Annotated in this window: 102 protein-coding genes, 6 tRNA genes, 3 rRNA genes, 5 pseudogenes and 1 riboswitch (2 of these 117 running past the window's edge); of the genes and pseudogenes, 72 read left to right on the top strand and 44 right to left on the bottom strand. The window is 49.4% G+C overall.

The window, feature by feature from the left end; all coding sequences use genetic code 11:
• Positions 1–1,487, bottom strand: partial view of an NADP-dependent isocitrate dehydrogenase gene (locus BEN74_RS13670; RefSeq protein WP_068909318.1) — the 5' portion only. It extends 745 nt beyond the left edge of the window; only the first 1,487 of its 2,232 coding nucleotides appear in the window; it begins with the start codon at positions 1,485–1,487; the stop codon falls past the left edge of the window.
• Positions 1,488–2,199: 712 nt separating this feature from the next.
• Here BEN74_RS13670 and BEN74_RS19495 point away from each other — a divergent pair.
• From BEN74_RS19495 to BEN74_RS13710, 9 genes are all read left to right on the top strand, one after another.
• Entirely contained in the window at positions 2,200–2,424 is a 225-nt protein-coding gene (locus BEN74_RS19495; RefSeq protein ID WP_162898194.1) for a hypothetical protein, read from the top strand.
• Between the two features lie 76 nt (positions 2,425–2,500).
• Positions 2,501–3,778, top strand: a complete 1,278-nt coding sequence (locus BEN74_RS13675; protein WP_068909316.1) for a sensor histidine kinase — start codon at positions 2,501–2,503, stop codon at positions 3,776–3,778.
• 84 nt (positions 3,779–3,862) lie between these two features.
• On the top strand, positions 3,863–6,622 hold the full coding sequence (gene glnE / locus BEN74_RS13680) for a bifunctional [glutamate--ammonia ligase]-adenylyl-L-tyrosine phosphorylase/[glutamate--ammonia-ligase] adenylyltransferase (protein WP_068909900.1): 2,760 nt from the start codon (positions 3,863–3,865) through the stop codon (positions 6,620–6,622).
• Between the two features lie 18 nt (positions 6,623–6,640).
• Positions 6,641–7,567: a branched-chain amino acid transaminase gene (locus BEN74_RS13685; RefSeq protein WP_068909314.1), complete on the top strand. Its 927-nt coding sequence runs from the start codon at positions 6,641–6,643 to the stop codon at positions 7,565–7,567.
• A 75-nt stretch (positions 7,568–7,642) separates the two neighbouring features.
• A complete protein-coding gene (locus BEN74_RS13690; RefSeq protein WP_068909312.1) occupies positions 7,643–8,536 on the top strand; it encodes an ELM1/GtrOC1 family putative glycosyltransferase in 894 nt (297 codons plus the stop codon).
• Between the two features lie 321 nt (positions 8,537–8,857).
• Positions 8,858–9,886, top strand: coding sequence for a glycosyltransferase (locus tag BEN74_RS13695; protein WP_068909309.1), 1,029 nt, complete (start codon positions 8,858–8,860; stop codon positions 9,884–9,886).
• Positions 9,886–10,638: a polysaccharide deacetylase family protein gene (locus tag BEN74_RS13700; protein WP_068909307.1), complete on the top strand. Its 753-nt coding sequence runs from the start codon at positions 9,886–9,888 to the stop codon at positions 10,636–10,638. Before BEN74_RS13695 ends, BEN74_RS13700 begins: the two co-directional genes overlap by 1 nt.
• Entirely contained in the window at positions 10,635–11,408 is a 774-nt protein-coding gene (locus BEN74_RS13705; RefSeq protein ID WP_068909305.1) for a glycosyltransferase family 2 protein, read from the top strand. Before BEN74_RS13700 ends, BEN74_RS13705 begins: the two co-directional genes overlap by 4 nt.
• Entirely contained in the window at positions 11,405–12,433 is a 1,029-nt protein-coding gene (locus BEN74_RS13710) for a glycosyltransferase (RefSeq protein WP_068909304.1), read from the top strand. Before BEN74_RS13705 ends, BEN74_RS13710 begins: the two co-directional genes overlap by 4 nt.
• 14 nt (positions 12,434–12,447) lie before the next feature.
• Here the strand turns inward: BEN74_RS13710 and BEN74_RS13715 are convergent, their stop codons facing one another.
• Complete coding sequence (locus tag BEN74_RS13715) at positions 12,448–13,332, bottom strand: hypothetical protein (protein ID WP_068909302.1); 885 nt, start codon at positions 13,330–13,332, stop codon at positions 12,448–12,450.
• Positions 13,333–13,413: 81 nt separating this feature from the next.
• Here BEN74_RS13715 and BEN74_RS13720 point away from each other — a divergent pair, with 81 nt between their 5' ends.
• Genes BEN74_RS13720 through BEN74_RS13750 form a run of 7 tightly spaced genes read left to right on the top strand, consistent with a single transcriptional unit; the run spans position 13,414 to position 19,529 of the window.
• A complete protein-coding gene (locus BEN74_RS13720; RefSeq protein ID WP_068909299.1) occupies positions 13,414–14,178 on the top strand; it encodes a glycosyltransferase family 25 protein in 765 nt (254 codons plus the stop codon).
• Positions 14,179–14,232: 54 nt separating this feature from the next.
• A complete protein-coding gene (locus BEN74_RS13725; RefSeq protein ID WP_068909897.1) occupies positions 14,233–14,997 on the top strand; it encodes a glycosyltransferase family 25 protein in 765 nt (254 codons plus the stop codon).
• A 16-nt stretch (positions 14,998–15,013) separates the two neighbouring features.
• Positions 15,014–16,075 carry a dTDP-glucose 4,6-dehydratase gene (rfbB, locus tag BEN74_RS13730; RefSeq protein WP_068909895.1) on the top strand — a complete coding sequence of 354 codons (1,062 nt, stop codon included), beginning with the start codon at positions 15,014–15,016 and terminating at the stop codon, positions 16,073–16,075.
• The gene (gene rfbA / locus BEN74_RS13735; RefSeq protein WP_068909297.1) at positions 16,072–16,950 is read left to right on the top strand and encodes a glucose-1-phosphate thymidylyltransferase RfbA; all 879 of its coding nucleotides are present in this window, start codon (positions 16,072–16,074) and stop codon (positions 16,948–16,950) included. Before rfbB ends, rfbA begins: the two co-directional genes overlap by 4 nt.
• Complete coding sequence (locus tag BEN74_RS13740) at positions 16,947–18,044, top strand: DegT/DnrJ/EryC1/StrS family aminotransferase (RefSeq protein WP_068909295.1); 1,098 nt, start codon at positions 16,947–16,949, stop codon at positions 18,042–18,044. Before rfbA ends, BEN74_RS13740 begins: the two co-directional genes overlap by 4 nt.
• Positions 18,044–18,613, top strand: a complete 570-nt coding sequence (locus BEN74_RS13745) for an acyltransferase (protein ID WP_068909293.1) — start codon at positions 18,044–18,046, stop codon at positions 18,611–18,613. Before BEN74_RS13740 ends, BEN74_RS13745 begins: the two co-directional genes overlap by 1 nt.
• Position 18,614: 1 nt before the next feature.
• Positions 18,615–19,529, top strand: a complete 915-nt coding sequence (locus BEN74_RS13750) for a glycosyltransferase family 2 protein (protein WP_086374254.1) — start codon at positions 18,615–18,617, stop codon at positions 19,527–19,529.
• Positions 19,530–19,895: 366 nt separating this feature from the next.
• On the opposite strand, the gene BEN74_RS13755 is transcribed toward BEN74_RS13750, so the two are convergent.
• From BEN74_RS13755 to BEN74_RS13775, 5 genes and pseudogenes are all read right to left on the bottom strand, one after another.
• Positions 19,896–21,257 (bottom strand): glycosyltransferase, encoded by a 1,362-nt coding sequence (locus BEN74_RS13755; RefSeq protein ID WP_068909289.1) that lies wholly within the window; start codon positions 21,255–21,257, stop codon positions 19,896–19,898.
• Positions 21,258–21,595: 338 nt separating this feature from the next.
• Positions 21,596–22,005: pseudogene (locus BEN74_RS19710) on the bottom strand (lysophospholipid acyltransferase family protein); the annotation flags it as partial.
• 36 nt (positions 22,006–22,041) lie between these two features.
• Complete coding sequence (locus tag BEN74_RS13765; protein WP_068909286.1) at positions 22,042–22,263, bottom strand: hypothetical protein; 222 nt, start codon at positions 22,261–22,263, stop codon at positions 22,042–22,044.
• Positions 22,264–22,379: 116 nt separating this feature from the next.
• Entirely contained in the window at positions 22,380–24,167 is a 1,788-nt protein-coding gene (gene aspS, locus BEN74_RS13770) for an aspartate--tRNA ligase (RefSeq protein ID WP_068909284.1), read from the bottom strand.
• 167 nt (positions 24,168–24,334) lie between these two features.
• Positions 24,335–25,099, bottom strand: a complete 765-nt coding sequence (locus BEN74_RS13775) for a DUF4184 family protein (protein WP_068909282.1) — start codon at positions 25,097–25,099, stop codon at positions 24,335–24,337.
• A 147-nt stretch (positions 25,100–25,246) separates the two neighbouring features.
• Between BEN74_RS13775 and znuD the strand changes: the two genes are divergently transcribed.
• Positions 25,247–27,310: a zinc piracy TonB-dependent receptor ZnuD gene (znuD, locus tag BEN74_RS13780; protein ID WP_068909280.1), complete on the top strand. Its 2,064-nt coding sequence runs from the start codon at positions 25,247–25,249 to the stop codon at positions 27,308–27,310.
• Between the two features lie 106 nt (positions 27,311–27,416).
• Positions 27,417–28,880 (top strand): phospholipase D family protein, encoded by a 1,464-nt coding sequence (locus BEN74_RS13785; RefSeq protein ID WP_068909277.1) that lies wholly within the window; start codon positions 27,417–27,419, stop codon positions 28,878–28,880.
• 184 nt (positions 28,881–29,064) lie between these two features.
• Here the strand turns inward: BEN74_RS13785 and BEN74_RS13790 are convergent, their stop codons facing one another.
• The 3 genes from BEN74_RS13790 to BEN74_RS13800 form a co-directional block, all read right to left on the bottom strand.
• Positions 29,065–30,510 carry a protein adenylyltransferase SelO gene (locus BEN74_RS13790; RefSeq protein ID WP_068909275.1) on the bottom strand — a complete coding sequence of 482 codons (1,446 nt, stop codon included), beginning with the start codon at positions 30,508–30,510 and terminating at the stop codon, positions 29,065–29,067.
• Positions 30,511–30,592: 82 nt separating this feature from the next.
• A complete protein-coding gene (locus tag BEN74_RS13795) occupies positions 30,593–30,922 on the bottom strand; it encodes a DHCW motif cupin fold protein (RefSeq protein WP_068909272.1) in 330 nt (109 codons plus the stop codon).
• Positions 30,923–31,028: 106 nt separating this feature from the next.
• Positions 31,029–32,195, bottom strand: coding sequence for an acyl-CoA desaturase (locus tag BEN74_RS13800; RefSeq protein WP_068909270.1), 1,167 nt, complete (start codon positions 32,193–32,195; stop codon positions 31,029–31,031).
• 195 nt (positions 32,196–32,390) lie between these two features.
• Here BEN74_RS13800 and BEN74_RS13805 point away from each other — a divergent pair, with 195 nt between their 5' ends.
• Positions 32,391–32,912: an META domain-containing protein gene (locus tag BEN74_RS13805; RefSeq protein WP_086374253.1), complete on the top strand. Its 522-nt coding sequence runs from the start codon at positions 32,391–32,393 to the stop codon at positions 32,910–32,912.
• 483 nt (positions 32,913–33,395) lie between these two features.
• Positions 33,396–34,147 (top strand): IS5 family transposase gene (locus tag BEN74_RS13810; protein WP_416240761.1). Its coding sequence is split into 2 segments (ribosomal slippage): positions 33,396–33,630 and positions 33,630–34,147, totalling 753 coding nucleotides; the frame shifts between segments, so codons are not numbered across the junction.
• Positions 34,148–34,251: 104 nt separating this feature from the next.
• On the opposite strand, the gene BEN74_RS13815 is transcribed toward BEN74_RS13810, so the two are convergent.
• Together BEN74_RS13815 and BEN74_RS13820 are read right to left on the bottom strand one after the other, a co-directional pair.
• Positions 34,252–34,962, bottom strand: coding sequence for a glycerophosphodiester phosphodiesterase (locus BEN74_RS13815; RefSeq protein WP_068911073.1), 711 nt, complete (start codon positions 34,960–34,962; stop codon positions 34,252–34,254).
• A 117-nt stretch (positions 34,963–35,079) separates the two neighbouring features.
• Positions 35,080–35,658, bottom strand: a complete 579-nt coding sequence (locus tag BEN74_RS13820; protein WP_068911074.1) for a cob(I)yrinic acid a,c-diamide adenosyltransferase — start codon at positions 35,656–35,658, stop codon at positions 35,080–35,082.
• A gap of 142 nt (positions 35,659–35,800) precedes the next feature.
• A riboswitch (cobalamin riboswitch) is annotated at positions 35,801–35,935 on the top strand.
• 113 nt (positions 35,936–36,048) lie between these two features.
• Between BEN74_RS13820 and BEN74_RS13825 the strand changes: the two genes are divergently transcribed.
• The 5 genes from BEN74_RS13825 to BEN74_RS13845 all read left to right on the top strand — a co-directional run bounded on the left by BEN74_RS13825 (position 36,049) and on the right by BEN74_RS13845 (position 41,907).
• On the top strand, positions 36,049–37,917 hold the full coding sequence (locus tag BEN74_RS13825) for a TonB-dependent receptor domain-containing protein (RefSeq protein WP_068911075.1): 1,869 nt from the start codon (positions 36,049–36,051) through the stop codon (positions 37,915–37,917).
• A gap of 168 nt (positions 37,918–38,085) precedes the next feature.
• A complete protein-coding gene (locus BEN74_RS13830) occupies positions 38,086–38,751 on the top strand; it encodes a phosphoribosylanthranilate isomerase (protein ID WP_068911094.1) in 666 nt (221 codons plus the stop codon).
• Positions 38,711–39,955: a tryptophan synthase subunit beta gene (gene trpB / locus BEN74_RS13835; protein ID WP_068911076.1), complete on the top strand. Its 1,245-nt coding sequence runs from the start codon at positions 38,711–38,713 to the stop codon at positions 39,953–39,955. Before BEN74_RS13830 ends, trpB begins: the two co-directional genes overlap by 41 nt.
• A 259-nt stretch (positions 39,956–40,214) precedes the next feature.
• Positions 40,215–40,730 carry a DUF1543 domain-containing protein gene (locus BEN74_RS13840; RefSeq protein ID WP_068911095.1) on the top strand — a complete coding sequence of 172 codons (516 nt, stop codon included), beginning with the start codon at positions 40,215–40,217 and terminating at the stop codon, positions 40,728–40,730.
• A gap of 184 nt (positions 40,731–40,914) precedes the next feature.
• Positions 40,915–41,907 (top strand): DUF2804 domain-containing protein, encoded by a 993-nt coding sequence (locus BEN74_RS13845; protein ID WP_068911077.1) that lies wholly within the window; start codon positions 40,915–40,917, stop codon positions 41,905–41,907.
• A gap of 79 nt (positions 41,908–41,986) precedes the next feature.
• On the opposite strand, the gene BEN74_RS13850 is transcribed toward BEN74_RS13845, so the two are convergent.
• Positions 41,987–42,865, bottom strand: coding sequence for a metal-dependent hydrolase (locus BEN74_RS13850; RefSeq protein ID WP_068911078.1), 879 nt, complete (start codon positions 42,863–42,865; stop codon positions 41,987–41,989).
• Positions 42,866–43,010: 145 nt separating this feature from the next.
• On the opposite strand from BEN74_RS13850, the pseudogene BEN74_RS13855 reads away from it, so the two are divergent.
• Positions 43,011–44,034, top strand: a pseudogene (locus tag BEN74_RS13855) (AraC family transcriptional regulator ligand-binding domain-containing protein).
• 77 nt (positions 44,035–44,111) lie between these two features.
• On the opposite strand, the gene BEN74_RS13860 reads toward BEN74_RS13855, so the two are convergent.
• On the bottom strand, positions 44,112–45,449 hold the full coding sequence (locus BEN74_RS13860) for a Na+/H+ antiporter NhaC family protein (RefSeq protein ID WP_068911079.1): 1,338 nt from the start codon (positions 45,447–45,449) through the stop codon (positions 44,112–44,114).
• Here BEN74_RS13860 and BEN74_RS13865 point away from each other — a divergent pair.
• From BEN74_RS13865 to BEN74_RS13885, 5 genes are all read left to right on the top strand, one after another.
• On the top strand, positions 45,358–45,624 hold the full coding sequence (locus BEN74_RS13865; RefSeq protein WP_162898111.1) for a hypothetical protein: 267 nt from the start codon (positions 45,358–45,360) through the stop codon (positions 45,622–45,624). The genes BEN74_RS13860 and BEN74_RS13865 overlap by 92 nt on opposite strands.
• A gap of 182 nt (positions 45,625–45,806) precedes the next feature.
• Positions 45,807–46,610, top strand: coding sequence for a tryptophan synthase subunit alpha (gene trpA, locus BEN74_RS13870; protein ID WP_068911081.1), 804 nt, complete (start codon positions 45,807–45,809; stop codon positions 46,608–46,610).
• The gene (gene accD, locus BEN74_RS13875; protein WP_068911082.1) at positions 46,607–47,503 is read left to right on the top strand and encodes an acetyl-CoA carboxylase, carboxyltransferase subunit beta; all 897 of its coding nucleotides are present in this window, start codon (positions 46,607–46,609) and stop codon (positions 47,501–47,503) included. Before trpA ends, accD begins: the two co-directional genes overlap by 4 nt.
• Positions 47,500–48,783, top strand: a complete 1,284-nt coding sequence (folC, locus tag BEN74_RS13880) for a bifunctional tetrahydrofolate synthase/dihydrofolate synthase (RefSeq protein WP_068911083.1) — start codon at positions 47,500–47,502, stop codon at positions 48,781–48,783. The genes accD and folC overlap by 4 nt, the downstream gene beginning before the upstream one ends.
• Positions 48,774–49,787 carry an SPOR domain-containing protein gene (locus BEN74_RS13885; protein WP_416240762.1) on the top strand — a complete coding sequence of 338 codons (1,014 nt, stop codon included), beginning with the start codon at positions 48,774–48,776 and terminating at the stop codon, positions 49,785–49,787. The genes folC and BEN74_RS13885 overlap by 10 nt, the downstream gene beginning before the upstream one ends.
• 18 nt (positions 49,788–49,805) lie before the next feature.
• Here BEN74_RS13885 and BEN74_RS13890 read toward each other — a convergent pair whose 3' ends face one another.
• The 3 genes from BEN74_RS13890 to BEN74_RS13900 all read right to left on the bottom strand — a co-directional run bounded on the left by BEN74_RS13890 (position 49,806) and on the right by BEN74_RS13900 (position 52,019).
• Positions 49,806–50,381, bottom strand: coding sequence for a dual specificity protein phosphatase family protein (locus BEN74_RS13890; RefSeq protein WP_068911085.1), 576 nt, complete (start codon positions 50,379–50,381; stop codon positions 49,806–49,808).
• On the bottom strand, positions 50,378–51,196 hold the full coding sequence (locus BEN74_RS13895) for an MBL fold metallo-hydrolase (protein WP_068911097.1): 819 nt from the start codon (positions 51,194–51,196) through the stop codon (positions 50,378–50,380). The genes BEN74_RS13890 and BEN74_RS13895 overlap by 4 nt, the downstream gene beginning before the upstream one ends.
• A gap of 187 nt (positions 51,197–51,383) precedes the next feature.
• Positions 51,384–52,019: a peroxiredoxin gene (locus tag BEN74_RS13900; RefSeq protein WP_068911086.1), complete on the bottom strand. Its 636-nt coding sequence runs from the start codon at positions 52,017–52,019 to the stop codon at positions 51,384–51,386.
• Positions 52,020–52,358: 339 nt separating this feature from the next.
• Between BEN74_RS13900 and secA the strand changes: the two genes are divergently transcribed.
• The 8 genes from secA to BEN74_RS13940 all read left to right on the top strand — a co-directional run bounded on the left by secA (position 52,359) and on the right by BEN74_RS13940 (position 58,753).
• Positions 52,359–55,088: a preprotein translocase subunit SecA gene (gene secA / locus BEN74_RS13905; protein ID WP_068911087.1), complete on the top strand. Its 2,730-nt coding sequence runs from the start codon at positions 52,359–52,361 to the stop codon at positions 55,086–55,088.
• A gap of 137 nt (positions 55,089–55,225) precedes the next feature.
• Entirely contained in the window at positions 55,226–55,582 is a 357-nt protein-coding gene (locus BEN74_RS13910) for a hypothetical protein (RefSeq protein WP_068911088.1), read from the top strand.
• Between the two features lie 166 nt (positions 55,583–55,748).
• A complete protein-coding gene (gene argJ / locus BEN74_RS13915; RefSeq protein WP_068911089.1) occupies positions 55,749–56,969 on the top strand; it encodes a bifunctional glutamate N-acetyltransferase/amino-acid acetyltransferase ArgJ in 1,221 nt (406 codons plus the stop codon).
• Positions 56,970–57,126: 157 nt separating this feature from the next.
• A complete protein-coding gene (gene nadA, locus BEN74_RS13920; RefSeq protein ID WP_068911090.1) occupies positions 57,127–58,194 on the top strand; it encodes a quinolinate synthase NadA in 1,068 nt (355 codons plus the stop codon).
• Positions 58,195–58,347: 153 nt separating this feature from the next.
• Positions 58,348–58,424, top strand: a tRNA-Pro gene (locus BEN74_RS13925).
• Between the two features lie 44 nt (positions 58,425–58,468).
• Positions 58,469–58,545 (top strand) — tRNA-Arg (locus BEN74_RS13930).
• A gap of 36 nt (positions 58,546–58,581) precedes the next feature.
• Positions 58,582–58,657 (top strand) — tRNA-His (locus BEN74_RS13935).
• Positions 58,658–58,676: 19 nt separating this feature from the next.
• A tRNA-Pro gene (locus BEN74_RS13940) sits at positions 58,677–58,753 on the top strand.
• Between the two features lie 128 nt (positions 58,754–58,881).
• Here the strand turns inward: BEN74_RS13940 and BEN74_RS13945 are convergent.
• The 3 genes from BEN74_RS13945 to BEN74_RS13955 are packed head-to-tail and all read right to left on the bottom strand — an operon-like array spanning position 58,882 to position 61,065.
• Positions 58,882–59,361 carry an OmpA family protein gene (locus BEN74_RS13945; RefSeq protein ID WP_068911091.1) on the bottom strand — a complete coding sequence of 160 codons (480 nt, stop codon included), beginning with the start codon at positions 59,359–59,361 and terminating at the stop codon, positions 58,882–58,884.
• Positions 59,362–59,368: 7 nt separating this feature from the next.
• The gene (locus tag BEN74_RS13950) at positions 59,369–60,592 is read right to left on the bottom strand and encodes a sensor domain-containing diguanylate cyclase (protein WP_068911092.1); all 1,224 of its coding nucleotides are present in this window, start codon (positions 60,590–60,592) and stop codon (positions 59,369–59,371) included.
• Positions 60,589–61,065: a YfiR family protein gene (locus BEN74_RS13955; protein ID WP_213072362.1), complete on the bottom strand. Its 477-nt coding sequence runs from the start codon at positions 61,063–61,065 to the stop codon at positions 60,589–60,591. Before BEN74_RS13955 ends, BEN74_RS13950 begins: the two co-directional genes overlap by 4 nt.
• Before the next feature lie 550 nt (positions 61,066–61,615).
• Between BEN74_RS13955 and BEN74_RS13960 the strand changes: the two genes are divergently transcribed.
• The 5 genes from BEN74_RS13960 (at position 61,616) to rrf (ending at position 67,046) form a co-directional block, all read left to right on the top strand.
• Positions 61,616–63,153 (top strand): 16S ribosomal RNA (locus tag BEN74_RS13960).
• 61 nt (positions 63,154–63,214) lie between these two features.
• Positions 63,215–63,291, top strand: a tRNA-Ile gene (locus BEN74_RS13965).
• A 50-nt stretch (positions 63,292–63,341) separates the two neighbouring features.
• Positions 63,342–63,417 (top strand) — tRNA-Ala (locus BEN74_RS13970).
• A gap of 423 nt (positions 63,418–63,840) precedes the next feature.
• A 23S ribosomal RNA gene (locus BEN74_RS13975) occupies positions 63,841–66,734 on the top strand.
• A gap of 197 nt (positions 66,735–66,931) precedes the next feature.
• Positions 66,932–67,046 (top strand): 5S ribosomal RNA (gene rrf / locus BEN74_RS13980).
• The 16S, 23S and 5S rRNA genes sit together here with 2 tRNA genes alongside, the layout of an rRNA operon.
• A gap of 87 nt (positions 67,047–67,133) precedes the next feature.
• Here the strand turns inward: rrf and BEN74_RS13985 are convergent.
• The 10 genes from BEN74_RS13985 to BEN74_RS14035 form a co-directional block, all read right to left on the bottom strand.
• Positions 67,134–67,547 (bottom strand): roadblock/LC7 domain-containing protein, encoded by a 414-nt coding sequence (locus tag BEN74_RS13985; RefSeq protein ID WP_068911617.1) that lies wholly within the window; start codon positions 67,545–67,547, stop codon positions 67,134–67,136.
• 10 nt (positions 67,548–67,557) lie between these two features.
• Entirely contained in the window at positions 67,558–68,097 is a 540-nt protein-coding gene (locus tag BEN74_RS13990) for a GTP-binding protein (protein WP_068911615.1), read from the bottom strand.
• Positions 68,098–68,111: 14 nt separating this feature from the next.
• Positions 68,112–69,104 carry a hypothetical protein gene (locus BEN74_RS13995; protein ID WP_068911613.1) on the bottom strand — a complete coding sequence of 331 codons (993 nt, stop codon included), beginning with the start codon at positions 69,102–69,104 and terminating at the stop codon, positions 68,112–68,114.
• Positions 69,105–69,191: 87 nt separating this feature from the next.
• Positions 69,192–69,551, bottom strand: a complete 360-nt coding sequence (locus BEN74_RS14000; RefSeq protein ID WP_068911611.1) for a hypothetical protein — start codon at positions 69,549–69,551, stop codon at positions 69,192–69,194.
• A 421-nt stretch (positions 69,552–69,972) separates the two neighbouring features.
• Entirely contained in the window at positions 69,973–70,614 is a 642-nt protein-coding gene (locus BEN74_RS14010; protein WP_068911606.1) for a hypothetical protein, read from the bottom strand.
• 18 nt (positions 70,615–70,632) lie between these two features.
• Entirely contained in the window at positions 70,633–71,061 is a 429-nt protein-coding gene (locus BEN74_RS14015) for a ClpXP protease specificity-enhancing factor (RefSeq protein WP_068911604.1), read from the bottom strand.
• A gap of 8 nt (positions 71,062–71,069) precedes the next feature.
• Positions 71,070–71,723 (bottom strand): glutathione S-transferase N-terminal domain-containing protein, encoded by a 654-nt coding sequence (locus BEN74_RS14020; RefSeq protein WP_068911601.1) that lies wholly within the window; start codon positions 71,721–71,723, stop codon positions 71,070–71,072.
• Positions 71,724–71,950: 227 nt separating this feature from the next.
• A complete protein-coding gene (gene rpsI / locus BEN74_RS14025) occupies positions 71,951–72,337 on the bottom strand; it encodes a 30S ribosomal protein S9 (protein WP_068911599.1) in 387 nt (128 codons plus the stop codon).
• A 12-nt stretch (positions 72,338–72,349) separates the two neighbouring features.
• Positions 72,350–72,778, bottom strand: coding sequence for a 50S ribosomal protein L13 (gene rplM / locus BEN74_RS14030; RefSeq protein WP_068911597.1), 429 nt, complete (start codon positions 72,776–72,778; stop codon positions 72,350–72,352).
• 419 nt (positions 72,779–73,197) lie between these two features.
• On the bottom strand, positions 73,198–74,208 hold the full coding sequence (locus tag BEN74_RS14035) for an AraC family transcriptional regulator (RefSeq protein WP_068911594.1): 1,011 nt from the start codon (positions 74,206–74,208) through the stop codon (positions 73,198–73,200).
• Positions 74,209–74,419: 211 nt separating this feature from the next.
• On the opposite strand from BEN74_RS14035, the gene BEN74_RS14040 reads away from it, so the two are divergent.
• From BEN74_RS14040 to BEN74_RS14065, 6 genes are all read left to right on the top strand, one after another.
• Entirely contained in the window at positions 74,420–75,538 is a 1,119-nt protein-coding gene (locus BEN74_RS14040) for a CaiB/BaiF CoA transferase family protein (RefSeq protein WP_068911586.1), read from the top strand.
• Between the two features lie 122 nt (positions 75,539–75,660).
• Entirely contained in the window at positions 75,661–76,902 is a 1,242-nt protein-coding gene (locus tag BEN74_RS14045) for a carbohydrate porin (RefSeq protein WP_068911584.1), read from the top strand.
• Positions 76,903–77,103: 201 nt separating this feature from the next.
• Positions 77,104–79,506: a glucose/quinate/shikimate family membrane-bound PQQ-dependent dehydrogenase gene (locus BEN74_RS14050; RefSeq protein WP_068911582.1), complete on the top strand. Its 2,403-nt coding sequence runs from the start codon at positions 77,104–77,106 to the stop codon at positions 79,504–79,506.
• Positions 79,507–79,759: 253 nt separating this feature from the next.
• Positions 79,760–81,403, top strand: coding sequence for a nitrite/sulfite reductase (locus tag BEN74_RS14055; protein ID WP_068911581.1), 1,644 nt, complete (start codon positions 79,760–79,762; stop codon positions 81,401–81,403).
• A complete protein-coding gene (locus tag BEN74_RS14060) occupies positions 81,396–81,881 on the top strand; it encodes a DUF934 domain-containing protein (RefSeq protein ID WP_068911578.1) in 486 nt (161 codons plus the stop codon). The genes BEN74_RS14055 and BEN74_RS14060 overlap by 8 nt, the downstream gene beginning before the upstream one ends.
• 107 nt (positions 81,882–81,988) lie before the next feature.
• The gene (locus tag BEN74_RS14065; RefSeq protein WP_086374402.1) at positions 81,989–83,437 is read left to right on the top strand and encodes a hypothetical protein; all 1,449 of its coding nucleotides are present in this window, start codon (positions 81,989–81,991) and stop codon (positions 83,435–83,437) included.
• A gap of 51 nt (positions 83,438–83,488) precedes the next feature.
• Here BEN74_RS14065 and BEN74_RS14070 read toward each other — a convergent pair.
• From BEN74_RS14070 to BEN74_RS14090, 5 genes and pseudogenes are all read right to left on the bottom strand, one after another.
• Positions 83,489–83,677, bottom strand: a pseudogene (locus BEN74_RS14070) (VOC family protein); the annotation flags it as partial.
• Positions 83,678–83,724: 47 nt separating this feature from the next.
• A protein-coding gene (locus BEN74_RS14075; RefSeq protein WP_119285041.1) for an IS3 family transposase occupies positions 83,725–84,890 on the bottom strand; the annotation gives its coding sequence in 2 pieces (ribosomal slippage) (positions 83,725–84,632 and positions 84,632–84,890; 1,167 coding nt in all).
• A gap of 62 nt (positions 84,891–84,952) precedes the next feature.
• A pseudogene (locus BEN74_RS14080) lies at positions 84,953–85,213 on the bottom strand (VOC family protein); the annotation flags it as partial.
• A gap of 188 nt (positions 85,214–85,401) precedes the next feature.
• Positions 85,402–86,577: a thiolase family protein gene (locus tag BEN74_RS14085; RefSeq protein WP_068908551.1), complete on the bottom strand. Its 1,176-nt coding sequence runs from the start codon at positions 86,575–86,577 to the stop codon at positions 85,402–85,404.
• A 109-nt stretch (positions 86,578–86,686) separates the two neighbouring features.
• Entirely contained in the window at positions 86,687–87,208 is a 522-nt protein-coding gene (locus BEN74_RS14090) for a pilus assembly FimT family protein (RefSeq protein WP_068908549.1), read from the bottom strand.
• Between the two features lie 382 nt (positions 87,209–87,590).
• On the opposite strand from BEN74_RS14090, the gene omp38 reads away from it, so the two are divergent.
• Positions 87,591–88,658, top strand: coding sequence for an outer membrane protein Omp38 (omp38, locus tag BEN74_RS14095; RefSeq protein ID WP_068908547.1), 1,068 nt, complete (start codon positions 87,591–87,593; stop codon positions 88,656–88,658).
• Positions 88,659–88,762: 104 nt separating this feature from the next.
• Positions 88,763–89,293, top strand: coding sequence for a cysteine peptidase family C39 domain-containing protein (locus BEN74_RS14100; RefSeq protein WP_068908545.1), 531 nt, complete (start codon positions 88,763–88,765; stop codon positions 89,291–89,293).
• A gap of 94 nt (positions 89,294–89,387) precedes the next feature.
• Here BEN74_RS14100 and BEN74_RS14105 read toward each other — a convergent pair whose 3' ends face one another.
• The 3 genes from BEN74_RS14105 to BEN74_RS14115 all read right to left on the bottom strand — a co-directional run bounded on the left by BEN74_RS14105 (position 89,388) and on the right by BEN74_RS14115 (position 93,331).
• The gene (locus tag BEN74_RS14105; protein WP_068908543.1) at positions 89,388–90,860 is read right to left on the bottom strand and encodes an amino acid permease; all 1,473 of its coding nucleotides are present in this window, start codon (positions 90,858–90,860) and stop codon (positions 89,388–89,390) included.
• Complete coding sequence (locus tag BEN74_RS14110; protein ID WP_068908541.1) at positions 90,857–91,894, bottom strand: class I SAM-dependent methyltransferase; 1,038 nt, start codon at positions 91,892–91,894, stop codon at positions 90,857–90,859. Before BEN74_RS14110 ends, BEN74_RS14105 begins: the two co-directional genes overlap by 4 nt.
• Before the next feature lie 66 nt (positions 91,895–91,960).
• Positions 91,961–93,331, bottom strand: coding sequence for a uracil-xanthine permease family protein (locus tag BEN74_RS14115; RefSeq protein WP_068908538.1), 1,371 nt, complete (start codon positions 93,329–93,331; stop codon positions 91,961–91,963).
• Between the two features lie 174 nt (positions 93,332–93,505).
• Between BEN74_RS14115 and typA the strand changes: the two genes are divergently transcribed.
• Both typA and mscL read left to right on the top strand, forming a co-directional pair.
• Complete coding sequence (gene typA, locus BEN74_RS14120; RefSeq protein WP_068908535.1) at positions 93,506–95,344, top strand: translational GTPase TypA; 1,839 nt, start codon at positions 93,506–93,508, stop codon at positions 95,342–95,344.
• Positions 95,345–95,567: 223 nt separating this feature from the next.
• Positions 95,568–96,008 carry a large conductance mechanosensitive channel protein MscL gene (gene mscL, locus BEN74_RS14125; RefSeq protein ID WP_068908533.1) on the top strand — a complete coding sequence of 147 codons (441 nt, stop codon included), beginning with the start codon at positions 95,568–95,570 and terminating at the stop codon, positions 96,006–96,008.
• A 69-nt stretch (positions 96,009–96,077) separates the two neighbouring features.
• Here the strand turns inward: mscL and BEN74_RS14130 are convergent, their stop codons facing one another.
• Both BEN74_RS14130 and mutM read right to left on the bottom strand, forming a co-directional pair.
• Positions 96,078–96,359, bottom strand: coding sequence for a peptidylprolyl isomerase (locus BEN74_RS14130; RefSeq protein WP_068908531.1), 282 nt, complete (start codon positions 96,357–96,359; stop codon positions 96,078–96,080).
• Positions 96,356–97,210: a bifunctional DNA-formamidopyrimidine glycosylase/DNA-(apurinic or apyrimidinic site) lyase gene (gene mutM, locus BEN74_RS14135; RefSeq protein ID WP_068908528.1), complete on the bottom strand. Its 855-nt coding sequence runs from the start codon at positions 97,208–97,210 to the stop codon at positions 96,356–96,358. The genes BEN74_RS14130 and mutM overlap by 4 nt, the downstream gene beginning before the upstream one ends.
• Before the next feature lie 88 nt (positions 97,211–97,298).
• Here mutM and BEN74_RS14140 point away from each other — a divergent pair, with 88 nt between their 5' ends.
• From BEN74_RS14140 to BEN74_RS14150, 3 genes are read left to right on the top strand one after another with little or no spacing between them, the layout of a single operon-like run.
• Positions 97,299–97,496 carry a hypothetical protein gene (locus BEN74_RS14140; protein ID WP_162898195.1) on the top strand — a complete coding sequence of 66 codons (198 nt, stop codon included), beginning with the start codon at positions 97,299–97,301 and terminating at the stop codon, positions 97,494–97,496.
• The gene (locus BEN74_RS14145; RefSeq protein ID WP_068908524.1) at positions 97,445–99,634 is read left to right on the top strand and encodes a TonB-dependent receptor; all 2,190 of its coding nucleotides are present in this window, start codon (positions 97,445–97,447) and stop codon (positions 99,632–99,634) included. Before BEN74_RS14140 ends, BEN74_RS14145 begins: the two co-directional genes overlap by 52 nt.
• 13 nt (positions 99,635–99,647) lie before the next feature.
• Positions 99,648–100,757: an NADH:flavin oxidoreductase/NADH oxidase gene (locus tag BEN74_RS14150; protein WP_068908522.1), complete on the top strand. Its 1,110-nt coding sequence runs from the start codon at positions 99,648–99,650 to the stop codon at positions 100,755–100,757.
• A gap of 76 nt (positions 100,758–100,833) precedes the next feature.
• Here BEN74_RS14150 and BEN74_RS14155 read toward each other — a convergent pair whose 3' ends face one another.
• Positions 100,834–101,640 carry a tetratricopeptide repeat protein gene (locus BEN74_RS14155; protein WP_068908520.1) on the bottom strand — a complete coding sequence of 269 codons (807 nt, stop codon included), beginning with the start codon at positions 101,638–101,640 and terminating at the stop codon, positions 100,834–100,836.
• Between the two features lie 339 nt (positions 101,641–101,979).
• Between BEN74_RS14155 and BEN74_RS14160 the strand changes: the two genes are divergently transcribed.
• Positions 101,980–102,225: a hypothetical protein gene (locus tag BEN74_RS14160; RefSeq protein ID WP_068908518.1), complete on the top strand. Its 246-nt coding sequence runs from the start codon at positions 101,980–101,982 to the stop codon at positions 102,223–102,225.
• Positions 102,226–102,248: 23 nt separating this feature from the next.
• On the opposite strand, the gene BEN74_RS14165 is transcribed toward BEN74_RS14160, so the two are convergent.
• The 3 genes from BEN74_RS14165 to BEN74_RS14175 form a co-directional block, all read right to left on the bottom strand.
• Positions 102,249–102,572: a low molecular weight protein tyrosine phosphatase family protein gene (locus BEN74_RS14165; RefSeq protein ID WP_068908574.1), complete on the bottom strand. Its 324-nt coding sequence runs from the start codon at positions 102,570–102,572 to the stop codon at positions 102,249–102,251.
• Positions 102,573–102,600: 28 nt separating this feature from the next.
• Positions 102,601–102,825, bottom strand: coding sequence for a hypothetical protein (locus BEN74_RS19715; protein ID WP_086374338.1), 225 nt, complete (start codon positions 102,823–102,825; stop codon positions 102,601–102,603).
• Positions 102,826–103,537: 712 nt separating this feature from the next.
• On the bottom strand, positions 103,538–104,260 hold the full coding sequence (locus tag BEN74_RS14175) for a YgfZ/GcvT domain-containing protein (protein ID WP_068908515.1): 723 nt from the start codon (positions 104,258–104,260) through the stop codon (positions 103,538–103,540).
• Positions 104,261–104,519: 259 nt separating this feature from the next.
• Here BEN74_RS14175 and acnD point away from each other — a divergent pair, with 259 nt between their 5' ends.
• The 14 genes and pseudogenes from acnD to BEN74_RS14240 all read left to right on the top strand — a co-directional run.
• Entirely contained in the window at positions 104,520–107,126 is a 2,607-nt protein-coding gene (gene acnD, locus BEN74_RS14180; RefSeq protein ID WP_068908512.1) for a Fe/S-dependent 2-methylisocitrate dehydratase AcnD, read from the top strand.
• Positions 107,127–107,221: 95 nt separating this feature from the next.
• Entirely contained in the window at positions 107,222–107,581 is a 360-nt protein-coding gene (locus BEN74_RS14185) for a hypothetical protein (protein WP_068908510.1), read from the top strand.
• A gap of 82 nt (positions 107,582–107,663) precedes the next feature.
• Positions 107,664–107,894 (top strand): annotated as a pseudogene (locus tag BEN74_RS19905) (antitoxin).
• Positions 107,894–108,313, top strand: coding sequence for a type II toxin-antitoxin system tRNA(fMet)-specific endonuclease VapC (gene vapC / locus BEN74_RS14195; RefSeq protein ID WP_068908508.1), 420 nt, complete (start codon positions 107,894–107,896; stop codon positions 108,311–108,313). Before BEN74_RS19905 ends, vapC begins: the two are co-directional and overlap by 1 nt.
• 130 nt (positions 108,314–108,443) lie before the next feature.
• Positions 108,444–108,578: a zinc ribbon-containing protein gene (locus tag BEN74_RS14200; RefSeq protein WP_086374337.1), complete on the top strand. Its 135-nt coding sequence runs from the start codon at positions 108,444–108,446 to the stop codon at positions 108,576–108,578.
• Positions 108,579–108,889: 311 nt separating this feature from the next.
• On the top strand, positions 108,890–109,096 hold the full coding sequence (locus BEN74_RS14205; protein ID WP_068908505.1) for a hypothetical protein: 207 nt from the start codon (positions 108,890–108,892) through the stop codon (positions 109,094–109,096).
• 255 nt (positions 109,097–109,351) lie between these two features.
• Positions 109,352–109,591, top strand: a complete 240-nt coding sequence (locus BEN74_RS14210; protein WP_068908503.1) for a DUF6868 family protein — start codon at positions 109,352–109,354, stop codon at positions 109,589–109,591.
• 48 nt (positions 109,592–109,639) lie between these two features.
• Positions 109,640–110,344: a DUF1003 domain-containing protein gene (locus BEN74_RS14215; RefSeq protein WP_068908500.1), complete on the top strand. Its 705-nt coding sequence runs from the start codon at positions 109,640–109,642 to the stop codon at positions 110,342–110,344.
• A 359-nt stretch (positions 110,345–110,703) separates the two neighbouring features.
• Positions 110,704–110,898 (top strand): hypothetical protein, encoded by a 195-nt coding sequence (locus tag BEN74_RS19500; protein WP_162898196.1) that lies wholly within the window; start codon positions 110,704–110,706, stop codon positions 110,896–110,898.
• Between the two features lie 131 nt (positions 110,899–111,029).
• Positions 111,030–111,470 carry a hypothetical protein gene (locus tag BEN74_RS14220; protein WP_068908498.1) on the top strand — a complete coding sequence of 147 codons (441 nt, stop codon included), beginning with the start codon at positions 111,030–111,032 and terminating at the stop codon, positions 111,468–111,470.
• A 537-nt stretch (positions 111,471–112,007) separates the two neighbouring features.
• Positions 112,008–112,586, top strand: coding sequence for a hypothetical protein (locus BEN74_RS14225; RefSeq protein WP_068908495.1), 579 nt, complete (start codon positions 112,008–112,010; stop codon positions 112,584–112,586).
• 108 nt (positions 112,587–112,694) lie between these two features.
• Positions 112,695–113,243 carry a hypothetical protein gene (locus BEN74_RS14230; RefSeq protein ID WP_068908492.1) on the top strand — a complete coding sequence of 183 codons (549 nt, stop codon included), beginning with the start codon at positions 112,695–112,697 and terminating at the stop codon, positions 113,241–113,243.
• 113 nt (positions 113,244–113,356) lie between these two features.
• Positions 113,357–114,025 carry an RluA family pseudouridine synthase gene (locus tag BEN74_RS14235; protein ID WP_068908490.1) on the top strand — a complete coding sequence of 223 codons (669 nt, stop codon included), beginning with the start codon at positions 113,357–113,359 and terminating at the stop codon, positions 114,023–114,025.
• A gap of 411 nt (positions 114,026–114,436) precedes the next feature.
• A protein-coding gene (locus tag BEN74_RS14240) for a DUF4041 domain-containing protein (protein ID WP_068908572.1) crosses the window boundary here: on the top strand, positions 114,437–115,343 show its 5' portion. Its footprint extends 35 nt past the window's final position; 907 of the gene's 942 nt are visible here — the first part of the coding sequence; its start codon is at positions 114,437–114,439; its stop codon lies beyond the right edge, outside the window.

The following is a 115,343-nucleotide window of genomic DNA, read 5'->3' on the forward strand; positions in this document are numbered from 1 at the left end:
GGACGGTACGGGTCAAGCCAGAAAATTGCAGGCATGCCAGAGTTGCGCGCGCGCGTTACCGCAAGTTTTACCCAGTCGCGGATCGGCGCGTCTTTCACCTGACACATACGCCAGATATCGCCTTCTTCCACGTTTTGCGACATCAGCACTTCGCCAGTTTCAAGATCGACGATGTTTGCAACACCGGCTTCTGAAATTTCGAAAGTTTTGTCGTGTGAACCGTATTCTTCAGCTTTTTGCGCCATCAAACCAACGTTAGGCACAGTACCCATAGTTTGTGGATCGAAGTTGCCATTCCATTTACAGAAATTAATCATTTCCTGGTAAATACGCGCAAAAGTTGACTCAGGCATTACCGCTTTACAGTCATAAGGTTTGCCGTCAGCGCCCCACATTTTACCGCCGCCGCGAATCATTGCAGGCATAGAAGCATCTACAATCACGTCGTTTGGTGAGTGGAAGTTTGTGATGCCTTTCGCAGAATCAACCATCGCAAGTGCAGGACGGTGTTCCTGGCAAGCGTGCAGGTCTTCGATGATTTCTTCACGAACAGACGTTGGCAAAGTGGCGATCTTCTCGTAGAGGCCAGCCATGCCGTTGTTTACGTTAATGCCTAGCTCATCGAATAATTTGCCGTGTTTTTCAAAAGCATCTTTGTAGTAAATTTTCACACAGTGACCGAAAACGATCGGGTGCGAAACTTTCATCATGGTTGCTTTAACGTGCAGAGAGAACAAAATGCCTGCTTCTTTACAATCATCAAGTTCTTTTTCATAGAAGTCGCAGAGCGCTTTCTTGCTCATAAACATTGAGTCGATGATTTCGCCATCTTTCAATGCAACTTTTTGTTTAAGAACAATCGTTTCGCCAGACTTAGTCACAAGTTCCATTTTCACGTCACGAGCGCGGTCTAAAGTCATTGACTTTTCACCGTGGTAGAAGTCACCTTCGTTCATGTGAGATACATGGGTCTGTGACCACTGTTTCCACTCGCTCATAGAGTGCGGGTGCTTTTTCACGTAGTTTTTAACCGCGGCAGGCGCGCGGCGGTCAGAGTTGCCTTCACGCAGCACAGGGTTTACAGCAGAACCTAGGCACTTGCTGTAACGCGCTTTGATCGCTTTTTCTTCGTCAGTTGTTGGGTTTTCAGGGTAGTCTGGAAGCGCGTAGCCTTTAGACTGAAGCTCTTTAATGCACGCAGTTAACTGGCCAACAGAAGCGCTGATATTTGGGAGTTTGATAATATTGGTGTCTGGATCTTGTGTGAGACGGCCAAGCTCTGCAAGCGTATCAGGTACCTTTTGTTCGTCGCTTAGGCAGTCTGCAAATTCTGCAAGCACACGCACAGCTACAGAGATATCACTTTTAACGATCTCGACGCCAGCTGGCTTAGTAAAGGTTTCAATGATCGGCAGCAATGAGTAGGTCGCCAATAGCGGCGCCTCGTCGGTCAGTGTGTAAATGATTGTTGACTTTCCACCAGCCATATATAGCCCCTTGCTTTGGATTGAGTTTTCCAGGAGCGAGTCTAAAGCTCAGCCCCTGCGAACCGGTTTGCTTAATAAAACTTGAGAGTATCAGTCCTGATGGCATCCCAGTCAACGAAATATCCAGTGATAACGACATTTCGCTGAGAAATGATGCGCGGTCAGGCCGATAACTGCGCTTATCAAGTTTTCTTAAGCAGCCCCTTCAGCTTCCTTATGAAAAATCTCCTATAAAATAGGATTTCACGAGGTTTTAGCCGCATTAACTATTTCGGCAATTAATGATGGCGCTTGCACTGCCTCATTTTTCCTTTAAATGTTTAAACAGCTTTGCGCAGGCAATACTCCGCTTTGGAAAGACCCAAAATGGATAAAAGCCTTTTGTTGCCCATACACGGTGTCCTGAGCGAGTTTTAAGCGCTGCTTTAAAGTGCAGCGCAAGGATGAACAGCGTGCGGCCTCTCTGCCGCACACGCGTATCCAGCGTTTATTTTACTCAAGGGCCTGGGAAACTCGGAGTTGAGGGGATTTTAGCGGCGTCATTTAAGAAAGCTTAGCCACCATATAGCTGAGTTTTGCAATCTGCATCACGCATCATCTCAGATAAAATATGCTTTCATTCGCTTTTGCGTGTGAGATCTATTGAAGTAATTGACTGTAGATAATTTAAGGCGCGGATTTTGAGCAGAGTGGCGCAGTAAGCGGGCGGGCCATGGAAAATCCGGCGGCGGCTAGTGGAAAGTGTGATCAAAGCTGCATTTTATTTACGCTTTTAATTTATGATGAATCACTTGATTTATGCTGCAATAAAAGCCTTCAAATCATTCAAATCCCTGCCTATTTTAGGGCCTGTATTGGCAATTCCATCTTATCCTGCCGGAGGCCTTTGGTCTGGTTTTTGATTCCTGTTATTGAGTTGTTTGTTAAAATTTGTTAATTAATAATGGAAGCAGCTTAAGGCTGGCTAATCCGGCCGGCTTGACTCTTTTAAGCAATGGCAAAGTGAGGCGTCTATGGCAATACAATTGCTCGAAATAGGTACGCAGACTGAACAGCTGGCGGCGTGCAGGCTGGCCTTGCTGCTGGGAGTGTTTACCGAAGATAACCGCATTGCCGAATTCCTGAAAGTTGCCAGAAGCCTGCTGCAGATTGACAGCGCGATTCTGGCCTTTCAGGACGAACCCTATATTTGGTATTCCTCAGCCGCAGGCTGCCAGCCCTTTCTGGCCCATGAAGGCGCCAGCCTGGCGGCCTATTTTGACGGCGCGGGCTGCATTGATGCGCTGCACCCGAATTATGCGGCGTTTTCCCGGCATATTAGCGGCTTGGGCGCAGGCCATGCGCGCCTGCTGGGCTTTAACCTGCAGGATGGCGGCAGCGTGATCGGGCAGGTGCTGCTGTTTGATGAAAGCGCGGAGATATTTGATGCGCAGCAGAAAAGCGTTGTGCAGGAGTTTGTGCAGGGGCTGGTCAGCATCATCAAGCTGCGGGTGGAAAATGCCGAACTGAAAGAGCTGTATGAGCAGCAGTCTGCGCTGAATTTCAGCAAGACTAAATTTTTCCAGATTATCGCGCATGACCTGCGCGCGCCGTTTCATGGCCTGCTGGGCTTTTCAGAGGTTCTGGCGCAGGAGCGCGATTCGCTGGATGAATCCAGCATTCAGAATATTGCCGATTATCTGTTTGATACGGCGCAGTCCACCTACAGCCTGCTGGAAAGCCTGCTGAACTGGGCCATGGCCGAAGGCGGGCGCTTTGTCTATCATCCGATCAATTTTGAACTCAGCCAGTCGGTCAAAATTGTCTGCAATGTTTTGAACAGCCTGGCGGTCAAAAAGAATATCCGCCTGCTGGATGAAGTGCCTGAAGGCCTGAAAATTTACGCAGACATTAATATGGTGACTTCGGTTATTCAGAATCTGGTTTCCAATGCGCTTAAATTCACCCATACCGACGGCAGCGGCGCGGTGGTGCTGCGCGCAGCGGAGGGCGAATCCGGCGTGAGCCTCAGCATTCAGGATAATGGTTTGGGCATGACCCGGCATCAGATTGAACAGCTGTTTCAGCCCAAGCTGACGGTCAGCGTTAAAGGCACCGCCGGCGAAAAAGGCACAGGGCTGGGGCTGATACTGTGCAAGCGCTTTGTCGATTTAAACCACGGCGAAATCGGCGTGGAGTCCAAAGAGGGCGCCGGCACGGCGTTTACCGTAACATTCCCGCCGGCATCCAGCAGCCATCAGGCCCTCAGCATGGGCAGCCTGCAGGGTGACAAGCCGGAAGAAACCGCCTGAGCAGCGCATGGCGCATTAAATTTCTTTTCCACTATCCTCCGGCAGCTGATATAACTAGAAAAAACTTAGGCCAAGGGTTTGAAAATGAACGCGGAACAATTGCGCAAGGCATTGCGCGCCAGCCAGTATGCTGAACAGGTGCTGGGAATGCACGGCGCTTTAATTGAGCAGGATTATGCAGCCGACCAGTTCCTTGCGCCGCTCAGCGCTGAACAAATTCAGGCCTATGTGGAAAATACCTTAGATCAGATTCAGGATGAAGCGGCATGGATGCGCGCCATGCGCATATTGCGCGCCCGCCTGATGTTCCGCTGGATCTGGCAGGACGCTAATCAGCTGACCGATGTGGTTGCGCTGACCCGGGAACTCTCTGATTTTGCCGACGCTGCCATTTGCGCCGCCAAAGCCTTCGCCTATCCGCCGCTGGCCGCCAAGCATGGCGAGCCGGTCGGCTACAACGGGCAAAAGCAGGACCTGATCGTCATCGCTATGGGCAAGCTCGGCGCGCAGGAGCTGAATTTATCCAGCGACATTGACCTGATTTTCGCCTTTGACGAGCAGGGCGAAAGCAATGGGCGCAAATGCATTGATGTGCGGCAGTTCTGCATTCTGTGGGGGCAGAAGCTGATTTACCTGCTGGATCATATCACCGCCGACGGTTTTGTGTTCCGCGTGGATATGCGCCTGCGCCCTTGGGGTGACGGTTCGGCTCTGGCCATCAGCCATGCTGCGCTGGAAAAATACCTCAGCCAGCACGGCCGCGAGTGGGAGCGCTATGCATGGATCAAGGCGCGGATTGTCACCGGCGGCAAAGAAGGCCAGGATCTGCTGCAGATGACCCGGCCCTTTGTGTTCCGCAAATATGTGGATTACAGCGCCTTTGAAGCCATGCGCGAAATGAAGGCGATGATTGAGCGCGAAGTGCTGCGCCGCAATATCGAAGATGACATTAAGCTGGGCGCCGGCGGCATCCGTGAAGTGGAATTCATTGTGCAGGTGTTCCAGCTGATTTACGGCGGCTCCAAGCTGGCGCTGCAGGACCGCCAGTGCCTGGTCAGCCTGCGCCATCTGGGCGGAGCCGGCCTGCTGGACGCTCAGGCGGTTGCGGAGCTTGAAGACGCCTATCTGTTCCTGCGCCGCATTGAGCATGCGATTCAGGCGCTGAATGACCAGCAGACCCAGTCGCTGCCGGCCGAAGCCGAACTGCGCCAGCGCATGCTGGACACGCTGGGCTACGGCTCCTGGGATGAGCTGCTGCAGGTCCTGAACCGGAAGCGCGTCAAAGTGATTTACCAGTTTGAGCATCTGATTAAGGAAACGGAGCCGGATCCGCTGACTGAAAGCTTTGCCCAGCTGGAAAAGCAGCTGGATGCGGTGCTGGATGCGCATGCGAAAAATCTGGTGCATGAGTTCTGGCATGGCCATGCGCTGAAAAAACTCCCAGCTAAAGCGGTGCAGCGCCTGAAGGCTTTCTGGCCGCATCTGGTTGAAGCGGTGATTCAGTCCGACAGCCCGCAGGTGGCTTTATTGCGCCTGATGCCGCTGGTGGAATCGGTGATGCGCCGCACGGTGTATTTGGTGATGCTGATTGAAAGCAAAGGCGCGCTGCAGCGCCTGGTGAAAATGGCCACCGTCAGCCCGTGGATTTGCGAAGAGCTGACCCATTACCCGGTGCTGCTGGATGAATTCCTGTCGATGGATTTTGAGCTGCCCAAGCGCAGGGATCTGGAAGATTCGCTGCGCCAGCAGCTGCTGCGCATTGAGCTGGATGATGTGGAAGACCTGATGCGCGCGCTGCGCCTGTTCAAAAAGTCCAATGTGCTGACGGTGGCTGCCAGCGATGTGCTGGCGGAAAGCCCGCTGATGAAGGTTTCTGACGCCTTGACCGATATTGCGGAGGTTTCGGTGAATGCGACGCTGAATCTGGCGTACCGGATGACCGCGAAAAAGCACGGCTGCCCGCTGGATGCCGAAGGCCAGCGCTGCTCGCCGGAGCATACCGCATTTGCGGTTGCGGGCTACGGCAAGCTGGGCGGCATTGAGCTGGGCTACGGTTCAGACCTGGACCTGGTGTTCATTCATTTCATGGATGAACAGGCGGATACCGACGGCTTGAAGCCGATCAGCGGCTTTGAATTCGCCATGCGGGTTGCGCAGAAATTCATGTCTTTAATGACCACGCAGACCCTGGATGGCCGGGTCTATGAGATTGACACGCGGCTGCGCCCTTCCGGCGAGGCCGGCGTGCTGGTGACCAGCCTGAAAGCCTTTGAGCAGTACCAGTTTAAAAACGCATGGCTCTGGGAGCATCAGGCGCTGGTGCGCGCGCGCTCGATTGCCGGCGAAGATCCGCTGCGCGCCAAGTTTGAAGACCTGCGCTGCCGCATTCTGACCCAGCCCAGAGATGAGGCCAGCGTGCGCGAAGAAGTGCTGAAAATGCGCTGCAAAATGAAGGATCATTTAGGCTCATCTAAGGAGCAGAAAAAAGAAGGAATTTTTCATTTAAAACAGGACGCAGGTGGTATCGTTGATATTGAATTTATGGCACAGTATGCGGTATTGGCATGGAGTGGGGCGAATCCAGATCTCGCTCATTATTCCGACAACGTACGAATCCTTGAAGACGCCGCAAAAGCAGGTTGCTTATCCAGCGACGACGCGACAGCATTGATTCAAGCTTATCTTTGTGAACGGGCCGAGAGCCACCGTCTGGCGCTTGCAAATCAATCCATGCAAGTCAGCGCAGCGGACTGGCGCGATACCCGAGAGGCCGTTTGCAAGCTATGGCAAAGATTAATTGATCCGGGCGCAGCTGCTGCCCTGGATAAAAATGACTGTGTATAAAAATTTGGAGTGTGCGCCATGAACTTGGCTGATCGTGATGGTTTTATTTGGCAAGATGGACAATTGGTTGACTGGCGTGAGGCGAAAGTCCACGTTTTAACTCATACGCTGCATTACAGCATGGGGGTCTTTGAAGGTGTCCGCGCTTATGAAACACCAAATGGTACCGCGATTTTCCGTCTCCAAGACCATACCAAGCGCCTGCTTAATTCTGCAAAAATTTATCAGATGAAAGTTCCATTTGATCAGGCGGCGCTGGAACAGGCGCAGATTGATGTGGTGCGTGAAAATAAATTGGCGTCCTGCTATCTGCGTCCTTTAATCTGGATTGGCTCTGAAAAGCTCGGCATTGCCGCGACAAACAATACCATTCATGCCGCTGTGGCGGCGTGGAGCTGGGGCGCTTACCTGGGCGATGAAGCCATGGCGAACGGCATCCGGGTGAAAACCTCATCCTTTACCCATCATCACCCGAATGTGACGATGTGCAAGGCGAAAGCGTCGGGCAACTATACGCTGTCTATCCTTGCGCATCAGGAAGTGGCGCATTCAGGCTATGACGAAGCGATGCTGATGGACCCGCAGGGCTATGTCTGTCAAGGTTCAGGCGAAAACGTCTTCCTGGTGAAGGACGGCGCGCTGCATACGCCGGATATCTCTGGCGGCGCATTGGACGGCATTACCCGCCAAACCATCATCACCATTGCGAAAGATCTGGGCATTGAAGTAATTGAGCGCCGCATCACCCGCGATGAGTTCTATATCGGCGATGAAGCGTTCTTTACCGGCACGGCCGCTGAAGTGACGCCAATCCGTGAATATGATGACCGTCAAATCGGCGAAGGCTGCCGCGGCCCGATTACGGAAAAAATCCAGAAAGCGTATTTTGACGCTGTTCAGGGCAAAGACCCTAAATATGCGCACTGGCTAACTTACGTAAAATAAGCGGATCGGTTAAGATCAAAAGGCGGAACGGAAGTTCCGCCTTTTTTTATTGAAATTTGATGATGGCTGCTGTTTATGCATATTGTTTATGTGAGTGATGGAAAAGCCGGGCACCGCTCGCAAGCTGCCGGCCTGTATCATGCGGTGCAGCGCATCAGCGGGCAAAGCGTGACCTTTCAGGAAATTTCCATTGAGCAGCTGCCGCTTCTGGCTTTATGCAAAGGCATAATTTCAGGCCGGTTAAAGGCTTTGGAGCAGGCGCCGGACTATATCTTCGGGGTAGGCAGCCATACTCAATTGCGGGTTCTGCTGCTGGGGAAGGCCTATCCTCAGGCTAAAACTGTGATTTTAATGAAGCCGAATTTTCCTGTATCGTGGTTTGATTATTCAATTATTCCTGAACATGACGCCGTGCCTGAATCTAAAAAAGTGATTGTGACTCAGGGCGCGCTGAACCCGATTGTGAATGAGCAGCGCCATCAGCAAAACCGAATTTTAATTGCCCTGGGCGGATCTTCAAAGCGCCATGCATGGAATGACCAAAAGGTGCTGTCAGCCGTTCAGCAGATTGCGGAAAGCAATCTGCAGGCGGAAATTATCCTGACCACCTCGCGCCGTACGCCAAAAGCGTTTCTGGAGCAGCTGCAGGCGCAGCCTTTTGCCGGGCAGCTGCAGGTTTTTCCTGTAGAAGAAACTCCGCAGGGCTGGATTTTTGAAGAAATGCAGAAGGCGGAAGCGGTTTGGGTGACTGAAGACAGCGTGTCAATGATTTATGAAGCGCTGACAGCAGGCTGCCGGGTCGGGGTGATTGAGGTTGACCGGTTGAAGCAGGACCGGATTGTGAATGTGGTAGATCAATTGCTGGAGAGGCAAATTATTTCCAGTCATTTTAAAATCTCCCAGCTTGCGGAGGCGTTTCAGCTCATGGAAGCGGATCAGGCTGCTGCCCGGCTGCTGCAGGCTGCTTAGCAGGATGGCTGCTGAATATCGGCCCTTAGCACATCAGCGGAGATATAGAGCATACAGCCTGCTTTGCACAAACTCCCTGCACAAAAATATGCAATGAAAATCAATGCAAAGCAAGGTGGAACCCCTTAAGCCGAATCTCAATAATGGCTAAAACAAGAATGATTTTTCCGCATGAATAATGCCCTATTTTGTCAGGTTTCGGCCGCTGCGGATGAAAAGTTTATTGCTGTCCGCATCTTGGCTTTATGCTATTCTTGCGCTTTAAAGATTAGAATATGCCAATCCGGCGATACTGCAGCTGATTGTTTTTTTGAGTGATTTATGAAAATTTTACATATTGCGAATTTCGGCTTCAATAAGCAGGGCGCCCATTTTTACTGTACAGACCGCAAAATTTCCGCGGGCTTGACCGAAAATGGCCATTTCGTTTATGACTTCAGTTTCCGCGATATGGCGCGCATGGGCACAATTTTTAAAACCAAAAAACTCGGCGCCAGCTGGGCCAATAAAGAAATCCTGAAAATCGTCAATAATATTGAGCCGGATCTGGTTCTGATCGGGCACAGCGACCTGATGAGCCCAGACGTGCTGAAAGAAATCAAGCAGCGGTTTCCAAAAACCAAAATCGCTTTCTGGTATGTCGATCCGCTGTATCTGGAGCAGAAGCTGGGTTTTGTCCGCGACTTTTCTCCGTATTTGGATGCAATCTTCTGCACTACAGGCGGCGAGTACCTGAAAAAGCTGAAGCAGCCGCATTTAAAGGCCGCCTATATGCCGAATGTCGGCCACCGCAATGTGGAAGTGCTGAAGCAGTTCGAATCTGAAAATATTGATAAGGAATTTATTTTCTGCGGCGTCATTTATAAAGAGCCGGAACGCGAAAAGTTCCTGAAGGATTTGGCGGATACCCTCAGGCAGAATCAGGTGCAGTATCAATATTACGGCTGTTTCGAGCAGCCGGGGGTCTACGGCAAAGGCTATTATAAGGTGCTGTCCGAGTCGCGCATGGGGCTGAATTACTCACGCAGAAATGATGTCACGCTGTACAGCTCAGACCGCATTGTGCAGCTGACCGGCAATGGCCTGCTGACATTCAGTCCGAAAATCCCTGGCTTTGACAAGCTGTATACAGCGCAGGAAGTGGTTTATTTTGATGACCAGAATGATTTGGCCGAAAAAATTAAATTCTATGCGGATCACCCGGAGCAAGCCCGGAAAATTGCCGAAGCCGGCTGGAATAAAACCCGAAGCAGCTTCAATGCCAAGCGCATCAGCCAGTTTATGATTGAAGTGACTTTTGATCAGCCATTGTCGGAAGCGTACGAATGGGCGCATGAGGTATATGCTTAATGTGGATTTTATATGTCTTGGCCGGCATCGCAGTTTTGGCCGCGGTGCTGTACCTGCTGGGCAATTATACCTTTTGGCTGCCGCTGCGCAGCGCTGAATTGCCGCGTGTCGTAATGCTGCATCAAGTGACGCCGCATGAAGATGCTTCAGGCATGAATATGCCTCCGGCCAAATTTGAGCTGCTGCTGCAGTATCTGGTGAAAAAGAAAGCCGTTTTCTGTTTCGTTTCCGAGCTGGATCAATATCAGGGCCAGCGCAATGTTTTCGCTTTGTCTTTTGATGATGGATTTTTGGATAACTATCAATACGCTTATCCCTTGCTGAAGAAATATCAGGCTAAAGCGACTATTTATTTAGCCACGCAAATTGAAGGCATCGAAAAATTAAATGCTGAACAGATCCGGGAAATGTCTGATTCAGGCCTGATTGAATTTGGCGCGCACACCCAGCATCATGTGAATCTGCTTAAGCTGTCTGATGATGAGGCTTTTGCAGAAATGCAGGCCTCAAAACAGGATGTGGAAGCCTTGGCCGGGCGCTGCCTGAGCTTTGCCTATCCCTTTGGGCGCTTTAATGCAAAGCATCAGCAGATGGCCAAAGAAATCGGCTTTAAAAATGCGGTATCGACCCGCAAGAAAGTCGAAGCCTATACCGCAGAAAATCAATTCAATATTCCCCGCGTCAGCACGCATGGCGCGATGAATGCCGTGCAAATGCGCATTGCCTTAGCCAAAGGACGCTATAAATTATGATTCCATGCAGTGTTTATATTGTCACCTTGAACTGCGGCGCCTGGCTGCGCGATACGCTCAATAGCGTCAAGGACTTTGCCGAAGTGGTTATTCTGGATTCCGGCAGCACCGATGATACCTATGCCATTGCGCAGTCATTTCCGAATGCCCGCATTGCGCATCAGGACTGGCAGGGCTATGCAGGCCAGAAAAGTTTAGCGCTGGCGCAATGTAAAAATGACTGGGTGCTGAATCTGGATGGCGATGAAGTGCTGTCGCCTGAACTGAAAGCTGAAATTGAGCAGGCCATTCAGGCAGATCAAATTGATGCCTTAATCACCCCCATCAATGATGTGTTCTTGGGTGTGCCGAACAGCAAGCACACGAAGAAGCATGCCAAAGTGCGTTTTTTCCGCAAGAGCAAAGGCCAGTATGACCTTGAGAATAAAGTCCATGAAAATGTGGTGGTGAATGGCGAGAGCGCCCGCGCTGCCGGGGATATCTATCACTATGGCGAATCGAGCATTTTTGTCAAAGTTGAAAAAAACAATCAGTATTCAAACTTGAAGGCGGCGGAAAAGTTCCAAAAAGGCAAAAAGCCAAGCGTATTGAAGCTGAGCCTGGTGATGCCTATGACTTTCCTGAAATCCTATTTCATCCGCCGCAGCTGCCTGAATGGCTGGCGCGGCTTTGTAAACAGCATGATCAATGCATTTTATGCTTTTCTGAAAGAAGCAAAACTGTTTGAGCAGCATCAAAACGCGCAAAAGAACCGCCAGGACAAGCCATGAAAATTGTTCAGGTCTTGGCGACCAGCGGCGGCATCGGCGGCTTGGAGCAGCATACCTTTAACTTGGCGAATGAGCTGTCGCAGCAGCATGAAGTGCATATGATTGCGCATCCTTGCTATGCGGAAAAGTTCAATCCGCAGGTGCATTTTCATGCGGTCGATTTTGCCCGCAGCCGCTGGAACATCCTGCTGCTTTGGCAGCTGAAAAGCCTGATTAATCAAATTCAGCCGGATATTGTGCATGCGCAGGCCGGCAAGGCGGCTGAGCTGATTGCAAAAATCCGCGCATGGCTGCAGCCTGTTAAATTTGTCAGCACGGTGCATGGCACTAAAAAAAATAAATCCGCTTATGCGGCTGCAGATGCGGTGATTGCGGTCAGCCAGGCGCTGACGCAGAGCATACCGCCTGCCAAGGCGCATGTGATTTATAACGGCGTGCATGCGCAGCCTAGGCTTTCCGATCAGCAAAAACAGCGGCTGAAAGCTGAAATTTATGCGCAGCATCCGGCTTTAGACGCTTCCAGAAAAATTGTGATGTGCATTGGCCGCTTAGAGCCGGTGAAAAATATCAGCCTGCTGCTTCAAGCCATGCAAGGCATAGACGCCAACCTTTGGATTGTGGGAGATGGCTCATTGCGTCAAAGACTGGAAAGCCAGATGCAGCAGCAGAATCTGCAGCATCAGGCGGCTTTTCTTGGGTTCCGGAGTGATGCGCGTGATTTGATTCAGCTTGCGGATGCCGTGGTGCTGTCCTCAGACCGCGAGGGTTTCCCGCTGGTGATGGTTGAGGCGCTGCAGGCGGATAAAGCCATGGCATCGACCAAAGTCAATGGCGTGGTTGAATGGCTGCCGGAGCCGTATTTGGCCGGCACCGGCAAAGCGGATGAATTGCATGCTGCAATTATAAATGCGCTGTCTGCGCAGGCCGAATTTCAGCCCTTATTTGCCAGAGCCAAGGCTGAATTGACTGTTCAAGCAATGGCAGGGCAAACGCTGAATATTTATGAGCAATTGCTGCAAAAATAGCGCAGGAAAATTCCTTAGTTTTTGGCGGTTAAGCGGATCGCATCTAAAACCACAAAACCGCCTTCAGCATTGATGGTATGGCAGCCGTCATCGCTGTCATGCCACTCCGGCAGGACAACTTCCAGCAGGCGCTCTTCATAATGCGCCGGGCTCAGCCGCACAATCTCCTTCAGCTCAATGTTGCCGCCATAGCGCTTTAAGGAGTCTTGGCTTGGACGAACCAGCTTGCCGTCATAAATGAAGGGCTTGCCTGCCATGCGGAACTGCTGATGGCCCTTGCATACCGGATTCTGCGGATGCTCCTGCCAGTTTGGATTTAAAATATCTTCGGTAAAAAACAGGTCTAGGCGGTCGCCGAATTTTTTGCAGTTTCTGCGCGTGGAGGTAAATAAGTACCACATGCCTTCATGGTAAAAAGGTGTGCTGTCCACAGCTTCAATGCCTTCTAGAATATTTGAATGCTTTTCCCATTTCAGCGGAAACTCGGTGCATTTCCACAGTTCAACGGTTTTATTGGCGCTGCTTTCCGGAATCATGTACCAGTCATTCCCGGCTTTAAAAACACAAGGGTAGGACAGATGATAGTCCAGTTTTAAAATGGTTTGCGGTTCAGTATAAGCCCCATCTTTAAAGACTTCCAGAACCGATAAAAAGCCGACAGGGTGAACATCATCGACTTCTTCAAAAAAAATGAAATAGCGGTCATTTTCCTGCGCATAAAAACAGTCTGCAAAGGTGAATTTGCGCGGCGAGTGGATTTCAAAAAGATTTTTTAATTGTTCTTGGCTTTTTAACGATTCGTCCAGCCAGCCAAAACGCATGTACCAGTGGGAATCAAATTTTTTAGCTTGCTGATTTTGCTGGTGTTTGTACCATTTTTTTAACAAAATTCTTTTCATCGTAAGAAAATTATAAATTACTAACTATTCATATGATTCTACATTAGATATCATTTATATAGTTTATACAGGCCCATTTTGATGAAAATTTTTGTGATAAGTATTGAGGAAGAAAACTCTCTTCGTTTAAATAACTTTACAGCACAGCCTTTTTTTCAGCAAGGTGCTGCGCCTTTTGCAAAAGTTGGTGTAAAAGGCTCGGAACTCCCTGTTAAGCAGTATTTTGAAATTGCGGTAAAAGGCCGCTCCCAGCCGCTTTCTCCAAGTGAGCTGGGCTGTTCCTTATCTCATATGGCTGCGCTGAAAGCATTTTTAGAAACTGATGATGATTATGCGCTTATTTTAGAAGATGACGCGCTGTTTCCTCATGCTTTGACTCTTGCGCAGATTGAAGCTGAAATAGAAAAGGCGGATTTTCCGCCTAATATTTTACTGAGTCTTGGTGGTATTCAAATGAAAGAGTCTTTAAAAGTCAGAGGAAAAATCAGAGCGCAAAAATTTTTAAATAAAAATGTTTTAGAAGTAACACCGCATTATTATCATCGCGTTTGCGCAGCTTTTGCATATATTGTTGACCGTAAAATGGCTAATACTTTGCTTAAATACAATGCGCGAATTAGAAAAGCGGATGATTGGGGCTATTTATATGACTTTGATTCTACTGCACATATTTTAATGACGCATATTATTGAGCATCCGCCCCTTGCTGTAGGGGAAACCGATGAGGCCATCAGCAAAATAGAAAATGAACGGGTTAATACTGCAGATTTGCCTGTGAGCAGCTATGGTAAATTCTGGCCTAAGAATTTAATTAAATTAGTGACTTCGCGCTATAAAAATAACTGAATTTAATTTTTTGCAATGACACGTTGCTAAAGTAAAAATTTAATGAGGAACATTTTGGAAAAGTATCTAATCAGTATTGAAGCATCGGAAAGCCCTCGTTGGCAGGCATTCTTTGCTCAAGAGATTTTTAAACAGAATCAGTCTGTTTTTCATATTTTTGGCGTAAAAGGCGCAGATTTGCCGACAGCGCTATATTTTAAATTAGCTGTTGCGAATAGAGAGAGGCCTTTATCTCCAGGAGAGCTGGGCTGCACATTATCGCATGTTGAGGCAATGAAGCATTTTTTAGCAACAGGGCAACAGTACGCCATATTTTTTGAAGATGATGCGATTCAAAAGCTAGACTTCTCATTAGATCAATTAGAGCAGGACATTATAAAGCTTAATCTTAAGCCTAATTTCTTGCTCAGCTTAGGCGGCATACAGCTTTCATTCAGTGAAAAAGTGAAAGGAAAGTTTTTACAGGATAAATTATTCGGAAAGGCTGTTATTGATATTCATCCTTATTATTATAAAAATTTATCATCTACTTATGCATACATGCTTGATCGAAAAATGGCGCAAGTTCTAGTTGAGTACCATCAGCCTCCATGTGGCTGTGATCATTGGGGGGATTTAGCGTATTTGGAGGAAGTGCCTCATTTATATGCTACGTATTTGTTTGATCACCCAGAAATTATTAATGAACAGACGAATAGCTACATTGAACAAGAGCGCTTAAAAGTAAAAGGAATTGAAAATAATAAAGCTCAAAAGAGTTTTTATTTTCAATTAATTAATAAGCTCAAGCGCTTGCAACTTCAAAAATATCATGACTGAGAATGGTTCAAAAATAATGAAATATTTAATCACTGGCGGCGCAGGCTTCATTGGTTCAGCTATAATCCGCTATATTATACGAAACACTGAAAATGAAGTTTTAAATATTGATAAATTGACCTATGCGGGTAATTTAGAATCTTTGGCTAAAATTGAGCAAAGTTCACGCTATCATTTTAATCAGATTGATATTTGTGACGCTGTGGCTTTGGATCGGGCGATAAAAGATTTTCAACCTGATGTTGTGATGCATTTAGCCGCTGAATCGCATGTAGATCGCTCGATTGATGGTCCAGCAGCATTTATTCAAACCAATATTGTCGGAACTTATACTCTTTTAGAGGCCGTTCGAAAATATTGGTTAGCCTTAGATGCAGATAAACAAAAGAATTTCCGTTTTCACCATATTTCTACAGATGAAGTTTATGGTGATTTAGAGGGAACCACAGATTTATTTACAGAAAAAACGCCATATGAACCGAGTTCACCTTATTCCGCCAGTAAAGCGAGTTCGGATCATCTGGTTCGGGCATGGCATAGAACTTATGGCTTACCAACGATTGTGACCAATTGTTCAAATAATTATGGGCCATATCATTTTCCAGAAAAACTGATTCCTCTGGTTATTTTGAATGCACTTGAAGGTAAAGCATTGCCCATTTATGGCAATGGTCAGCAAGTACGTGATTGGTTATTTGTCGAAGACCATGCCCGTGCCTTATATACGGTAGCGACCCAAGGTCAGGTTGGGGAAACTTATAATATTGGCGGCCATAATGAAAAACAGAATATTGAAGTTGTTAGAACAATTTGCCAACTATTAGATGAACTTCAACCACGAAGTGATCAACAGTCTTATGCATCTTTAATTACCTATGTTGCAGACCGTCCAGGGCATGACCTACGTTATGCTATTGATGCGAGTAAAATAAAAAATGAGCTGGGGTGGGTGCCGCAAGAATCTTTTGAAACGGGTATTCGTCAAACTGTAGAATGGTATTTGAGTCATTTAGACTGGTGCCGTAGAGTTCAAGATGGCAGCTATCAACGCGAGAGACTAGGAGTAGATCAATCATGAATACAAAAGGAATTATTCTCGCAGGTGGTTCTGGAACACGTTTGTACCCCATTACCAAAGGCGTATCAAAGCAGCTGTTGCCGATTTATGATAAGCCGATGATTTATTACCCATTGTCAGTTTTGATGTTGGCGGGTATTCGTGAAGTGCTTATTATTACCACACCTGAAGATGTTGACAGTTTTAAACGCTTATTGGGGGATGGCTCACTGTTTGGTATTGAGCTGACTTATGCGGTACAGCCAAGTCCAGATGGCTTAGCACAGGCATTTATTATTGGTGAAGATTTTATCGGTCAGAGCAATGTTTGTTTGGTGCTAGGTGATAATATTTTTTATGGTCAAGGCTTTACGTCAATGTTGAAACAAGCGATTACACGCCAACAAGGTGCGACAGTATTTGGTTATCAAGTCAAAGATCCTGAACGTTTTGGTGTGGTTGAGTTTGATCAAAATAAGTGTGCGATTTCCCTTGAAGAAAAGCCAAAACATCCAAAGTCTAATTTTGCGGTAACGGGTCTTTATTTCTATGATAATGATGTCATTCAAATTGCCAAACAAGTCAAACCTTCAGATCGTGGTGAGTTGGAAATTACCACGGTGAATCAGATGTATCTTGAGCGCGGTGACTTAAATGTAGAATTATTGGGCCGTGGTTTTGCTTGGTTAGATACGGGTACGCATGAAAGTTTACTCGAAGCGGCACAGTTTGTTGAAACCATTGAAAAACGCCAAGGCTATAAAGTGGCATGTTTAGAAGAAATTGCTTTTAACAATGGTTGGTTAAGTACGGAGCAAATTTTAGAAATTGGTCGGAGCATGTGTAAAAATGAGTACGGTCAATATTTAATTTCATTGGTAGATGATCAGATATGAACAGCCCAATTTACGTAACTCAGCCAGTCTTGCCTGAATTTGATGAATTTATTCCTTATTTAGAGCAAATTTGGAAAAATAAAATTTTGACTAATTGTGGCCCATTACACCAACAACTCGAACAGGAACTCTGTGCATATTTAGGTGTGGATTATATCTCGCTATTCAATAATGGAACTATCGCATTAGTAACAGCACTACAGGCATTAGGTTTAACTGAGGGTGAGGTTATTACTACACCTTATACATTTGTCGCAACTGCACATTCTATTGTTTGGAATAATTTAACTCCTGTATTTGTTGATATTGATCCGAAGACATCTAATATTGACTCTATAAACGTTGAAAAAGCGATAACAGATAAAACAGTCGCAATTTTACCGGTGCATTGTTATGGCATTCCTTGTGATGTAGAAAAACTGCAAGAAATTGCGAATCTACATAATCTTAAATTAATTTATGATGCAGCGCATGCTTTTGGTGTAATACATCAGGGCAAAAGCTTATTAAAATATGGTGATTTAAGCATAATGAGTTTTCATGCCACAAAAGTGTTTAATACTTTTGAGGGGGGAGCAATTGTTTGCCATAGTGCTGAAATGAAACAACGTATAGATCGTTTAAAGAATTTTGGCATTGTGAATGAAAGTACCATAGATGATATTTCTTTGAATGGAAAATTAAGTGAGATACATGCTGCGCTTGGCTTGCTTCAATTAAAAAGTATTGATCATATTTTACAAGCACGACAGAAAATTGATCGTATTTATCGCAGTTCATTCATAGATATAGAGGGTATACGTTGTATAGAGCGCATAGATTTAGTAAAAGATAATTACTCTTATTTCCCAATAGTTATTTCTGAGCCATACCCACTCAGTCGTGATGAATTATTTGAAAAATTGAAGCTCAACAATATTTTTGCAAGAAAATATTTTTATCCGATTATGACTGATCTAGCTGTTTATAAAAAATATCAGTCAGACACCCCCGAAGCCAAACGCTTGTCAGAGCAAGTACTTTGCTTACCTTTATATCCAGATCTTTGCATGGAATCAGTAGAAAAGATCATTAATTTAATTAAGGATAATTAATGGCTTTTTTAACAGAAGATCAAATTAAAGCAATGGGCTTTGGTTGCGTAGGTGAAAATTGCTTACTTTCAGATAAAGCCTCTTATTATAATTGTCAAAATATAAGAATTGGAAATAACGTAAGAATAGATGATTTTTGTGTGCTATCAGCAGGGGATGGGGGGGTAACTATAGGGAATTATATTCATATTGCAGTATATAGTTCACTGATAGGCGCTGGAAAAATAGTGCTAAAAGATTTTTGTAATATCTCATCTAGGGTGGCAATTTATAGTAGTAATGATGATTATAGTGGTGAGTTTATGACAAACCCTATGGTACCTAAACAATATACGAATGTTGAAAACTCAGATGTTATCATTGGAGAGCATGTCATTGTCGGATCTGGAACTGTGATTTTACCTGGCGTGACTTTAGAAAAAGGTGTAGCTATCGGGGCATTAAGTTTGGTAAATAAAAGTTGCACAGAGTTTGGTATTTATATTGGGACTCCAGCAAAACGAATTAAGGAAAGAAAGAGGGATATACTCAAATTAGAGATAAAACTAAAAAATAATGGATTTGTTTAATATGAATATATTAGTTTCAGTCTGTATTGTTACATATAATCAAGAAAAATTTATAGAGCAGACCTTAAAAAGTGTTCTTACCCAAGATACTAATTTTCAGTATGAAGTTATTATTGGGGATGATTGCTCAACTGATTCAACTAGAAAAATAGTAGAAGCTTTTTTTCAAAAGAATCAGGATATTATTGTTCCAGTGTTTCATGAGAAAAATATAGGGCCTGTGGAAAATATTAAGGCGGTATATAGAAAGGCTAAGGGTAAATACATCTATCATCTTGATGGGGATGACTTGGCTCTTCCGAATAAATTGCAACGTCAATTTGATATTATGGAATCCAATTCCGATTGCTCAATCTGTACGCATAATATGCGATATATTGATGCTGAAGGAAACAAAGTACGAGAATGGACGCATCAAAACGGTAAATTTGATCTAGATTATTTATATCTACATTTACCTTTTTTTGCACATTCATCAAAAATGTTTAGAAATGATTTTACGTTTGATTATTTTAATGATTTACACCCTAAAGCATTAGATATAGAAATTCATATTGAGCAGGCTAGAAAAGGATTTATTTATCATTTAAATGAAGAATTAGGTGCATATCGTGTAGATGTCGGAATTAGTATTATTGGGAAGAAGATTAACCCAATTTTACCTATGGGTATCATGAGAGCGTACGATAAGAAATTAGTGGAAGAAAAAGATTTAGATAAACTTGAAAAATTAAGAAAAACTTATTCTAAGTATGCACTTCAATATGCTCGTCAATTTTACAAAACTGGTAGTGATTATGATGTTTATTGCTTATTGGTGAGAAAATCTTTATCTGTAAAATTTTATACAGTAAGGCAAGTATTTTTCTATATACTTAGCCTATTACCTAAAAGTATTGTGTGGAAGTCTGACTAATTGTATTTATTTCAATCGCACAAATCTAAAAATATTTATGCCTATTATTTATACCGATATTGTATAGAAATATATTGATATGTGTTTGATTTTATAAATTATTATAGAGTAAAACTTGGGGCATAAATATTTTTTAGGAGCTAATGCTAATTTAGTAGTTTGTTAAGTAAACAAATCACGAATGCCAGAGGAGGATTCATAAGTAGCCACAGGAAGGAATACCGAGAGAATTCGCTTCGGCTAATACTGCAGGATTTTCCTCATAGAGAGAAGATATAATCATACTTTTGCGTTGGAGTTGTAATAGCACCTAAACGTATATTTTTAAGTAAGTATCTGATGGATCTTCTTTAAACATTTTTTACTCTAACTTCGATGATTTTTTGTGATTGACTTTAGGCGTATTTTACGTAATAGGTCTAATACAAATGATAATTTCCATTGAATGTTTAATTTTAATATTTTCCAATTTATATTTTCTGATGGTATAGGGCTGTGCATTACTTCACGCAATAGATCGATTCTAGGTTGCATCTGTGCCTCTAGATTATATAATTCTCGCACACGGTGCATTCCATTTTCCCCAATCATTTTGAGAGCATAAGGGTTAGCATAATAGTTTTCGATCTTATCAACAATATGCATAATATTGTATTGGATTAGAACAATATCTTCTCCATCTGTAAAATATCCTTCTGCAGAATTGAATTCATCCACTGCGAAGATTGCACTACCTCGTAGTGCTGCTTCAGTACAACTTGCTGTGGGAAAACCATCGAATGAACCTGGACAAATTTTACCACTGATATTAGGAGATATAATAATATCAATATTTTGGAAAAAGCTATCAAATTTTTCTGGATCTAATGAGCCATGGAATTCGATACGATCACTTAAGGAGCTAACATCAATAACTTGGGGATCAAATGGTCCTACAACATGAAAGTACATGTCCTCATGATATTGACGTAATATAGTCGCTACATTCACAAAAACATCATATCCTTTATCCTGACCATAGGTTGTATATTTATGTGCCATGAAACAGATATCTAAGCGGGATTTGTCAAAACCCCATCGATGTTTCATAAAGAGAGAATCTGCCTTTGGAAGCTCTGGCATAACAACACCAAAGATCATTTGGACTTTTTCTGGCGGGCACATTCCCCGACTGATAATATAGTTATAAGTTACCTGTTGAGTTACGATTACCTTCTGGAAGCAGGGGGAATTAAAAACCCGTTTAAGCTTACGATCACATATTTGATCATTTAGAAGAAACCCTCCTCCTGGATAAAGAGTGAAAACAAATGGAACTTTAGCAGCCTCAATTTGTGGTAATAGTGAAAAAACATTATTTAAAAAGGTTACATAAACTAAGTTGGTTATGTTCAAAGGAAATTTATCGACACATTGTATTACTTTGTGGCTAAGATTAGGAAACTTCTCCCGATAACTACCAATAACACCAGCTATGGGTTTTTTCTCAAGAGCCCCAATGTTTTTGCCAGAAGTAAGTATTAATGAGTTATTAAATTCATTTAAGTATGCAGTGAATTCAACGTAGCGAAAACCACTTTTCAATGAAGGAAAAACATCATCAATAATTAAAAGATCAAATTTATTTTGTTTTCTAGAATTGCTTTTGTAATCAAGGATATTCTTAGACAGTTGCAGAAATTGATTTTTATCAGACATATCACTATTGTCGATGAATTTGTTAACCATAAGAGAATTCTCTTTGTAATTAATCAGAAAATCATATCCATTTCCTGATCCCTCTAAATTCTTAAACTATTTCTGCTCAAAGTTTCGGTGCTAAATAAACTAGCCGTTTGCAGAATAGCTTCTGATTTGATTGTAATAGATCTCAATATATTCAAAATATAGTATCTACCTCTTTTCGAGTAGAAAGGACATTGCCATATATGAGCTATTATGCCACCGTTGGGAATTGTTCTCAAATGAATAAAACATTCTATTGATATCAAAATAAATTAATATTTATAGCAATTTGGCGTTATTTTCTACATTGGGGTATCTAACTGCCGTAACTTAAGTGGTGATTATCTTCTATAAGCATTGATATTACCGTAACAATTTCGAAAACGCTTATAAGACCATAAATACTGTTCAGGAGCGATATTAATCATAGCTTCTAAATTTTGATTGAGATTATCCACGGAAGTTTGTAAATTTTTGGATGAAATTTCCTCGGGAAGTCGTGAACAATGGATATTAAAACCAGAAACTTCATCACGAATACAACCGAGTCCAATGATATTACATTATGTTTTACTGGCTAATTTTGATACCAATGTTGTTGATAGTATTTTTTGTCCAAAAAAAGGAGGAATAAATTCCGCCAGATTCTTTAGGTAGATGGTCGGGTAATATTACCGTCAAGCCACCTTTTTTTGAGGTGCTTAAAGATTGAATGCACACCATTTTCATCAGTTGGAACGAGGGTGGAATTTAGTCATTGGAGGCCAATCGTGGGGCTAGAAAAAATTTACTCAGGTTTATCCGCATTGCCTTTCAGCACCATATAAATCAACCCGACAAAGATCATAAAGGCGCCGCCAAGGCTGCTGATGCAAAACACGACAATACGGTTATAAGTGGTTAAATTGAATAATTGATTATCCACGATGTAGCGCATGAAAACCCATTGCACGATAGCAAAAACGATTAAAACGATTGCGCGACGGCGGACTTCAGGACGCATAGCCATAAGAATGCTCACAGCAAAGTGGAATAGGGCGCTATTATGCCACCGTTGCCTGCCGATCTCAATGCAATAAAAAACCCTGCATAGCGCAGGGTTTTTTAACTTCAGCAAAAGCGCAATTAAGCTTCTTTCGCTTCAGCTTTCAGCTTTTCACGCAGGCGGATGCCCAAGTCGCGCAGCTGATTTGGCTCAACCGGCGCAGGCGCCTGAGTTAATGGGCATTCTGCAGTCTTGGTTTTCGGGAAGGCAATCACGTCGCGGATAGAAGTCGCGCCGGTCATCAGCATCACTAGGCGGTCCAGGCCGAATGCCAAGCCGCCATGCGGAGGCGCGCCGAATTTCAATGCATTCAGTAAGAAGCTGAATTTTTCTTCGGCTTCTTCTTCGCCAATGCCTAAAGCTTCAAAAATCGCTTTCTGCATTTCCAGCGTGTAAATACGCAGAGAGCCGCCGCCGACTTCAGTACCGTTCAGCACCATGTCATAAGCGACAGACAGCGCCTGGCCCGGGTTGTTCTTCACTTCTTCAACGCTGGATTTAGGCAGCGTGAACGGGTGATGCACAGAGGTCCATTTGCCGTCATCGGTTTCCTCAAACATCGGGAAGTCAACCACCCAAAGCGGCGCCCATTCGCAAGTCGCCAGTTTCATGTCATGGCCGACTTTAATGCGCAAAGCGCCCATCGCATCGTTCACAACTTTGGCTTTGTCCGCACCGAAGAAGACGATGTCGCCATTTTCAGCGCCAACGCGTTTCAGCAAATCAAGCACGATCGGCTCGATGAATTTAACGATAGGCGACTGCAGGCCTTCAATGCCTTTCTCAAGCTCGTTGACTTTGATGTAAGCCAAGCCTTTCGCGCCGTAGATGCCGACAAATTTAGTGTATTCGTCAATCTGGCTGCGCGGCAGTGAGCCTGCGCCCGGCACGCGGAGCGCGACAATACGGCCTTTCGGATCTTTAGCCGGGCCTGCAAATACTTTGAACTCAACATCCTGCATCATGTCTGCAACGTCCACCAGCTTCAGCGGAATGCGCATATCCGGTTTGTCAGATGCATAGTCGCGCATCGCGTCTGCATAAGTCATGCGCTGGAATTTGCCAAAGTCAACATTCAGAAGCTCTTTGAACATCTTAATGGTCAAAGTTTCCATCAGATCCATAATGTCATCGTCGCTCATGAACGATGTTTCAACGTCGATCTGGGTGAATTCAGGCTGGCGGTCTGCGCGCAAGTCTTCATCGCGGAAGCATTTGGCGATTTGGTAGTAGCGGTCAATGCCGCCGACCATCAGCAATTGCTTGAACAGCTGCGGCGACTGCGGCAGGGCATAGAAGCTGCCGTTGGATACGCGGCTTGGCACTAAATAGTCGCGCGCGCCTTCAGGCGTAGCGCGGGTCAGAATCGGCGTTTCAACGTCAAGGAAGCCGTTTTCTTCGAAATAGTTGCGGATCAGGTTGGTCAGCTTAGAGCGGAAGCGCAGGCGGTCCAGCATTTCCGGACGGCGGATGTCCAGGAAGCGGTACTTTAAGCGGACTTCTTCAGAAATGTTGGTATTTTCGTCATTCAACGGGAATGGCGGCGTTTCAGACGCTGCAAGAACTTCAATTTCTTTGCCTAAAACTTCAATTTGACCGCTGACGATATTGGCATTTTCCGTGCCTTCGTAGCGGCGGCGCACGCGGCCGGTAATTTTCAGCACGTATTCAGAGCGCGATTTGTCAGCGGTTGCAAAGGCTTCCGGAGTGTCCGGATCAATAACCACCTGCACAAGGCCGTCACGGTCGCGCATGTCCAGAAAAATCACGCCGCCATGATCGCGGCGGCGGTGCACCCAGCCGCAGAGTGTCACTGTCTGGTCAATTTGAGCTTCGGTTAAAGAACCGCAATAATGAGTTCGCATCATAGCGTAAAAAATCCAACTATATGGGTTAAGGAAGCGAATGCGTAAACAGCGCACCGCCTTAGAAAAAATTAATCTAGGATTATGCCTCTTTGAGGAGGCCGTCACAAGAACTAGATCAAAAAACCGCGGGAAATCGCGCGGTTTTAGCGCTGCATCCGCCTGCTGCTTCAGCCCATGCGGTGTCCGCGGTCTAGAACGGCAAACAGCAGGCAGCCCAAGCTGAACATCAGCAGGCTGCCGTGGGCAAACTCATTCAGCAGGCGGCCGGTTATTTCATATAAGTCTGTGCGCCACAGCTGGCTGGAGGGCGAAATGTTAAACAGCCAGGCCTGCAAAGCGCCCGCGCCCAGCGAGGCAAGGGCCAGGCCCCAGGCAAAGCGCCTGATTTTAAGGCTGACGGGAAGATGCTGCTGATAGCTTTGATAATAGCGCCAGCTCATCCAGCCGATCAGCGGCAGGGCGGCGATGGAGCAGCCGATTTGCAGGATGCGGTGCAGCGGATAGGCCTGGCCCAGCAGCATGATGGGCTGGCTTAAAGCCTCTTTGAAGGCGAAGGTGCGGAAGTCGGCATGGGTCAGCCCGTCCCAAATCAGGTGCGTGGCGGTGCCGGCGATCACCGCGGCGCAGACGGCGCCCAAAAACCTGAATGCAGCCCATGCGCTGTAAATGCCTAAGTCATGCTGCAGGCCTAAAAAGCGGTAAACCGCAGGGCGGTACAGCAGGTACCAGGCTGCGCAGAATGCCAGGCCAATCCATAAATCAGGATGAATCAGCGCGCTCCACAAATGCGTCACATTGGTGCGCTCTGCAGTAAACAGCCGGAATAAATCCGGCACCATGCAGCCGATGGCTAAAGCGGCGGTGGGCAGGCGCCCGCCTGTAAGGCGCGACAGCGGCGGCGCTAAAACAGCGTGAGATAAGGTAAAAGGCATTGATCCTGCTGGCAATTCAGCAAATTAGTTCTAAAAGTCCGCAGGCAGTCTAGCGCAGGATGCAAGAAAGAAATGTTTTTTATTGCAAAGCAAATGAAATGTTATATTATAACAAAAATTGACAAATAACCTGTTTGAGCCAGCCCAATGCGCCTTAAAAAGAATTTAATTACTGCTTCACTTTTCGCCGCCGCCGCGCCGCTGGCATTCGCCGATGAAAATGCCGTTCAGGCGCAGCGGCTGGACACCATTCAAGTGCAGGTGCATCCCTTGGCGCAGACGGCTGCGGATTTCGCCGCGGCGGATCATATTGTCAGCCAGCAGCAGTTGGCGGAGCGCCCCGTCACCATTGGCGATGCGCTGGCAGGCGAGCTGGGGGTGTCTTCCAACCAGTACGGCGCTGGCTCCAGCCGGCCGGTGATCCGCGGCCAGGACGGCCCGCGGGTCAAAGTGCTGCAGCATGCCTCTGAACCGGCCGATGTGTCTGCGCTTTCGCCTGACCATGCGGTTACTGTCGATTCGGTCCTAGCCAAGCAGGTTGAAATCATCCGCGGGCCGTCAACGCTGCTGTATGGCGCGGGCGCCGCCGGTGGGCTGGTGAATGTGACGGATCAGAAAATTCCAGCGCAAATGCCGGAAAACGGCTATGAAGGCCGGGCCGGGCTGCGCTACAACTCCGGCAGCGATGAGAAGCTGGCCAGCGCCGGGGTTACGGCTGCGCTGGGCGGGCAGTTCGCTGTGCGGGTGGAAGGCTCCAAGCGCAAAGCCAACAACTATATTGCTCCGGATTATTTCCATGATCATGATGATGAGCTTGAAAAAGAGCGCCGCGTGGACAACACCTTTGCCGAAGGGCAGACCGTGAATGTCGGCGGCTCATGGATTCATGACCGCGGCTTTGTCGGCGCTGCCTACAGCAGCCGCCAGGACAAATACGGCCTGCCGGGCCACAGCCATGAATATGAAGACTGCCATCCGCATGGCGACGAGCTGGATTGCCATGCGCACGGGCCTGCGCCCGTACCCGGCCACGGCCATGCGCATGAAGAGGAGCATGCAGGGCCTTGGGTTGATTTGAAATCGGAGCGCTATGATGTGCGCGCGGAACTGGCGCAGCCTTTTGCCGGCTTCCAGAAATTGCGCGCGCATGCCAGCTATACCGACTATCAGCATGACGAAAAGGAAGAAAGCGCAGTAATGACCGCCTTTAAAAGCAAGGGCTATGATGCGCGCGTGGAGCTGGCGCATCAGCCGGCTGCAGGCTGGGAAGGGGTGATTGGCGCGCAGTACAATCAGCAGAAGCTGGACATCCGCGGTGAAGAAGCGCTGATGAATCCAAGCAAAACGCAGAAATGGAGCCTGTTCGGCCTGGAGCACAGGCAGTTTGGCGATGTGCATGTTGAGCTGGGCGCGCGCGCGGATCAGCAGAAGATTGACATTGATTCCGCGCAGAAAGGCTTTGATGATTACGCTATTTCCTATTCGGGCGCAGCCAGCTGGGATTTTGCGCCGGACTATAAGCTGTCTTTGTCTGCATCGCATCAGGAACGGCTGCCGCTGGCGCAGGAGCTGTATGCCAAGGGCAAGCATTTTGCCACCAATACCTATGAGCGCGGCAATCAAAATCTGGGCGCGGAAAAATCCAATAATCTGGAATTGGGCCTGCATTATGAGGCGGACCGGCTGGATTATCACGTGCATGCCTATCACAACTGGTATGACAGCTATATTTACGCCGCCACCACCGACCAGCATGAAAACTTCCGCCTTGTGGACTACACGCAGGACAAAGCCAAGTTTTACGGCATAGAAGCTGAAACCGGCTATGCTTTAAGCGACAGCTACAAGCTGAGCGTATTCGGCGATTATGTGCGCGGAAAAATTGACGGCGAAAATGCGCCGCGCGTGCCTGCAGGCCGCTTAGGCGCGAAAGTCAATGCCGGCTTTGCCGGCGGCTGGTCAGGCATGGCGGAATATTCCCATGTGTTTAAGCAGGATGAGTTCGCGGCCTATGAGCAGGAAACCGCCGGTTACAATATGCTGAATCTCGGCCTGGCCTATGCCGCAAAGTACAGCAAAGCCGGCGATTACCGGGTGTATTTCAACGCCAATAACCTGCTGGATGATCAGGTATATTCGCATGCCTCTTTCCTGTCGAATATTCCGCAAACCGGGCGCAACTTTACGGTGGGCGTTGAATTCGGCTTCTGATTCCGCCTGCGGCCGCAGCGCGCTGAACAGGCTGAAATCACAGAAATCCTCTTGAAAAATCACAGGATAAAACCTAGTCTGAGCGCATTGGACTAGGTTTTTTATTATGCGTATCTTTCAGAGAATTCACGGCAAGCTGAATTGGCCGCGTCGGCGCTACATCAGCGCAGTGATCGACTTGCTGGCCATCGGCTATCTTTCTTCGGCAATTTATCATACCTATAAGCCCCTGCCGCAGGGGCTGGATTACACCGGCAAGCTGCGCCATGCCAAGGTGCAGTTTATCGCCGATCAAAGCTATGCTGATGCCTCAGGAAAGCTGCATCTGGATCAGCAGATTTTCAAGCAGATGCTGAGCCTGATTGATCAGGCACAAACCACGGTTGTGCTGGATATGTTTCTGTTCAACAAAGAAGTCGGCACCTCTAAAATCGCCCATCAGGCGCTGACGCAGCAGCTGGCCGATGCTCTGATTCAGAAGCGCAGGCAGGCGCCGAATGTTGAAATTAAGCTGATCACCGACCCGATCAATTCGGTGTATGGCGGCGTGGCGCCCGAACACTACCGCCAGCTGCGCCAGGCCGGAATCGACGTGATTGAAACCGATTTAACGCCGTTGCGCGCCTCCAATCCGGTATGGTCGGGCTTCTGGTACCTGTGCTGCCAGGGAATCCGCAATAATCCGGAACAGGGCTGGCTGCCGAACCCGTTCGGCCATGAAAAAATCACCATCAGAAGCTATCTGGATTTATTCAATTTTAAAGCCAATCACCGCAAAACCTTGGTGGTAGACACGGCAGAGGGCTGGAAGGCGCTGGTGACGTCGATGAATCCGCATGACGGCAGTTCGCGCCATTCGAATGTCGCCTTAGTGGTGAGCGGCAATACCGCGCTGGATGTGCTGAAAACCGAGCAGGCCGTGGCGGTGATGTCCAAAGCCGATTTTCCTGCGGTGATTGCCGGCGAATTTGAAGCGGAGCCGAGTGAGCCGCAGGTGCAGGTGCTGACCGAAGCTGCAGTTTACGATGCCGTGCTGCAGCTGCTGGATAGCGCCAAGCCAAAAGAGCACATTGATTTGGCCATGTTCTATCTGTCCGAACGCAAGATTATTCAGGGCCTGATTGCAGCCCATGCGCGCGGGGTGCATGTGCGGGTGCTGCTGGACCCGAACAAGGATGCCTTCGGCCGCCAGAAGAACGGCATACCGAACCGCCAGGTGGCGTCGGAACTGAACGATGCCGGCGTGCCGGTGCGCTGGTGCAATACGCAGGGCGAGCAGTGCCACAGCAAAATGATTGCCAAATACGGCGCGCAGCAGGCCGAGCTGATTCTGGGCTCTTCCAACTTCACTGCGCGCAATTTGAAAAACTACAATCTGGAAACCAATCTGCGGGTGCTTGGACAGCCGCAAAGCGCTGTTTTTAAAGATGCTGAACAGTATTTCAATGGCGCATGGTCAAATCTGCACGGCCGCCAAATGAGCGTGGACTACAGCAAGTATGCCGATGAATCCAAGCTGAAGTATATGCTGTACCGCTTTATGGAATGGAGCGGACTGTCGACGTTTTAATGCGCTGGCTGCGCCTTGCCGGCAGAATATTGTTGAGGATGCCGGCGCGCTTTGCCCGCTTCTGAAAATAGGCGGGCCGCGCATTTTATGCTAGACCGGGCTGAGTGATCCGCCCGGTTTTTTATTGCCTGTTTGCAGTTTCAGCGCGCTGCGGATAAGTTAAAATTTATCCACAGTTTGCTGTTTAAGATGAACAGCTGACCGCCACTTCAGGCTGATCGCCCGGCAATGGCGCCAAATCGCTTTCCCGCTCCAAGTCCGGCTGCGGCGCATAGGGCTGGCGCAGCAGCTGGAACAGGCGCTCGACTTCTGAAAAGTCATCGCGCTCGGCAAGCTCGATGGCTTTCTGCGCCATGTGGTTGCGCAGAATATAGCGCGGGTTGGCTTTGGCCATCGCCGCATCCAGCTCAGCGGTGTCCTGCAGCCCGCGGATGCCGTGATACTGCGTCAGAAATGCTTCAAACTGGCGCAGGTCAAGGCAGTCATCCTTAATCAGCTCATACTGCTTGTTCTGCAGGCGGATAAAGCTTTGCGTATAGTCCAGCTGCTCGCTTTGCAGCACGCGCAAAAACGCCATGGCGCAGTCAAAGCTGTCTTTATGGAAGCTGGGCAGGCCCATTTTCTGGCATAAGCCCAGTGTGTAATGCTCCAGAAAGGCCGGCTCAAACTGTTCCAGGCACTTGGCCAGATCCTCTTTCCACTGCGCCTTGTCATCGCCTGCCGGGCACAGCGGAATTAAATTATTCAGCCAAGTCCATAAATTCCAGTGCCCGATGCTCGGCTGCTGCTGATAGGTGTAGCGGCCCTGATAGTCCGAGTGGTTATTGATCCAGTTCGGGCGGAAGCGCTCCATAAAGCCGTAAGGGCCGAAGTCCAGAGTAGAGCCGGTGATGTTCAAATTGTCGGTATTCATGACGCCGTGCGCGAACCCCGCCAGCTGCCATTTGGCAATCATCACCGCGGTGCGCTGAATCACCTGCGCGGCGAAAGCCAGCACCGGCTGTTCCGCCGCAAGGCATTGCGGGTAGTGCCATTCAATGCATTTCTGGGTAAATTCAGGCAGCAGAGCCGGCTGATACTGATTGATCCATTCAAAATGCCCCAGGCGGATATGGCAGTCGGAAGTCCGCAGCATCATGGCGCCCAGTTCCAGCTTCTCGCGCTGCACGCCTTGCGTGGAGGAGGTGAAGCCCACCGCATTGCTGGAGGGGATGCCTAAGGCATTCAGCGCATGGCCGGCCAGATATTCGCGGATCACCGAGCGCAGCACCGCGCGGCCGTCGCCCATGCGTGAGTAGGGCGTGGAGCCTGCGCCTTTAAGATGCAGGTCTACGGTTTGGCCGTTTTTATCGATAATCTGCGCAATCAGCAGCCCGCGGCCATCGCCCAGCTGGCCCGCCCATTGCCCGAACTGATGGCCTGCATATACCATGGCCAAAGGCTCAAATTCGGCAAAGGTTTTCTGGCCGCTGCAGATTTCAACCCATGCGGCTTTATCGGCCTCTGACCACTGCAGCTCATCGGCCAGCGCCGCATTGAAATGTCCGGCCTTAGCGCCTTTCAGCGCCAAGGGCTGCTGATGGTGATACAGTTTTGCTGGGAGCGCAGAATAGCGTGAATTGAAATGCATAGGAAAATGGGCAAGTGCTGAACAGGCTTAAACTATAGCAAAGTTGCGCCTGCGGATGTGCGGTAAATGCTTAATCCGCAATTCAGTCCACAATGAACAGGCGCGCGCCGGTTTCCGAGTAGGAGCGGTGCGCTTCGGCATTGTCCGCAACCTGATAGCTCATGCCGGCCTTTAAAATGAAATGGCGCCCATCCTGCAGTTCAGTATGCAGTTCGCCCGCTATGCAGAAGAGGATATGGCCTTTGCTGCACCAGTGGTCGGCCATGTAGCCGGCGGAATATTCCACAATGCGCACGCGGATCGGCCCAAAACGCTGCGTGCGCCAAAGCGCGTAGCCGTTTTCGCCTTCATATCTTTCGGTTGCTATTTCATCCCAGTTGGTCAGGCCAAAGGGGATATTGCTTATTTCCATAGTGATGCGCTTTTTATATTGCAGATGCCCATTATTATCGTGAATTTCAAATAAAGAAAAGCCCCAAATGCGGGGCTTTTGCTGATTGCGCTATGCTGTGCCGAACTTAATTCGCTTGCGCTTTTTTCTTTAAGTTGTTGACCAGAAGGTTCAGTGTCTGGCGGTGGTGCGAAAGGCGCTGTTCAACCAGCTGGAATTCCATTTTCAGCTTGTCATCGATTTGATGGATTTTCTCAGCAACCGAAGCCTTCTTGGCCTGAATTTCCAGTTCTTTCAGTTTCGCCCAGTCATTTAAGGTCTGGGAAAAAGCGTCATATTCCTGTGAAATGCGCAGCTTTACCGTCGCCATGTCTTCATTGACGTTGTGGCCGTAGACCGCCAAGTCCTGCTCAGCGTATTTGAACTTCATCGCCAATTCGGCTTTTTTGATATTGAAGCTTGGAATGCGGCGCAGGTTTTTCGCTAAGCCCAGCTTAGAGCAGGACCAGATCAGCCATTTGGTCGGGTCATACTGCCACCATTTCACGCCGTTGCGGTAATCGTACTGGAAAATGTGGTGGTAGTTATGGTAGCCCTCGCCCCAAGTGGCGATTGCAAGCACAAAATTGTCGCGCGCCGTATTTTCATCGGTATACGGGCGCGAGCCCCACATATGGCACAGCGAGTTGATAAAGAAGGTTACATGGTGGCTGAGAATCAAGCGCATTAAGCCGCCCAGCAGCAGCACGCCCCACATGTCGCCTACCGCCCAGCCGATCGGCAGCAGAATGCCGGCATGCACGGCAATCACCAGCGGGACATAGTATTTGTCCTGGAACATTACCAGTTTGTCATTCAGCAAATCCGGCGCGTTTTTATAGTTGGCGGCGCCTGACGGATAGTCGCGGAGCATCCAGCCGATATGCGCATACCAGAAGCCGCGGTTGATGGAGTACGGATCCTGCTCGACATCATCTACATGGCGGTGGTGGGTGCGGTGACCTGAAGCCCAGAACAGGATGCTGTTTTGAACAGCAAACGTGCCCATAATCATCAGGATAATTTTCAGCGGCAAGGTGGCTTCATAGGCGCGGTGCGCCCATAAGCGGTGGTAGCCTGCCGTGATGCCCAAACTGCTGACGCCCAGCAAAACAAACATGCTGATCCAGGCAGCTAGGCTGAAATCATGGTGATAGGCATATAACGGAATTGCAATTGCCGCCACGATTGGCAAGAATATCAGGGCAAATACAGCAATCCAGTTAATTGGGGCTTTGGGTTGGGGAGCGGTCATCTCCGGCAGTACTCCTAGAACCTTGGCAGGTTTGAATAGAAAGTAAATTCCATATTCTTTATATGGATTAAGACTTCAGCATATTAGCATGCGCAAACAGCTGTTCACAGTATTTATTGTACAGTTGTATTGTACTAAACAGTAACAGAATAAGACTGACTATTTATTGATTTTATCGAAGCTTAGAGGGTGTTGATGACAGTTGTTCGATATTGCCGTGAAAAACAGGGAAAATATACAGAAAAGTGCGGATGGGCGGTCATTTTGTCGGCTGCGTTTTTGCTGGCCGGCTGCCAGAGCGCAAGCCATGTTGCATCCGCCGCGCCCGGCGCAAAGCCGGCATCTGCCGAACGGCCATTGCAGGCCATGCGCAGCATGGACGGCGTGCAGGATGTGCGCTGGGAAATCACCCAGATTTCAGGCCAGAAAGCCAAATTTTTCCATCATCAGCCCTATCTGCAGTTCGGTTCGCAGTTCAGGCAGCTTCAGGGCAATACCGGCTGCAATGAACTGGCAGGCAGCTATGATCTGGACGCCGGGCAGCGCACCGTAAAGCTCAATGCGCGCGCCGGCCATTTCAGCTGCGATGGCGCTTTGGCGCAGGAAGCGGTGCTGATGGATGTCCTGCAGGATGCCGAGCGCTTTCAGCTGAAAGGCGGCCAGCTGATTTTGCAGGATAAAAGCGGCCAGAATCTGCTGCAGGCGCAGAAAAAATAGCGCCTGCATGGATGATTATTCCGCATAAAAAAGCCCTGCATTTTTGCAGTAATGCTGACTAGTTAAGGGGTTTCACCGTAAACTTCTTAACCTTTTAGGCTATTCACGGCGGAGTCTTACCGTTTTTAAATCGAATTTTTGGAGCTCGTTTTGTTCCTTGCGAAATAATGTTTCTCATTCGCCAAAAGAACCAAAAACATTTGTCATCCGCGAAACCTGTTCACTTTCTGCACTTAAACAGCTTTCATCGCAAAAACAGTCCATTTCAAAGGCTGCCACTTCGCCTTACACTGCAAACAAAGCAGTGCTTTGTTCTTGCTGCTTCGCCTTACGCTTCAAATAAAAGCAGTGCTTTTATTCTTGCTCAGGTTGCGGATGACGCTTCCGTGTATCAAATAAATTCTAGGGCGTGTTCTCATTTGAAGAATGGATTTTAAAGACTTAAAATAATATTCCAAATTACTTGTATTTCAATATTATTCAATGGCACGTACTCTTTTAACAGATAATATTTGGCAGCAAATCCAGGATACAATGCGATTGCACGGTTGCTACTGTTCAAAGAATAGTAGAAATATCATGGAAGCTATCTTATGGAAACTGCGTACAGGCGCGACATGGCGTGATATTCCTCAAGAATTTTGTCCTTGGCAAACTGCTTATAATCGTTTTAATCGTTGGGCAAGTAAGGGATTGTGGAATAAATTTTTTTTAGATTACGAGGCGTCTTGGATCAAGAATGGGTATTCATTGACGGAAGCTACATACGCGTGCATCAGCATGCAAGTGGAGCTCGGAATGGTTTCGAAAGAGCAATTGGACAATCACGTGGTGGGCGAACAACAAAAATACATCTTGCAACCGACGCGAATGGATTACCGATTGATTTTAAAATCACTGGGGGTCAAGTCCACGATAGCCAAGTTGCAGAGCAATTGATAGAGGTTGTAGAAGAAGCAGATTATTTAATTGCAGATAAGGGATATGATGCTGAGACCATCAGAATATTTATTAAAAATAAAAATATGATCCCAATTATTCCAATGAGATCAAATAGTAAAAGATTAAATAAAGAATTTGATAAATATCTATATCGATTAAGGCATTTAGTTGAGAATGCGTTTGCGAGGTTAAAACATTTTCGAGCGATTGCAACCCGATTTGATAAGCTTGCACGAAATTATCAGTCTATGATTTACATTGCTTGCATGTTTATTTGGTGCAAAGCCAAATGAGGACACGCCCTAGAATTTAAAAAGAAAAAGCCAGTCAGTTTCTTAATTGACTGGTATCGCTGCATCTCTGCAGGGCTTTTCATTAAAAAACGGTTTTGAAACTGTCATAAATGCTGCAGCATCATTTTGGGGAAGTCGGTAATCAGCCCGTCAATGCCTAAGCCGCGCAATTGCTGCGCGCGCTCAATATTATTGACCGTCCAGACGCTGACGGCTAAACCCGCCTGCTGCGTTGCCCGGATGATTTCCGGCGTAGCCAGCCGGTCCATCCAGCCGATTTGGCAGCAGCCGAATGCCAAAGCCTGCGCAATCGCCTGTTCTCCGCTGTCACCCTCAATCAGCAGGCCCCGCCTGAAAGCGCTGTTCTGCCGGATTAAAGCCTGATGGATTTTCAGGTCAAAACTGGTGATCACCGCCGTGCGTTCAAAGCCTTGCAGCTGCTTCTGCAGTTCGGTGACCAGCCTTTCAGCCTGCTGCGCGCTTTCGACCGCCTTAACTTCAACTTCAAGATGCTCAAAGTCATGCATGATCCGCAATGCATCGCGCAGGGCCGGGGTGGCCTGCCTGTCCCAGTCCATCCAGATATGGGCCTGATTAAACGGCGCAAGTTCTGTGCTGGCGCATTCGTAGAGGCTTTTGTCTATGCCTGCGGTTCTGAGGAAATTGTCATCATGCATAATCACCAGCTCGCCGTCTTTGAGCTGGCGCACGTCGAACTCGGCCGCGCGGATGCCCAAGCCGTGAATATACTGAAAACCGCCTAAAGTATTTTCAGGCGCTTCACCGCGGGCGCCGCGGTGTCCGATGATTCTCATGCTTGCCGCCTTAGTGTGAGCTGGAAATTTGATTATGCCGTGACGGAGGCTGAGCGCGGCTTGGCCATGCGCAAGCCGTCAAGCTCAGTCCATTTAAAGATCAATTTAGCATTAACCTTAAATAGTTTCGTTGATATTTTTTTGCCACAGCACTTCCGAACCGCCTTCGGCGCGCTGCAGGGCGCGCGATGCGACAAACAGCCAGTCGGACAGGCGGTTCAGCAGCTGCAGGGCGGTTGCCTGAATGTTCTGATCGCGGGCCTGCACAGACATTAATGCGCGTTCCGCACGGCGGCAGACTGCGCGGGCCTGATGCGCATAGCTGCACGCCAGCGTTCCTGAAGGCAGGATAAAATCTTTCAGCATCGGCAGGCTTTCATTCATGCGGTCGATTTCTTTTTCCAGAAACTCAACGCAGACCGGCTGCAGCAGGGTGTAGTTGGGAATGCAGACTTCACCGCCAAGGTCAAACAGCCAGTGCTGAATCAGGCTCAGCGATTTGTCCCAGGCCGCTTCATCTGCAATTGCGCTGGCCGCAATCTGCGAGCGCAGAATGCCGACGCAGGCATTCAGTTCATCGACATCGCCTAAGGCGCCAATGCGCAAATCATCTTTGGCAACGCGTGAACCGTCGCCTAGGCCGGTGGTGCCTGAGTCGCCTGTGCGGGTGTAAATTTTGCTTAAACGGTGGCCCATGCTGTATTCCTTAAAGGTTTGAAAGTCTGTATCTGTGAATAAAAAAGGATAATGCCATAGTCTGGCGCGGCAATGAATAAACAGCGCAGCGCAAATTTTTTGATGCGGTCAGATTCAGCTTGACTTCAAGTCTGCTAAAAATTACTCTGCCTGCGCTTCAGGTGCTTCCATATGCGAAGTGAAACTGGGAAGTCAGTCAAACGCTGACACTGCCCCCGCAACGGTGAATAGGGTTTACCCTTAAGTCCGGAGACCGGCCTGATGCAACCTTCATATAATGCGGCGGGCGTTAGACAGGGATTGCATACTTTTTTGTATTGCTTACCCGTAATCCGCCTATGCGTTATCCATTTATATATTCGCACGGGCGGTGCGATTGGGGAATACAGCATGCATCCTATCTCAAAGACCTTCTTGGGTTCTCTTTTTATTTTGTCGCCACTTTCAGCTGCAATGGCTGATGAGGCAGTTCAGCAATTTCCAGTGATTAAAAATACGGTAGCCAACCTTGTTGAGCAAGACTCGCAGAAAACTTTGGCTGCCGTGACGGTTATTGACCGTGAAGAAATTGAGCGTAAGCAGTATTCCACTTTATTGGAAGCCTTGAAAACTGTACCTGGCATTTCTCTTGCTGCCAATGGCGGGTGGGGAACGACATCTTCAGTTTCTATACGGGGAACCAAAGCAAGTCAAATTCTGGTATTAATTGACGGGCAAAAAGTTGGATCAGCAACGACTGGTCAGACTGCTTTTGAACATATTCCGTTAGAGCAAATTGAACGTATTGAAGTTTTACGCGGAGCGCGCTCAAGCTTATACGGTTCTGAAGCAGTAGGCGGCGTAATTCAGATTTTTACTCGTAAAGCATCTCAGGATAGTGTAAAGCCATTTGCATCATTCACCTATGGTTCGCATGAAACTTATCAAGGGAATGCTGGTGTTAATATTAAAAGCGGTAATGGCTGGGTAACAGCAAGCTTAGCTGGCTTAAAAACGCAAGGTATTGATGCAACATCAAAACCTGTTGAGCTTGATAAAGATGGCTATGAGAATAAATCTGCTTCTATTAAAGGCGGATATAAATTCTCAGAGCAGTTAAAGGTTGAGGCAAATGCATTAACTGCCCAAGGTGAGAATGAGTATGATGGGGGAATAGACCCATATTCTGAAACTCAGCAAAATGTTTATGGCGCGGCTTTAACTTATCAGCCAGCTGAAAGCTGGATCTCTGAATTGCGAATTGGTCAAACTGAAGATAAATTAAAAGGTTTTGATAATAATAAATTTTCTTATGAAATTAATACGGAAAGACAAAATGCAGGTTTGCTGAATACTTTTAAAGTTAATTCTGACCATACATTAATGTTTGGCGTGGACTATCAAAATGATCAGGTCTCTGGCAATACGCATTATGATGTAGATGAGCGCGATAACCTTGGATATTTTGCACAGTATCTGGGCGCATTTGGCAATTTTGATGTGCAGGGCGCTATTCGACTAGATGATAATGAGCAATTTGGTGAACATACTACAGGTAATGCAAGTTTAGGTTATCAATTTAGTCCAGCGCTGCAAACATATATTAGTTATGGCAAGGCATTTAAGGCGCCGACATTTAATGATTTGTACTATCCAGCATATGCTTCGGAATATAATGGCTATACGTGGAGCGGTGTATCAAATCCTAACTTGAAGCCTGAAGAATCTGAAAATTATGAAATTGGATTTAAAGGCGCTTTATCATCGGTTTCTTATGAGTTGACTGGTTTCTATAATGAAATTGATCATAAAATCACACTGGAAAAAACTTATACTCCAACAGGTGAACACAGCACCCCTATAAATATTGATAAGGCGCGAATCAAAGGCATTGAATTGTCTTTGGGGCAGAATTTGAATAATTTTATGTGGAATATGAACTACACATATCAAGAACCTGAAAATCGCAGCGGCGTAAATAATGGCAAGAAAATTGCCAATATTCCGCAGCAATTATTCAATTTATCTGCTGACTATGAAATGGATCAATGGATTGTCGGCGGTTCTGTACACGCAGAGGATAAGCGTTATAGTGCAGACAATAAAACTTATTTAGGTTCATTTGCGACTGCTGACACGCGTGTAACTTATCAGGCAACCCCTGAATTCAGTATTCAAGCAAAATTAGCAAATATTTTTGATAAACAGTATCAAACAGTTAATGGCTATAACCAAGACGGCCGCACCGCTTGGGTAACTTTGCGCTATGCAATGAAATAATCATTTGAAGCATGCAAAAGCCCTGATGACTCAGGGCTTTTGTGTTTTCATAAGCAGATAAAGCTGTCGAATTTGCACGCAGCAGTTCAAAATTGCATTACAATAATTTGCCCTCAAAATAGATGAATCGGCAATTCAAAATACACCGCCATAAATAGAGCAATCATGATGCGAACCCGTGCCAAAATCTGCGGCCTGACCCGGCCGCAGGATATACAGTCTGCTGTCCATGCAGGCGCAGACGCAATTGGCTTGGTTTTTTATCCGCCCAGCCCGCGCAGCGTGACAGCGGAGCAGGCCAAGGCATTGATGCGGCATATTCCCGCCTATGTGCAGAGCGTTGGCCTTTTTGTAAATGCTTCTGCCGATGAAATTGAAGCTGTGCTGAAAGAAGTGCCTTTGGACATGCTCCAGTTTCATGGCGATGAAACCGTAGCCCAATGCGCAGCTATTGCTGAGCGGACTGGACGGCGCTGGTATAAAGCCCTTCAGGTCAAGCCTGAGCTGGATCTCATAGAAACCATAAAAAATTATCAACAAGCAGGCGCAAGTGCAGTACTCTTAGACGCTTGGCATCCTGAGCTGAAAGGCGGAACAGGGCACAGCTTTGACTGGTCGCAGTTCCCCAAACTCGATATCCCTTTAATTTTGGCAGGCGGCTTAAAGCCTGAAAATGTTGAAGACGCCATAAAGACGACGCAAGCATTTGCGGTCGATGTCAGCGGAGGCGTAGAGTCCGCAAAAGGTATCAAAGACCAACAACTCATTGAACAGTTTATGCAAGGAGTCCAACGTGGATCAGCAAAGTACAAATCACAACAGTCAGGTGATTGACTATACCCAGTTCCCGGATAAACGCGGGCATTTCGGTATCCATGGCGGACGTTTTGTGTCAGAAACGCTGATGGCGGCATTAGAAGACTTGGAAAAGCTTTATTTCCGCATGAAAGATGATGCCCAGTTTCTGGCAGAATTCGACCGCGACCTCGCCTACTATGTAGGCCGTCCTAGTCCTCTATATTATGCTGAACGATGGTCAAAAGAGTTGGGCGGCGCGCAAATTTACTTAAAGCGCGAAGACTTGAACCATACCGGCTCGCATAAAGTCAACAACACCATTGGGCAGGCTTTGCTGGCAAAACTGTCCGGCAAAAAACGCATTATTGCCGAAACTGGCGCAGGCCAGCATGGCGTTGCCACGGCGACCATTGCGGCGCGCTTAGGGCTGGAATGTGTGGTATTCATGGGCGCAGAAGATGTCAAGCGCCAAGCCATGAACGTGTACCGCATGCGTTTGCTGGGCGCGACCGTTGTGCCGGTGGAAAGCGGCTCAAAAACCCTGAAAGACGCCATGAACGAAGCCATGCGCGACTGGGTGACCAATGTCGATTCAACCTATTATGTAATTGGCACGGTGGCAGGCCCGCATCCGTATCCGCAGCTGGTGCGTGATTTTCAGTCGATCATTGGCCGTGAAGCGCGCAAGCAGATTCAGGAACAGGCTGGCCGCCTGCCGGATGCCTTGGTCGCCTGTGTCGGCGGCGGCTCCAATGCCATGGGCCTGTTCTATCCGTTCCTGAATGATGCAGATGTGAAAATGTACGGTGTGGAAGCTGCCGGCTACGGCATTGAAACCGGCAAGCACTCTGCGCCGCTGAACGCCGGCCATGTCGGCGTGCTGCACGGCAACCGCACTTACCTGATGTCGGATGAGCAGGGCCAGATTATTGAAACCCATTCAATTTCTGCCGGCCTGGACTATCCGGGCGTAGGCCCGGAGCACAGCTTCCTGAAAGATATGCACCGCGTTGAGTATGTGCCGATCAATGACAATGAGGCGCTGCAGGGCTTCCGCGACTTAACCCATATCGAAGGCATTATCCCAGCGCTGGAAAGCTCGCATGCGATGGCCTATGTCACTAAGCTTGCGCCGACAATGGATAAGGATCAGATCATTATTGCCACGGTTTCCGGCCGCGGTGATAAGGACTTGATGACGGTTGCGCGCATTGATGGCGTGGAAATGGTGGAGATGTAAATCTTTCCTGCATGCTTGAAGTGCAAATCAATGAAAACCGCGTTCAGGCAGCTGGGCGCGGTTTTTTTATGCGCGCCTTAAGGCCGGCAGGGATGCCAGCTTATCCTTAGCCATCACGGCAATGGCGCCGTGCATGGGCAGCAGAAGGCTTTTGCCTGCGCCAAGGCATTTAAATTTCTGCTGTTCAAATTATGAATGCAATTTGCGTGCATCCGCTATGATCGCTAAGCTTAATATTTGAAAAATGAAAGGAAATAAAATGCCCAGCCTATTTGTTGTGATGCTCGGCGGCCGCCATGCGCGCGCCAACACAGAAGTGCATGATGTGGTTTTAGCCGCTGGCGATTCGCTGGAAGAGGTTTATCCGCAGCTGAAAAATGCATGGTTTGGCGAACAGAAAGGCCTGCATATTGATGCATGGGCGCAGGTCAACGGCCTGCAATCTGAAGGCAGAAACTATCAAATCCATTTTGCCGATGCTCAGCCCAGCCCGGCGGATAAAAAGCTCTGGCTGATTAATCTGGGCGGCTACGATGCGCGTGAATTCGGCGAACTGCACCGCTATGTGCTGGTGGCGGCGCAAGATGCGCCGGCAGCCAAACAGCGCGGCAAGGCGCATTTCGCCGAGCATTGGCAAAAGCAGCATACTGACTGCGTGCTGGAGGTGGATGACTGCATTGCGGTGGATCAGGTGCATGGGCGCTATATTCAGCTGATTGAAGGCGGATTTGCGGGAAACCGCTGGGAGAACACCTACCTGACAATAGGCGGATAAAACCGCCTTGATGCTGGCCCGAGTAAAATAAAACCAAAAAATATTATTTTGACCTGCGCGGGATATCCTATATATTTTTCCTGATTTTCGGCGGAAAACAGATGCTTAGACTGTTCAGCCTAAAAAATACAGGCATAATAAGCATAAGGATTTTCAGATAAATTTATTCCATGGATATGAATAAATGGATTTAATACAGCCCAATGGACAGCCGAATTACGGCCGTTTCAGCGCTTTGCCGCGGCAGATTGACCTGAATCAGTATGTCTACAAAACCCCCTACGGCAAAGTGCTGACGGGCTGGCGCAAGCGCTTAAAATATAAAAAATTCAAATTCTGCTGCATTCAGCATCAGCACTACACGATTGGACTGGCGATTGCCGATATTGCATGGGCAGGGCACGGCTTTGTCTACATTTATGACCATTTGAAAAATGAGGTCACGGAATGGAATGCCATCAATTTTCTTTCGCTGAATACCGTGCTGGATGAGCAGCCCCTATACAGCCAGAGCCATTTTGCAAAATCCGGAATTCAGATTGATGTGCAGCATGCCAACGGTGTGCGCTACATTCAGGTCAGCAAGCACGGCGAGCTGCAGCTGAGCGCCCGCATTTTCTGCGCCGGCACTGACCCGCTCAGCATGTGCAGCCCGACCGGCATTAACGGCTGGACTTATACGCAGAAGCTGACCACGCTGGGCTGCGAAGGCTTTTTTAAAAACCGGCAGGGCGAAGTCATTCAGTTCAATGAGCGCACTTTTGCATCCCTGGATGACACCTGCGGCTTTCTGCGCCCGGAAACGGCGTGGTTCTGGCTGTCCTGCAATTTCTGGGATGCGCAAAACCGCCGGATCGGGCTGAATCTGGCTTCGGGCGTGAATGAAAGCTTCGGCAATGAAAACTGCTTATGGATTAATGGCGTACTGTATCCGGTGGCCGATGTGCTGTTCCAGCAGCAGGATGAAGACCAGTGGAGCATCCGCTCTTTGGACGGCGGGCTGAATTTGCAGGTCAGCACCGGCTGGCGCCGCTATGAAAACCTGAATTTAAGGCTGGTCGGCAGCCAGTTCAGCCAGTGGCAGGCCAAAATCAGCGGCACCATTCAGCAGGATGATCAGGAAATCGTGCTGCTGAATGAATATGGCCTGCTGGAGCAGCATTATGCCAAGTGGTAATCCATTGCCGGCTTAAGCCATTGATCGGCGGAAAGCAGCCTTGGGCGGATGCCGGAGCAGCAGGCTGATCCGGCATTTTTCAGCGAGCCGCCTGCCAAAAGGCTTCGCCGGCCTGAATCGGGTCGCCGGTTTCCTGCAGGGCCTGCACCCAGACCTCATACTGCGCAATCAGCGGATGCTGGCTGGGGTGGAAATCCGGCTTGAACCAGTCCAGATACTGCCGGCGCATCCTGCTTAGCACGCCGTTTTTGCCGAAGAACCACGGCAGGCCCCGCAGGTTCATCTGCAGGCGCTCGCGCAGGCTGAAGCCGTCATGCCTGAGCATCACATTGGTGCGGTACAGGGTAAAGCCCAGCATTAGCGCGGTGGTGATCGCCAATGCGCTGCGCCGGGTGAGTTCGGGCACATTGCCGGCCTGTTTCATCACATCAAAAGCCACATCGCGGTGCTCCATTTCTTCAATGGCATGCCATGCAAACAAGGCGCGCACGTAAGGATGGGCGCTGCGCAAGGTATCCCGGCTGCCGAAAAAGGTTTCCGCCATCAGCGCGGTCAAATGCTCCGCGGCGGCCGTCATGGCGATATTGTACTGCGCGGAGCGGTGCTGCAGCTCAAACCTGAAGATCCGGTTCAGGCGAGCAATGAACTGATCGACAGGCATGCCTTGGGTTTTCATCACCTGATTCATTTTGTCATGCGCCATGCCGTGCTGCGCTTCCTGACGGATGAAATCCGCCACGCGCTGCTGCAGGCCGGGGTCGGCAATCTGATCCCGGAACAGGCGCACGGATTCAATAAAATAGCGTTCGCCGTCCGGAAAGGTCAGGCTCAGCGCGTCAAACATGCGGGTCAGGTAAGGGTCGCCGCCGAACCAGAAGCGCGGGACTTGATCCAGCTTGAAGTTCAGCTGGGTGCGGACGACAGGGCTGGCCTGCGGATAATGGGCATTGGCATTCATTTTCTTTTACTTCAATGGCCTTCGATGCCTGCAGTATGCCGGAGATTCCGCCGGATGTTTTGACAGCAATTGCCAATTTTTATACATTTAACGCCAGAATGAAAATTCAGCATGCCGGAAGAAAAGATAAAAACGGGGCGGGGTGATGCAGGAACTGCAAATACCCAATGGCTATATTCCAGCTGTGGAAAATGCATCTGAATGCGTTGCCGCTGGATGAGGCGGATTTGAGCTTTCTGGCGCCGCATCAGGCGCAGCTGCGGCATGCGCTGTCCTTGCCGATAGACTCGCAGTCGCCTTGCAGTTTTTTCGCTGCCGTAATGGCGCTGACGCGCCAGCATCTGGACTGCCCGCAGCTGGTGTTTGAGATGGCCAAGCATATCCGCGCAGAGCATTTTGGCGTGCTGGGCTATATGGCCACCCGCAGCGGCAGTGTGGCGGAAGCGCTGCAGTATATTATGCGCTTCAGCCGGCTGGTGATTGACGGCGCGGAAATCAGCCTGATACATTTGCGCCATCAGGGTGGGGAAATCCATCTGTCATGGCCCGTGCACGATGAGCAGTACGCCATGGTGAATGAGCTGACATCGGCCTGCATGGCGCATTTGGCCAGGCAGATTTTTCCGGCCCCGCTGCAGCTGCTGCGGATGCAGTTTGCCCATGCGCCGCAGATGGCGCGCTATCATTATGAAAGATTCTTCGGCTGCCGCGTGGAGTTTGGCCATGCCGGCTATGCCTTTGTGATCAGCTCGGACAGCCTGGACCTGAAGTCTGAACTGGCCGATCCCTCCTTAATGCAGCTGCTGCTGAAGCAGGCGGAAGCGGCCATCGCCTCCAAGCCGCAGCATGAAAACATCCTGCAGCGGATGCATCTGCAGGCTGCGGAACATATCCGCCTGCATGCGGCGGCGCCGAAAATTGAAGCCATTGCCGGTGAGCTGCATCTGTCGGTCCGCACGCTGCAGCGCCAGCTGGATGTTCTGGGCAGCTCCTTTAAGCAGGTGCTGGAAACTGAACGGATGAAGCGCTGCGAGCAGCTGCTGGCGCAGGGCGCGCCGCTGGCTGAAATCGCCCGGCAGCTGGGCTATTCAGACCAGTCCGCTTTGGCCAGAGCCTACAAGGCCTATGCCGGGCTGACCTTAATGCAGCGCAGGCGGCAGCTGAAATAGAGGCCTGCTGGCATCCAATGAATAAAGCTCCCATCAGGCGGATGCAGATGCAACCCGCCTGATGGGAGCTTAAGCGCTTACAGCTCCTTCGGCTTGAGCTGCGGATAGCGGAAAATAATCGACAGCACTGCGAAAACCGCCAGCACCCAGCAGTAATAGATGCCGCCGATCAGCTCAACCGGCGACATTTTGGCGATGGAGCAGGCCAGAAGCAGCTGTGCGCCATAAGGGATCAGGCCCTGCACGATGCAGGAGAAAATATCCATCAAAGCCGCCGCGCGCTTGGGGTCAACGCCGTATTCTTTGGCGACTTCGCGCGCCATATCGCCGGAGAGGATAATCGCCACGGTGTTGTTGGCCACAAACAGGTTGGAGAAAATCACCAGAAAGCTGATGCCCAGCTCGCCTGCGCGCTGCCTGCCGACCCTGAACAGCCGGGTCAGGCGGTAAATGCGCTGAATCAGCCACTCCAGGCCGCCTTCACGCTGCATAATCGCCGACAGGCCGCCCAGGAACATGGACAGCAGCGCCACTTCAAACATGCCGACAAAGCCGTCATAAATGGCGCTATTCAGCTGCAGCAGGGTGAAATCCGCGCGGTCGGCCAGGCCGATGATGCCGGCCAGCGCAATGCCAATGGTCAGCACCGCCAGAACATGCAGGCGGCTGAAGGCTAAAAAGAACACCGCGATATAAGGCAGAATCAGCCAAGGGTCATAATCCTGAAATGCAATGGCCTGCGAACCGTGGCTGATCAGCACATAAATCATCAGGCTGACGACGGCTGCCGGCACCGCAATCCAGACATTGACGCGGAATTTATCGCGCAGCTGCACTTTCAGGCTGCTGGTGGCGGCGATGGTGGTGTCTGAAATCATCGACAGGTTGTCGCCGAACATCGCGCCGCCCACCACGGCGCCAATCGCATAGACCGGCTCTATGTCCGTGGCCTGGGTAAAGCCGAAGGCAATCGGCGCGCAGGCGGCGATGGTGCCCATGGAGGTGCCCATGGCGGTGGCGATAAAGGCTGAAATCAGGAACAGCATCGGCAACACAAATTCCGGCGGAATGATGGACAGCCCGAGCTGCACCGTAGCGTCCACACTGCCGATGGCGCTGCTGACGCTGGCGAATGCGCCGGCCAGCATGAACACCATGAACATTAAAATCAGATTGGGGTGACTGGCGCCCTTCAGAAAGGCGTCAATGCCGGCGTTCAGCTTGCCGCGGTACAGCAGCACCGCCAGAATAATGGCCGGCAGGGCTGCCACAGGCGCTTTCACCTGATAAAAAGCCAGCTCGGCGCCAATAAGGGAATGGTAAATGCCGCTGCCTAAAAAAATGGCTAAAAATACAATAAGCGGCAGCAGTGCAAAGGCGCGCGCCTGCACTTTCGCTGGGGTGTCAGAGGTCATAGGAGATAAAAAAGAAAACAATGCGGATAGTATAAAGCAGGTTTTGCTATTTCAGAAAACTTTAAATGTAAAAGCTAAGCCTGCTATTTATATCAGTTTTTTACCGATAAAATTGCGTTTGCCGGAATGCATAAGCTTTTGTAATGTAGCGAAATTAGGCATCTTTGATCATTGAGAAAAAGCCTGAAATATCCGTAAATGTTGCTTTCGGATTGTTCTGGAAGTTATGCGCGCAGCGGAAATGCAGATGGAAATGCCGGCATCCTGTTGAATGGGTGAAAAATAGCGTTACAATGCAGAGTCTTGTATTTTTACAAAGCCGATCCGTTTCGAACCATTCAAGGAAAGTATAGCCTTATGTCACGTTTAGCCGCACGTTTTGAAGCACTTAAATCTCAGCAGCGTAAAGCTTTGGTTTCTTATGTTATGGCTGGCGACCCTCATCCGCATGTAACCGTGCCTTTGCTGCACCGCATGGTTGAGGCTGGGGTGGATGTCATTGAATTAGGCTTGCCTTTCTCTGACCCGATGGCGGATGGCCCTGTGATTGCGCTGGCTGCTGAGCGCGCGCTGGCAGGCGGCACCAATACCCTTGACGCTTTAAACATGGTCAAAGAGTTCCGTAAAAATGACGCAGCGACGCCTGTGGTGTTGATGGGCTATTTGAACCCTGTAGAAGTGATTGGCTATGAAAAATTCGTGGCTTATGCCAATGAATGCGGTGTAGACGGCGTGCTTCTGGTGGACTTGCCGCCGGAAGAAGCCCAAGGCCTGGATGAAGTGCTGCGGAAATACGGCATGGATCAGATTTTCCTGCTGGCGCCGACTTCTACCGATGAGCGCATTCAGCATGTCGTGAAGCAGGCCAGCGGTTTTATTTACTATGTTTCCCTGAAAGGGGTAACGGGCGCAGCGACTTTAGATGTGTCTGAGGCTGCCCGCCGCATTCAGAAAATCAAATCCTATACGGACATTCCAGTCGGTGTCGGTTTTGGCATCAGCGACGCAGCTTCAGCGAAAGCCATGGGCGGCGCGGCGGATGCAGTGATTGTCGGCAGCGCCTTTGTAAAACAGTTTGCAAGCTTAGCCCCAGAACAGGCCGCAACAGCAACGGTGAATAAAGTTAAGGAGCTTCGAGCCGCGCTCGATGAGTTAGTATGAGTCAAGACGTGAAATCAGGGAAAATTCTTAGCCCGTCTGCGCCGTGGACGGAACGCAGCGTGCCCGGCATTGAGATGCCGGATGAGCAGCAGGCGCTCAAAGCCACTTTTACCGAACCTACAGTTGAATGCCCTGAGTGTCATGCTTTAGTGACCCGTACGGCGATGTCTTTCAATGCCTATGTTTGCCCGCAGTGCGATGAGCATCTGCGCATGAAAGCCCGCGAACGCCTGAACTGGTTTTTTGACCAGGTTCAGAATGAGCTCGGCCAGGAATTTAAAGCCAAAGATCCGCTGAAATTTGTTGACAGCAAGCCTTATCCTGAGCGCATGACTGAAGCGCAAAAGAAAACCGGCGAAACTGAAGCGCTGGTGGTGATGCAGGGCCTGCTGAAAGACATCCCGATGCTGGCCTGCGCCTTTGAATTCGACTTTATGGGCGGCTCAATGGGCTCAGTGGTCGGCGACCGCTTTGTGCAGGCAGCTGAACGCGCGATTGAAATGAAGCAGCCGCTGATCTGCTTTGCTGCTTCCGGCGGCGCGCGCATGCAGGAAGGCATGCTGTCGCTGATGCAGATGGCGCGGACTTCGGCGGCGATTCAGAAAATGAAGGAAGCCGGCCTGCCGTATGTGGTGGTTTTGACCCATCCGGTCTATGGCGGCGTAACGGCATCTTTGGCCATGCTGGGCGATGTGCATATTGCTGAACCGAAAGCGATGATCGGCTTTGCCGGCAAGCGCGTGATTGAGCAGACCGTGCGCGAAAAACTGGAAGAACCGTTCCAGCGCGCGGAATATTTGCTTGATCATGGCGTAATCGATCAGATTGTTCACCGTCACGCATTACGTGATACTGTATACCGCATTATCAGTAAATTGATGAACCGGTCTTGAACACAGCACCCCTTGCAAGCGATTCTTTAAACACATGGCTCGATTATTGGGGCCATGTTCATGTCAGCGGCATCGATTTAGGTTTGGAGCGCGTCATTCCCGTCGCTGAGCTGCTGGGAGTCACGCGTCCGCAGGCAAAGGTCTTCACCGTTGCCGGCACCAACGGCAAGGGGTCTACAACAGCGGCGCTGGCGGCGGTTCTTAACGCCCAAGGCTATAGCGTCGGCCTGTACCAGTCGCCGCATATTTACCGCTTCAATGAGCGGGTGAAGCTGCGGGGCAGGGAAGTGGAAGATCAGGCGCTGATTGACGCGTTTGTGGCTGTCGATCAGGCGCGGCGCGCCTGCGGCCTCAGCCTATCCTTTTTTGAAGCCACCACCTTGGCGGCTTTTGTGATTTTCAAGCAGCAGCAGTGCGATGTCTGGGTGCTGGAAGTCGGCTTAGGCGGCCGTCTGGATGTGGTGAATGTCATCGATCCGGATGTTGCGGTCATTACCAATATCGGCCTTGACCACACCGACTGGCTCGGCGACAGCATTGAAAAGATCGCCTTTGAAAAAGCCGGCATTATCCGCCCGGAAATTCCGGTAGTGTTCGGCGGCCAGCAGGACTTGCCGCAGGCCATTCAAGACAAAGCGGATGAATGCGGGGCGCAGCTGCATGCGGTGAACCGAGACTATTTCTATCAGCCTGCTGAAGACGGCCAGTCCTGGATGTTTGCTTCTGCCGGCACCACCCTGAAGCTGCCGGCCGGCAGCCTGGCTTTGGAAAATATTTCTACAGCGGTCGCGGCGGTTCTGCTCAGCGGCTTGACGGTATCGCAGCAGGCGGTTGCGCAGGGCATCCAAAATGCCAAACTGCAGGGCCGTTTTGAAGTGCGGAACATTGCAGGAAAAACCGTTATTTTTGACGCCGGGCATAACCCGCATGGCGTTGATTTTTTGTTAAAGCAATTGCGTAAATTCTTAGAATACAATAAACAATACACTGAAGTGGTCAGTGTTTTTTCAATGCTGGCCGATAAAGATATCAATTCTGTCGCCAGCTTATTGAAAGATGCTGTTTTAATGTGGAAAATTGCGCCATTAAATGTTCCGCGCGCGGCCAGCATCACAGCCTTGGATGCCGCGCTGCAGGGGCAGCAGGCGCAGCATTTCAGCAGTGTGAAATCAGCTTTTAAGTCAGCCTTGAATGAAACAAAAAATAATCAGCTGATCTTGGTATGTGGTTCATTTCATACCTTAGAAGCGGTATGGGAGTATTTGGAAGAATGTCAATGAATAGCAGACAGCGCTGGATGGGCGGTGTCGTTTTATTAAGCGGCGGCGTTTTATTGGCGGCATTGCTTCTGAAAGGCAAAGATGAAATCCACCACAATCAAATGCATGCTCCGGAAACTGCGGCTGAGTCCGGGCAAAAAAATGCCGGCAGCAGCGCTTCCGGGCTGACTGTGGATGTAGAAACTGAAAAGCGCCTGCTGGAAGCGCAGCGCCAGACCCGCGAGAAATCTGTAGCCGAGCAGGAAGCGCGGGCCGCTGAGTTCCTGGCGATGCAGCAGCAGGCGGAAGCGGATGCAGCCCGCAAAGCTGCCGAAGAATATGCCGCGCTGAATGCGCGCCGCTCTGCGCAGCAGAGTTCAGACAATATTCCGCCGGAACTGATTGAAGATGAAGCGGCCAAGCAGAAGCGCATCGCTGAGGAAAAGCAGGCCGCGCAAAAAAAGCTGGAGCAGCAGAAGTCCGCCCAGCAGAAGGCTGAACAGTCCAAGCAGGATGCCGCCCGCAAAGCTGCTGAAGCCGAAAAGCGCGCTACGGAAGAAAAGCGCAGCGCAGAGCTGAAGCGCAAGGAAGAGGCTGAGCGCCTGGCCGCCGAGAAAAAAGCGGCTGAGAAAAAAGCCGCCGATAAGAAAGCTGCTGACAGCAAAGCTGCGGAAGAAAAGCGCAAAGCTGAAGAGCATAAAGCCGAAGCCAAGCGCAAAGAAGACGCCAAGAAAAAAGCCGAAGCTGAAAAAGCGCGTGATTTGCTGGAGCATGGCGACAAGCAGTGGATGGTGCAGGTGGCTTTGGCTGCCAATCAGGCCAATGCAGACGCTTTGGCGTCCAAGCTGAAAGCTAAAGGCTACCGCGTCACCAAAAGCCCGACTTCTAAGGGCATCCGCATTATGGTCGGGCCATCAAAAGACCGCGAAGCTGCGGACGGCGCGCGCAAGAAAATCACTTCCGATGCCAGCCTAGGCATGAAGTCCGCATGGGTCATTGACTGGGTGCCGCTGGATAAGCGCTAAGCTGCGTCCTGCGCTTGATCAGGACGGGTTTGCCAGCTGCTGGCGGATCCATCCGATATTTTCAGGGCTGAACAGCTTTTCAATATTGATCCACACCGGATGAAAGCCGTAGCCGCCGTGCTTCATCTCATTCAAAGCCTCCTGCACAGTCCAGCGCTCAAAAATAATCCGGTACATGGCAATGCTGGCGCCGGTGCGGTCAGAGCCGTGATAGCAGTGGATCAGCACCTTTTGATCTTTGGCCTGAGCCTGCTGAATGGACTGCATGACCTGCAGCAGATCGCCGCGCGACATTGCCCAAGTCTTGACGGGAATATGCACCAGCTGGAACTCATCTGGACTCAGCAGCTGCCGGTCTTTATTCCGCGTGCGCAAGTTGATCACCATCTGAATGTCATGCGCTTTTAAGGCGGGAATCAGGTCCGTATCCGGCTGTTCGCTGCGGTAGACAAAATCGCTGATTTGATAGAGATTGGATTCAGCGGCTACAGCCGAGCCCCAATGCTGCGGGCGCTGCTGTTCTGGCCAGGCCGGAGCGGTCATGCATCCGGACAGGCTGAAAGCGAGCATGAAAATCAGTGCGTTCAGTTTCATGCGGGCTGGTATCTCGCTAATTCTGCCGGGTCATGTGCGCAGATGATTTCGACCTGCGCTTCAGTTTGCGCCAGTTCCTGAATTTTATTTAAATTGGCAATCCGCTGCTGATTATCCACTGCAAACAGCCGCTCCAGCTTGTCCAGCGTTTTTAAGGAATGCTCCGGCTGCAGCTGCAGATGCGAATAGTAGGCGTCGCCGCAGAAAAACAGCCAGCCTTCCTGCTGGCGGATGGCGATGCCGCAATGCCCTGCGGTGTGGCCGATCAGCGGTATCAGCAGAATGTTATCCTGAAACAGCTTGAAGCCCTGCACGCGGTGCAGGTTAAACCAGCTTTCGCCCTGCATCGGCTCTAAAAAATTCCAGTAGCGGTGATTTTTAAACTGCTGGGTCTTGTAGCGGGCTTTGCTTTTCAGCGTTTTCAGGTGCTGCGCGGCGTTGTATTCAGTTGACAGCACATGCACGGTGGCATGCGGGAAATCTGAAATGCCGCCGGCGTGATCAAAGTCCAGATGCGAAATCAGAATATGCTTCACATCTTTGGGCTGAAAGCCCAGCCGCTGAATTTGCGCAGTCGCGGTCAGCGCTAAATTCTGCTCAATGCGCCCCGCGCGGGCAATCAGGCCGCCCAGGCGCTGCCGGGTATGCAAATAGTCCTGCACGCCTAAGCCGGTATCGACCAGCACTAAGCCCTGATCGGTTTCCAGCAGCAGGCAGTGGCAAATGACTTTGGCTAAAAAACTGTTTTGCCCGAACAGCGGGCCGCAAATCGGGCACATGGTGCCGCAGTGCAAATGATGAATTTTATTAATCACGGTCAGAATTTTTTTAAAGATTTTGTTCTTTATAACTGATGTGGAAAATTTCACCAATAGATATTTCAGCTGCTTCAGGCATGCTTTTGTAAATCAAAAGGTTTGAAGGTGAAAAGCCCGCCGGGAGGCGGGCGCTGCGCTGCAGCCGGAAACTGGCCCGTCAGATGGTCTCCGTGTCCGCTGACCGTCACTCAGGCTGCGGGGTTAGGCGCAAATACGGCTTCACTGCGGTATAGCCTTTCGGAAAGCGCTGCCGGATTTCATCTTCATCTTTTAAGGAAGGGACAATCACCACATCATCGCCGTGCTGCCAGTTGGCGGGCGTCGCTACTTTATGATGGTCAGTCAGCTGCAGCGAATCCACCACGCGCAGGATTTCATTGAAATTGCGCCCGGTGGATGCCGGATAGGTAATGATCAGGCGCACCTTTTTATTCGGGTCAATAATCAGCAGCGAACGCACTGTGAGGGTTTCGCTGGCATTCGGGTGGATGAAGCCATACAGCGCAGAGACTTTGCGGTCTTTGTCGGCAAGGATCGGGAAATTTACCGCAGTGTTCTGGGTTTCGTTAATGTCGCTGATCCAGCCCTTGTGCGATTCCGCATCATCAACCGAAAGCGCAATGGCTTTCACCCCGCGCCTGGCGAATTCATCCTGCAGTTTTGCGGTATAGCCCAGTTCGGTGGTGCAGACCGGCGTGTAGTCAGCCGGATGCGAAAACAGGATTCCCCAGCTGCTGCCCAGAAATTCATAGAAATTAATTGCGCCGTCACTGGACTCCTGTGTGAAATCTGGAGCGGTGTCTCCTAAGCGTAAACTCATCTTCAAGCCTCATGATTCATGTTGTATTCCGATGGCTCTCAATATGGCGCAGATTATTTATGATGAAAAATACTGTTTTTGAATTTCCTTATCATTAAATTGAACAAAGAGGATGCTGCAGAAAAAGGCTGAAAAATTGCTGAAAGGCATTGGAGCTTGGCTCCGCATGCGGTATAAAATCTGCTGCATTGCCGCGCTCTAGGCCCTCCAGGCTGGAATCCGGGATCAGATTTTTTTAAGGGCTTTTTGTGCAAAGCCCTTGTACTTCAAATTTCTAGCACCATAATAACGGCTAAGAAAACATATTCATTTGACAAGCAAGATTTAGAGAGTCTATTCATGTTGGCAAGTCTGATCGGAGGAATCTTCGGTACCAAAAATGAGCGCGAACTCAAACGCATGCGTAAAATCGTAGAGAAGATTAATGCGCTCGAGCCGACGATATCTGTACTAAGCGATGCAGACTTATCTGCAAAAACTGAAGAATTCAAACAGCGCTATAACAAAGGCGACAGCCTGGATAAACTGCTGCCGGAAGCCTTTGCGGTCTGCCGTGAGGCGGCCAAGCGCGTCATGGGCATGCGCCATTATGACGTGCAGCTGATCGGCGGCATCACCCTGCATGAAGGCAAAATTGCGGAAATGCGCACCGGTGAAGGTAAAACCCTGATGGGGACGCTTGCTTGTTATTTGAATGCCATCAGCGGTGAAGGCGTTCATGTCATTACCGTGAACGATTATCTGGCGCAGCGCGATGCTGAGCTGAACCGCCCGCTGTTTGAATTTCTCGGCTTAAGCATCGGCATTATCTATTCCATGCAGGATCCGACTGAGAAAGCGCAGGCTTACCGCGCGGACATTACCTATGGCACCAACAACGAATTCGGCTTTGACTACCTGCGCGACAACATGGTGTTCTCGCTGGCGGAGAAAAAACAGCGCGGCTTAACCTATGCCATTATCGATGAGGTCGATTCGATCCTGATTGATGAAGCGCGCACCCCGCTGATTATTTCCGGCCAAAGCGAAGATTCCTCGCAGCTGTACGCCGCGATTAACCTGATTCCGCCGGCGCTGCATCCGCAAAAAGAAGAGAAAGTGGCGGACGGCGGCCATTTCTGGATTGATGAAAAGCAGCGCACTGTTGAAATGACCGAAGTCGGCTATGAAACGGTTGAAGATGCCCTGATTCAAATGGGCCTGCTGGCGGAAGGCGAGAGCCTGTATTCATCCGCCAACCTGAATCTGGTGCACCATGTTTCAGCCGCCATCCGCGCGCATTACCTGTATCAGCGCAACGTGCATTACATCATCCATGACGGTGAAGTGATTATTGTCGATGAAAATACCGGCCGCACCATGCCGGGCCGGCGCTGGTCAGAAGGCCTGCATCAGGCGGTAGAAGCCAAAGAAGGCCTGGAGATTCAGCCGGAAAACCAGACGCTGGCGACCACAACATTCCAGAACTATTTCCGCCTGTACAAAAAGCTTTCGGGTATGACCGGCACAGCCGATACCGAAGCTGCGGAAATGAAGGAAATTTACGGCTTGGATGTGGTGCTGATTCCGACGCACCGCCCGATGATCCGCAACGACCAGAACGATTTGATTTATTTAAACCGCAATGGCAAATACAACGCGATTATTCAGGAAATTCAGCGCGTGCATGAAGCCGGCGTTGCGCCGATCCTGATCGGCACCGCGACCATTGAAGCTTCTGAAATTCTTTCCGACAAGCTGAAGGAAGCCGGCATTGCGCATGAAGTCCTGAACGCCAAGCAGCATGAGCGCGAAGCGGACATTATTGCCCAAGCCGGCGCGCCGCAGGCGGTGACGATTGCCACCAACATGGCTGGCCGGGGCACGGACATTCTGCTCGGCGGCAACTGGAAAGCCCTGCTGGCGAAAATTGAAAATCCGACAGCTGAAGATGAAGCGCGCCTGAAAGCCGAATGGGAACAGAGCCATGAAATGGTGCTGAACTCCGGCGGCTTGCATATTATCGGTTCAGAGCGTCACGAATCGCGCCGGATTGACAACCAGCTCCGCGGCCGCGCAGGCCGTCAAGGTGACCCGGGCGTTTCGCGCTTCTATCTGTCGCTTGAAGATGACCTGATGCGCATTTTCGCCGGTGACCGCGTGGTGGCGATGATGCGCGCTATGGGGCTGCAGGAGGATGAAGCGATTGAGCATAAAATGGTCTCGCGCTCGATTGAAAACGCGCAGCGCAAAGTTGAGGCGCGCAACTTCGATATCCGCAAAAACCTGCTGAAATACGATGACGTCAATAACGAGCAGCGCAAGATTATTTACTCGCAGCGCGATGACATTCTGGCTGAAAATTCGCTGCAGGAATACATTGAAGAAATGATCTGTGAGGTGATGAAAGGCGTCATTGAAAATTATGTGCCGCCTGAATCCATCCATGACCAGTGGGATATTCCCGGCCTGGAAAAAGCCCTGCGTGAAGACCTGTCGATTGACCTGCCGATTGAGCAGTGGCTGCTGCAGGACCGCCGCTTGGATGAAGAAGGGCTGGTGCAGCGCATTACCGATGAAGCGCTTGCGCGCTACCATGCGCGCCGCGCGCAGATGGGGGATGAGTCATCCGCCATGCTGGAACGCCATTTCATGCTGAATTCGCTTGACCGCCACTGGAAAGAGCATTTAGCTGCCATGGACTACCTGCGCCAGGGCATTCATTTGCGCGGCTATGCGCAGAAAAACCCTGAACAGGAATATAAGAAAGAAGCATTTAATCTGTTTGTGAACATGCTTGCAGTTATTAAATCGGACGTGGTGACTGATTTGTCACGCGTTCATGTGCCAACTGCTGAAGAGCTGGCAGAGATGGAAGCGCAGCAGCAGGCGCAGGCCGATGCCATGAAGCTGAACCTGTCGCATGCTGAATTTGACGGCCTGCTGGCGGAAGATCCGAATGCGCTGGAAATTGACGCGCAGTTTGAGCCGGTGCAAAGCGTTCAGGCGGTTCAGGCCCCGGAAAGCCGCAATTCGCCTTGCCCATGCGGTTCAGGACTGAAATACAAGCAGTGCCACGGCAAAATCTAAGCGTGGCCTGCAGAAATCAGAGCCGCAAGGCTCTGATTTTTTGTGCAGGAAACTTTTCAGGCCGGCAATAGTATTTGCAGTCCGGCAGATTAAATGTTATTTAGTTTCACATTGACAACCGGAAAACGGAACACACAATGAAAAAAGTATTACAGCCGTTGATGATTGCTGCGCTTGCAATGCCTGCTCTTGCCTTTGCGAATTCTGCGCAGACGACTACGCCGGATAAAGTGCAGCAGGCGCTTGGCGCAAAAACCGCGCAAGTTCAGGTCGGCGCAGACGGCCAGGTTACGGTCGCAAGCCCGCGCACCGGCATCCGCTACACATTTGCCAATCCTAACCGTCCGATTGTGATGCAGACCGCAGCCATTGCAGCGGCTAACTCAGCCAATGCGGACCGCATTGTCGCAGCCAACCCGGCGCTGTCTGACGCCAGCCAGCAGAAAGCCAAGCAGGCGCTGCTGAATGAAGCGGGCCAATTGGCGCGCAACTGATTTTCCTGTGCTGCATTTTGCCATTCAAGAGCCAGTCTGATGACTGGCTTTTTTATGCCCGCAGCTGCGCCAAGAAAAACACGCTAAAAAGATGCCCGATGCTCGATTTTTTGCGGATTTTGCACTAAGCTGTCTTTTCCAAATAAACCGAAACGGATATTTAAAAATGGCTGTGGGTGACGTAGCAATGCCGCAGATGCATGCGGTAAAAGGTGTAAAAATTGGTTCTGCAGAAGCCTATGTGCGCTATCCGAACCGACGTGACCTGGTCATTTTTGAATTTGCGCAAGGCACCCATGCTGCCGGGGTCTTTACCCAAAATGCATTCTGCGCCGCGCCGGTGCATGTGTCTAAAAAGCATCTTGAAATGGGCAATCCGCGCTATCTGGTGATTAATACCGGCAATGCCAACGCCGGCACAGGCAAAACCGGCATGGAAAATGCCAAAAGCACTTGCTTTAAATTTGCAGCGCTTGCCGGCGTTGAGCCTTTTGAAGTTCTGCCGTTTTCCACCGGCGTAATTGGCGAGCAGCTGCCGATGGAGCGCCTGCTGTCCGGCCTGCAGCCTGCGCTGGATTCGCTGAAAGATGACGCCTGGCTGGACGCAGCGGCGGGCATTATGACCACAGACACCACGCCTAAAGGCGCTTCTGAGCAGTTTGTGCTGGATGGCGTGACTTATGCCATGACCGGCATTTCCAAAGGCGCCGGCATGATCCGCCCGAATATGGCGACCATGCTGAGCTATGTGGCGACCGATGCGCCGATCAGCCGCGGACTGGTGCAGCAGCTGCTGAATGATGCGGTCAACGTTTCATTCAACCGCATTACCGTGGATGGTGATACCTCAACCAATGATTCCTGCATTTTCGCGGCCACAGGCCAGGCCGGCGGCGCGGAAATTTCATCACAGGACGATGCGCGCTATGCCGCTGTTGCGGAAGTATTGACCCGCATCATGAAGCGCCTGGCGCAGCTGATTGTCCGTGACGGCGAAGGCGCGACCAAATTCATTACCGTGGCGGTAGAAGGCGGCGCCAATACCCAGGAATGCTGCGATATCGCCTACAGCATTGCGCATTCGCCCTTGGTGAAAACCGCATTTTTTGCCTCTGATCCGAACTGGGGCCGCATTCTGGCGGCGATCGGCTATGCCGGCGTAGAAAATTTAGACGTTGAAAAAATTCAGGTTTGGCTGGATGATGTGCAGATCTGCAAAGACGGCGGCGCAGCTGCGGATTATACGGAACAGGCCGGCGCGCGCGTCATGGCGCAGGCGGAAATGACCATCCGCGTTGACTTGGGGCGCGGTGAGGCGAAGGATACGGTATACACCTGCGATCTGTCCTATGACTATGTGAAGATCAATGCGGATTACCGTTCCTAAGATTTTTCAGACGTTTTGAAAAGCCTCCTTTGCGAGGCTTTTTTATAACGCTTACTTTTTAATGACTGGTCAAAATAGCCGATACGCCGTTTTTGGCCGGTAAGCTGGGTACAGTCCATGGCACAGCATGGGCGCTAAGGATAGAGAAGATTTTGTTATGAATGATGCGAACAATTTAATTGCCAATGAGGCAAAATCAATTGTGCAGGCGCATTTAGACCGTTTGGGCGGAACTAAAGAGCATCTTTTAAGCGAAGAGGCCAAGCAGGAAAAATTTGCGCTGATTGCTGCGGAATTGAAAAAGCGCAATGCGGTTCTTGTTGCGCACTACTACTGCGATCCTGAAGTGCAGGAGCTGGCGGAGCTGACCGGCGGCTGCGTTTCAGACTCTCTGGAAATGGCGCGCTTCGGCCGCGATCACGAAGCGTCCACGCTGGTGGTAGCGGGAGTGAAATTCATGGGGGAAACCTCAAAAATCCTTTCACCTGAAAAAACCGTGCTGATGCCGACGCTTGAAGCGACCTGTTCACTGGATTTAGGCTGCCCTGCGGATGAGTTCGCCAAGTTCTGCGATGCGCATCCGGACCATACCGTGGTGGTGTACGCCAATACTTCGGCGGCGGTCAAAGCCCGCGCAGACTGGGTGGTGACCTCCAGCTGCGCAGTGGAAATTATTGAGCATCTGGACAGCCTGGGCGAAAAAATCATCTGGGCGCCGGACCAGCATCTGGGGCGCTACATTCAAAAGAAAACCGGCGCCGACATGCTGCTGTGGGATGGCGCCTGCATTGTGCATGAAGAATTCCGCGCGCGCGGTATTGCCAATATGAAAGCGCTGCATCCGGATGCTGCCGTGCTGGTGCATCCTGAATCGCCTGAATCTGTCGTGGATATTGCCGATGCGGTCGGCAGCACCTCGCAGCTGATCAAGGCGGCCCAGACCCTGCCGCATGAGCGCCTGATTGTGGCGACAGACCGGGGCATTTTCTACAAAATGCAGCAGGCGGTGCCGGATAAGATTTTAATTGAAGCGCCGACTGCCGGCGAAGGCGCAACCTGCCGTTCATGCGCGCATTGCCCGTGGATGGCGATGAATGAACTGGACGGCATTCTGGAAGTTCTGCAGCAGGGCGGGCAGGAAGTATTCGTCGATCCGCAGCTGGCTGAGCGCGCGAAACAGCCTTTAGACCGCATGCTGAACTTCAGCGCCAGCCTGAAACGCTGAAAGCTGCTTAAAAAATGCTTAAAATGCTTGATAAATAATCGGTTGAAGCGGATTTTTTATTTTTTTTAAATATAGGTGTTGACGTCTCATGGCGTCACGCCTAGAATGCACACCGTACCGAGCGATAAGCGGTACAGTAAAGCTGAGATGAATCGGAGCATAGCACAGCCTGGTAGTGCACCTGGTTTGGGACCAGGGGGTCGTAGGTTCGAATCCTACTGCTCCGACCAATTCCTCAAGGCAAAAATCGCGTGATATTACTATCATCGGTCATGCGCCTGTAGCTCAGTTGGATAGAGCATCCGCCTTCTAAGCGGATGGTCACAGGTTCGAATCCTGTCAGGCGCGCCATTTGGTAGCTTGGTACTTAGAGCCAAATACGTTATGGTGGATGTAGCTCAGTTGGTAGAGCCCTGGATTGTGATTCCAGTTGTCGCGGGTTCGAATCCCGTCATTCACCCCAACTTTTTAAAAGTTGAAATCGGAGCATAGCACAGCCTGGTAGTGCACCTGGTTTGGGACCAGGGGGTCGTAGGTTCGAATCCTACTGCTCCGACCATTTATTAAAATGGCCGAAATTCGATAAAAGATACCGCGCAAGCGGTTTTTTTATGCCTAAAATTCGGCTGCAGTCCATCAGCATATAAAAAAGCCCCCGCAAAGGAGGCTGAATTGAGCTGTCCGCCATTAAGGAATAATGGTGATGTTGACCCGCCGATTCTTCGCCCGGTTTTCTTCGCTGTCATTGCTGACCAGTGGCTGTTCCGCGCCCCGCCCGATAATCTGCACATCTTTTGGCTGAAAGCCGTTTTCCAGGAATACATTGGCCACGCTCTGCGCGCGCTTCTGCGACAGCTGCTGATTGTAGCTGGCCAGGCCGATATTGTCGGTATGCCCGGTAAATTTAACTTTTTCCAGCTTGTATTTCTGCAGCTGGCTGGACAGAGTCGTGATTTTGCTTTTCTGCTGTTCCTGAATCTGGTAGTCATCAAAACTGAACAGCAGGCGTTCCGGCAGGGCGAGTGTCCAGCCGTCATCAGTCAGGACAAAGCCTTCGCTTTTCAGCATGCGGGCCTGCTTGTAGTTTAAGTTGCCTAAGCTCATGCAGGCGGTTAAAACCGCGCTCAGGGTGAGGATAAAGCAGAGTGTCAAAGCTTTTTTTAACATAGCGGGCCTATTGGTTATCGGGTTGTGGGTAAAAATGCCATTTTTTATTTAATCGTTTGGCTTTGCGCAGGGCTTGATCTGCGTGCGCAATTAAGTCTTCCGGGCTTGGCGCCTGCTGCGCCAGCGCGGCGCCAATGCTGATGCTGAGGGGAATCTGCTGCTGTTCATAGATGAATGTTGATGAAAAGCAGTCCTGCACGCGCTGGCAGTGGTGTGCGGCGGCATTTGCATCGGCTGCGTTTGGAATGATGATGGCGAACTCGTCGCCGCCGAGCCTGGAAAGCAGGGCGTCCGGCGGCAGAATCTGCCTGACGCAATAGGATAATGCGCGCAATACCGCATCGCCGGCCAAATGTCCGAATTGATCATTCACTTTTTTAAAGTGGTTGATGTCTAAAAGCAGCACAGCAGCGTTCTGATGCTGCGCCTGATCGAACAGCTGAAACAGCGCTTCATAAAAGCTGCTGCGGTTCGGCAGCTGGGTCAGCACATCACGCTTGGACTGATGCATTAATTTATCGTTTTCAGAAATCAGGCTGCGATTGGACTGCTCTATTTCGCTCAGCAGGCCATTAAAGGCAGCGCTCAGCGTTTGCAGTTCCTGAATGTTCGAATTGGATACGCGCATAGTGTAGTTTTTCTTGATGCTGATGTCCTGCGCGGATTCGGCAATTGAGCGGATGGATTGCATCAGGTACTGGTAAACTGAATTGACCGACCAGTAGGCTGCAGCCAAAAGCAGCGCAAAGCCGATGCATAAAGCCAGCAGGATTTTGTGGAAAAAGCTGACCAGCTCGGAAGAATTTCCGTAAACAGTTAAATGGCCGTAATGCTTTTGATCATGCTGAATGTCCATCTGGATTGGCTGGCTGTAAAACAGGTAATCCAGAAAGGTTTGGCTGGAAAAGCGGTTCAGGCCTTTCTGTTCTGCATGCGCCAGCACTGCATTCTGCGCAGAAGTGACTTCAATTGAGCGGATCGGGTGCTGCTGAGCATATTCAGATAAAATCTGCCTAATGGTGATTTGATCATTGAAAACCACCGCGGGCTGAATCCGCTCATTCAGCGCCGAAGTTAAAATATTCAGGCTGCTTTTCGCATATGCATTCATGGTGTAAGTCGATATCACCAGGAAAATCGCGGAACAGATGGCGAAAGTTAAAATAAATATGGTCAGCTGGGAGCGGGTAAACAGCTGGTGCAGTGTAATCGGCTTATACAGCTGTTTCATTCGCTGGACTCCGCGGATTTGGCAAGCAGTAAAACACGCGGATCAACATGAACTTTGGCTTGAGTCAGGCTGTCTAAATTGACTTTAAACGCGAAGTTTTGACTGCGCTTATACAGGCAAAATGCGCTTCCAATTTCACATTCTGCATTATTGGTGCTAATGGAGAGCGCTGGAAATGTTGCGGCTGTATTTAAAAGATGCTGTTCTTCCTTGGGGGATAATGTGGAAAAAATCAAAACCTGGCACGCGCTGCTTTTAATTTCACTGGATTGAATTGCTGAAATTCTGTAGTTGGAATGGTCCGGCGCATGATTCTGAAATTGCTGTGCCAAAGGGGAGTTGTTGACTGCGCAGATTGCGGGCGCAGGCGTATTCCACTTCGCATAGCTTAAAATGGAAAAAACTGTGCTGTACATGCTGGCAGCGGGCGCAGCAGGCAGGCTGCTGCTGAAAAGCGCTGCGCTTATAAGCATAAGCAGGGCTTTTTTTTCTAGATTGTGAACCATTGCAGAATAAAGTTGAAAATGGTGAAAGGCTAAGTTTATCCAAGTTTAAAAAATAAACATAGGGCTAAGATTGGGCAATAATAATACGTCAAAATGCCAGGTTGCTTAAAAAAACAACATGCAGGCAAATAAATTTTGAAAAGGCCTTGCGTCTGTAATTTTTTCCCCTATAATGCATATCCATCGGCGGTGATGTTGATTAAAACTTGTTGAGAAACAAGGATTTAGCTAGATTGGTTAAATTTCTGAATCTTGAATGAGTTTAAAAATAATCATCAAAACCAGTTGACTTTCTTTTGAAAGAGAGTAATATAGCCGACCTAGCTTGATGCTGACGAAGCATTGAGAAGATCATTAAGAGAATATGAAGAACAACTTGTGTGGATTTTTACCGGTTGATCGATCGAAATAATTTTCATTGATTGATGGTAGAAATTACTCGAAGTTTATTTGAGAAATTAATGTCAGAAAATTGATGAGCCAGATTTGGTGTTTTGAATAAAGCACTATTGATTTTAAACTGAAGAGTTTGATCATGGCTCAGATTGAACGCTGGCGGCAGGCTTAACACATGCAAGTCGAGCGGGGAAATGTAGCTTGCTACATAACCTAGCGGCGGACGGGTGAGTAATGCTTAGGAATCTGCCTATTAGTGGGGGACAACGTTTCGAAAGGAACGCTAATACCGCATACGCCCTACGGGGGAAAGCAGGGGATCTTCGGACCTTGCGCTAATAGATGAGCCTAAGCCAGATTAGCTAGTTGGTGGGGTAAAGGCCTACCAAGGCGACGATCTGTAGCGGGTCTGAGAGGATGATCCGCCACACTGGGACTGAGACACGGCCCAGACTCCTACGGGAGGCAGCAGTGGGGAATATTGGACAATGGGGGGAACCCTGATCCAGCCATGCCGCGTGTGTGAAGAAGGCCTTTTGGTTGTAAAGCACTTTAAGCGGGGAGGAGGCTCTTCTAGTTAATACCTAGGATGAGTGGACGTTACCCGCAGAATAAGCACCGGCTAACTCTGTGCCAGCAGCCGCGGTAATACAGAGGGTGCGAGCGTTAATCGGATTTACTGGGCGTAAAGCGTACGTAGGCGGCTTTTTAAGTCGGATGTGAAATCCCTGAGCTTAACTTAGGAATTGCATTCGATACTGGGAAGCTAGAGTATGGGAGAGGATGGTAGAATTCCAGGTGTAGCGGTGAAATGCGTAGAGATCTGGAGGAATACCGATGGCGAAGGCAGCCATCTGGCCTAATACTGACGCTGAGGTACGAAAGCATGGGGAGCAAACAGGATTAGATACCCTGGTAGTCCATGCCGTAAACGATGTCTACTAGCCGTTGGGGCCTTTGAGGCTTTAGTGGCGCAGCTAACGCGATAAGTAGACCGCCTGGGGAGTACGGTCGCAAGACTAAAACTCAAATGAATTGACGGGGGCCCGCACAAGCGGTGGAGCATGTGGTTTAATTCGATGCAACGCGAAGAACCTTACCTGGCCTTGACATAGTAAGAACTTTCCAGAGATGGATTGGTGCCTTCGGGAACTTACATACAGGTGCTGCATGGCTGTCGTCAGCTCGTGTCGTGAGATGTTGGGTTAAGTCCCGCAACGAGCGCAACCCTTTTCCTTATTTGCCAGCGGGTTAAGCCGGGAACTTTAAGGATACTGCCAGTGACAAACTGGAGGAAGGCGGGGACGACGTCAAGTCATCATGGCCCTTACGGCCAGGGCTACACACGTGCTACAATGGTCGGTACAAAGGGTTGCTACCTAGCGATAGGATGCTAATCTCAAAAAGCCGATCGTAGTCCGGATTGGAGTCTGCAACTCGACTCCATGAAGTCGGAATCGCTAGTAATCGCGGATCAGAATGCCGCGGTGAATACGTTCCCGGGCCTTGTACACACCGCCCGTCACACCATGGGAGTTTGTTGCACCAGAAGTAGGTAGTCTAACCGCAAGGAGGACGCTTACCACGGTGTGGCCGACGACTGGGGTGAAGTCGTAACAAGGTAGCCGTAGGGGAACCTGCGGCTGGATCACCTCCTTAACGAAAGATTGACGATCGGTAAGAATCCACAACAAGTTGTTCTTCATGACGATGTATCTGAGGGTCTGTAGCTCAGTTGGTTAGAGCACACGCTTGATAAGCGTGGGGTCACAAGTTCAAGTCTTGTCAGACCCACCAAATCTGCAAACTGAAACAGAGAATCAGAAACATTGGCCTTATGATAAGCTGGGGACTTAGCTTAGTTGGTAGAGCGCCTGCTTTGCACGCAGGAGGTCAGGAGTTCGACTCTCCTAGTCTCCACCAAATTCGAGGAAAAACAAAGCAACGCTTTGTCCGAGAATTTAAGCAAGAAGCTGTGCTTCGCGCAGGCTTTAAGCAAACGAAGCCCTAGATTATAGAATTTAGTAAGAAAAAGCGTATAATGCGCATCTTATTAAGTTCTGTGATTTATCACAGTTGACTGCAGTCCGACGAGGATGCAGTGAATCATTAACAGAATATATTTGAGTTGAAATAATTTGTTCATACTCGTTTTAGCCAGCTTAACAAGCAATTGTTAATGCTGAATGAAATGAGTTACTAGCGAAATTAACTGAATCAAGCGTTTTGGTATATGAATCTAATTGAAGCTGTACAGTGATTAAGTTCACGAAACTCTAACTGTGGCAATTAAGTTTGCGACGCGAAATACTACTTGTAAGTATTAGCGACTGTTTGGGGTTGTATAGTCAAGTAATTAAGTGCATGTGGTGGATGCCTTGGCAGTCAGAGGCGATGAAAGACGTAATAGCCTGCGATAAGCTCCGGGGAGGCGGCAAATATCCTGTGATCCGGAGATTTCTGAATGGGGAAACCCACTTGCCATAAGGCAGGTATCGCAACATGAATACATAGTGTTGCGAGGCGAACGAGGGGAAGTGAAACATCTCAGTACCCTTAGGAAAAGAAATCAATTGAGATTCCCTCAGTAGCGGCGAGCGAACGGGGAACAGCCCATTAAGTCATATAAGTTCTAGCGGAATGCTCTGGGAAGCGCAACCGCAGTAGGTGATAGTCCTGTACGCGAAAGGGCTTATATGATGATGTCGAGTAGGGCGGGGCACGTGAAACCTTGTCTGAATATGGGGGGACCATCCTCCAAGGCTAAATACTCCTGACTGACCGATAGTGAACCAGTACCGTGAGGGAAAGGCGAAAAGAACCCCTGTGAGGGGAGTGAAATAGATCCTGAAACCGCATGCATACAAGCAGTGGGAGCCGGCTTAGTCCGGTGACTGCGTACCTTTTGTATAATGGGTCAGCGACTTACATTCAGTAGCAAGGTTAACCGCATAGGGGAGCCGTAGGGAAACCGAGTCTTAATAGGGCGCTTAGTTGCTGGGTGTAGACCCGAAACCAGGTGATCTATCCATGAGCAGGTTGAAGGTTGGGTAACACTAACTGGAGGACCGAACCCACTGTCGTTGAAAAGCCAGGGGATGACTTGTGGATAGGGGTGAAAGGCTAATCAAACTTGGTGATAGCTGGTTCTCCCCGAAAGCTATTTAGGTAGCGCCTCGGACGAATACCATTGGGGGTAGAGCACTGTTTCGGCTAGGGGGTCATCCCGACTTACCAAACCGATGCAAACTCCGAATACCGATGAGTACTATCCGGGAGACAGACTGCGGGTGCTAACGTCCGTAGTCAAGAGGAAAACAATCCAGACCGCCAGCTAAGGCCCCAAAATTATAGTTAAGTGGGAAACGATGTGGGAAGGCATAGACAGCTAGGAGGTTGGCTTAGAAGCAGCCACCCTTTAAAGAAAGCGTAATAGCTCACTAGTCGAGTCGGCCTGCGCGGAAGATGTAACGGGGCTAAAACTATATGCCGAAGCTGCGGATTTGCAATTTATTGCAAGTGGTAGGGGAGCGTTCTGTAAGCCGATGAAGGTGGATTGAGAAGTCTGCTGGAGGTATCAGAAGTGCGAATGCTGACGTGAGTAACGACAAAACGGGTGAAAAACCCGTTCGCTGAAAGACCAAGGGTTCCAGTCCAACGTTAATCGGGGCTGGGTGAGTCGACCCCTAAGGCGAGGCCGAGAGGCGTAGTCGATGGGAAATTGGTTAATATTCCAATACTTCAGTATAATGCGATGAGAGGACGGAGAAGGTTAAGTCAGCCTGGCGTTGGTTGTCCAGGTGAAAGGTTGTAGGCATGTATCTTAGGCAAATCCGGGGTACTCTATGCTGAGAACTGACAGCAAGCTGCACTTGTGCAGTGAAGTGGCTGATACCATGCTTCCAGGAAAAGTCTCTAAGCTTCAGTTATACTGGAATCGTACCCTAAACCGACACAGGTGGTCAGGTCGAGTAGACCAAAGCGCTTGAGAGAACTCTGCTGAAGGAACTAGGCAAAATGGTACCGTAACTTCGGGAGAAGGTACGCTGCTGGCGGTGATGGAACTTGCTTCCTGAGCTGCCGGCAGCCACAGAAACCAGGCCCCTGCAACTGTTTATTAAAAACATAGCACTCTGCAAACACGAAAGTGGACGTATAGGGTGTGATGCCTGCCCGGTGCTGGAAGGTTAATTGATGGGGTTAGCGTAAGCGAAGCTCTTGATCGAAGCCCCAGTAAACGGCGGCCGTAACTATAACGGTCCTAAGGTAGCGAAATTCCTTGTCGGGTAAGTTCCGACCTGCACGAATGGCATAATGATGGGGGCGCTGTCTCCAGCAGAGGCTCAGTGAAATCGAATTCGCCGTGAAGATGCGGTGTACCCGCGGCTAGACGGAAAGACCCCGTGAACCTTTACTGCAGCTTGACATTGAACTTTGATCTTACTTGTGTAGGATAGGTGGGAGGCTTTGAAGCCGGGACGCTAGTCCCGGTGGAGCCAATCTTGAAATACCACCCTGGTAATATTGAGGTTCTAACTCTGTCCCGTTATCCGGGACGAGGACCATGTCTGGTGGGTAGTTTGACTGGGGCGGTCTCCTCCTAAAGAGTAACGGAGGAGTACGAAGGTGCGCTCAGCGTGGTCGGAAATCACGCGTAGAGTATAAAGGCAAAAGCGCGCTTAACTGCGAGACCCACAAGTCGAGCAGGTACGAAAGTAGGTCTTAGTGATCCGGTGGTTCTGTATGGAAGGGCCATCGCTCAACGGATAAAAGGTACTCTGGGGATAACAGGCTGATACCGCCCAAGAGTTCATATCGACGGCGGTGTTTGGCACCTCGATGTCGGCTCATCTCATCCTGGGGCTGAAGCAGGTCCCAAGGGTATGGCTGTTCGCCATTTAAAGAGGTACGCGAGCTGGGTTTAGAACGTCGTGAGACAGTTCGGTCCCTATCTACCGTGGGCGCTGGAAATTTGAGAGGATCTGCTCCTAGTACGAGAGGACCAGAGTGGACGAACCTCTGGTGTACCGGTTGTGACGCCAGTCGCATCGCCGGGTAGCTATGTTCGGAAGGGATAACCGCTGAAAGCATCTAAGCGGGAAGCCTACCTCAAGATAAGATTTCCCTAGGAATTTATTCCTCTAAAGAGCCGTTGAAGACTACGACGTTGATAGGCTGGATGTGGAAGTGCGGCGACGCATGAAGCTGACCAGTACTAATTGCTCGTGAGGCTTGACTATACAACGCCCAAGCAGTTGTATACGAAGCATCAATTGATTCGAAATCAAACGATCAAACTTGATTTAGTTGAAAAGCTAAGTAAAATTGAACAAATTGCATAAACTCAGATATACCTGTTAATAACTCATTTGGAAAAAACCTTGGCATGCACTGAAAAGTGAACAGATAAGACCAAGCGAGTATCCATAACAGTTGTGCTGGCGACAATAGCGAGAGTGAACCACCTGATCCCTTCCCGAACTCAGAAGTGAAACCTCTTTGCGCTGATGGTAGTGTGGGGTTACCCATGTGAGAGTAAGTCATCGCCAGCTCATTATTCAAAACCCCCTCCGATAAAATCGGAGGGGGTTTTTTTATGTGTGGAAAAAATAAATCAGAAAAGTCTGACAGCACTCCGCTTATACATCTGCTGCTTTAATTGCCTGAGAAGCCTGCTTCAGCATATACAGTACTTGGCCTAGTAAAATGTCCTTTTCTGCAAGCACGATAATAATCAAAGGATGGCGGGGCGCAGCCACTGAACTCAATATGGCTTTGCCGTTTTCGGCATCCAGAGTCAGCGTTTGACAGCCGGTTAGATTAATTTCATGCGTAAAGGCGCTGACCATTGCTAAAATTGAGCTTCCGACAGCTGCCAGCTTACTGTTATTGTAATTTTCTTTTTTGTAAATGCTGGTCAGTTCAAAGCCATCTGTAGAGCACACCATAATAAAATGAACGCCGCGCGCGCTGCTCATAATATTCTGTATTTCTGACCTGGCTTTCTGTATCAAATGGGCGGGCGCGGCTCTGCTTTCCTGAATGCCGAACATGATTCCTCCTTCATGTAAAAATGTTATGGTTGACTTCTACTGATGTAATTAAAGCTTCTAAAAGCAGCAGGGCATCCTCTTTTTTCCGTGCGTCAATGAAGAAAAGCGGGGAAAACAGATCCTGGCTCAGCAGCCATTCTTTGTAGATATGAGTTGATTTCAGCGTGCCGTCTACGTGGGTAATGCCTATTGCAATGTTGTCTGTATAATTTTGAAAAGTTTCTAGATACTGTTCCAGTTCTTGCAATGGCGCTTCTGCATTGTGGTCAATTAAAATGATCGCGCCTATGGCGCCGCGGCAGATCACCGGCCAAATAAAGTCAAAACGGCTTTGCCCCGGTGTTCCGTATAAGCCGATTTTTAGCCCATCGTCTAAGGATACTTCGCCATAATCAATGCCGACGGTGGTTTCAAGTTTGGCATGGCTGTGCTGATCTGTGTTGAATGCCTCTGTAAGCAATACCGGAATATCTGACAGGGAGCGGATGGCTTCGGTTTTTCCTGCGCCCATGGAGCCTGCAAAAACAATTTTGTACTGCTGAAGAATCATTGTTCAGCCCTCCTTTAAAAGCCGAATTTTTTACGCAGCTTTCCGATAAAGCCCTGAATAAAGCCTTTGTCTGCGCTGCTTTCGGCCTGTTCAGGCGGACTGTAATGCGCATCCCAAAGATTGATTTTACTGATATTGTTTGCCGCAATGTTAGCTGCAATGAATTGCTGAATAGTGCGGATGGGAATGCCATGCTGCTCCGAGATTTTTGAAAGTTTTGCGCCTTGAATGAAGCAGGCTGAGAGCTGGAAAATCTTTTTGCGCTGCGCCTTATCTGCCGGTTTAGGCCAGAAATGAATGCGGTAGTGCCCGTCTTCGGGCGCAATCTGATAAAAATCTGGAGAATTCCAGAATAAATTCCACAGCCAGTCCTGCAGGATGGCGCTTTCTTTCCGGTCTGCTTTTGCTAAATCGGTTGTGGAAGCTAAATCGTATTTAAAACTTAAGTCGGTCACAGGGTGCAGGCGGCGAGGGTTGGGCCAGACCGAATTCTGCGCAACGTCAATCACGGCGATGGAGCCTTGATCATCATAAAGGTGCAGTTTGCTTGGCGGCGCACCGGTCAGCATTTGCCTGAAAAACCGTTCATTGAGCGGCTGGGCATCATGCTTTGGTGCACGATTGTCAGCGGCTTCCGGCTGTATTGGCACGGAAGAGGTATTCTGGCTGGCTGGAAGGCTTTGCATAATATGCTGCTCAAGCCAGCGGTACAGCTCTTTGGCATTCAGCAGGGGGAAATACAGGGTGTTGTTCTGCACTGTGCTGCTGAGTTGGGCGTCCTTGGATATTTTCAGCCATGGAAAGCTTGTCCGGTTCAGGAGCTTCTGCATGCCGTCAGTGTTAAAAAAGGTTTCATGAATGAATAAGCAGTCTAAATGCAGGTCAGAGGCTTTTTTCCAGTGGATAATTAAATTGTCCGGCATTATATTGCAGAGCTGATTTTTTAATTCCGCAGAGTCCTGAATATTCAAACCAGCAATAGCAATATTAATGTACTGCTTATTCATATTATCTCTCCATCAAATTCTGGATTATGATTTTGAAATAGCTGGGAGTTAAAATCCCCTTTATGCCGATAAAGGGGATTGCCTGAATTAGCTGAAATCCAAATTCTTTTCATAGGCTTTCAGTTCATGGCGCGCCATGGCTAAATTCGCTTTAGCGCGGTCGAGCACCAGATACAGAAAGACATTTTCATTTTTTTCCAGCGGCCTGATTAAGTGGTACTGTTTCCCTAAAGTAATAAGAATATCAACAATATGGTCGTTCAGGTTCAGTGACTGAGCGACGCGCCTTTTGGACCGGATAACTTCTGTATTTCCCGCTGCTGCAAGTTCTAAGTCAATATCTCCTCCGCCTTGAGTTGCGAGAGCGAGGCCGCTTTCGCTGTCTACCAGGGCTGCTGCATGAAAACCGTCAATATTGGTGAGTGAATCTAATGAAACTTTGGCCATATATTTCTCCCTCTTTTTTGGTTATGCATGATTATTGGTTTTTTATCCAAGCATGTATTTAACGTGCTGTTAAGCTCTGCTTTATTTCATTATAGAAAGGCGGAAAGCGTTTTCAACGGAAATATTTTAATGCGGTAAATGGATAATATTTTTTGGCGCACTGCTGGATCAGCTTCAAATTTTAAATGTGATTTGATCGTCAGTTTGTTTTGCACTATGTGCTTTGCGCGGTGAAATTTGAGTAAATTAGTCGGGAAAAGCAGCATGTAAGGAAATGTAACAAGGCGGCTATTTTTAGGGAAAGCGCTGCCTGAGTGGTTTTGTGATACAAAAAATAACATGGAGTATTTTTTAAGCGGTTATCCTGAATTTTGGCAATAAAAAACCAGGCTGGCCTGGTCTTTATTCTCTGCAGAAATACTTATGCAAACATGCTGCAGGCCGCTGAATATAAAATCCAGAGGATGGCGAGGGCGACCGCCGGTTCCAAAACTTTAGACCAAAGCGGAACTGCTGCAACTGCTTCATCCTGTTCCTGATGGGTGTGCTGACTGACCATTTGACTGAACTCCTTCATAGATGCTTCCAATGATATCTCATCTTGGATGACGGGTTTTGAGCCTTTCAGCTCTGAAAGGCTATTTGCTGACCAAACCCAATCCTCGGCCTGGCCGGATAAATGCTCAATTTGCCCCAGCAGCAGTTCGCGGATGCTTTGCAGGTTATGATTTCCAGTATCATGCAGCTGCTTAAGTTCGTGCAGCTGCAGGCTGAAAATCGCTGCGGTCAATGCCTCCAGCTCGGCATGGGGCAGCGGGGAAGCATTTTCTTTGGACGTGGTTAAGTGGCGCGCGACGTCCTGTATATACAGCTCATCCGGCTCAGTGATTTCCTGATACACTTTTTTATCGTTGGCGCGCCATTGGGTAATCAGTTCGCCTAAAGTCAGAGCGTTGATTGCGGCAATATGATGGCGCCTTTCTTCCCGGGGAAACTGGCTGAGAAGCTCAGGCTGATGAGTTTCTATCTGTTCCGCAAAGTATTGCACGAGGTCAAAAGCCATCATATCACTCCATATTTATTAATCTAATAGCCTTAAGCTTGGTTTTTTCTTTGGCTGTTCAGTTTGTTCTTCAGCGCTCGATTTTAAAGCATCTTCGCTGTTTTGGATATGCTGATATTCATTCGGGTCGAAGAATAAGCCTTGGCCGTTTTCGCGCGCATACAGGCCCAGAACGGCAGCCAAAGGGATGTAAAGATCACGTGAAATGCCGCCAAAGCGCGCAGAAAAGGTGATGGCCTCATTGCTCATGTTGAGGGCATGCACCGCATGCGGCGCGAGATTCAGGGTAATCTGGCCATCCTGAATGAACTGCTCAGGCACCATGGTGTTCGGCTGCGTCGCATCGACCAGCAGATACGGAGTCAGCTGATTGTCGCAGATCCATTCATAAATGGCGCGCGCCATATACGGGCGGGTCGGGCTAAGGTTCAATTCTTGTTCGGACATAAGATGCTCTATGAATGGGTTAATAAATCACTGTAACGGTTTTTTTCCTGCAGGGTCATGGACTTTGCAAAAGCAGGGCGGCTGAAAATGCGCTGGCAGTATAAATGAATGGGGCGGCAGTGCTGCGCGGGCAGTTCAATCCCCATGGACTTCAAGCGCAGGAAGATCGGCGCCAGCATGCAGTCCAGAATGCTGAAATGTTCCGACATGAAAAAGGGAAAATGCTGAAATAAGGGGGTGAGGGAAACAAGGGTTTCCCTGAGTTTTTTCTGCGCCTGCTTTTTGGCTGCCGGATCCAGCGTGTCCGGATGGCGCAGCATGATGTCCGCCAGTTTCAGCCAGTCCTGCTCAAAGCGCCAAATATACTGGCGCTGCTCCGCGCGGGGCACCGGCGCATCGGCATACAGCTTGTTCTGCCGGTAGCGGTCATCAATATATTCAGAAATAATGCCGGTATTGAACAGCTTAAGCTCATTTTCCAGCAGCATCGGCAGCTGATTGTAGGGATTCAGGCTGGCCAGATCTTCATCTTCCTCATCAGCGAGGATTAAATGATATTTAATCTGCTTCTCGGCAAGGACATATCGAATCCAGTGTGATCGAAAATCATCTGCATGGCTGTACAGGGTGATTCCCTGAGGAGGGGCGCTTTCGACTGACATAAATCCTGAGCAAAGTCTGGTGAATAAGATAGGATACTAAAAATAGGCGCTAAAATCACGAGGCAGTTTGGATAATTAAAATAGTGCTGGAATCGGGGCTTGCGCAGCCTGCGCTGTTTTTGCTGATGGGGCGCGCCAGTCAGGCAATCGATGAGGGGAGTGCTGTTTTTAAGGCAATAAAAAAGCCTTGGATAAACCAAGGCTTTTTGTCCGATTCGGTAAACGTATTAACGTTTAGAGAATTGAGGACGCTTACGCGCTTTACGCAAGCCAAGTTTCTTACGTTCAACTTCACGAGCATCACGAGTAACGAAACCAGCTTGACGAAGAGCAGGCTTTAAAGTTTCGTCAGCAGCGATCAATGCACGGGTAATGCCGTGACGGATTGCGCCAGCTTGACCGCCGATACCGCCACCAGCAACAGTGATGTAAAGGTCATACTTTTCAGTAGCTTCAAGAAGCTCTAAAGGTTGACGAACAACCATGCGAGCAGTTTCGCGACCGAAGTACTGATCAAGTGTACGGTTGTTGATTACGAGTTTGCCTGTACCAGCTGACAAGAAAACACGTGCAGTTGCGGTCTTACGGCGACCTGTACCATAATTAGTAGCCATGTGCTGTATCCCTTAGATGTCCAAAACTTGTGGCTGTTGAGCAGCATGCGGATGCTCAGTACCAGCGTACACTTTCATTTTTTTGATCATTGCATAACCAAGAGGACCTTTTGGCAACATGCCTTTAACTGCTTTTTCAAGAACAGCTTCAGGCTTGTGAGCAATTAACTTCTCGAAGTTAGTCTCACGGATACCACCAGGGAAACCAGTATGGCGATAGTATTTCTTATCAAGCGCTTTGTTACCAGTCACTTGAATTTCTTCAGCATTGATAACAACGATGTAGTCGCCAGTGTCAACGTGAGGAGTATAAGAAGTCTTGTGCTTGCCGCGTAAACGACGAGCGATTTCAGTCGCAAGACGACCTAAAGTTTTGCCAGAAGCATCAACAACGTACCAGTCGTGTTGAACTTCAGCAGGCTTAGCGCTGAGAGTTTTCATTAAACCACTACCTATTATAGTTGGTTTGGACTGTGGAATCTGTCCAAACAAAAGGAGACGCGATTCTAAACGAAAATGTGAAGAATCACAAATGAAATATTGAATTTCAAGCGCTGTATTATAGGCTGCTGTTTAATATTTGACTAGCGTTTTTTAAGCGGCTGCGCTGTTTATTTAGGGGCTTTGCTTCTTCGGCGCGCGGATGCGTAATTTTTAGCGCATCATTGCCGTTTTATTGAAGCGGGAAGCCACATTCGCCGGCATGGCGGCGGAATTCAAAATAAAAAATAGAGCCATATAGGCTCTATTTTTAAGCGGGATGGCAGCAATTCCGGAGCATGGCTGTGCGGGCTTAAACCCGCGTGCACAGCTGCCCGGTTTATTGCGCCTGTCTGGCTGAATTTGAGCGGCTGCAGGGCTTAATGATAGCCGTGAAGCTGGCGGTACAGGCCTGGCGTAACCCCCGTCCATTTTTTAAATGCGCGGTGGAAGGTGCTGGTTTCGCTGAAGCCGACCTGCTGCGCCACATCTTCCAGCGTCAGCTCCGGATTCAGCAGCAGGTGGATGGCGGCGTCGCGGCGCAAAGCGTCTTTTACGCCCTGATAGCTTTTGCCTTCGGCAGCCAGGCGGCGGCGCAAAGTCTGCGGCGACAGATACAGCATGGAGGCTACATCGTTCAGCGTCGGCATTTCTTCGCCAATCTGGCTCTTCAGCACCTCACGGATGCGCGAAGTCAGCGAGTTGGTGTTTTTGAATTTGACCAGCAGCTGCGCCGGCGCGGCTTTTAAGAACTCTTCAAGCGTCTCTTCAGTTTGGCGGATCGGCAGGTCCAGATAGTCGGCTGCGAAGGTGATCTCGGTGCGCGGCATGTCAAACTGCATCACCGGCGCGAAGAACAGCGCATCGTATTCATCGGCATGTTCCGGGCGGGAATAGCCGAAATGCACGCGCTCCAGCGGCAGGCGGCGCTCAATCAGCCACGAAGCCAGGCCATGCCAAATCATCAGCATGCTTTCTGTAATGAAATGATCCGGGTCCATGCTTTTAGGAATCTGCGGCACCAGGCGCGCTTCGTGCTTGTCGCGCTCCAGCGTCACAGACCAGTCATCGCCGAACAGTTTATAGAACTGAGATGAAAGCTCCAGCGCATCGCCCAGTGTTTTCGCGTGAATAATCAGCTGGCACATAATGGCGAAAGTGCCCAGCCGGCGCGGCTGAGCGTCAAAGCCGACATGCTCGTCCTGCGTCACCATCCACAGCATTTTGATGAAGCGGGTGTACTGTTCCGGTGAAATCCGCGCCTTAGGCTGGCGCAGCAGCTCCGCCTCAATGCCAACGTGAGACAGCAGCGTTTCGACATCCATGCCAAGACGCTTTACGCCGGACAGGGCAGCGTTGACAAAATGGATACTGATCGTATCGCGACTCATGTTAATTCCTTCAGTCTCTTTAATGTTCACTAATGCCTGACCTAAATGACGCTAAAAAATGATTGTATGGCAATTTACAACAGCAATTTCACCATTTTTACATGGTAAATTGCCGAAACTATCAAGGTAAATGGCTGAACATGACATTGTTTTGGCTGTTTTATATTTTTAAGATGAATGAAAAAGCAGCATAAATAGAGCAGAAACTCCAATGACTTATCCGTTAAAAGGCTTGAAAGTTCTTGATTTTTCCACACTTCTTCCGGGGCCGTTCGCCACCATGTATTTGGCGGACATGGGGGCCGAAGTTGTGCATATTGAATCACCCGCGCGCCCGGATCTGATCCGCCTGATGCCGCCGTATTCAAACGGCCAGGCGGCGTCGCATAATTACTTGAACCGAAACAAGCAGTCTGTGGCGCTGGATTTAAAAAATCCTGACAGCATCGCGCTGATTCTATCCAAAATTTCCAGCTATGACATTGTTATTGAACAGTTCAGGCCGGGGGTGATGCAGCGCCTGGGCCTGGATTACCCGCGCCTTGCGGCAATTAATCCGAGGCTGATTTACTGTTCAGTGAGCGGCTACGGGCAGACCGGCAGCCATAAAAGCCGCGCCGGCCATGACATCAATTATCTGGCGCTGTCGGGCATTGCCGGCCACAGCGGCCGCCGGCACAGCGGGCCGCCGCTGATGGGCATTCAAATTGCCGATGTGGCCGGCGGGTCGCTGCATGCGCTGATCGGCATTTTAAGCGCGGTGATTGAGCGCAGTCAAAGCGGCCTGGGGCAGCATATTGATATTTCCATGACCGACTGCGCCGCTGCGCTGAACAGCATGGCCGCCGCCGCTGAACTTGCCGGAAAGGAGCAGCAGCATCCTGAACAGTCGTATTTAAACGGCGGCGCCCTGTATGACTATTATCAGACGCGCGACGGGCGCTATTTATCGGTGGGCAGCCTGGAGCCGCAATTCATGGCGGGGCTGGCGCAGCTGCTGGATTTGCCGGAGGTGCTGGAAAAAGGCGCTTCATTGGACGCGGCGGACCGGAAAGCGGTGAAGCAGGCCATACGGGAGAAAATCGCCGGCAAGGATTTTGCCGAGTGGAATGCCATTTTTCAGGCGCAGGATGTCTGTGTAGAGCCGGTGCTGACCCTGCATGAAGCGCTGCATTCAGAGCTGGCGGCGCAAAGGGGCTGGGTTGCAGATGTGCCTTTAAGCGCTGGAAGCGCGGAAACAGAGCCACAGCCGGCATGCCCGATCAAGTTTTCACGGTCAAAAATAAGATATGAATTTATTGGGAAAAAAATGGGTTTTGACCACTTGTAAATATCACAGTGTGATAATTTAACTATCTTTTACACAATAAAATAACAAAAAAACATAGGGCTACATACAGCAAGGGGTTAACATAGCCATATAGTTACAATTTGTAAGCAAGGCCGCCAATTATGAATAAATCTAGAAGCAGTTTATATTTTGGTGTCAGCATCTTAACGCTAAGCTGCTGCTTTCAAAATGTTTATGCTGCAAATGCTTTTGATGCGCGCAACCCCTGGATGCTGGGTGACTGGAATGGCCAGCGCACGGCGCTGCAGCAGCAGGGCTATGATTTCAGCCTGGGCTACACCGGTGAAATGGCCACTTTGCTGGATGCAAAGCATGCATCCAGCCACGGCACGGAATATGCGGATCAGTTTACGTTCGGCGCGCATCTGGATTTGGAAAAAATCTTAGGATGGCGGGACACCGAAGCGCAGCTCACCGTCACGCAGCGCAACGGGCGCTCGCTGTCGCAGACTTCCGATGCCTTAAGCGGGCATTTGAGTTCTGCGCAGGAAGTCTGGGGGCGCGGCCAAACCTGGCGCCTAACTGATTTCTGGATCAAGAAGAAATTCCTTGATCAGAAACTGGACATCAAGGCCGGCCGCTTTGGCGAAGGCGAAGACTTCAACAGCTTTGACTGCGATTTTCAGAACTTGGCGCTGTGCGGCTCGCAAGTCGGCAACTGGGTCGGCGACCAGTGGTACAACTGGCCGGTCAGCCAATGGGCGGCGCGGGTTAAATACAGCGTCACGCCTGAAGTCTATGTGCAGGCGGGCGCCTATGAATACAACCCGGAAAACCTTGAGCGCAGCAAAGGCTTTAACCTCAGCACAGACGGCTCGCATGGCGCCGTTATTCCGGCAGAAGCGGTTTGGACGCCGAAGCTGGGCGCTGCAAAGCTTCCGGGTGAATACCGCGCAGGCTACTACTACAGCACAGCGGATGCGCAGCAAATCCGCCATCCGCAGCGCAGCGCGCATAAGCAGGGCGGCTGGCTGGTGCTGAAGCAGCAGCTGACCGCGCATAAGGGCGACGCCTCGCGCGGCCTGACGGCTTTCATTAATGCCACGGTGCATGACGCTGACACGAATGCGGTCAGCGACATGCAGAATGCCGGCGTGGTTTACACCGGCCTGATGGACGCGCGCCCGCAAGACCAGATAGCCGCAGGCTTTGCCCGCATCAATATGAATGATGAGCTGAATGACGGCCGCAGCCGGGAATACGATGCGGAAGTGTATTACGGCATTCATGCGGCGGACTGGCTGAGCATCCGGCCGAATGTCCAGTATATCCGCCATGTCGGCGCGTATAAAAATGGCGAGAATGCATGGGTCGGCGGAATTAAATTCCAGACCGCATTCTAGTTTCTAGATCGATAAGTATTTGCCGGCAGCCCTGTTTTTTTAGCTGTCAATTTTTAATTCATCAAAGCTTTGGTGCATCAAGGCTTTCCGCTGTTCAGTGCCGGGCAGATACTTAAAATCTAAAAACTGTTAAAAACAGGCGCCCATTCAGCTTCAGCGCTGTCTGGGCTTTCAACAGAATCTAAGAAATAGGTGGTCAATATGAGCACTCCATCTTCAGCTTCAGGATTAACCACCTTTACAGCCGCGATTGCTGTAATTTTCGGTTTGGTCCTGCTGCTAGGGGGAATATACCTTGCAGTCCTTGGCGGGTCTTGGTACTACGTCATTGCAGGTTTATTCTTCATCGCTGCCGCAGTGCTGCTGCAGAAATTAAAAAGCGCCGCTTTAGCGGTTTATGCTGTGCTGATTTTAGGCACAGTAGTCTGGGGGCTGTGGGAAGTCGGCTCTGACTTCTTCGCCTTGGCGCCCCGGCTGGATATTTTAGGCGTATTCGGCTTATGGCTGCTGATTCCTGCGGTAACCCGCGGCTTTGAGCATGCCAAAGGCGCAAAAATAGCCCTGTCCGGCTCACTGGCGATTACTGTTGCGGTGATGGTTTATGCGGTATTCAATGACCCGCAGGAAATCCGCGGCGAGCTGACTGCACAGCAGCCGGCAGCGTCACAGCCGGTTCCCGGCATCGCCGATGCAGACTGGCCGGCATACGGCCGCACGCAATCCGGCCTGCGCTATTCACCGCTGAATCAGATTAATTCAGACAACGTGAAAGACCTGCAGGTGGCATGGACTTACAACACCGGCGACTTCAAGACCGAAAATGATTCAGGCGAGACCACCAATCAGGTGACCCCAATTAAAGTGGGGGACAGCATGTACATCTGCACCACCCACCAGAAGCTGGTTGCGCTGGATCCTGCCAGCGGCAAGGCGAAATGGACTTTTGACCCGAAACTGAAATCGGACAGGACTTTCCAGCATTTAACCTGCCGCGGCGTTTCATACTATGACGCAGCCAATACGGCCGGTTTTGAAGCCAGCCTGGCAGCCAAGAAAACTGTTTCCGCGCAGTGCCCGAAAAAAGTCATTCTTCCTGTGAATGACGGCCGCCTTGTGGCGATCAATGCCGACAATGGCCAGCGCTGCACCGACTTCGGCAAAAACGGCGAAGTTGACCTGCAGAAAGATATGCCGTTCCCGTATCCGGGCGGCTATATTCCGACCTCGCCGCCGGTAGTGACCGGCACGACCATTATCATTGCGGGCGCAACCACCGACAACTATTCAACTGAAGAGCCGTCCGGCGTGATCCGCGGCTATGATGTGAATACCGGCGCGCTCCTGTGGGTATTTGATACCGGCGCCGCCGATCCGAATGCGATTCCTGCGCCGGGCCAGAAGTATGTGCAGAATTCGCCAAACGCATGGGCGCCGCTGGCTTATGACGCGCAGCTGGATATTGTCTATGTGCCGACAGGCGTGGGCACGCCGGATATCTGGGGCGGCAACCGCACCGAACTGCATGAGCGCTACGCCAACTCCATGCTGGCGCTGAATGCCACTACCGGCAAGCTGGTGTGGAACTTCCAGACCACCCATCATGATTTGTGGGATATGGATGTGCCGTCGCAGCCGACGCTTACCGACATTAAAGACAAATCCGGCAAGACGGTTCCAGCCATCTATGTCTTGACCAAAACCGGCAACGCCTTTGTTCTAGACCGCCGCACCGGTGAAGCGATTGTGCCGATTACCGAGCGCCCTGTGCCGCAGACCGTGAAGCGCGGCCCGCAGACCAAAGGCGAGCGCTATTCTCCAACCCAGCCGTTCTCGGACTTTGATCTGGCGCCGCAGGAAAAACTGACGGACAAGCAGATGTGGGGCGCCACCATGTTTGACCAGCTGATGTGCCGCGTGTCTTTCCATAAGCTGAATTACGACGGCATTTATACTCCGCCGTCTGAAAACGGCACCTTGGTGTTCCCGGGAAATTTAGGCGTATTTGAATGGGGCGGCATGTCGGTCAATCCGGAACGCCAGATTGCCGTCATGAACCCGATTGGCCTGCCGTTTGTGTCCAAGCTGATTCCTGAAGATCCGAACCGTCCGAAAACGGCCAGAGGCGCAGGCACTGAAGCGGGCGTTCAGCCGATGTACGGCGTGCCGTACGGTGTTGAAATCAGCGCGTTTCTGTCGCCGTTCGGCTTGCCGTGCAAGCAGCCGGCCTGGGGCTATGTGGCCGGCGTGGATTTGAATACCCATAAAGTGGCCTGGAAGCGCCGCATCGGCACCATCCGCGACAGCATGCCGGGCATTCCATTGCCTCCGTTTAAAATGGGCGTGCCGATGCTGGGCGGTTCAATTTCAACTGCGGGCAACGTCATGTTTGTTGGCGGCACGCAGGATAACTACATCCGCGCCATCAACGTCAGCAACGGCGATGAGCTGTGGAAAGGCCGCTTGCCGGCGGGCGGGCAGGCGACGCCGATGACGTATGAAGCCAACGGCAAGCAGTATGTGGTGATTATGGCCGGCGGCCACGGCTCATTCGGCACCAAAATGGGCGATGCGCTGGTGGCCTATGCGCTGCCGGATCAGAAATAGCCGCTTGAGTTGATCTAAAGCAAAAAGCCTGATTCGTCAGGCTTTTTTCTTATGAAAATAAATGCTGAAGAATAAACAAAATAAGCAATGCAGCTGAAAATGAATGAAAACCGGCGCAAAGGCTTTCTCCCTGCGGAAATCCGGCATCCTTATCAATAAAACCGCTATGAAATATGTAAAAAACGCATTTTCTTGATAGAAAAAATCCCGCTATGCTGTGCATCGTTATAATAGAAATTACTAGCTGTACGCCATGTATTTATATACTGATTTTGACCAGCAACTGGTCAATGAACGTGTTGCACAGTTCCGTGACCAGACGGAACGTTATTTAGCCGGAAAATTGACTGAAGACGAATACCGTCCTCTGCGCCTGCAAAATGGCCTGTATGTTCAGCGCTATGCGCCAATGCTGCGGATTGCCGTGCCTTACGGCCTGATGAACTCGAAGCAGCTGCGCAAAGTTGCGGAACTGGCCAAGGACTATGACCGCGGCTATGCGCATGTTTCTACCCGTCAGAATATTCAGTTCAACTGGCCTGCGCTGGAAAATGTGCCGGACATGCTGCAGGAGCTTGCTTCTGTGCAGATGCATGCCATCCAAACCTCAGGCAACTGCATCCGCAACACCACCACTGACCAGTATGCAGGCGTGGTTGCCGGTGAAATTGCAGACCCGCGCCCAACCTGCGAACTGATCCGCCAGTGGTCGACGTTTCACCCGGAATTCGCGTTCCTGCCGCGCAAGTTCAAAATTGCCGTGTCCGCCTTAGCGGAAATTGACCGCGCAGCCACTTCATTCCACGATATCGGCGTGTATATTGTGCGCAATGAAGCCGGCGAAATGGGCTACAAAATTAAAGTCGGCGGCGGCTTGGGCCGTACCCCGGTTATCGGCAGCTTTATCCGCGACTTCCTGCCGCGTGAAGACCTGATTGCCTACCTTGAGGCGGTGCTGCGCGTGTACAACCTGCACGGCCGCCGCGACAACAAATATAAAGCGCGGATTAAAATCCTGGTTAAAGCTTTAACTCCAGCAGTCTTTGCGGAAAAAGTTGAAGCTGAATTTGCGCACACCGTCAAGACGCTGAAAGTGGACGCGGGCACCCTGAAAAAAATGGATGAGAACTTCACGCCATTTGCCTATCAGGATTATGCGGATGAAGACTTTGCTGAGCAGTTCGCCGCTGAGCCGAAATTCAAGCAGTGGTTCAACATCAACACCAATGCGCACAAAGTGAAAGGTTACCGCATCGTGACCATTTCATTGAAGCGCACCGGCGTTGCGCCGGGCGACATGGCGGTTGAAGAAATGAACCTGATTGCCGATCTGGCGGACAAGTACACCTTCGGCGAATTGCGCACCACGCATGAACAGAACATTTCCCTGGTCGATGTGCCGCAGAAAGACCTGTTTGAACTGTGGAAAATCCTTGATCAGCACAATTTGGCGCGCGCGCATATCGGCTTTATTACCGACATTATCTGCTGCCCGGGCGGCGACTTCTGCTCACTGGCCAATGCCAAATCCATTCCGATTTCTGAAGCGATTTCCCGCCGTTTTGATGATCTGGATACGGTGTACAACTTGGGCCATCTTGACCTGAATATTTCAGGCTGCATGAATGCCTGCGGCCACCACCATGTCGGCAACATCGGCATTCTGGGCGTAGACAAGAAAGGCGCGGAATTCTATCAGATTACTTTAGGCGGCAACGCCGGCCATGACGCTTCAATCGGCGACATCCTCGGGCCGTCATTCGCAGCTGAAGTGGTGCCGGATATTGTCGAAGAGATCCTGAATACCTATTTAGACCTGCGCCAGGACGGCGAAGCGTTTATTGAAACTTACCGCCGTGTCGGCATTCAGCCATTCAAGGAGCGCGCATATGCTTAATACCGCACTTCAAGTGCTCTCTAAAGACGGCACTGTTGCAGACAATACCTATCAGCTGATCGGCGAAGACGGCGCGCTGCCGCAGGGCGATGTGGTGCTGACGGTTGAACAGCTGGATCAGCTGGCAAATATCAGCGGCCGGAAAGCGCTGTACATTACGGTAGATGCATCGCCGGAAGTCAATGAATTTCCGCTGGATCAGCTGGATGCGATTTTCATTGAATTCGCCGGCTTCAATGATGGCCGCGGCTATTCATTTGCAGCGCTTTTACGCCGTCAGGGCTATCAGGGCGAACTGCGCGCAACAGGCGATGTGTTTAAAGATGTGCTGAACTACATGAAGCGTTCCGGTTTTGACTCTTTTGTCGTGAAAGAAGGCAAAGACATTCAGGAAGCGGCTGCCGGTTTGGGCGATTTTACCCACCCTTACCAGGCATCGACTGCGGTGCCGCAAGCGCACTATCAGACGGGCGCTTGACGTTTAAAGCTAGATAAAAAAGCTGGATTTATTCCAGCTTTTTTATTGGATGAAGCAAATAAAAATATGCTATTAGTGTTCTAAAAGAGAATAGATACCGTTTTATCATGTGGAAATTTTTAGAAAAGCTGCTATCCCCTAAAAAATCTTATCCAGCAGCTGAGGCGGCATGCGAAACAGCAAGAATAGAAAATAATGCTGAAGCGGCTGTATTGGAATCACAGCCTGATGATTTGCATGATGGCTGCAATTACCAATATTACTGCATTGATCCAAGCTTATCCGAATTTGAAAAGTCATTATTGAGGCTAAGAAGCTACGATGGCCATATCCGCCAAGCCGTATTGGAAGATATGAAGGAGTGCTTTGATCCTGAATTATTTCCTCATTTGCTGTGGCGTTTAAATGACTATGTCGGAATTAATCAAAAATTAGCCGCCGACCATGTACAGCGCTGGGCAGTTCGCCAAGAGTTTTCAGCTGTGTGCGCGCAGTATTTTTTAGAAATTGCGGCATTGAAAAACCGCATACGTATAAATCAGGATGTTTTTCATTTGCTTTTAGCGGGCGTTGGGGAAAATAAAGAATATCTGAGAGAAAGTTTGACGCAAAAGCAAGGCCGCCTTCCCCGGGTGATTCTAGCTTTTATTTTGGAATATCAATGGCTGGCAGAGGATGAATTAATGTCCCTATGCGAGCATGCAAATGATCAGCTGGTTCGCAAGCATTGGCTGGATAAAATAATACAGACGGGGCCTGAGCAGCAGCTGTCTTTGCTTAGAAATGCGCAGCAAAAAGATGTGCAGTACACCTTGTTTAATGCCTTATGGCATAAAAATGTTTTAACTGTAAATGATCTCATACAATTTTGGCATAGCCCTTATTTGGCTGTAATGGATTATGCGGATTTTGCATTGAGGCAAAAGAATTTTGATTTTGATCAATATTTTCAGGAACATCCAATTCAGGATTTATCTCAAAAGTCTTTGCGTCTTCGGGCATATCAATGGATGATCAGGCGCGGTTCACAGGCTGAATTTTTTAGCATCATTCAAGCTTTAGACAATCAAGTGATCGCCAATGCAGTAATGAAATCAGCCTTGAAAAGAAAATCTGTAAATTTTGAGCAGGTTATTTCTTATTATCATCGGACTGAGCAAAAGCTGACATTCCATTTTTTTTCAAAAATACGGCAAATTTCAGGCCAGCAATTGAGCCTGTATGAAATTGAAAGCCTCATTGCCTTAATGGATGAGCCTATTCCTCTGCTGCAGAGATTAGAGCTGGCTGCCGGATATAATGCATGGGAACAGCTGTATTGGTATGCGCTGCATTGGAATTTTATCCGGAATGAAAATGAGCAAATGATTTATGATGCCTTTGTGCAAAGGCAATTATGGCATTTAAATTATGCAATTTATCCGCCGCATTGGCAGCAGCGCCAAAAACAGAAGCTAGAGCATGTCTTGCCCAAACTGATCTATAGATTTCCTGAGGTCTTCTCTGGACAGAATGTCCAGAAAATTTTAAATCAAACTTTGAATGATGTGAGTTAATCAGCACAAGGCTCATGAAGATGGATTCATGAACCTTGTATTTTAAGCCTGCTATGGCTGTTCAAGCTGGCAATTCACCATCCACTTAATGCCGAACTGATCGGTGAACGCGCCGTACAGCGCGCCCCAGAAAGTTTTTTCCAGCGGCATTTCAATTTGCCCATTCACAGACAAAGCGTCAAATAAGCGCCGCGCTTCATCCTGCTCATGCTTTTCCAGATTGATGGAAATGTAATGGTTGGTGCTGATGTGTGCTGAATTAGCAGGAGACTTTCACTTGGGAGATTCTAGGCAGCTAACCGATAAAAGTCTTCTGCCATTTGATTTGGTGTCTTAAAATCCAAGCCTTTTTGAATTCTTCGCTGATTATAAAATAACTCTATATATTTTGTAATATCCGCTTTGGCTTCTTCCCTTGTTTTGTAGTTGCGATGATGGACTAGTTCATTTTTGAGTATGCCCCAGAAACTCTCTATCGGTGCATTATCAAAGCAGTCGCCTTTTTTGCTCATTGAACCCTGAAAATCAAATTTCTCAAGTAAGTTTCGATATTCATTACTGCAATATTGGCTGCCTCTATCTGAATGTACAATGAGATCTTTAGCAGGTTTCTGATTGCGAATAGCCATATTCAATGCATCACAAACAAGCTTGGCTGTCATGCGCTCATTTAAGCTATAGCCAACAACCTGTTTCGTGTAAAGATCTTTGACAGCTGCCAAGTACAACCAGCCCTCAGCCGTCCAAATGTAGGTAATGTCACTCGACCACGCAAGATTAGGCTTCGTCATTGAAAACTGTTGCTTGAGTAAATTGTCATAAATAGAACGGTTGTGATCACTGTTCGTGGTTCTTTTGAAACGCTTATGGCGCTTACAATACAACTGATTTGATTTTTTTATTTGGCGCACAGCATACGTACTTATTTTGATACCTTGCGCTTGTAAATGCTTGGTTAATCGAACATAGCCATAGCTTTGTTTGGTTTCTTCATGGGCTATTTTGACCAAAATTGTCTGCTGATTTCGCTGAATTGATCTTTTACTCATGCCTCGCTTTAGCCAATCATAAAAGCGAGAAACGGATACACGAAGTAATCGAGCCATTAAAATAATCGGAAATAAGTGGCTTTGCGATTTCATATAGGCGTACCTCACTGACTTTCTTTGGCAAAGTACGCTGCTGCCTTTTTTAAAAATTCACGTTCCATTTCAGCTGTTTTGAGCTGTTGTTTAAGCTTCTTATTTTCTTCGAGTAAGGCGTTTAGATCGGGCGAATACTGTTTTGTGCCTGCTAAAGTTCCAGCCTTTGCTTTGTTATTCCAGTTCGAAAGGGTTTGCATTGAAATGCCAAGTTGTCTAGCGGATTCCGATACATTACCTTGGTTCTCTTCAATGGCTTTTATGGCTTCAGCTTTAAATTCTGCGGTGTAAGTCTTCTGTTTCTTGCTCATGGTAAACTCCTAATGAGTATGTATAGTTTACCAAGTTAAACCCTCCTGTTTTTTAAGCACACATCAGTGCCTTGGGTAAACACAGAGTTGGGCGCGCAGAATTGCGCATTGGTATCTGAAGCCATTAAAACCGTATGCTCATTGATGGGCAGCGAGACATGCAGAATCAGGTTTTTGTCCGCTTCGGAAAGGCTCACGCCATTTTCAGCCGGCATTTCGCCATAGCGCGTCAGGAAAGCAAACTCGCCGCCGAATACCGACTTGTAAAAGTTAAAGGCTGCTTCGGCTGTGCCTTGGAAATTGAGATAGTGATTCAGCTGCATGATGGCTGTCCATTGTTGTTGTTTTGAGCATTCTAATGTAGCAAGCCTGAATTTAAATGCGAATGAAAAAGTGTAAAAAATCCCCCAAAGCTGAGGGATTGATTTTTTAATTCTTGCTTAATCATGAGATAGGGGAGATTGTTGTTTATTTCCCCCGCTGGACTTATTTTTGCGCAGGCAGGGCCTGCTTACAGCAGCTCAAGCGCCACAGCAGTCGCTTCACCGCCGCCGATACACAGCGCTGCAATGCCTTTTTTCCCGCCCGTGCGCTTAAGCGCATGAATCAGGGTAAGGATAATGCGCGAGCCGGTAGAGCCGACCGGATGGCCCAGGGCGCACGCGCCGCCATTGATATTGACTTTTTCAGCATCCAGCTTGAACTCATCCATCGGGCACATGGTGACCATGGCAAAGGCTTCATTGATTTCCCAAAGGTCAACTTCTTGCGCTGTCCAGCCTGTTTTATCCAAAACTTTTTGAATCGCGCCAACAGGAGCAATGGTGAATTCAGAAGGATGCTGGGAATTTGATGCATAAGCCAAAATTTTTGCTAAAGGCGCTAAGCCTTTGGCGGCGGCGTTGTCAGCAGAAGTTAAGACTAAAGCTGATGCGCCGTCAGAAATAGAGCTGGCATTGGCGGCGGTAATGGTGCCGTCTTTGGCAAAAGCGGGGCGCAGTGCCGGAATTTTGTCAATATTGGCGTTAAACGGCTGTTCATCCTTATCGACAACCACATCGCCTTTGCGCGAGGAAACTGTGACCGGCACAATTTCATCTGCAAAATAGCCTTCTGTAACAGCCGTTTGCGCGCGCTTTAATGAGCGGATCGCAAAGTCGTCCATTTGCCCGCGGGTATAGCCTTTCGTATTTGCCATATCCTGCGCAAAAGACCCCATCAGGCGGCCTGTTTCAGCATCTTCCAAGCCGTCAAGGAACATATGATCTTTGACTTCGCCGTGGCCCATGCGGTAGCCTGCGCGCGCTTTGGTCAGCACATAAGGCGCATTGCTCATGGACTCCATGCCGCCGGCAACCGCAATATTTGCAGAGCCGGCTTTAATCATGTCGGCTGCCTGCATTACCGCCTTCATGCCGGAACCGCACAGCTTGTTGATAGTCACCGCGCCTGCAGCATCCGGCAAGCCCGCCTGGCGCATCGCTTGGCGCGCCGGGCCTTGCTTGAGGCCGGCCGGCAGCACGCAGCCCATAATGACTTCCTCGACATCGCTGGGCTGCAGGCCGGCGCGGGCAACGGCTGCTTTAATGACTGCAGCGCCCAGTTCCGGCGCAGTGACACCCGACAGGCTGCCCTGAAAGCCGCCCATTGCCGTGCGTGCGCCATTTACAATTACGATGTCTGTCATTGTTATTTCTCCGAATAGGTTTTAATCAAATATTCCCAGCTCAAGCAGTATATTGAAAAATCAAGCGGAATAAAGCGCTATTGCCGGGCCAAACTAGACGCATGAGTTTTTAACAGGAACTTGGATTTTCTATGCGTATATGGCCCATTTTGCTCATGATGATTTTCTGATTGGGCACATCTGTGAATGAGCAGTAATAGAAGCTGCCGTTGGAGCCGATAGGCAGTCCGGACAGCGCCTGAAAAGTCAGGCTGGGAAGGCTCAGCCCGCCTTTCCAGTCCAAGGTGCCGTACTCTAGGCCCAGTGCTTCAGTTTGCAGGATGCTTTCGCCTGCATCCACCTGCCGGTTTTTATTGGCATCTGTAAAGACAATAAAGCCGCTGCTCCATTTAGCCGGCTCACACTGCGTGAGCCCTGCGCTGGGGCAAATGACAACATTGGCGTGATGCAGCGCAGCTGAGTTTTTTGCTGATCTGTTCGCCAGAATGAGTTTGGAGATGGTTGCCTTAACTTCCTGCTCTGCCATATAGTGCTGAAAAGCCGGCAGGGCAATCGCCGCAATGATTGCTAAAACAGCAGCGGTGACAATAAGCTCGACAAGAGTAAAGCCATTTTTAATGATAGAAAACATTATATTATACCAAGTGTTATATGTTGTTTTTGTAAAGAGCGTGCTATTAGTAAGCTGTTTTTTTGATGCTTTCTTATACTGGGCAGCTAATTTTATTACTCAAATTTTTATAAAACTGCTAAGATAGCGGCAAAGTGACAATAGGCGATTCGCAAGAATTAATTGAGTAAAAATTTACCGAATTACAACGGAAATTGTAAGTAATTTTGTCAATAATTTACTTGATTAAATTAATCAAGCACTTGGAAAAAGAAAAAAGTGTTTGTATGATTCAGCGTGAATAGCTTAAAAATAACACTGGGGTATTAGAAAGCCTATCTCAGGATAGCCAAATTTAAGGCTTGAGCTTGAACAACAATTTTTATCTCTGGAGGATAAATCCATGAAAATGAGTCGTATTGCTTTAGCAATGCTCGTAGCTGCTCCTTTAGCTGCTGCAAACGCAGGCGTAACTGTTACTCCATTAATGCTTGGTTACACTTTCCAAGACACGCAGCACAACAACAGCCGCGGTAATTTGACTAATGGCGGTCAAGAGCTGCAAGACGATTTATTCGTTGGCGCTGCGCTGGGTGTTGAATTAACTCCATGGTTAGGCTTTGAAGCTGAATACAACCAGGTGAAAGGCGATGTTGAAGGTACAGCTGTTGCAGCTGGTTCTGAATACAAGCAGTCTCAAATCAACGGTAACTTCTACGTGACTTCTGATTTGATCACTAAAAACTACGACAGCAAAATCAAGCCGTACGTATTATTAGGTGCTGGCCACTACAAATACGAACTTGATTCAGCTGCTGGCCGTAACGTTCCTGGCGCTCCTGCTCGCGGTCTTGAAGAAGAAGGCACTTTGGGTAACGCAGGTCTGGGTGCTTTCTGGCGCTTGAACGATGCTTTGTCTCTGCGTACTGAAGCTCGCGCGACTTACAACATCGATGAAGATTTCTGGAACTACACAGCTTTAGCTGGCCTGAACGTTGTTCTTGGTGGCCACTTGAAGCCTGCTGCGCCTGTAGTTGAAGTTGCTCCTGTAGCTCCGACTCCAGTTGCTCCTGCACCGCAAGAGCTGACTGAAGATCTGAACATGGAACTTCGCGTGTTCTTTGATACAAACAAATCAAACATCAAAGATCAGTACAAGCCTGAAATTGCTAAAGTTGCTGAAAAACTGGTTGAATATCCAAACGCAACTGCCCGCATCGAAGGCCACACAGACAACACTGGTCCGCGCGCATTGAACGAACGCCTGTCATTGGCTCGTGCTAACTCTGTTAAATCTTCACTTGTAAATGAATACAATGTAGATCCAGCGCGTTTGTCTACTCAAGGTTTTGCTTGGGATCAGCCGATTGCTGACAACAACACTAAAGAAGGCCGCGCTATGAACCGCCGCGTATTCGCGACGATTTCTGGCAGCCGTACAGTGATTGTAGAAGGTCAGCAAGCTCAATAATTCATTATTGAACTGATCTGAAAAAGCAGCCGAAAGGCTGCTTTTTTTATTGTAAAATTCCCGGGTAAATTGAAAATTAACTGCATTGAACTGTGAGATCCGCCTTGAGCCTGCAAATTCCTGAACCTCTGCTCAGCTTAGAATCCAACTGCGGCATTTTCGCAGTGTGGATGATATTTCAGCATTATGGCGTCAATATGGATATTGACAGGCTTGCGCAGGCCTGCAGGCATGACAGTGAAGACGGCGCTTTCGGCATCGGCTTGGCTGTGGCATTGGAAAAATTCGGTTTTTCCGTCACGTTTCACACAGATGATGATCCGCATATGCACGAAAAGGAGCTGCCATGCTATGCGGAAGCCCAAAAGCTGAATATTCCTGTGCTGCCGGCGTTGAGCTATCAGGGCCTGCGTGATGCAGTTGATATCGGGTGTTTTGTGATTGTGTTTTACGATACCTTGCAGGGCGTAGGCAATCATTCGCTGATTTATGCTATCGATGAACGGGAAATCTGCTTTTTTGACAGTTTTGATCCGATGCCGGCAAAGGTATTTGAGTGGCAGCGGCGGGCGGAGGGGATTTGCCGCCAGGCGCTGGTGGTTGACGGCAGTTCATTTGCTTTGCGCTGCAGTTAAGCTTAAGCGCAAAAGCATGCAGCCCTTGCGGCTGATCAGCTTGACAGCAATAAAAAAACAGCCCGGAGGCTGTTTTTTTATTGGCTTAAGAAAATCAATCGTCGCGTTCTATGCGCATCGGCTGTACATCCATTTCACTGTATGGAATCAGCTTGGTTTTATGCTTCCATTTATAGCCCAGCCAAATTGCAAGGAACAGCGGAATGCTGATGTAGGTTGAAGCCAGCCCCAGCCAGTCAATTTTGCCGCCGATCAGCGCTTCATAGTTTTGGCCCAGAATAATGATTGAGCACAGGATGAAGGCGAACCACGGCGCGAAAGGGAAGAACTTGGCTTTGTAGGCCAAATCTTCCAGCTTGTAGCCCTGCGCCAGATAGCCCTTACGGAAGCGGTAATGCGAGATCGCAATGCCGAGCCAGACAATAAAGCCGCACATGCCGGACATGTTCAGCAGCCAGTTGAAGACTTCCTGCTCGCCGATAAATGTGGTCAGGAAGCACAGCGCGGCAATTGCCGTGGTGGCGTAAAGCGCATTCATTGGAACGCCGCGCGGGTCAAGGCGGGCAAACAGCTTCGGCGCGCGGCCTTGGCGCGCCATGTCAAACAGCATGCGTGTAGATGAATACATGCCTGAGTTGCCTGCAGACAGGATGGCGGTCAGAATTACCGCATTCATCAGGCTGGCGGCAAAGGCAAAGCCGGCTTTTTCATACAGCAGGGTAAATGGCGAAAGCGCGATGTCTGAGCTGGAAGCCGCCTGCAGCAGGCGCGGATCATCATAAGCCACCAAGGTGCCGATAATGAAAATGCACACCACATAAAACAGCAGGATGCGCCAGAAAATCTGCTTGATGGCGACAGGAATGGTTTTCTGCGGATCTTTCGATTCGCCGGCTGCCACGCCGACCATTTCTGTGCCCTGGAATGAGAATCCGGCAATCATCGCCACGCCGATCATGGCCTGCAGGCCGCCGACGAAAGGCGCATCGCCTTTGGTCCAGTTGCTGAATGTCGCCATGCCCGGCGTCAGCATGATTTTGACAATCATCGCCATGCCGATAATGATGAATGCGATGATGGCCAGCACTTTGACCAGGGAAAACAGGAATTCGCTTTCGCCGAAGCCTTTGACGGTGAGGCAGTTGATCCCGAAAATAACCGCGAGGAAGATCGCGCTCCAGTAAAATCCGGGCACATCCGGAAACCAGAATTTCATAATGAACTGCACTGCAACCAGTTCAAAGGCGACGGTAATGGCCCAGTTGTACCAGTAGTTCCAGCCCAAAGCGAAGCCGAAACCGCCTTCGACATATTTATTGCCGTAGGTGAAGAATGCCCCTGAAGTCGGGTTGTGCGTTGCAAGCTCGCCCAAGCTGGTCATCAGGAAGTAAATCATGACGCCAATCAGGGCATAGGCCAGCAAAGCGCCGCCCGGGCCGGCATTGGCGATCGTGGCGCCGGAAGCGAGGAATAGGCCTGTTCCAATTGAACCGCCGATTGCGATCATATTCAGATGGCGGGCGCCCAGCTTCCGCTTGAGGTGCGCCGGTTGAGTCGTTTCGCTCATCGTTGTTCCTTAAGATTTTTTTGAGTGCTGGCAAACAGCACTTTAAAGCCTTGCTGATCGGCTTTAGTTATGCATTGGCCGAAGTTCTGCTCAATTAATAATGGGTAATTCAAAAAGCGGTTGGCGACAATCCATAATTCGCCGCCGGATTTCAGGTGGCGCCGCGCTGTTTTGCATAAATTTTCACTGGCATTGTAATCGGTATGGATGCCCTGATGGAATGGGGGGTTGCTGACGATTGCGTGCAGGAACAGCGGCGCATCTTCAATGCCGCTGACCGCCTTGATTTCAAGCTGTTCGGGCGCAAGATCATTTTTGCTGAAGGTCAGGCGGGTGGACGCCAAAGCGAAAGCGTCGACATCCAGCGCAAAGATGCGGTTTTTAGGGTTCAGCTTGGCTAAATAGGCGCTGATCACGCCTGCGCCGCAACCGAAATCGGCAATTTTTCCGGAGCTGACCTGCTGCAGATAAGGCAGCAGTACCGCCGTGCCGATATCCAGCCGGTTTTGGCTGAATACGCCCGGCAGCGCGCAAATGCTTAAATCGCCTTTCGGCGTATTGACCGTATATTCCTGCACCCAGCTGTCCAGCGGCTTGAGGGTTTCGGTCATATTTGTGGTGAGCTGCCACATTTGGCAGTGGCGCGCGCTGTCCAGCTTGACGGCATCGCCATAAGGCAGCAGCTGTTTGGCTGCGCGCTCTACGCCGCCTTTTTTCTCGCCGACTAAGAAAATGGATGAGCCGGCTTTCAGCCTGCTGGCCAGATTGTGCAGGATGTAATTCAGCAGCTCTTTTGATTTAGGCACGAACACAATCGCCTGCTCAAAGTCCGCTTCAGGCAGAGTAATGCCGAAATGCACCTGGCTTTGGCGGTTCTGAAAGTGCAGGTATTCATTGTAATTCCAGGTCCAAAACTGCGCCTCAGCATGGGGTGGCAGCTGCGCCTGCAGTTCATCGCAGGGCGCATTGACAAGCAGGATGGGGCCAGTCAGGTAATCTTGCTGACGAAGAACCACTTCACTTCTCGGATCCATTGTTTGCTGCTCCTAAGTAAAAACGGCGCTCAGGCAATGCTGGGCACCGTGCAAACTGAAATGAAATTATTTCTTCGTTTCAGGAAGAATAATGTTGAGTAAAAGCGCAGCGATGCCGCCTGTGGCGACGCCTGAGCTGAAAATGTTGCGGATTAATTCCGGAAGATGCTCCAGAATCTGCGGCACTTGCGCAACGCCAAGGCCCAGCGCCAGCGAAATGGCGATAATCAGCAGGGCGCGGCGGTCCAGCTGCACGCCTGACAGAATATTGATGCCCGAAGCTGCGACTGCGCCAAACATCACCATGACTGCGCCGCCCAGCACCGCCTGCGGCACGGCCTGAATCACGCCGGCCACTGCAGGAAACAGGCCGAGGATCACCAGCAGGGCTGCAATCCAGATGCCGACATAGCGGCTGGCGACGCCGGTCAATTGAATCACGCCGTTATTCTGCGCGAATACCGAACTTGGGAAGGTATTGAAAATGCCGGCCAGAAAAGAGTTCGCGCCATTCACCAGTACGCCGCCTTTAATGCGCTGCATCCATTGCGGGCCGTCAACCGGCTGGTTGGATAGTTTAGAGGTCGCGGTAATATCGCCGATCGCTTCCAGGGACGTCACCAGATAGATGAATGCCATGGGAATAAATAAGCTCCAGGAGAAGCTTAGGCCGAAATGCATTGGGGTTGGAATCTGCACCAGCGGCGCATCTTTCAGGCCGGAAAAGTCCAGATGGCCCATAAAGCCGGCAACAATGTAGCCAATCACCAGGGCAATTAAAATGGCGGAGCTTTTGATCCAGGTGATGCGTACGCGGTTCAGCACAATAATAATCGCCAGAACCGTGCAGGACATAATCAGGTTGTCTGCATTGGCAAAGGTTTTATCGCCCATCGCCTGATAGCCGCCGCCCATGCTGATCAGGCCTTCCTTAATTAGGGTCAGGCCAATCAGCAGCACCACAATGCCTGTCACCAAAGGGGTAATCAGCTTTTTCACCCACGGCAGGATGCGGGAAACCCCCATTTCAATGAATGAGCCTGCAATCACCACGCCGAAAATAGAGGCCATGACCGCTTCGACCGGCGTGCCGGCAGCCACCATGGCGGAGCCGATGCCGATAATCGGGCCGATAAAGTTAAAGCTCGTGCCTTGAACAATCAGCAGGCCTGCGCCAAACGGCCCGGCTTTCTTGCACTGCAGAAATGTGGCAATGCCGGAAATCACCAAAGACATGGAAAGGATCATGTTGGTGTCCTGCTGGGAAACGCCTAAAGCCAGGCAGATCAGCAGGCCGGGCGTGACAATTGGCACAATAATGGCCAGCAGATGCTGAAATGCAGCTAAAAAAGCGATAAGCGGTTTGGGGCGGTCATCCAGTCCGTAGACTAAGTCGAGCTGGCCTTTAGAATCGGGAGATTGATTTAAATCAGACATGTGTCAAGGCAAATAGAGGCTAGGTGGCGCTATTCTAATCTGATTGCAGCGCTTTACAAAACCAAAAGCGCGCCGGTCATCAAAAAAAATCGGTATTGTCAATAAACTGTCACTACTAAATTCTATTATTTTTCTGTATAATTTGCCCTCAAACTTTAGGCGTATCGAATTTACATGTCAGATATTAAAACTCTCCGCAACATTGCCATCATTGCGCACGTTGACCACGGTAAAACCACTCTAGTAGACAAACTTTTACAGCAATCAGGTGCACTTGGCGAGCGTGCAGGCGAGATTGAGCGTGTCATGGATTCAGGCGCTATTGAAAGTGAACGTGGTATTACCATTCTTGCGAAAAACACTGCAATCAAATGGTTAGATGCACGCACCAATACTGAATACCGCATCAACATCGTGGACACCCCGGGACACGCCGACTTCGGCGGTGAAGTAGAGCGCGTAATGTCTATGGTTGACTGCGTACTGCTTCTGGTTGACTCTCAGGAAGGCCCGATGCCGCAAACCCGCTTCGTAACGCAAAAAGCGTTCGCGCGCGGCTTGAAGCCAATCGTGATCATCAACAAAGTCGACAAGCCAAGCGCGCGTCCAGACTGGGTAATTGATCAAGTATTCGATTTATTCGACAACCTTGGCGGTACTGACGAACAGTTAGACTTCCCAGTGGTATATGCATCCGGTCTGCGCGGTGTTGCTGGCCCTTCTCCAGAAGAACTGGCTGAAGACATGACTCCATTGTTCCAGACAATTGTAGACATCGTTGAGCCGCCGGCAGTTGACGTTGATGGCCCATTCCAAATGCAAGTGTCTTCACTTGACTATAACAGCTTCGTAGGCGTTATCGGTGTAGGCCGCATTCAGCGCGGTTCAGTGAAACTGAACACACCTGTTACTGTGGTCGACAAAGACGGCAAAACACGTAACGGCCGTATCCTGAAAATCATGGGTTACCACGGTTTAGAGCGTATCGATGTTGAATCGGCTCAGGCTGGCGATATCGTTTGTGTAACAGGTATTGATGAACTTCATATCTCTGACACAATCTGTGATCCTAAAAATGTTGAAGCGCTTCCGCCGCTTTCTGTAGACGAACCTACAGTGTCTATGACTTTCCAGGTAAACAACTCACCGTTTGCCGGTAAAGAAGGCAAATTCGTAACTTCACGCAACATCCGTGAACGCCTTGACCGCGAATTGATCCACAACGTAGCGCTTCGTGTTGAAGATACTGACAGTCCAGACCGCTTCAAAGTTTCTGGCCGCGGTGAGCTTCACCTTTCAGTTCTTATTGAAAACATGCGCCGTGAAGGCTTCGAGATGGGTGTTTCCCGTCCGCAAGTCATCCTGAAAGAAGTTGACGGTGAAAAGCAAGAACCTTACGAAAACGTAACCTTTGACGTTGAAGAGCAGCATCAAGGCGCTGTAATGGAACAAATGGGTCACCGTAAAGGCGAGATGACCAATATGGAAGTTGACGGTAAAGGCCGTATCCGTATTGAAGCAACTGTTCCTTCACGCGGCTTGATCGGTTTCCGTTCTGAATTCCTGACCATGACTTCCGGTACAGGCATCATGACGTCAAGCTTCTCTCACTACGGTCCAATGAAGCAAGGTACTGTTGCGAAGCGTCAAAACGGCGTGCTGATTTCTATGGTTCAAGGCACTTGCCTGGGCTATGCATTGTTCACACTGCAAGACCGCGGCCGCCTGTTTGCTAAACCGCAGCTGGAAGTTTATGAAGGCATGATCGTAGGTATTAACTCACGTTCAGACGACATGACTGTTAACCCGACGAAAGCGAAACAGTTAACAAACGTGCGTGCATCGGGTACTGATGATGCATTGACACTTGTTCCTGCAATTGAATACACGCTTGAACAAGCGCTTGAATTCATTGAAGATGACGAACTGGTTGAAGTAACGCCTAAGTCAATCCGTATCCGTAAGCGCTGGTTGACTGAAAACGAGCGTAAGCGCAACCGTTCAGGTAAATAAGATTTAAAAACGCAGCTGCTCCTGAGCGGGCAGCTGCGCTTAAAATAAATGCCATCAAGCCATTGGTGGCATTTTTTTTGTTTAAAATTAGCAAATTCATATATTAAAGCAGGGTAAATCCAAGTAAATTACAAGGAATTAGCCATGCTTGCAGACAGAATTGTGTGATGCAGTTCATGAAAACTTAATAAAAAATCGTATCGGACATTAGCTGGAGATTAAGATGAGTATTGTTCAAGAATTTAAAGAATTTGCCATTAAAGGCAACATGATGGATTTAGCGATCGGCGTCATTATCGGCGGCGCTTTCGGTAAAATTATTGATTCACTGGTTAAAGACATTATTATGCCTCTAATCTCTGTGATTACCGGCGGCGGTGTTGATTTTACGCAGAAATTCTTTGTGCTCGGCAGCAACCCTGATAATTTGCAGTCTTTGGACGCGCTGCAGAAAGCCGGCGTGAATGTTTTAACCTACGGCAACTTTTTAACGATTTTCCTGAATTTCCTGATTTTGGCCTGGGTGGTTTTCTTGCTGGTGAAAGTCATGAATAAAATGCGCCGCAAACAGGAAGAAGCGGCTCCAGCGCCAGCGCCGACTCCGGAAGATATTGCGCTGCTCCGCGAAATCCGCGATGAGCTGAAAAAGCGCCCGCAAGCGTAATTTCGGTTTGATATAAAAAACGGCACTTTGATGTGCCGTTTTTTATTGCTCAATGGGATGGAGGAGAAATTAATCCATCCGGAATTTAATTTCCAGTAAATGCCAGCCGAACTGGCTTTTGATCGGGCCGTGCAGTTCGCGTTCTTTCAGCGTAAACACCGCCTTGTCAATCGGGCCGACCAGCTGGCCTTTTTTAATATCGCCGAGTTCACCGCCTTTCTTTCCCGATGGGCAGGTGGAATGCTGCTTGGCGATTTTGGCAAAGTCTGCGCCGTCTTTAATTTTCTTTTTCAGCTGTTCCGCCAGCTCTTTATCTTTCACCAGGATATGCCGGACAATTGCAGACTTCATGCTTTATTTCCTTTGATTGCTTTCTTGCCGGCCATTTTAACCTTTTTTAAAGGCTGGCACTCAGGGCAGAAAACGCTGGCGCGCTGCCCCAGCTTTAAATTTTCCAAAGTGGTTTCACAGTTGATGCACATTTCGCCGGCGCGGCCATAAGCCAACAGCGTTTGCTGGAAATAGCCGTTTTCGCCCATGGCATTGCTGTAATCGCGCAGGGTGGAGCCGCCAAGCTCAATGGCCTGCTTTAAAATGCGCTTGATTTCAGCGGTCATTTTCTGCACCTGCTCAAATGTCAGCGCAGAAGCGGGCTGCGCCGGGTGAATGCCCAAATTGAACAGGCTTTCAGTGGCGTAAATATTGCCGACGCCAACCACAATATGGTTATCCATCATCGCCACTTTAATTGCGGTATTTTTGCTTTTGAATCTATTGAACAGGTATTCGGCGTTAAATTCATCGCTGAGCGGTTCAGGCCCTAAAGGGTCAAGCAGCTTGGCTTGGGCAGCCTCATCCAGCCAGAGGATGCAGCCGAAACGGCGCGGGTCATGGTAGCGCAGCTGCATCTCTTCAAACTGAATGATCAGATGGTCATGCTTGCGCAGCTCCTCGTGGCCGCTGCAAAGCCTGAAGCTGCCGGACATGCCTAAATGCCAGAGCATGCTGTCCTGCTCAAACTGCGCCACAATATATTTGGAGCGGCGCGTCAGCTCAATCAGCTTTTGCCCGGCCAGCCTGTTTAAGTCTTCCGGAATTGGCCAGCGCAGGCTGTGCTGGCGGACCTCAACCTGCTGCACGGTTTGGCCCAGCAGGGGCAGTAAACTGGTTTTGGTGGTTTCAACTTCGGGTAATTCAGGCATGCTGCATCAGGTGATATGGGAGGATGCGGATAATATTGGGCTGAATGATGCGGATTGCAAGCTTAAAATCGCGCGGATGCTGCGCCGAATGCGTCATGAAAATCAGCTGCAGGCGCCGTCCGGCGGACTGCCGTATATTATTGAATCAGGCCCGGCAAACAATATTGATGATGGCTTGCGAATTGGTTTAAGCTTTACTTTAATGCAGTTTTTAAATGAAGAGCAGGTGCGCCAATGCAAAGTAAAGCATCCAATTTCCCCATGCAAATGGCTTTACTCGGGCTGACAGCAAGCATTTGCCAATGCCTTTATGCAGAAGCGGGTTCTGCGGAGCCTGCTGTGCTTCCGGTGATAAAAATAGAAGCAGCCCGCACAGACAGCGCATGGCTGAACACCCCGGCGTCGGTATTCCGCACAGCGCAGCCGGAAAACCGCAATGATCTGGGGGTGAATTTAACCGAAACCCTGAAAGGCGTGCCGGGCCTGCAGCTGAATAACCGCGAAAACTATGCGCAGGACCTGCAGCTGTCAATGCGCGGCTTTGGCGCGCGCTCTACTTTCGGCGTCCGCGGCATCCGCCTGTATGTTGACGGCATTCCCGCCACCATGCCAGACGGGCAGGGCCAAACCTCAAATATTGACTTAAGCAGCCTGAGCCATATTGAAGTTCTGGGCGGGCCATTTTCATCGCTTTACGGCAACTCGTCCGGCGGCGCGGTTTTAACCTCAACCAAAGAAGGCGCGGGCAAGGACTCCATTGAGCTGGGCTATGCCGGCGGCAGCCATCATAAAAGCCGTGCCGATGTTATTCTGCAAGGCGGCGCGGATAAAGCCGGCGAGCCAAGCTATGTGGTCAGTTCATCCTATTTTGAAACCGACGGCTACCGCGATCACAGCGCGGCGAGAAAAGTGCTGAGCAATGCCAAGCTGACGTGGGATTTGGATGACGGTTCGAAAGTGAACTGGATTGTGAACCATGTGGATATCAATGCCGATGATCCGCAGGGCCTGACCCGCGCGCAGTGGCAGGCTAATCCCAAACAGGTGAATGACGCCAAAAATATTTACGATGTGCGCAAGGAAATTAATCAAACGCAAACAGGGCTGACCTGGACAAAACCTTTAAATGATCAGCATGAACTGTATGCCATGGCTTATGCCGGGCAGCGTGAAGTCACGCAGTATCAGTCTATTCCTAAAGGCGAATATTCGATTGACCTTGGTGTTGATAAAGATGGAAAGCCTATCCCGTCTACAGGCCAAAGAAACCCGCGCCATGCCGGCGGTGTCATCGATTTCAGCCGCGATTATTATGGGACAGACCTGCGCTGGACCGGCAGGGAGCTGCTGCCCAATACGCGCTTGATTGCCGGCTTGGCTTTTGATTTTATGAATGAAGAGCGCAAAGGCTATGAAAACTTTGATGCTGCCGGCTACGGAGTCAAAGGCGCGCTGCGCCGTGATGAAAGCAACCGCTTATGGAATTTAGACCCGTACCTGCAGGCTTCCTGGACTTTCCTGCCGGCCTGGACTGTGGATGCCGGCCTGCGCTATAGCAATGTGCATTATCAATCCAAGGATCATTATCAGCAAAAAGCGCTTTACCCGGCCGATAAAGACAATGGCGATGACAGCGGCAAAACTGACTATGACAAACTGCTGCCTTCAGCAGCGCTGAGCTGGGCAATTTCGCCGCATTTGAACAGCTATGTCAGCTATGCCAAAGGCTTTGAAACCCCGACCTTTACCGAAATGGCCTATTCAGCCAATGACGGCATGAATTTCAGCTTACAGCCTGCCAGCAGCGACAATTATGAGTTGGGGCTGAAAGCGCAAAATGCCTGGGGCAATTTCACGGCAGCGCTATTCCAAAGCAAAACACAGAATGATATTGTTTCTGCAGGAAATATTGATGGCCGCTCTACATTCAGAAATGCGGACAAAACGCTGCGCCAAGGCCTGGAGCTGTCATGGAATAAAACGCTGTGGCGTGAGTTGACGGCGCAGGCCAGCTACAGCTATTTGGATGCTGTTTTTGATGCAGAAATTCCAAACAGTGACCCGAAAAAAGCCGTAGCGAAAGGCAACAGGATTCCCGGCATTGCCGAAAATCAGGCCTTCGCCGCTTTAGGCTGGCAGCCGGAAACAGGCTTTAATGCCGGCATGGATGTGCGCTACATGGATAAAATTTATGTCGATGACGCAAACAGCGACGCAGCGCCCAGCTATACCGTGGTATCGGCCAATGCAGGCTATGTCTGGAAGCAGCAGGACTGGAAAGTGCGGACCTATGTGCGCGCCGACAATTTATTTGATGAAAATTATGCCGGCTCAGTGATTGTCAATGACGGCAACGGGCGCTTCTTTGAACCTGCGGATGGGGTAAACTGGAGCGCTGGATTCAGTATCAGCAAAGCTTTTTAATAGGGGAAGCCGGGTGTCTTTACTATTCAAGCCAATTCAGTTTGGCGCGCTTCAGCTCAGCAACAGAATTGTGATTGCGCCGATGTGCCAGTATTCGGCCAATGCGCAGGGCGAACTCAGCTACTGGCATGAACAGCAGTGGGCCAGCTATGCGCTGTCAGGCGCGGGAATGTGCATTGTTGAAGCTACGGCAGTGCAGCCCGAAGGGCGCATCAGCCATGCCGATTTGGGCCTGTGGGACGACATGCAGCGCGCCCAGCTGAAAGCGCTGCTGGTCAAGCTGAAAACCATTTCTCCAATGCCGTTCGGCATTCAGCTGGCGCATGCGGGGCGCAAAGCCTCAACCCGCAAGCCTTGGGAGGGCGGCGGCCAGCTGGCGCCGGAACATGCGCAAGGCTGGCAAACGGTTTCCGCCAGCCCCACGCCATTTCACCCGCAGGATCATGCGCCGCATGCGCTGACCGCGGCTGAAATTGAAACGCTGATTGCCGACTTTGCAGAATCCGCCAAGCGGGCTGCAGATGCAGGATTCCAGCTGATTGAGCTGCATGCAGCGCACGGCTACCTGCTGCATCAGTTTCTGTCGCCGCTGTGCAATCAGCGCAGGGACGAATACGGCGGCGCTTTTGAAAACCGCATCCGCCTGACACTGGAAGTTTTTCAGGCCATGAAAAATGCCGTGCCTGAAGATTTTCCAATTGGCGTGCGCATTTCCGCAACAGACTGGATAGACGCTGAGGACAGCTGGGATATCCATTCTTCGGTCGGCTTGTCCAAAGCATTGGAACAGCTGGGCGCAGCCTATATCCATGTGTCCAGTGGCGGGCTGCATCCGCAGCAGAAAATTGACTTGCATGCCGGCTATCAAGTGCCGTTTGCCGGAGCGGTGAAGCAGGCGGTGGATATTCCAGTCATTGCGGTGGGCTTAATTACCGAAGCCATGCAGGCGGAAGGCATTTTGCAGTATGAGCAGGCGGATGCCGTCGGCATTGCCCGCGCAATGCTGTATGATCCGCGCTGGCCGTGGCATGCAGCTGCTGAACTGGGCGAAGCGGTGCAGATCGCGCCGCAGTATCTGCGCTGCCAGCCGCATGGGCAGAAAAGCTTATTCAGCGCTTTTTAATCTGCAGCTATAAAAAAAGCCCTGAATCATCAGGGCTTTTTTCGCTTGCAACGCAAACTAGCTGCTTTGGCTTCAGTTAGCTCTTTTTGGCTGCCGGCGCCGGATTTTTTGCCTGCTCCGCAATCATTTTATCCACAGTCGCCAGTGACGCTTTGGCCTGCGGCACATTTTCTTTGGCTAAGGCGGTAAAGATTTTTTTTGCTTCCGGCAGATTCTGCGGAACAATATTGCCGTTGGCGAACATATTGCCCACAGCCATCAGCGCTGGAATATAGCCTTTTTTCGCTAAATCCTGAATGCTGCTCAGGCCTTGCTGAATCGGCTTTTCATCTTTGTTTTTAAAGCCGGTGCTGATGTCATACAGCGCTTTGGCGTGAACCGCCTGATAATTGCCTTTTTTAATCAGCGGGTCTAAGCGCGCCAGTCCGGCTTTATCTGATTCAGGCTTGTTTTCAGAGAACAGCAGTACGGCTAAATCGATGCTGGCATCATCAAAGCCTTGTGAAGCGGATTTTTCTAAATACTGCTTGGCTTTGGCCGGATCAGGCTTCAGGCCCATTGAGCCGGTAATATAATTTTTGCCCAGCACATAGCTGGCCACCGGATAGCCCTTCGCTGAGGACTGTTCATACAGCTGAATGGCTTTTTTCTCGTCTTTGGCCGTGCCTTGGCCTGTCTGCGTCAGGTAGCCGAGGTTATACAGCGCCTGCGCATTGCCCTGTTTTGCTAATTTGTCCAATGCCTGATAAGCGCCGGTCATATTTTTAGCTTTGACCATCGCCTCAATTTTTGTAAATTCAGGATCAATGGATTTGGTATCCATGCCTGCCAGCGCAAATTGAGAAGATAATGCAATTAAACCCGCGAGTAGAATTTTTTTCATTTATAAACCTTTTTTAAAACAGTAACATAAATCCATTTATGTGTATTTGTGCATATGTTGGGAAACCTTAATTCACATCATAGTTAGAATTGTGTGAAAGTAAATATGCCTTTTGTGAAATCTTCCAAACAGTTTGCGGCGCTCTGAGAGCCGCTGTTCTGCTTGCGGCTGCATTGGCGCGCAAAAAAGGGCTGTGCCGCGACCGGCCAAGCGCTGACAGTCTGTTTCTGCAGTTTATCTGCCTATAATGAGGCGATTCTGAATTTTCCTGCAGATGAAACTTGCTTTTAGTAAAGTTTTTGATTAAATCACAGCTGAAATTAATCAATGAGTATAGGCATGTTTGTTAAAGGCATTAAGCGCAATTATGACAAAGTGAATCAGGATGCATCTATTCCGGATGAAGCGAAAATTGACGCGCTGCTGATGAAGCTGGGCGCCGAATTTTTGGTGAGCAAGGAAGACCGTGTCTATGTTTTTGCAAAGGACGGCGTGACGGCAAAATTTGACGCCAAGCACGCGCGCGCCTTCCATTTTAAGCAGTACATCGTCAAAGACATGAACAAGCTGTTTCATAATTTTTAGGATCTGCCGGCCGCGGTTTTAATTTATTCAGGCAGGTAGGGCGTCATAGAGAGCTGAAGCATTTCAACCAGTTCTGCATCCATGTACTGATAGTCATCTGGAATATCTAAGATGATGATTTTCTTATGCTTCAGTTCTTTTGCAAACTTTTCCTGAATGGCCTGCTTATGTTTATGCTCCATCACGGCAATTAAATCCGCCCAAGCGATATCTTTCACGGAAACTGTGTGTTTGGCGTGCTTGCTTGTGCCTGCGGAACGGGTGCGCAGGCCGCAGCCGGCTGCAAAGATTCTCTCCGCAGTCGGGCTGCGCCACTGGTTGCGGCTGCAGATGAAAAGGGTATTCAATTCACAGTAATCCAAAATCAAATTGCGCTTATTTTAGCCTTTGCGCTGAAGAAATGCGCGGATACTCAGTGCCAAGCTGTCTGGAGCGGGATATTTTCAATGACCTGCTCCAAAGGAGTTTCCAGTCTTTTTCAGCTTTCCAAAGGGTTGAAGTGTGCCTGCAGTCCCGGCCGCGGTGCAGGTAATTGACTTTACGCCGCCAAGCGCGGTTACGGTTTGAATTATTTTCAAAATCCTGCGGTATTGTTTGCATTTTTTAAACTCATGAGCTGATCGGGTTCAGCAGCCGCGATAACACATGATTTTGATATTTTATAAGCATTTAGTCAGGCAGGCAAGCGTAGGCTGTGGCAGAGTATTATTGCAGCAATGCTGATTATTGCTAAATTCTAAAGTCTGTATTAAGAATAATTACCTATAAAATATGATTGCACTAGATTTTAGTCACGTTAACTATTTCGGCAATTAACGATAGCGCTTACTGCCTCATTTTTCCTTTAAAAATTTAGATGCCTTTGCGCAGGCAAGTCCCGACTTTGGAAAGACCCAAAGTCGGCAAAAGTCTTTTGTTGCCCATACACGGCGTCCTTGCCGTGATGGGCAACGTGCGGCATCCATGCCGCACTCGCGTATCCAAGGTTTATTTTAATCAAAAGCTTAGGAAGCTGAGGAGATTTTCACGGAGTCATTTAAGAAAACTTAGCCATCATATAGCTGAGTTTTGAAAGCTGTATCACACATCATCTCCCATAAAATATGCTTTCATTCGGTTTTGTATGTGATAGCTATTTAGGTAATTGGTTATAGTCGAGGCATTTTGCAGTAAGCGCTTTAATAATCATGGTGTTTCATGCGTTTTTTATAAGAAGGTTTTTGAATTCCGGCTCAATCATATAATTTTTCAGTCATTAAAAAGCCCCCAAATCTGGAGGCTAATGTATCACAGCTGCATAAATTTTAAAGTCTTACTGCGGACGAGCTACATCGCCGCTCAAGCTTTCAGGCAAGTCTAAAACCGCCACATCCAGTTCAGCTAAAGCTTCAGGACGGGCAATCACCAAGGCGATATAGCCATTTTCAATGGCCGCGCTGTTAACTACTTGCACCCCCTTATGCAGCTGTTCGCCTTGCGCCGGAACAGCGCCTGCGCCTTGAACCGCATGCAGCCACGCTTTCGGTTTGGCTTTAAACCACAGGCGCGCAATCACTTCCTGCCCCAAGTAGCAGCCCTTGTCATAATGCACGCCTTCACGCTGATGCAGGCGCAGCTCTTGCGGCTGGAACATGCCTTCAGTTTTTTGGCTGATGAATGCTTGACCGTTTTGAATGGCAGACACTTCCCAAGCTGTAATATCAGTGGTTTTTGCTGAAAAAGCAGTCGTATCTTCAATCAGTGTCGGGAAAACTGAACCCGTGGGTTCAAGCTTCATTTTAGAGAACGCGCCGTACTTTTTAATGTGCTTGGAAAACTCGTCGGCCTGATCCGCCGTGGTGACAATCACAAAGCTTTCCGGATTCACTTTTTTCAGCCACAGGCCAAACTGGATGCGGCCTTTCAGGCTGCAGATGCCGGTATAGCGCGTCACATTTTCCGCTAAAGCTTCGGCATTTAAGGTCACTTGGCCCTGCAGGAATTTTTGCGCATCCGGGCCGTTCAGGGTGAATGAGGAGAAAGCTAGATTGCTCATGTATTGTTCGCCTGTTTTAAATCTAATACTAAAGAATTAGGCTTATTTTCCGCTATTTTTGAAAAAAAATCACATTTAGAGCAAATAACCCAAAAGTAATGTAACTAGATATTTCTAAAACCCCTGTTTTTATATTTAAGCTTATGAAATTTAAAGGATTTGGGAAATGGCTTTTCGGCAGTGTACTATGCCAGCAACCACAGTGTGAATGTCGACAAAAACACGCAGTAAAAAAAACGATTCATAAGGCAGCTAAGCAATGAACAAAAACTACCGCAAACCACTGCAAGACACCCAGCTCGAATACTATGACGTGCGCCAAGCCGTAGAAGATATTCAGCCAGGCGCATATGCCAAACTTCCCTATACCTCCAAAGTGCTGGCGGAACAGCTGGTGCGCCGCTGCGATCCGGCCATTTTGGAACAGTCGCTGAAAGAACTGATTAACCGCAAGCAAGACCATGATTTTCCGTGGTATCCAGCGCGCGTGGTGTGCCATGACATCCTGGGACAGACTGCGCTGGTTGACTTGGCCGGCCTGCGTGACGCGATTGCCGACCAAGGCGGCGACCCGTCTAAAGTCAACCCGGTGGTGCCGACCCAGCTGATCGTAGACCATTCCTTAGCCGTAGAATACGGCGGCTTTGACCCGGACGCCTTTGAAAAAAACCGCGCCGTGGAAGACCGCCGCAATGAAGACCGCTTCCACTTCATCGAATGGACCAAAACCGCTTTTGAAAATGTCGATGTGATTCCTGCGGGCAACGGCATCATGCACCAAATCAACCTGGAGAAAATGTCTCCGGTGATTCAGAACCGTGATGGCGTGGCCTTTCCGGATACCTGTGTCGGCACCGATTCGCATACCCCGCATACCGATGCGCTTGGCGTGATTTCTGTCGGCGTGGGCGGCCTGGAAGCTGAAAACGTGATGCTGGGCCGCGCGTCGTGGATGCGCCTGCCGGACATTATCGGCGTAGAACTGGTTGGCCAGCGCAAGCCGGGCATTACTGCAACCGACATCGTACTGGCTTTGACCGAGTTCCTGCGCAAAGAGCGCGTAGTCGGCGCATATTTGGAATTCTTCGGTGAAGGCGCAGACAGCATGTCTGTCGGCGACCGCGCGACCATTTCCAATATGACTCCGGAATACGGCGCAACCGCGGCCATGTTCTATATTGACCAGAACACTCTTGATTATTTGACTTTGACCGGCCGTGAAGCGGAGCAGGTCAAGCTGGTTGAAGCCTATGCCAAGGAAATTGGCCTGTGGGCATCGGACATGGCGCAGGCGCAATACCCGCGCGTGCTGCGTTTCGACCTTTCAGCCGTCACCCGCAACATTGCCGGGCCATCAAACCCGCATGCGCGCGTCTCTACAGCCGACTTAAAGGAAAAAGGCATTGCCGGCGTGGTGGAGCAGCGCACCGATGGCCTGATGCCGGACGGCGTAGTGATTATCGCCGCCATTACCTCGTGCACCAACACTTCAAACCCGCGCAATACCGTAGCTGCCGGCCTGCTGGCGCGCAAGGCCAATGAACTGGGCTTAACCCGCAAGCCTTGGGTGAAATCATCCTTTGCGCCGGGTTCTAAAGCGGCGGCTTTATACCTTGAAGAAGCAGGCGTGTTGCATGATTTGGAAAAACTCGGCTTCGGCATTGTGGCCTATGCCTGTACCACCTGCAACGGCATGTCCGGCGCGCTGGACCCGAAAATCCAGCAGGAAATTATTGACCGTGACCTGTACGCCACGGCAGTGCTTTCAGGTAACCGCAACTTTGACGGCCGCATCCATCCTTATGCAAAACAGGCGTTTTTGGCTTCTCCGCCATTGGTGGTTGCCTATGCGATTGCCGGAACTATCCGCTTTGACATCGAAAAAGATGCGCTGGGCACGGACAAAGACGGCAACCCGATTTACTTAAAGGACATTTGGCCGTCGGATGAAGAAATTGATGCACTGGTAAAAGAAGCGGTGAAGCCTGAGCAGTTCCGCAAAGTGTATATTCCAATGTTTGATTTGGGCGTAACGGAAAAAGCCGCCAGCCCGCTGTATGACTGGCGCCCGCAAAGCACCTATATCCGCCGTCCGCCGTACTGGGAAGGGGCTTTGGCTGCGCCGCGCACCTTGTCCAATATGCGTCCGCTGGCGATTCTGCCGGACAACATCACCACGGATCATTTGTCGCCATCCAATGCAATTATGATGGATTCGGCTGCAGGCGAATATCTGCATAAAATGGGCGTGCCTGAGGAAGACTTCAACTCTTATGCAACGCACCGCGGCGACCATTTAACGGCGCAGCGCGCGACTTTCGCCAACCCGAAACTGTTCAATGAAATGGTGGTTCGCGCTGACGGTACGATCAAGCAAGGGTCGAAAGCGCGTGTGGAGCCTGAAGGCGAAGTGATGCGCATGTGGGAAGCGATTGAAACCTATATGAACCGCAAGCAGCCGCTGATTATCATTGCAGGTAAAGACTATGGTCAGGGTTCCAGCCGTGACTGGGCGGCCAAAGGCGTGCGCCTTGCAGGTGTTGAAGCGATTGTGGCGGAAGGTTTTGAGCGCATTCACCGCACCAACTTGGTGGGCATGGGCGTGCTGCCGCTGGAGTTTAAAGCGGGTACTGACCGTAAAACTTTGAAGCTGGACGGCACAGAGCTGTATAGCGTCATTGGTAATATCGCGCCGCGTTCGACTTTAACTTTGGTGATTGAGCGTGCGACGGATGAAGGCAAGAGTGAAACCGTTGAAGTGCCTGTAACCTGCCGTCTAGATACTGAAGAAGAAGTGTCTGTATATGAAGCGGGCGGTGTATTGCAGCGCTTTGCACAGGATTTCTTGGAAGGGAATGTGGCTTGATGATTTAAGCTAAAGTCATTGATATTGTTTTAAAAGACCCTGCTGTGAAGTGGGGTTTTGTTTAATGGAGATAAGAAATTAAAATAGTATTTGCGATGCTTATTTTTATAGTCAGTCAATTCACATTTGCAGGCTATGATATTCATATCACTAAAAAAGAACATTGGACTGATGAAAATGACATTTGTATTAATAAAGCAGATTGGAAAAAATATCTAGAAATTGATTCATCAATACAAGTAGATCACGATAATAGTGAAGGTTCTTATCTTGTCTATATCAATAATGATGAATATGCGATGTGGATAGACTATAAGGGCTGTGATTTGATGACTAAAAATCCCAACACAGAGTTTCTAAATAAATTAATCGAGATATCAAAAGCATTAGATGCGAAAGTGCAGGGTGATGAGGGTGAGGTGTATATAACGTCTGATCAGTTGATTTACCCTTAAAGATACGCCAATAAATTTGTTTGAAAAATACTCAAAAAAATACCTATCATAAGATACATACCAAAACTTATGGAGTAGCCTCATGTCTACCGCAAAAGTTTTTATGACAGGGCGCAGCCAAGCGATTCGCTTACCTAAAGAATTCTGTTTTGAAGGCACATAAGTCGAAATCTTCCGCTGTGGCGATGAAGTCATACTAAGGGAAAAACCAGCCACAGCAGAACGCTTATTTAAGGTATTGTTACAAATGCCTGATGACTTTTATGCAGAAGAAAGAGTGGATGGACCACAGCAAGAACGAGAAGAGTTTTAATGCAGACACAGTACTTGCTATATACAAATATTTGTATCTATATCACTAGGCATCAGCCTGAAACTGTTCGTCAGCATTTTGAAAAACATCTCCCAAACCGCAATATTTTAATTTCCGTGATTACATTGGGCGAGCTGCGTTTTGGCGCAGAGAAAAGCCAGAAAAAAGAAAAAGCGCTAAAGGTGATAGATGAATTAACGTCAATGATTCAAGTGGCTGAATTAGATGAAAATGCAGCTGAGCATTATGCACAGATACGCCAAGACCTTTCATCCAAGGGACAGATTATCGGGGCGAATGATTTGTGGCTGGCGGCGCATGCAAGAGCAAATAATTGGGTTATAGTCACCAATAACGAAAAAGAATTTTTACGTGTTGACGGCTTGAAAGTAGAAAACTCGCTAACCAAAACATTCTGAGCTTGTCAAATTTTATTTGGAAATTATGCTTCGCCCATCTGCCGCCATCACCTGTCGAAATGAACAATAGACATCCATCATAAAAGGAATATACTGAATAGACCATTTCTAAAACACATGGAGAACAAAAATGGTTACTGCTGGCTCAATACCCGGAACAGGCTTCTATTTTTGTGTTCAGTGCGGACGACGCACATACTTAGAAATTGGTACAGACCGTTTACCCCCATGTACCAAATGCCACGGCACTGAATTTAAAAAATAACAGTACCTAGCGGAATTCATAAAACAGCCAATCCTGTTTTAGACAAAAGCCCCATTACACCATGGGGCTTTTTATTGGCGCCTGCAGAAAGCAGCGTCTTGAGTTTTGCCGAATCAATCAAATCCAGCTGAGAAATAAAAGACTGTTTTATATAACAATAAAAAAATCAAAAAATACTACGATAACCAAAACTAGTGATTGATTTTTGCTCAATAAAGGCATAATTTTAGTACGGGATTACAGAAAGCATTACTTTTTGTATGGGTTTGTTTGTAGTTGAACTTTCTAAAAAAAATATTGGGGAACTGTGAATGATAAAATTTATTGTAGATGAGCAGCCGACAGCCAAGGGCGTACACCTGATGCACAATGGCAATCAAGGCTGTGAGGACATGCCTAAATTTGATGATCAAATTCTGATTGGCTATTTTGCAAATTATGAGCTGGCCTATAAGCGCGCCAGAATGAACTGGCCGACCGAAAAGGTGGAAGGCTGCAGCAAATGCTGCATTGCTTAAATGGAGCTAGGGCATAATGCCGGCTTAAAATGATAAAAATAAAACTCCGCCAGTCAGGCGGAGTTTTTCAATAAGGGAAGAAATTTCGATATGTCTGAGATGCCGGCCGGCGCATAAAAATAAAATCCATGCCGCGCCAAGCCATTTATCCTAAGGTAAAAGGCTTTGAAGGAATCAATCTTGCAGAACTTTAAGCGCAGCTTCAGCTAAAAAAAGGTTAAAATAACAGCAGTAAAAGGCAGCAGGGAAAACGGCATGAACACAACCCAGCTAGCAGATTTTCTGCTCTATTGCGCGCTCGTCAACTACAGCATTTTAATCATCTGGTTTTTGGCCTTTGTTTTCGCCAAAGGCTGGATGAAAAGCCTGCATGGCCGGTGGTTCAAGCTGTCCGACCAAAGCTTTGACGCCATGCATTACGGCAGCATGGCCGTGTATAAAATCGGCATCATGCTGCTGAACCTTGCGCCGTATATTGCATTAAAATTGCTCTGAATACAGACGCAAATCCAGCATCAGAATAAATTTCAAGGGGGCGCAGGGATGAACGGAAAAACAGAATACCGGCCATGCATGGTCTGCAAAAAAAACTTTCCGCTAAACAGCCTGATTCCGATGGGAACCGTGCGCAAGGTCATTACTGAGGAAATAGCCAAGGATTTTCCCGAATGGAGCGCGCAGAACTATATCTGCCAGCCCGATTTAACCAAATACCGCATGCAGTATGTGCAGTCCATTCTCAGCTCGGAGCAGGGCGAAGTTTCAAACTTGGAATATGAAGTCATCCACAGCATGCGGCAGCATGAGCTGATCAGCAAAAACGTAGAAAGCCGGCTCGATCAGAACTGGACATTAGGCGAACGGCTGGCGGATAAGATCGCGGCTTTCGGCGGCAGCTGGGCGTTCCTGAGCTGCTTTGCGGCCTTTTTAGTGATCTGGATTCTGGTCAATACCGTGGTGATGGTGAAGCATCCCGCAGATCCTTATCCCTTTATTCTGCTGAACCTGATGCTGTCCTGCCTGGCGGCCATACAGGCGCCGGTGATCATGATGAGCCAGAACCGGCAGGAAGCCAAAGACCGCCTGCGTTCGGAAAACGATTATCAGGTTAATCTGAAAGCCGAGCTGGAAATCCGCAACCTGCATGAAAAAATTGACCATCTGCTGATGCATCAGTGGGACAGGCTGGCCAAAATTCAGGAAATCCAGCTGGATCTGCTGTCGGAAATGAGCAAGAAAAAAGAATAATCCGCAGGGCGGCGCGGCAATTCGGCTGCATGCAATACTATTTTGAGAAAATATTCCTATAGAATAGCCTTTTAATGCAATAAAAAACTGAATTTTCATCCCATTGGGGAAAAAATACTTTGAAGCTGCATTTGCGCGGAAAACTTTCCTAAAATATCTGAAAATTGCCGAATCTTCGGAAATTAATCCCTCAGCGCTTTGGCTACTATAGATTTCAAGGGTGTGACAGAGATCGAAAAGAGCAGCATGCTGTGAGCGGCGCAAAACGCGAGTGCAGTACTTACCCAAAAGGTCTCGATTCGGCTTAGGACGCTATAGATCACAAGTTTATAGGCTATAAGATCAGGGCTTACCCAGTCATGATAGTTGAAGTAAACGATTCAGTTTTCTCTTACACCGCCCTCAGAATTCAGCGTTTCAAATCATCCGGCAGAATAAAAAATCTAAGCGCTGCCGCTAAAACTTCCCGCTACAAATCAGCATTGAAAATATCCAATCCTGCACTGCAGCCACAGGCGCTTCATTTCAGCACGGCATCAAGCTTTCATTTATAAGTGTGAAACAGTGCGCATATTGCGCTTTTTCAGCATGATGCATTCAGATTATTCATTTAAAAACAAAATGATGCATATTTTCTAACTTTTGGTAAAATTCAAGCAGATCATTCAAAAAGAGCAGAATAAAAATGACGATATTTGATCTGGAAATCCGGCATCCGCACCACCATTCGGATTCAGAAGCTGAATTCATGGAAGATATGGCAGCGCAAGACCTGATGGCGAAATTCAATGCCATGAACTGGAAGCAGCTGCAGATCCTCATGCTGCAGATGCGCGGCGGAAAAGCGGTTTTTACGGTGACGCATCAGGCATCCAATCAGGCGGTGAAAATCAGCCTGATAGAGCTGCCGGACACCGGCGCGCTGGCCTTTAATCTTGAAAGCGATATAGAAGTGCAGGCGGTGCAGAAAAATTTATTCGGGCTGCTGAAATACAAGGCGGCCGATTATGTGCAGTTCCGGCATTTAAGCCTGCCCGCCACCCGCAGCTATCTGGAGGCATTTAGCCGGCAGCAGCTGGATCAGCTTAAGCAGGATTATCTGCAGCGCTGCGCTGCGGCAGTTTGATAGGCCGACTTGCCTGCCAACTGGGCAGAGAATGCAGATTTCCGCGGTGCGGGCGGCTGCATAGCCGCGCCTCTTGCAGGGCCGGGAAAAGGCTGAGCGAAGAAAATTTTCCTGAAATCAGGCCATATATGCAGTAAAAGATGCGATTAATTTATGCTGCTGGGAAAAATTTTCACAATAATAAATTTTACGGAAAATTTTCTTAAAATCACGCTGAATCGTTTTTTTTTAGGGAAACAATCCCGCAGCGCGCTGGCTAATATAGCGTCCAAGGTGCAGAAGAGATCGGAAAGAGCAGCATGCTGCGGGCGGCGCAAAACGCGAGTGCAGTACTCACCCACAAGGTCTCGATCCGGCTTAGGACGCTATAGATCACAAGTTTATAGGCAATAAGGTCAGGGCTTACCCAGCCACGGCAGTTGAAGCAAACATGCAGTTTTCTCTTTCATCCTGTAAAATTTCATTACTCTACAAGTATTTATAAATAAGCATTTGTCCGCTAGAATTCTAAAAAATACCCAGCGCGGACAACACAGCATGCAGCCCAATCGGATTTATTTTGCCGGCAATCCCTGGCCGGAAGGCCACCCCGTTAAAGAATTTCAATGGTCAGCGCGCCTGATCAATGGCGAAGTCTGGTTTGATCTGCATTTAAAATCTGCGGACTATTACAGCGAACGCGACATTGACGGCAGCATGGAGGATGCAGATGCAGAGGGCGTGGAATATGCATCAGACTGGGAAGCGCCGATTGTCTGGGAAAATTATCATGCATGCACTTTGTCCAGCACCTACTGGCAGAGCCGGGGCTTTAAGGCGTGCAGCCGGCAGGAATATTGCCCGGAATTTTTTGACGGCAGGGAATTTTCCGTAGATCCTGCGCCGGAACAGGCGGAGGACTGGGACGATCTGGCGTTTCATATCTATCTGCTGGGCCATGATTCGGCCGCCAAGCACCGCATCAAGTTTGAAAAGGCCGCAGAGACAGGCTTATTCAATATCCGCTGGACAGGGAAAATTGCGCCTGCTTATACCGGCAATTATGAATATACGCATGATTTTTCAGTGTATCTGGAAAATGTGGAATTTCCCGCTTTGGCGGATGCTGCCGGCTGAGGCTGCTTTAAATGCAGAGATGCATTATCTTAATATTTGAAAAATAGAAATTTAATGCTGCAGGCACTGATCTTTTCTGCATGGAGCATTTTGTGTGGAATAACCGTCATGATGAAAAAATATCTGTACCCCTTGGTGCTGGGCTGCTCGCTGCTGGGCCTGACGCCCGCTTTTGCGCAGCAGACGCCGGAACAGGTCACCGCCGCGTATTTAGATGCGGCGAATAAAAGCGGCTTAGCGGAAACGGCAGGCTATTTTCACCCGGATGAGCTGAATAAGTTTAAAAGCGCCTTTATCACGCTGTTTGAAAGTTCGGGTGATCAGGAGCTGGTTCAGATGTTCTTCGGTGAGCAGGCTGCCCTGGCGGAGCTTAAGGCGATGCCTGCTGAACAGTTTGCGCGGCGGATGCTTGGCGCAATCAGCAAGCTGATGAAGTCTGAAGATATTCATTTCACTCAGTCGAAAATTGTCGGCAGCGTCAAGGAGGGGGATGCAATTCATCTGCTGGTCCGGCAGTATGCGAGTGTTGAAAATATTGAGTTTAATTCCATGCAGATTGTGACGCTGAAGCCTTATCAGGACACTTATAAGCTGATGTTTTCAGACAAGCTGGACAGCATGATTAAAGGCCTGCAGGCGGGTCTGGCGAAACGCTGAGCGCGCAGCTGCAGGCGCTTGGGGCCGGCGCTTTTCTGCATTCGGCGCGGGGAATTGACAGCCGGACTGCGGCTTGATATTTTGCGCGCATTCTCCTGCTCAGCCGCGCCCTCATGCCTCCTTTAGACGACAGTTTTGTATACCAGCCCCCGCAAGAAGCGCTTGTGATTGCCTATGAAGATGATGATCTGGTGGTAATTGAAAAGCCCGCCGGCCTGCTGTCTGTTCCGGGGCGCCTGCCGGAGCATCATGACAGCGCCTACCTGCGGGTTCTGGCGCAGTATCCGCAGGCGAAAATTACCCACCGCTTGGACATGGCGACCTCAGGCATTCTGATGTTTGCCAAGCACCGCGATGCCGAAGTGGCGGTCAGCAAAATGTTTCAGGCGCGCACCGTCACGAAGAACTACATTGCTCTAGTGCAGGGCCTGCTGCAAGGCGCGGGCAGCGTGAATGAACCGCTGATTGCTGACTGGGAAAACCGCCCGCGCCAAATGGTGCATTATGAGCTGGGCAAGCCTGCGCAGACCTTGTATCAGGCATTGAGCTATGATGCTGCGCAGGACATCAGCCGCGTGCTGCTGACGCCAATTACCGGGCGTTCGCATCAGCTGCGCGTGCATATGATGCATATCGGCCATCCGATTAGCGGCGATAAAATCTATCATCCGCATGCATCGCAAAGCCCTTTAAAGCGCATGGCGCTGCATGCTAGCTATTTGGCCTTTACCCAGCCTTTAAGCGGCGAAGAGGTTGAAATTAAAGGCCATGTGCCGTTTTAAAATGCCGGCGCAGCGGCTGAATCGTGCGGTTGGAAAGTCGGGTAACAGGCAGCCCTAAACCGCGCAGCGCTTTACGCTAAGGAATTAAAAATACAGCGCTTTTTGCATAAAGCCAGCCTGAAAGCCATGCCAAGCTGAGGCAGTATGGAAAGGTTTATCCAATCAAACCGGAGAAATTCTGCAGCCGGAATTTATTTTTCAAAATATTTCCAAAACCGCTGAAAATGCATTTAAGCCGATAAATCCAAATAAAAAACAGCAGACTATTTAGAACTCTGCAGATCCGCCATTGGTCATATTTTGATTGGCAGCGCTTAAAACTTGGCGAATGATGGCTAAAGCATGCCGCATAAAAATAATCCGCATGCTTTAACGCCACCGGCCGGATGGCCTAAGCAGGGGGGAGCAGCAATGTCAAATATTCTTCTCATTATACTGGCGGCTGCGTTTGCCGGCCTGCTGTATGCCTGCCGCCTGCTGCAGCAGAAGCATCAGCTGCTGCAGGCCCTGCAGGAAAACTTCAACCGCGCGCGCTGTGAGCTGAGCCAGCATGAAGCGCAGTCCGGCGAGCTGAACTATGAAATTACCCAGCTGCGCATTCAGGCCAGCAGCTTAAAGGTGCAGCTGAATAAATTCAGCCAGTATCAGCATGTTGTAGACATTGAGCAGTATGTGCTGACCCGCAGGCTGCAGGCCGACAGCTTTATTGAAATGACCAAGCTGAATGCGGAAATTATGCTGGATGACGTCAAGCGCATGATTGCGCAGGTCAGGGAATTTTTAGCGCAGCACCAGCAGCAGGTTCAGGACAGCGTAGAGCGCAAAGCGCAGGAAAAGCTGCAAGACTATTATGCGCATGCGCAGGCCCTGCAGGAGCGCAGGGACATTGTGCAGGCGCTGGAGCGGAAGATCCGCGGCGATCAGCAGCAGTATTTTTTCCCGCATCCGCGCCTGCTGGAGCAGCTGATTGACGGCTATTCAGAAGCCGATGCCGCCCGGCATCTGCAGGCGGTCAGGAGCAGAATTCAGGCGGCCAATGCCAGCGGGCAGGTGGCCGAATGCCATTATGTGGATGAAAGCCGCTGCCTGGCGTTCAGCGCCCTGGTCACGCTGGCCTTCAACAGCAAGGCCGACCTATATCTGGCGCAGCTGGACGGCGCGAATCTGGGCCAGCTGCTGCAGGCCCTGCAGGATGACTATCAGCTGATCAATTTTCACGGCAATCATTTCAGCCATTCACATATTCATGAATCTTATTTAAATTTAAGGCTGGAAGAGCTGAAATTTGCGGCCCTGCTGCAGGCCGCCAAAGCGCACA

It is taken from the genome of Acinetobacter sp. WCHAc010034 (assembly GCF_001696615.3).
Taxonomy (GTDB): domain Bacteria; phylum Pseudomonadota; class Gammaproteobacteria; order Pseudomonadales; family Moraxellaceae; genus Acinetobacter.

What these genes read in the sequence shown, in the direction of transcription:
- BEN74_RS19495 (WP_162898194.1), top strand. Translation starts at nt 2,200, where the DNA reads ATGGAAAATCCGGCGGCGGCTAGTGGAAAGTGTGATCAAAGCTGCATT.
- BEN74_RS13675 (WP_068909316.1), top strand. Translation starts at nt 2,501, where the DNA reads ATGGCAATACAATTGCTCGAAATAGGTACGCAGACTGAACAGCTGGCG.
- glnE (WP_068909900.1), top strand. Translation starts at nt 3,863, where the DNA reads ATGAACGCGGAACAATTGCGCAAGGCATTGCGCGCCAGCCAGTATGCT.
- BEN74_RS13685 (WP_068909314.1), top strand. Translation starts at nt 6,641, where the DNA reads ATGAACTTGGCTGATCGTGATGGTTTTATTTGGCAAGATGGACAATTG.
- BEN74_RS13690 (WP_068909312.1), top strand. Translation starts at nt 7,643, where the DNA reads ATGCATATTGTTTATGTGAGTGATGGAAAAGCCGGGCACCGCTCGCAA.
- BEN74_RS13695 (WP_068909309.1), top strand. Translation starts at nt 8,858, where the DNA reads ATGAAAATTTTACATATTGCGAATTTCGGCTTCAATAAGCAGGGCGCC.
- BEN74_RS13700 (WP_068909307.1), top strand. Translation starts at nt 9,886, where the DNA reads ATGTGGATTTTATATGTCTTGGCCGGCATCGCAGTTTTGGCCGCGGTG.
- BEN74_RS13705 (WP_068909305.1), top strand. Translation starts at nt 10,635, where the DNA reads ATGATTCCATGCAGTGTTTATATTGTCACCTTGAACTGCGGCGCCTGG.
- BEN74_RS13710 (WP_068909304.1), top strand. Translation starts at nt 11,405, where the DNA reads ATGAAAATTGTTCAGGTCTTGGCGACCAGCGGCGGCATCGGCGGCTTG.
- BEN74_RS13715 (WP_068909302.1), bottom strand. Translation starts at nt 13,332, where the DNA reads ATGAAAAGAATTTTGTTAAAAAAATGGTACAAACACCAGCAAAATCAG.
- BEN74_RS13720 (WP_068909299.1), top strand. Translation starts at nt 13,414, where the DNA reads ATGAAAATTTTTGTGATAAGTATTGAGGAAGAAAACTCTCTTCGTTTA.
- rfbB (WP_068909895.1), top strand. Translation starts at nt 15,014, where the DNA reads ATGAAATATTTAATCACTGGCGGCGCAGGCTTCATTGGTTCAGCTATA.
- rfbA (WP_068909297.1), top strand. Translation starts at nt 16,072, where the DNA reads ATGAATACAAAAGGAATTATTCTCGCAGGTGGTTCTGGAACACGTTTG.
- BEN74_RS13740 (WP_068909295.1), top strand. Translation starts at nt 16,947, where the DNA reads ATGAACAGCCCAATTTACGTAACTCAGCCAGTCTTGCCTGAATTTGAT.
- BEN74_RS13745 (WP_068909293.1), top strand. Translation starts at nt 18,044, where the DNA reads ATGGCTTTTTTAACAGAAGATCAAATTAAAGCAATGGGCTTTGGTTGC.
- BEN74_RS13750 (WP_086374254.1), top strand. Translation starts at nt 18,615, where the DNA reads ATGAATATATTAGTTTCAGTCTGTATTGTTACATATAATCAAGAAAAA.
- BEN74_RS13755 (WP_068909289.1), bottom strand. Translation starts at nt 21,257, where the DNA reads ATGGTTAACAAATTCATCGACAATAGTGATATGTCTGATAAAAATCAA.
- BEN74_RS13765 (WP_068909286.1), bottom strand. Translation starts at nt 22,263, where the DNA reads ATGGCTATGCGTCCTGAAGTCCGCCGTCGCGCAATCGTTTTAATCGTT.
- aspS (WP_068909284.1), bottom strand. Translation starts at nt 24,167, where the DNA reads ATGATGCGAACTCATTATTGCGGTTCTTTAACCGAAGCTCAAATTGAC.
- BEN74_RS13775 (WP_068909282.1), bottom strand. Translation starts at nt 25,099, where the DNA reads ATGCCTTTTACCTTATCTCACGCTGTTTTAGCGCCGCCGCTGTCGCGC.
- znuD (WP_068909280.1), top strand. Translation starts at nt 25,247, where the DNA reads ATGCGCCTTAAAAAGAATTTAATTACTGCTTCACTTTTCGCCGCCGCC.
- BEN74_RS13785 (WP_068909277.1), top strand. Translation starts at nt 27,417, where the DNA reads ATGCGTATCTTTCAGAGAATTCACGGCAAGCTGAATTGGCCGCGTCGG.
- BEN74_RS13790 (WP_068909275.1), bottom strand. Translation starts at nt 30,510, where the DNA reads ATGCATTTCAATTCACGCTATTCTGCGCTCCCAGCAAAACTGTATCAC.
- BEN74_RS13795 (WP_068909272.1), bottom strand. Translation starts at nt 30,922, where the DNA reads ATGGAAATAAGCAATATCCCCTTTGGCCTGACCAACTGGGATGAAATA.
- BEN74_RS13800 (WP_068909270.1), bottom strand. Translation starts at nt 32,195, where the DNA reads ATGACCGCTCCCCAACCCAAAGCCCCAATTAACTGGATTGCTGTATTT.
- BEN74_RS13805 (WP_086374253.1), top strand. Translation starts at nt 32,391, where the DNA reads ATGACAGTTGTTCGATATTGCCGTGAAAAACAGGGAAAATATACAGAA.
- BEN74_RS13815 (WP_068911073.1), bottom strand. Translation starts at nt 34,962, where the DNA reads ATGAGAATCATCGGACACCGCGGCGCCCGCGGTGAAGCGCCTGAAAAT.
- BEN74_RS13820 (WP_068911074.1), bottom strand. Translation starts at nt 35,658, where the DNA reads ATGGGCCACCGTTTAAGCAAAATTTACACCCGCACAGGCGACTCAGGC.
- BEN74_RS13825 (WP_068911075.1), top strand. Translation starts at nt 36,049, where the DNA reads ATGCATCCTATCTCAAAGACCTTCTTGGGTTCTCTTTTTATTTTGTCG.
- BEN74_RS13830 (WP_068911094.1), top strand. Translation starts at nt 38,086, where the DNA reads ATGCGAACCCGTGCCAAAATCTGCGGCCTGACCCGGCCGCAGGATATA.
- BEN74_RS13840 (WP_068911095.1), top strand. Translation starts at nt 40,215, where the DNA reads ATGCCCAGCCTATTTGTTGTGATGCTCGGCGGCCGCCATGCGCGCGCC.
- BEN74_RS13845 (WP_068911077.1), top strand. Translation starts at nt 40,915, where the DNA reads ATGGATTTAATACAGCCCAATGGACAGCCGAATTACGGCCGTTTCAGC.
- BEN74_RS13850 (WP_068911078.1), bottom strand. Translation starts at nt 42,865, where the DNA reads ATGAATGCCAATGCCCATTATCCGCAGGCCAGCCCTGTCGTCCGCACC.
- BEN74_RS13865 (WP_162898111.1), top strand. Translation starts at nt 45,358, where the DNA reads ATGCCGCTGCCTAAAAAAATGGCTAAAAATACAATAAGCGGCAGCAGT.
- BEN74_RS13860 (WP_068911079.1), bottom strand. Translation starts at nt 45,449, where the DNA reads ATGACCTCTGACACCCCAGCGAAAGTGCAGGCGCGCGCCTTTGCACTG.
- trpA (WP_068911081.1), top strand. Translation starts at nt 45,807, where the DNA reads ATGTCACGTTTAGCCGCACGTTTTGAAGCACTTAAATCTCAGCAGCGT.
- accD (WP_068911082.1), top strand. Translation starts at nt 46,607, where the DNA reads ATGAGTCAAGACGTGAAATCAGGGAAAATTCTTAGCCCGTCTGCGCCG.
- BEN74_RS13885 (WP_416240762.1), top strand. Translation starts at nt 48,774, where the DNA reads ATGTCAATGAATAGCAGACAGCGCTGGATGGGCGGTGTCGTTTTATTA.
- BEN74_RS13890 (WP_068911085.1), bottom strand. Translation starts at nt 50,381, where the DNA reads ATGAAACTGAACGCACTGATTTTCATGCTCGCTTTCAGCCTGTCCGGA.
- BEN74_RS13900 (WP_068911086.1), bottom strand. Translation starts at nt 52,019, where the DNA reads ATGAGTTTACGCTTAGGAGACACCGCTCCAGATTTCACACAGGAGTCC.
- secA (WP_068911087.1), top strand. Translation starts at nt 52,359, where the DNA reads ATGTTGGCAAGTCTGATCGGAGGAATCTTCGGTACCAAAAATGAGCGC.
- BEN74_RS13910 (WP_068911088.1), top strand. Translation starts at nt 55,226, where the DNA reads ATGAAAAAAGTATTACAGCCGTTGATGATTGCTGCGCTTGCAATGCCT.
- argJ (WP_068911089.1), top strand. Translation starts at nt 55,749, where the DNA reads ATGGCTGTGGGTGACGTAGCAATGCCGCAGATGCATGCGGTAAAAGGT.
- nadA (WP_068911090.1), top strand. Translation starts at nt 57,127, where the DNA reads ATGAATGATGCGAACAATTTAATTGCCAATGAGGCAAAATCAATTGTG.
- BEN74_RS13945 (WP_068911091.1), bottom strand. Translation starts at nt 59,361, where the DNA reads ATGTTAAAAAAAGCTTTGACACTCTGCTTTATCCTCACCCTGAGCGCG.
- BEN74_RS13950 (WP_068911092.1), bottom strand. Translation starts at nt 60,592, where the DNA reads ATGAAACAGCTGTATAAGCCGATTACACTGCACCAGCTGTTTACCCGC.
- BEN74_RS13955 (WP_213072362.1), bottom strand. Translation starts at nt 61,065, where the DNA reads ATGCTTATAAGCGCAGCGCTTTTCAGCAGCAGCCTGCCTGCTGCGCCC.
- BEN74_RS13985 (WP_068911617.1), bottom strand. Translation starts at nt 67,547, where the DNA reads ATGTTCGGCATTCAGGAAAGCAGAGCCGCGCCCGCCCATTTGATACAG.
- BEN74_RS13990 (WP_068911615.1), bottom strand. Translation starts at nt 68,097, where the DNA reads ATGATTCTTCAGCAGTACAAAATTGTTTTTGCAGGCTCCATGGGCGCA.
- BEN74_RS13995 (WP_068911613.1), bottom strand. Translation starts at nt 69,104, where the DNA reads ATGAATAAGCAGTACATTAATATTGCTATTGCTGGTTTGAATATTCAG.
- BEN74_RS14000 (WP_068911611.1), bottom strand. Translation starts at nt 69,551, where the DNA reads ATGGCCAAAGTTTCATTAGATTCACTCACCAATATTGACGGTTTTCAT.
- BEN74_RS14010 (WP_068911606.1), bottom strand. Translation starts at nt 70,614, where the DNA reads ATGGCTTTTGACCTCGTGCAATACTTTGCGGAACAGATAGAAACTCAT.
- BEN74_RS14015 (WP_068911604.1), bottom strand. Translation starts at nt 71,061, where the DNA reads ATGTCCGAACAAGAATTGAACCTTAGCCCGACCCGCCCGTATATGGCG.
- BEN74_RS14020 (WP_068911601.1), bottom strand. Translation starts at nt 71,723, where the DNA reads ATGTCAGTCGAAAGCGCCCCTCCTCAGGGAATCACCCTGTACAGCCAT.
- rpsI (WP_068911599.1), bottom strand. Translation starts at nt 72,337, where the DNA reads ATGGCTACTAATTATGGTACAGGTCGCCGTAAGACCGCAACTGCACGT.
- rplM (WP_068911597.1), bottom strand. Translation starts at nt 72,778, where the DNA reads ATGAAAACTCTCAGCGCTAAGCCTGCTGAAGTTCAACACGACTGGTAC.
- BEN74_RS14035 (WP_068911594.1), bottom strand. Translation starts at nt 74,208, where the DNA reads ATGAGTCGCGATACGATCAGTATCCATTTTGTCAACGCTGCCCTGTCC.
- BEN74_RS14040 (WP_068911586.1), top strand. Translation starts at nt 74,420, where the DNA reads ATGACTTATCCGTTAAAAGGCTTGAAAGTTCTTGATTTTTCCACACTT.
- BEN74_RS14045 (WP_068911584.1), top strand. Translation starts at nt 75,661, where the DNA reads ATGAATAAATCTAGAAGCAGTTTATATTTTGGTGTCAGCATCTTAACG.
- BEN74_RS14050 (WP_068911582.1), top strand. Translation starts at nt 77,104, where the DNA reads ATGAGCACTCCATCTTCAGCTTCAGGATTAACCACCTTTACAGCCGCG.
- BEN74_RS14055 (WP_068911581.1), top strand. Translation starts at nt 79,760, where the DNA reads ATGTATTTATATACTGATTTTGACCAGCAACTGGTCAATGAACGTGTT.
- BEN74_RS14060 (WP_068911578.1), top strand. Translation starts at nt 81,396, where the DNA reads ATGCTTAATACCGCACTTCAAGTGCTCTCTAAAGACGGCACTGTTGCA.
- BEN74_RS14065 (WP_086374402.1), top strand. Translation starts at nt 81,989, where the DNA reads ATGTGGAAATTTTTAGAAAAGCTGCTATCCCCTAAAAAATCTTATCCA.
- BEN74_RS14085 (WP_068908551.1), bottom strand. Translation starts at nt 86,577, where the DNA reads ATGACAGACATCGTAATTGTAAATGGCGCACGCACGGCAATGGGCGGC.
- BEN74_RS14090 (WP_068908549.1), bottom strand. Translation starts at nt 87,208, where the DNA reads ATGTTTTCTATCATTAAAAATGGCTTTACTCTTGTCGAGCTTATTGTC.
- omp38 (WP_068908547.1), top strand. Translation starts at nt 87,591, where the DNA reads ATGAAAATGAGTCGTATTGCTTTAGCAATGCTCGTAGCTGCTCCTTTA.
- BEN74_RS14105 (WP_068908543.1), bottom strand. Translation starts at nt 90,860, where the DNA reads ATGAGCGAAACGACTCAACCGGCGCACCTCAAGCGGAAGCTGGGCGCC.
- BEN74_RS14110 (WP_068908541.1), bottom strand. Translation starts at nt 91,894, where the DNA reads ATGGATCCGAGAAGTGAAGTGGTTCTTCGTCAGCAAGATTACCTGACT.
- BEN74_RS14115 (WP_068908538.1), bottom strand. Translation starts at nt 93,331, where the DNA reads ATGTCTGATTTAAATCAATCTCCCGATTCTAAAGGCCAGCTCGACTTA.
- typA (WP_068908535.1), top strand. Translation starts at nt 93,506, where the DNA reads ATGTCAGATATTAAAACTCTCCGCAACATTGCCATCATTGCGCACGTT.
- mscL (WP_068908533.1), top strand. Translation starts at nt 95,568, where the DNA reads ATGAGTATTGTTCAAGAATTTAAAGAATTTGCCATTAAAGGCAACATG.
- BEN74_RS14130 (WP_068908531.1), bottom strand. Translation starts at nt 96,359, where the DNA reads ATGAAGTCTGCAATTGTCCGGCATATCCTGGTGAAAGATAAAGAGCTG.
- mutM (WP_068908528.1), bottom strand. Translation starts at nt 97,210, where the DNA reads ATGCCTGAATTACCCGAAGTTGAAACCACCAAAACCAGTTTACTGCCC.
- BEN74_RS14140 (WP_162898195.1), top strand. Translation starts at nt 97,299, where the DNA reads ATGCGTCATGAAAATCAGCTGCAGGCGCCGTCCGGCGGACTGCCGTAT.
- BEN74_RS14145 (WP_068908524.1), top strand. Translation starts at nt 97,445, where the DNA reads ATGCAAAGTAAAGCATCCAATTTCCCCATGCAAATGGCTTTACTCGGG.
- BEN74_RS14155 (WP_068908520.1), bottom strand. Translation starts at nt 101,640, where the DNA reads ATGAAAAAAATTCTACTCGCGGGTTTAATTGCATTATCTTCTCAATTT.
- BEN74_RS14160 (WP_068908518.1), top strand. Translation starts at nt 101,980, where the DNA reads ATGTTTGTTAAAGGCATTAAGCGCAATTATGACAAAGTGAATCAGGAT.
- BEN74_RS19715 (WP_086374338.1), bottom strand. Translation starts at nt 102,825, where the DNA reads ATGCAAACAATACCGCAGGATTTTGAAAATAATTCAAACCGTAACCGC.
- BEN74_RS14175 (WP_068908515.1), bottom strand. Translation starts at nt 104,260, where the DNA reads ATGAGCAATCTAGCTTTCTCCTCATTCACCCTGAACGGCCCGGATGCG.
- acnD (WP_068908512.1), top strand. Translation starts at nt 104,520, where the DNA reads ATGAACAAAAACTACCGCAAACCACTGCAAGACACCCAGCTCGAATAC.
- BEN74_RS14185 (WP_068908510.1), top strand. Translation starts at nt 107,222, where the DNA reads ATGCTTATTTTTATAGTCAGTCAATTCACATTTGCAGGCTATGATATT.
- vapC (WP_068908508.1), top strand. Translation starts at nt 107,894, where the DNA reads ATGCAGACACAGTACTTGCTATATACAAATATTTGTATCTATATCACT.
- BEN74_RS14200 (WP_086374337.1), top strand. Translation starts at nt 108,444, where the DNA reads ATGGTTACTGCTGGCTCAATACCCGGAACAGGCTTCTATTTTTGTGTT.
- BEN74_RS14205 (WP_068908505.1), top strand. Translation starts at nt 108,890, where the DNA reads ATGATAAAATTTATTGTAGATGAGCAGCCGACAGCCAAGGGCGTACAC.
- BEN74_RS14210 (WP_068908503.1), top strand. Translation starts at nt 109,352, where the DNA reads ATGAACACAACCCAGCTAGCAGATTTTCTGCTCTATTGCGCGCTCGTC.
- BEN74_RS14215 (WP_068908500.1), top strand. Translation starts at nt 109,640, where the DNA reads ATGAACGGAAAAACAGAATACCGGCCATGCATGGTCTGCAAAAAAAAC.
- BEN74_RS19500 (WP_162898196.1), top strand. Translation starts at nt 110,704, where the DNA reads ATGATAGTTGAAGTAAACGATTCAGTTTTCTCTTACACCGCCCTCAGA.
- BEN74_RS14220 (WP_068908498.1), top strand. Translation starts at nt 111,030, where the DNA reads ATGACGATATTTGATCTGGAAATCCGGCATCCGCACCACCATTCGGAT.
- BEN74_RS14225 (WP_068908495.1), top strand. Translation starts at nt 112,008, where the DNA reads ATGCAGCCCAATCGGATTTATTTTGCCGGCAATCCCTGGCCGGAAGGC.
- BEN74_RS14230 (WP_068908492.1), top strand. Translation starts at nt 112,695, where the DNA reads ATGATGAAAAAATATCTGTACCCCTTGGTGCTGGGCTGCTCGCTGCTG.
- BEN74_RS14235 (WP_068908490.1), top strand. Translation starts at nt 113,357, where the DNA reads ATGCCTCCTTTAGACGACAGTTTTGTATACCAGCCCCCGCAAGAAGCG.